At 68.8% G+C, this 115,343-nt stretch carries 97 protein-coding genes, 1 tRNA gene and 2 riboswitches (2 of these 100 running past the window's edge); of the genes, 56 read left to right on the top strand and 42 right to left on the bottom strand.

Translation table 11 applies throughout. From position 1 onward, the window contains the following. From ACFPN1_RS08585 to ACFPN1_RS08565, 5 genes are all read left to right on the top strand, one after another. A protein-coding gene (locus tag ACFPN1_RS08585) for a TonB-dependent receptor (protein ID WP_386754459.1) crosses the window boundary here: on the top strand, positions 1-850 show its 3' end. The gene continues 1,565 nt to the left of window position 1, outside the view; only the last 850 of its 2,415 coding nucleotides appear in the window; its start codon lies off the left edge, out of view; the stop codon is at positions 848-850. 98 nt (positions 851-948) lie between these two features. Then, positions 949-3,066 (top strand): ATP-dependent DNA helicase RecG, encoded by a 2,118-nt coding sequence (gene recG, locus ACFPN1_RS08580; protein ID WP_386754458.1) that lies wholly within the window; start codon positions 949-951, stop codon positions 3,064-3,066. A 26-nt stretch (positions 3,067-3,092) separates the two neighbouring features. Then, positions 3,093-4,028: a nucleoside hydrolase gene (locus ACFPN1_RS08575; protein WP_386754457.1), complete on the top strand. Its 936-nt coding sequence runs from the start codon at positions 3,093-3,095 to the stop codon at positions 4,026-4,028. Positions 4,029-4,111: 83 nt separating this feature from the next. Beyond that, on the top strand, positions 4,112-4,357 hold the full coding sequence (locus ACFPN1_RS08570; RefSeq protein ID WP_386754456.1) for a type B 50S ribosomal protein L31: 246 nt from the start codon (positions 4,112-4,114) through the stop codon (positions 4,355-4,357). A gap of 302 nt (positions 4,358-4,659) precedes the next feature. Next, positions 4,660-5,964: a citrate synthase gene (locus ACFPN1_RS08565; protein WP_386754455.1), complete on the top strand. Its 1,305-nt coding sequence runs from the start codon at positions 4,660-4,662 to the stop codon at positions 5,962-5,964. A 66-nt stretch (positions 5,965-6,030) separates the two neighbouring features. On the opposite strand, the gene ACFPN1_RS08560 is transcribed toward ACFPN1_RS08565, so the two are convergent. From ACFPN1_RS08560 to ACFPN1_RS08550, 3 genes are all read right to left on the bottom strand, one after another. Then, positions 6,031-7,536, bottom strand: a complete 1,506-nt coding sequence (locus ACFPN1_RS08560; protein WP_386754454.1) for a M20/M25/M40 family metallo-hydrolase — start codon at positions 7,534-7,536, stop codon at positions 6,031-6,033. 67 nt (positions 7,537-7,603) lie between these two features. Continuing rightward, positions 7,604-8,263 (bottom strand): hypothetical protein, encoded by a 660-nt coding sequence (locus ACFPN1_RS08555; RefSeq protein ID WP_386754453.1) that lies wholly within the window; start codon positions 8,261-8,263, stop codon positions 7,604-7,606. 188 nt (positions 8,264-8,451) lie between these two features. Further along, the gene (locus ACFPN1_RS08550) at positions 8,452-10,959 is read right to left on the bottom strand and encodes a penicillin-binding protein 1A (RefSeq protein WP_386754452.1); all 2,508 of its coding nucleotides are present in this window, start codon (positions 10,957-10,959) and stop codon (positions 8,452-8,454) included. Positions 10,960-11,404: 445 nt separating this feature from the next. Between ACFPN1_RS08550 and ACFPN1_RS08545 the strand changes: the two genes are divergently transcribed. From ACFPN1_RS08545 to ACFPN1_RS08475, 15 genes are all read left to right on the top strand, one after another. Beyond that, entirely contained in the window at positions 11,405-12,463 is a 1,059-nt protein-coding gene (locus tag ACFPN1_RS08545) for a pilus assembly protein PilM (RefSeq protein WP_386754450.1), read from the top strand. After that, the gene (locus ACFPN1_RS08540) at positions 12,463-13,152 is read left to right on the top strand and encodes a PilN domain-containing protein (protein ID WP_386754449.1); all 690 of its coding nucleotides are present in this window, start codon (positions 12,463-12,465) and stop codon (positions 13,150-13,152) included. Before ACFPN1_RS08545 ends, ACFPN1_RS08540 begins: the two co-directional genes overlap by 1 nt. Then, positions 13,149-13,844, top strand: a complete 696-nt coding sequence (locus tag ACFPN1_RS08535; protein WP_386754448.1) for a type IV pilus inner membrane component PilO — start codon at positions 13,149-13,151, stop codon at positions 13,842-13,844. Before ACFPN1_RS08540 ends, ACFPN1_RS08535 begins: the two co-directional genes overlap by 4 nt. A 31-nt stretch (positions 13,845-13,875) precedes the next feature. Further along, the gene (locus tag ACFPN1_RS08530; RefSeq protein WP_386754847.1) at positions 13,876-14,403 is read left to right on the top strand and encodes a pilus assembly protein PilP; all 528 of its coding nucleotides are present in this window, start codon (positions 13,876-13,878) and stop codon (positions 14,401-14,403) included. Between the two features lie 15 nt (positions 14,404-14,418). Beyond that, on the top strand, positions 14,419-16,359 hold the full coding sequence (locus tag ACFPN1_RS08525; RefSeq protein ID WP_386754447.1) for a type IV pilus secretin PilQ: 1,941 nt from the start codon (positions 14,419-14,421) through the stop codon (positions 16,357-16,359). A gap of 152 nt (positions 16,360-16,511) precedes the next feature. Beyond that, positions 16,512-17,531 carry an AAA family ATPase gene (locus ACFPN1_RS08520; RefSeq protein ID WP_386754446.1) on the top strand — a complete coding sequence of 340 codons (1,020 nt, stop codon included), beginning with the start codon at positions 16,512-16,514 and terminating at the stop codon, positions 17,529-17,531. 26 nt (positions 17,532-17,557) lie between these two features. Next, positions 17,558-18,466, top strand: coding sequence for a DUF58 domain-containing protein (locus tag ACFPN1_RS08515; protein ID WP_386754445.1), 909 nt, complete (start codon positions 17,558-17,560; stop codon positions 18,464-18,466). Between the two features lie 11 nt (positions 18,467-18,477). Then, positions 18,478-18,918 carry a DUF4381 family protein gene (locus ACFPN1_RS08510; protein WP_386754443.1) on the top strand — a complete coding sequence of 147 codons (441 nt, stop codon included), beginning with the start codon at positions 18,478-18,480 and terminating at the stop codon, positions 18,916-18,918. 2 nt (positions 18,919-18,920) lie between these two features. Next, entirely contained in the window at positions 18,921-19,931 is a 1,011-nt protein-coding gene (locus ACFPN1_RS08505; protein ID WP_386754442.1) for a vWA domain-containing protein, read from the top strand. After that, positions 19,928-21,682 (top strand): VWA domain-containing protein, encoded by a 1,755-nt coding sequence (locus tag ACFPN1_RS08500; RefSeq protein ID WP_386754440.1) that lies wholly within the window; start codon positions 19,928-19,930, stop codon positions 21,680-21,682. Before ACFPN1_RS08505 ends, ACFPN1_RS08500 begins: the two co-directional genes overlap by 4 nt. Continuing rightward, positions 21,679-23,346 (top strand): BatD family protein, encoded by a 1,668-nt coding sequence (locus tag ACFPN1_RS08495; RefSeq protein ID WP_386754439.1) that lies wholly within the window; start codon positions 21,679-21,681, stop codon positions 23,344-23,346. Before ACFPN1_RS08500 ends, ACFPN1_RS08495 begins: the two co-directional genes overlap by 4 nt. A gap of 52 nt (positions 23,347-23,398) precedes the next feature. Further along, a complete protein-coding gene (locus tag ACFPN1_RS08490) occupies positions 23,399-24,727 on the top strand; it encodes a dicarboxylate/amino acid:cation symporter (RefSeq protein WP_386754438.1) in 1,329 nt (442 codons plus the stop codon). Between the two features lie 176 nt (positions 24,728-24,903). After that, entirely contained in the window at positions 24,904-26,223 is a 1,320-nt protein-coding gene (locus ACFPN1_RS08485) for a dicarboxylate/amino acid:cation symporter (protein ID WP_386754437.1), read from the top strand. A gap of 115 nt (positions 26,224-26,338) precedes the next feature. Further along, positions 26,339-28,324: a transketolase gene (tkt, locus tag ACFPN1_RS08480; protein WP_386754436.1), complete on the top strand. Its 1,986-nt coding sequence runs from the start codon at positions 26,339-26,341 to the stop codon at positions 28,322-28,324. Positions 28,325-28,342: 18 nt separating this feature from the next. Further along, on the top strand, positions 28,343-30,457 hold the full coding sequence (locus tag ACFPN1_RS08475) for a tetratricopeptide repeat protein (protein WP_386754435.1): 2,115 nt from the start codon (positions 28,343-28,345) through the stop codon (positions 30,455-30,457). Positions 30,458-30,482: 25 nt separating this feature from the next. Here ACFPN1_RS08475 and ACFPN1_RS08470 read toward each other — a convergent pair whose 3' ends face one another. Further along, positions 30,483-30,935, bottom strand: a complete 453-nt coding sequence (locus ACFPN1_RS08470) for a hypothetical protein (protein WP_386754434.1) — start codon at positions 30,933-30,935, stop codon at positions 30,483-30,485. Between the two features lie 297 nt (positions 30,936-31,232). Here ACFPN1_RS08470 and ACFPN1_RS08465 point away from each other — a divergent pair, with 297 nt between their 5' ends. The 4 genes from ACFPN1_RS08465 (at position 31,233) to ACFPN1_RS08450 (ending at position 35,796) form a co-directional block, all read left to right on the top strand. Further along, positions 31,233-31,568, top strand: coding sequence for a hypothetical protein (locus ACFPN1_RS08465; RefSeq protein WP_386754433.1), 336 nt, complete (start codon positions 31,233-31,235; stop codon positions 31,566-31,568). Positions 31,569-31,699: 131 nt separating this feature from the next. After that, the gene (locus ACFPN1_RS08460; RefSeq protein WP_386754431.1) at positions 31,700-33,736 is read left to right on the top strand and encodes an oxidoreductase; all 2,037 of its coding nucleotides are present in this window, start codon (positions 31,700-31,702) and stop codon (positions 33,734-33,736) included. A 145-nt stretch (positions 33,737-33,881) separates the two neighbouring features. Further along, entirely contained in the window at positions 33,882-34,250 is a 369-nt protein-coding gene (locus ACFPN1_RS08455) for a BlaI/MecI/CopY family transcriptional regulator (RefSeq protein ID WP_386754430.1), read from the top strand. Next, positions 34,237-35,796, top strand: a complete 1,560-nt coding sequence (locus ACFPN1_RS08450; protein ID WP_386754429.1) for a TonB family protein — start codon at positions 34,237-34,239, stop codon at positions 35,794-35,796. Before ACFPN1_RS08455 ends, ACFPN1_RS08450 begins: the two co-directional genes overlap by 14 nt. Before the next feature lie 47 nt (positions 35,797-35,843). Here ACFPN1_RS08450 and ACFPN1_RS08445 read toward each other — a convergent pair whose 3' ends face one another. From ACFPN1_RS08445 to ACFPN1_RS08420, 6 genes are read right to left on the bottom strand one after another with little or no spacing between them, the layout of a single operon-like run. Then, positions 35,844-36,539: a hypothetical protein gene (locus ACFPN1_RS08445; protein WP_386754428.1), complete on the bottom strand. Its 696-nt coding sequence runs from the start codon at positions 36,537-36,539 to the stop codon at positions 35,844-35,846. Positions 36,540-36,588: 49 nt separating this feature from the next. Then, positions 36,589-38,520 carry an acetyl-CoA hydrolase/transferase C-terminal domain-containing protein gene (locus tag ACFPN1_RS08440; protein WP_386754426.1) on the bottom strand — a complete coding sequence of 644 codons (1,932 nt, stop codon included), beginning with the start codon at positions 38,518-38,520 and terminating at the stop codon, positions 36,589-36,591. Positions 38,521-38,550: 30 nt separating this feature from the next. Then, entirely contained in the window at positions 38,551-38,958 is a 408-nt protein-coding gene (locus ACFPN1_RS08435) for a DUF6691 family protein (RefSeq protein ID WP_386754425.1), read from the bottom strand. Beyond that, entirely contained in the window at positions 38,955-39,380 is a 426-nt protein-coding gene (locus ACFPN1_RS08430; protein WP_386754424.1) for a YeeE/YedE family protein, read from the bottom strand. The genes ACFPN1_RS08435 and ACFPN1_RS08430 overlap by 4 nt, the downstream gene beginning before the upstream one ends. Positions 39,381-39,401: 21 nt before the next feature. Beyond that, positions 39,402-40,289, bottom strand: coding sequence for an MBL fold metallo-hydrolase (locus ACFPN1_RS08425; RefSeq protein WP_386754422.1), 888 nt, complete (start codon positions 40,287-40,289; stop codon positions 39,402-39,404). Then, positions 40,286-41,212: a S1/P1 nuclease gene (locus tag ACFPN1_RS08420; protein WP_386754421.1), complete on the bottom strand. Its 927-nt coding sequence runs from the start codon at positions 41,210-41,212 to the stop codon at positions 40,286-40,288. Before ACFPN1_RS08420 ends, ACFPN1_RS08425 begins: the two co-directional genes overlap by 4 nt. Before the next feature lie 183 nt (positions 41,213-41,395). On the opposite strand from ACFPN1_RS08420, the gene gap reads away from it, so the two are divergent. The 9 genes from gap to ACFPN1_RS08375 all read left to right on the top strand — a co-directional run bounded on the left by gap (position 41,396) and on the right by ACFPN1_RS08375 (position 56,168). Continuing rightward, positions 41,396-42,400, top strand: a complete 1,005-nt coding sequence (gap, locus tag ACFPN1_RS08415) for a type I glyceraldehyde-3-phosphate dehydrogenase (RefSeq protein WP_386754420.1) — start codon at positions 41,396-41,398, stop codon at positions 42,398-42,400. A 393-nt stretch (positions 42,401-42,793) separates the two neighbouring features. Next, on the top strand, positions 42,794-45,538 hold the full coding sequence (locus ACFPN1_RS08410) for a DUF2339 domain-containing protein (protein ID WP_386754418.1): 2,745 nt from the start codon (positions 42,794-42,796) through the stop codon (positions 45,536-45,538). Continuing rightward, complete coding sequence (locus ACFPN1_RS08405) at positions 45,535-46,950, top strand: DUF3999 domain-containing protein (RefSeq protein ID WP_386754417.1); 1,416 nt, start codon at positions 45,535-45,537, stop codon at positions 46,948-46,950. Before ACFPN1_RS08410 ends, ACFPN1_RS08405 begins: the two co-directional genes overlap by 4 nt. Positions 46,951-47,089: 139 nt before the next feature. Beyond that, a complete protein-coding gene (locus tag ACFPN1_RS08400) occupies positions 47,090-48,265 on the top strand; it encodes a phosphoglycerate kinase (RefSeq protein WP_386754415.1) in 1,176 nt (391 codons plus the stop codon). Positions 48,266-48,359: 94 nt separating this feature from the next. After that, on the top strand, positions 48,360-50,381 hold the full coding sequence (locus tag ACFPN1_RS08395) for a DUF3857 domain-containing protein (RefSeq protein ID WP_386754414.1): 2,022 nt from the start codon (positions 48,360-48,362) through the stop codon (positions 50,379-50,381). A 26-nt stretch (positions 50,382-50,407) separates the two neighbouring features. Further along, a complete protein-coding gene (locus ACFPN1_RS08390) occupies positions 50,408-52,645 on the top strand; it encodes a tetratricopeptide repeat protein (RefSeq protein WP_386754413.1) in 2,238 nt (745 codons plus the stop codon). A 24-nt stretch (positions 52,646-52,669) separates the two neighbouring features. Beyond that, positions 52,670-53,308, top strand: a complete 639-nt coding sequence (locus ACFPN1_RS08385; protein ID WP_386754412.1) for an HAD hydrolase-like protein — start codon at positions 52,670-52,672, stop codon at positions 53,306-53,308. A 207-nt stretch (positions 53,309-53,515) separates the two neighbouring features. Then, entirely contained in the window at positions 53,516-54,982 is a 1,467-nt protein-coding gene (gene pyk, locus ACFPN1_RS08380) for a pyruvate kinase (protein ID WP_386754410.1), read from the top strand. A 175-nt stretch (positions 54,983-55,157) separates the two neighbouring features. Continuing rightward, a complete protein-coding gene (locus ACFPN1_RS08375; RefSeq protein WP_386754409.1) occupies positions 55,158-56,168 on the top strand; it encodes a class I fructose-bisphosphate aldolase in 1,011 nt (336 codons plus the stop codon). 64 nt (positions 56,169-56,232) lie between these two features. Here the strand turns inward: ACFPN1_RS08375 and ACFPN1_RS08370 are convergent, their stop codons facing one another. Together ACFPN1_RS08370 and ACFPN1_RS08365 are read right to left on the bottom strand one after the other, a co-directional pair. Further along, complete coding sequence (locus ACFPN1_RS08370; protein WP_386754408.1) at positions 56,233-56,931, bottom strand: DUF6498-containing protein; 699 nt, start codon at positions 56,929-56,931, stop codon at positions 56,233-56,235. Beyond that, positions 56,928-57,455, bottom strand: a complete 528-nt coding sequence (locus tag ACFPN1_RS08365; protein WP_386754407.1) for an O-acetyl-ADP-ribose deacetylase — start codon at positions 57,453-57,455, stop codon at positions 56,928-56,930. Before ACFPN1_RS08365 ends, ACFPN1_RS08370 begins: the two co-directional genes overlap by 4 nt. A gap of 153 nt (positions 57,456-57,608) precedes the next feature. Between ACFPN1_RS08365 and ACFPN1_RS08360 the strand changes: the two genes are divergently transcribed. The 3 genes from ACFPN1_RS08360 to ACFPN1_RS08350 are packed head-to-tail and all read left to right on the top strand — an operon-like array spanning position 57,609 to position 62,926. Further along, positions 57,609-58,676, top strand: a complete 1,068-nt coding sequence (locus tag ACFPN1_RS08360) for an efflux RND transporter periplasmic adaptor subunit (protein ID WP_386754406.1) — start codon at positions 57,609-57,611, stop codon at positions 58,674-58,676. 51 nt (positions 58,677-58,727) lie between these two features. Continuing rightward, a complete protein-coding gene (locus ACFPN1_RS08355) occupies positions 58,728-61,853 on the top strand; it encodes an efflux RND transporter permease subunit (protein ID WP_386754405.1) in 3,126 nt (1,041 codons plus the stop codon). 35 nt (positions 61,854-61,888) lie between these two features. Then, entirely contained in the window at positions 61,889-62,926 is a 1,038-nt protein-coding gene (locus tag ACFPN1_RS08350) for a TrmH family RNA methyltransferase (protein ID WP_386754403.1), read from the top strand. 76 nt (positions 62,927-63,002) lie between these two features. Here the strand turns inward: ACFPN1_RS08350 and ACFPN1_RS08345 are convergent, their stop codons facing one another. From ACFPN1_RS08345 to ACFPN1_RS08330, 4 genes are all read right to left on the bottom strand, one after another. Further along, on the bottom strand, positions 63,003-64,415 hold the full coding sequence (locus ACFPN1_RS08345; RefSeq protein ID WP_386754402.1) for a M28 family peptidase: 1,413 nt from the start codon (positions 64,413-64,415) through the stop codon (positions 63,003-63,005). Positions 64,416-64,561: 146 nt separating this feature from the next. Then, positions 64,562-64,966, bottom strand: a complete 405-nt coding sequence (gene mscL / locus ACFPN1_RS08340) for a large-conductance mechanosensitive channel protein MscL (protein WP_386754401.1) — start codon at positions 64,964-64,966, stop codon at positions 64,562-64,564. Positions 64,967-65,014: 48 nt separating this feature from the next. Further along, positions 65,015-65,752 (bottom strand): fumarylacetoacetate hydrolase family protein, encoded by a 738-nt coding sequence (locus ACFPN1_RS08335; RefSeq protein ID WP_386754399.1) that lies wholly within the window; start codon positions 65,750-65,752, stop codon positions 65,015-65,017. A 3-nt stretch (positions 65,753-65,755) separates the two neighbouring features. Next, positions 65,756-66,040, bottom strand: coding sequence for a hypothetical protein (locus ACFPN1_RS08330; protein WP_386754398.1), 285 nt, complete (start codon positions 66,038-66,040; stop codon positions 65,756-65,758). 115 nt (positions 66,041-66,155) lie between these two features. Here ACFPN1_RS08330 and ACFPN1_RS08325 point away from each other — a divergent pair, with 115 nt between their 5' ends. Beyond that, positions 66,156-66,500, top strand: coding sequence for a Rieske (2Fe-2S) protein (locus tag ACFPN1_RS08325; protein ID WP_386754846.1), 345 nt, complete (start codon positions 66,156-66,158; stop codon positions 66,498-66,500). A 7-nt stretch (positions 66,501-66,507) separates the two neighbouring features. Here the strand turns inward: ACFPN1_RS08325 and ACFPN1_RS08320 are convergent, their stop codons facing one another. The 4 genes from ACFPN1_RS08320 to thiS form a co-directional block, all read right to left on the bottom strand. Then, entirely contained in the window at positions 66,508-68,355 is a 1,848-nt protein-coding gene (locus tag ACFPN1_RS08320; RefSeq protein ID WP_386754397.1) for an SLC13 family permease, read from the bottom strand. A gap of 119 nt (positions 68,356-68,474) precedes the next feature. Then, positions 68,475-69,206, bottom strand: a complete 732-nt coding sequence (gene trmB / locus ACFPN1_RS08315; RefSeq protein ID WP_386754396.1) for a tRNA (guanosine(46)-N7)-methyltransferase TrmB — start codon at positions 69,204-69,206, stop codon at positions 68,475-68,477. Positions 69,207-69,360: 154 nt separating this feature from the next. Beyond that, positions 69,361-70,167, bottom strand: a complete 807-nt coding sequence (locus tag ACFPN1_RS08310; protein WP_386754395.1) for a thiazole synthase — start codon at positions 70,165-70,167, stop codon at positions 69,361-69,363. 228 nt (positions 70,168-70,395) lie between these two features. Next, a riboswitch (cyclic di-GMP riboswitch) is annotated at positions 70,396-70,485 on the top strand. Positions 70,486-70,629: 144 nt separating this feature from the next. Beyond that, positions 70,630-70,830: a sulfur carrier protein ThiS gene (thiS, locus tag ACFPN1_RS08305; protein WP_386754394.1), complete on the bottom strand. Its 201-nt coding sequence runs from the start codon at positions 70,828-70,830 to the stop codon at positions 70,630-70,632. A gap of 162 nt (positions 70,831-70,992) precedes the next feature. Between thiS and ACFPN1_RS08300 the strand changes: the two genes are divergently transcribed. The 6 genes from ACFPN1_RS08300 to ACFPN1_RS08275 all read left to right on the top strand — a co-directional run bounded on the left by ACFPN1_RS08300 (position 70,993) and on the right by ACFPN1_RS08275 (position 77,118). After that, positions 70,993-72,822 (top strand): autotransporter domain-containing protein, encoded by a 1,830-nt coding sequence (locus tag ACFPN1_RS08300; RefSeq protein ID WP_386754393.1) that lies wholly within the window; start codon positions 70,993-70,995, stop codon positions 72,820-72,822. Between the two features lie 118 nt (positions 72,823-72,940). Beyond that, positions 72,941-73,014: transfer RNA gene (locus ACFPN1_RS08295), tRNA-Gly, on the top strand. Between the two features lie 99 nt (positions 73,015-73,113). Further along, positions 73,114-73,662, top strand: a complete 549-nt coding sequence (locus tag ACFPN1_RS08290; RefSeq protein WP_386754392.1) for an ATP-dependent zinc protease family protein — start codon at positions 73,114-73,116, stop codon at positions 73,660-73,662. After that, positions 73,659-74,603: a 30S ribosomal protein S6--L-glutamate ligase gene (gene rimK / locus ACFPN1_RS08285; RefSeq protein ID WP_386754391.1), complete on the top strand. Its 945-nt coding sequence runs from the start codon at positions 73,659-73,661 to the stop codon at positions 74,601-74,603. The genes ACFPN1_RS08290 and rimK overlap by 4 nt, the downstream gene beginning before the upstream one ends. Positions 74,604-74,996: 393 nt before the next feature. Next, positions 74,997-75,677 carry a response regulator transcription factor gene (locus ACFPN1_RS08280; RefSeq protein ID WP_386754390.1) on the top strand — a complete coding sequence of 227 codons (681 nt, stop codon included), beginning with the start codon at positions 74,997-74,999 and terminating at the stop codon, positions 75,675-75,677. A gap of 103 nt (positions 75,678-75,780) precedes the next feature. Continuing rightward, entirely contained in the window at positions 75,781-77,118 is a 1,338-nt protein-coding gene (locus ACFPN1_RS08275) for a sensor histidine kinase (protein WP_386754388.1), read from the top strand. 51 nt (positions 77,119-77,169) lie between these two features. Here the strand turns inward: ACFPN1_RS08275 and ACFPN1_RS08270 are convergent, their stop codons facing one another. The 4 genes from ACFPN1_RS08270 to metF all read right to left on the bottom strand — a co-directional run bounded on the left by ACFPN1_RS08270 (position 77,170) and on the right by metF (position 80,560). After that, complete coding sequence (locus ACFPN1_RS08270; protein WP_386754387.1) at positions 77,170-78,087, bottom strand: branched-chain amino acid transaminase; 918 nt, start codon at positions 78,085-78,087, stop codon at positions 77,170-77,172. Between the two features lie 190 nt (positions 78,088-78,277). Beyond that, complete coding sequence (locus tag ACFPN1_RS08265; RefSeq protein WP_386754386.1) at positions 78,278-78,874, bottom strand: DUF4124 domain-containing protein; 597 nt, start codon at positions 78,872-78,874, stop codon at positions 78,278-78,280. 85 nt (positions 78,875-78,959) lie between these two features. Then, entirely contained in the window at positions 78,960-79,616 is a 657-nt protein-coding gene (locus tag ACFPN1_RS08260) for a hypothetical protein (protein ID WP_386754385.1), read from the bottom strand. 113 nt (positions 79,617-79,729) lie between these two features. Then, entirely contained in the window at positions 79,730-80,560 is an 831-nt protein-coding gene (gene metF, locus ACFPN1_RS08255) for a methylenetetrahydrofolate reductase [NAD(P)H] (RefSeq protein WP_386754384.1), read from the bottom strand. Positions 80,561-80,794: 234 nt separating this feature from the next. Between metF and ACFPN1_RS08250 the strand changes: the two genes are divergently transcribed. From ACFPN1_RS08250 to ACFPN1_RS08240, 3 genes are all read left to right on the top strand, one after another. Continuing rightward, on the top strand, positions 80,795-81,715 hold the full coding sequence (locus ACFPN1_RS08250; RefSeq protein WP_386754845.1) for an alpha/beta fold hydrolase: 921 nt from the start codon (positions 80,795-80,797) through the stop codon (positions 81,713-81,715). 71 nt (positions 81,716-81,786) lie between these two features. Further along, positions 81,787-82,824, top strand: coding sequence for a sensor histidine kinase (locus tag ACFPN1_RS08245; protein ID WP_386754383.1), 1,038 nt, complete (start codon positions 81,787-81,789; stop codon positions 82,822-82,824). 8 nt (positions 82,825-82,832) lie between these two features. Then, positions 82,833-83,582 carry a LytR/AlgR family response regulator transcription factor gene (locus ACFPN1_RS08240; RefSeq protein WP_386754382.1) on the top strand — a complete coding sequence of 250 codons (750 nt, stop codon included), beginning with the start codon at positions 82,833-82,835 and terminating at the stop codon, positions 83,580-83,582. A gap of 485 nt (positions 83,583-84,067) precedes the next feature. Here the strand turns inward: ACFPN1_RS08240 and ahcY are convergent, their stop codons facing one another. The 5 genes from ahcY to ACFPN1_RS08215 all read right to left on the bottom strand — a co-directional run bounded on the left by ahcY (position 84,068) and on the right by ACFPN1_RS08215 (position 90,999). Further along, a complete protein-coding gene (gene ahcY / locus ACFPN1_RS08235) occupies positions 84,068-85,513 on the bottom strand; it encodes an adenosylhomocysteinase (RefSeq protein WP_386754381.1) in 1,446 nt (481 codons plus the stop codon). A 47-nt stretch (positions 85,514-85,560) separates the two neighbouring features. Next, a riboswitch (S-adenosyl-L-homocysteine riboswitch) is annotated at positions 85,561-85,645 on the bottom strand. Positions 85,646-85,813: 168 nt separating this feature from the next. Next, entirely contained in the window at positions 85,814-87,031 is a 1,218-nt protein-coding gene (metK, locus tag ACFPN1_RS08230) for a methionine adenosyltransferase (protein WP_386754379.1), read from the bottom strand. A gap of 307 nt (positions 87,032-87,338) precedes the next feature. Beyond that, a complete protein-coding gene (locus ACFPN1_RS08225) occupies positions 87,339-87,617 on the bottom strand; it encodes a hypothetical protein (protein ID WP_386754378.1) in 279 nt (92 codons plus the stop codon). A 157-nt stretch (positions 87,618-87,774) separates the two neighbouring features. Then, positions 87,775-90,267 (bottom strand): serine/threonine-protein kinase, encoded by a 2,493-nt coding sequence (locus ACFPN1_RS08220; protein ID WP_386754377.1) that lies wholly within the window; start codon positions 90,265-90,267, stop codon positions 87,775-87,777. A gap of 30 nt (positions 90,268-90,297) precedes the next feature. Further along, positions 90,298-90,999, bottom strand: a complete 702-nt coding sequence (locus tag ACFPN1_RS08215) for an RNA polymerase sigma factor (protein WP_386754376.1) — start codon at positions 90,997-90,999, stop codon at positions 90,298-90,300. A 212-nt stretch (positions 91,000-91,211) separates the two neighbouring features. On the opposite strand from ACFPN1_RS08215, the gene ACFPN1_RS08210 reads away from it, so the two are divergent. Next, positions 91,212-92,270: a metal-dependent hydrolase gene (locus ACFPN1_RS08210; protein ID WP_386754375.1), complete on the top strand. Its 1,059-nt coding sequence runs from the start codon at positions 91,212-91,214 to the stop codon at positions 92,268-92,270. A gap of 6 nt (positions 92,271-92,276) precedes the next feature. Here the strand turns inward: ACFPN1_RS08210 and ACFPN1_RS08205 are convergent, their stop codons facing one another. Together ACFPN1_RS08205 and dusB are read right to left on the bottom strand one after the other, a co-directional pair. After that, positions 92,277-92,609 (bottom strand): hypothetical protein, encoded by a 333-nt coding sequence (locus ACFPN1_RS08205; RefSeq protein WP_386754374.1) that lies wholly within the window; start codon positions 92,607-92,609, stop codon positions 92,277-92,279. 450 nt (positions 92,610-93,059) lie between these two features. After that, the gene (gene dusB, locus ACFPN1_RS08200) at positions 93,060-94,058 is read right to left on the bottom strand and encodes a tRNA dihydrouridine synthase DusB (protein ID WP_386754372.1); all 999 of its coding nucleotides are present in this window, start codon (positions 94,056-94,058) and stop codon (positions 93,060-93,062) included. Positions 94,059-94,186: 128 nt separating this feature from the next. Here dusB and ACFPN1_RS08195 point away from each other — a divergent pair, with 128 nt between their 5' ends. Next, positions 94,187-95,488, top strand: coding sequence for an amidohydrolase family protein (locus ACFPN1_RS08195; protein ID WP_386754371.1), 1,302 nt, complete (start codon positions 94,187-94,189; stop codon positions 95,486-95,488). A 6-nt stretch (positions 95,489-95,494) separates the two neighbouring features. On the opposite strand, the gene ACFPN1_RS08190 is transcribed toward ACFPN1_RS08195, so the two are convergent. From ACFPN1_RS08190 to ACFPN1_RS08180, 3 genes are all read right to left on the bottom strand, one after another. Further along, entirely contained in the window at positions 95,495-98,083 is a 2,589-nt protein-coding gene (locus ACFPN1_RS08190; protein WP_386754370.1) for an N-acetylmuramidase domain-containing protein, read from the bottom strand. Positions 98,084-98,301: 218 nt separating this feature from the next. Next, on the bottom strand, positions 98,302-99,600 hold the full coding sequence (locus ACFPN1_RS08185; protein ID WP_386754368.1) for a NupC/NupG family nucleoside CNT transporter: 1,299 nt from the start codon (positions 99,598-99,600) through the stop codon (positions 98,302-98,304). Positions 99,601-99,733: 133 nt separating this feature from the next. Then, the gene (locus tag ACFPN1_RS08180; protein WP_386754367.1) at positions 99,734-100,870 is read right to left on the bottom strand and encodes a GGDEF domain-containing protein; all 1,137 of its coding nucleotides are present in this window, start codon (positions 100,868-100,870) and stop codon (positions 99,734-99,736) included. 74 nt (positions 100,871-100,944) lie between these two features. On the opposite strand from ACFPN1_RS08180, the gene ACFPN1_RS08175 reads away from it, so the two are divergent. Further along, positions 100,945-101,919, top strand: a complete 975-nt coding sequence (locus ACFPN1_RS08175; protein WP_386754366.1) for an aldo/keto reductase — start codon at positions 100,945-100,947, stop codon at positions 101,917-101,919. 68 nt (positions 101,920-101,987) lie between these two features. Here ACFPN1_RS08175 and ACFPN1_RS08170 read toward each other — a convergent pair whose 3' ends face one another. The 3 genes from ACFPN1_RS08170 to ACFPN1_RS08160 are packed head-to-tail and all read right to left on the bottom strand — an operon-like array spanning position 101,988 to position 104,677. After that, complete coding sequence (locus ACFPN1_RS08170) at positions 101,988-103,154, bottom strand: PDZ domain-containing protein (RefSeq protein ID WP_386754365.1); 1,167 nt, start codon at positions 103,152-103,154, stop codon at positions 101,988-101,990. A 46-nt stretch (positions 103,155-103,200) separates the two neighbouring features. Beyond that, positions 103,201-104,049: a hypothetical protein gene (locus tag ACFPN1_RS08165; RefSeq protein WP_386754364.1), complete on the bottom strand. Its 849-nt coding sequence runs from the start codon at positions 104,047-104,049 to the stop codon at positions 103,201-103,203. Beyond that, the gene (locus tag ACFPN1_RS08160; protein ID WP_386754362.1) at positions 104,042-104,677 is read right to left on the bottom strand and encodes an RNA polymerase sigma factor; all 636 of its coding nucleotides are present in this window, start codon (positions 104,675-104,677) and stop codon (positions 104,042-104,044) included. The genes ACFPN1_RS08165 and ACFPN1_RS08160 overlap by 8 nt, the downstream gene beginning before the upstream one ends. Positions 104,678-104,868: 191 nt before the next feature. On the opposite strand from ACFPN1_RS08160, the gene ACFPN1_RS08155 reads away from it, so the two are divergent. The 4 genes from ACFPN1_RS08155 (at position 104,869) to gcvH (ending at position 108,035) form a co-directional block, all read left to right on the top strand. Beyond that, on the top strand, positions 104,869-105,813 hold the full coding sequence (locus ACFPN1_RS08155) for an SPFH domain-containing protein (protein WP_386754361.1): 945 nt from the start codon (positions 104,869-104,871) through the stop codon (positions 105,811-105,813). 3 nt (positions 105,814-105,816) lie between these two features. Continuing rightward, positions 105,817-106,251, top strand: coding sequence for an NfeD family protein (locus tag ACFPN1_RS08150; RefSeq protein WP_386754360.1), 435 nt, complete (start codon positions 105,817-105,819; stop codon positions 106,249-106,251). A 166-nt stretch (positions 106,252-106,417) separates the two neighbouring features. After that, positions 106,418-107,518, top strand: a complete 1,101-nt coding sequence (gcvT, locus tag ACFPN1_RS08145; protein ID WP_386754358.1) for a glycine cleavage system aminomethyltransferase GcvT — start codon at positions 106,418-106,420, stop codon at positions 107,516-107,518. A gap of 121 nt (positions 107,519-107,639) precedes the next feature. Further along, entirely contained in the window at positions 107,640-108,035 is a 396-nt protein-coding gene (gene gcvH / locus ACFPN1_RS08140; RefSeq protein WP_386754357.1) for a glycine cleavage system protein GcvH, read from the top strand. A gap of 382 nt (positions 108,036-108,417) precedes the next feature. Here gcvH and ACFPN1_RS08135 read toward each other — a convergent pair whose 3' ends face one another. Beyond that, positions 108,418-108,888, bottom strand: a complete 471-nt coding sequence (locus tag ACFPN1_RS08135; protein WP_386754356.1) for a hypothetical protein — start codon at positions 108,886-108,888, stop codon at positions 108,418-108,420. Positions 108,889-109,080: 192 nt separating this feature from the next. Here ACFPN1_RS08135 and ACFPN1_RS08130 point away from each other — a divergent pair, with 192 nt between their 5' ends. Continuing rightward, the gene (locus ACFPN1_RS08130) at positions 109,081-109,476 is read left to right on the top strand and encodes a hypothetical protein (RefSeq protein ID WP_386754355.1); all 396 of its coding nucleotides are present in this window, start codon (positions 109,081-109,083) and stop codon (positions 109,474-109,476) included. 446 nt (positions 109,477-109,922) lie between these two features. On the opposite strand, the gene ACFPN1_RS08125 is transcribed toward ACFPN1_RS08130, so the two are convergent. The 3 genes from ACFPN1_RS08125 to ACFPN1_RS08115 all read right to left on the bottom strand — a co-directional run bounded on the left by ACFPN1_RS08125 (position 109,923) and on the right by ACFPN1_RS08115 (position 112,243). After that, complete coding sequence (locus tag ACFPN1_RS08125) at positions 109,923-110,840, bottom strand: histone deacetylase family protein (RefSeq protein ID WP_386754353.1); 918 nt, start codon at positions 110,838-110,840, stop codon at positions 109,923-109,925. Positions 110,841-111,027: 187 nt separating this feature from the next. Continuing rightward, positions 111,028-111,582: a cob(I)yrinic acid a,c-diamide adenosyltransferase gene (locus tag ACFPN1_RS08120; protein WP_386754352.1), complete on the bottom strand. Its 555-nt coding sequence runs from the start codon at positions 111,580-111,582 to the stop codon at positions 111,028-111,030. A gap of 91 nt (positions 111,583-111,673) precedes the next feature. Then, positions 111,674-112,243, bottom strand: coding sequence for a DUF6580 family putative transport protein (locus ACFPN1_RS08115; protein WP_386754351.1), 570 nt, complete (start codon positions 112,241-112,243; stop codon positions 111,674-111,676). 54 nt (positions 112,244-112,297) lie between these two features. Here ACFPN1_RS08115 and ubiH point away from each other — a divergent pair, with 54 nt between their 5' ends. Then, complete coding sequence (gene ubiH, locus ACFPN1_RS08110) at positions 112,298-113,587, top strand: 2-octaprenyl-6-methoxyphenyl hydroxylase (protein ID WP_386754350.1); 1,290 nt, start codon at positions 112,298-112,300, stop codon at positions 113,585-113,587. Further along, positions 113,584-114,771 (top strand): FAD-dependent oxidoreductase, encoded by a 1,188-nt coding sequence (locus tag ACFPN1_RS08105; protein ID WP_386754348.1) that lies wholly within the window; start codon positions 113,584-113,586, stop codon positions 114,769-114,771. Before ubiH ends, ACFPN1_RS08105 begins: the two co-directional genes overlap by 4 nt. Before the next feature lie 95 nt (positions 114,772-114,866). Here ACFPN1_RS08105 and ACFPN1_RS08100 read toward each other — a convergent pair whose 3' ends face one another. Further along, positions 114,867-115,343, bottom strand: the 3' portion of a protein-coding gene (locus tag ACFPN1_RS08100; protein ID WP_386754347.1) for an EF-hand domain-containing protein. Its footprint extends 330 nt past the window's final position; the window shows 477 of its 807 coding nt (coding positions 331-807); its start codon lies beyond the right edge, outside the window; the stop codon is at positions 114,867-114,869.

The following is a 115,343-nucleotide window of genomic DNA, read 5'->3' as shown; positions in this document are numbered from 1 at the left end:
TCCGCCCGCGGTGATGAACAAGGGCGTGCTGAACCGCGCGAAGAAGTCCTGGGACGACTGGAGCCCGCGCCTGGTCGCCGACTACCACTTCACCGACGACCTGATGGGCTTCGCCTCGCTCGCTAAGGGCTACAAGGCCGGCGGCTTCAACGCGCTGCAGATCGGCAGCGAGTTCGAGAACGAGGACGTGTGGAACTTCGAGACCGGCATCAAGCACGCCCTGCCGGAATACCGGCTGGCCTACAACGCCTCCGCGTTCTACTACGTCTACAGCAACCGCCAGGCGGTGACGCTGGACATGTCGACGAGCATTCCGCGTTTCGTCGTCAACACCTCCGACCAGGAAGCCTGGGGCGTGGACTTCGACCTGCGCTGGCAGGCGACCGACGGGCTCGGCTTCGACTTCAACGCCGAATATCTGGATTCGAGCTACAAGGATTACGTCAATCCGCAGGGCGTGGATCTGGGCGGGCAGCCCACCGGCGCGCCGGCGTGGTCGTTCTCGGCCGGCGCCAACTACGTCTGGCGTCTGGCGGAGAAGGGCGATGTGCGTGCGGCGATGCGCTATTCCTACGTCGGAGATTGCCGCGAGAACGACGAGTCGGAAACGCAGCTGAGCTGTGGCCGTTTCGGCGCGATCGACATGGGCGAGGCGCAGCAGATCCTCGACGCGCGGATCGGCTGGACCTCGCCGAACGGCCACTGGAACTGGGCCGTGTACGGCAACAATCTGCTCGACAACCAGTACGTGAACTCGCTGGGCACCTACGGCCTGACCGTGCTGGGTACGGTGGGCGCGCGCGTCACCGAACCGCGCAGCTACGGCGTGGAGGTCGGCGTGAAGTTCTGATGGGCTGCGTGCGGCGCGATCCGCATCGGCCGCCCTGGACCCGGCGTTGCGCGCCGGGTCCCTTTTTATTTGGCGGGCGATCCCGGCATGCTGTAGCGATGCCGATGCGCACGATTCGGAACGTCGTCGACCTCCAGAAGCGGCCGATCACCAGCCTGCCCGGGGCAGGGCCGCGTGTGGCCGAAAAGCTCGCGGCGCGCGGCTTGCTGACCGTGCAGGACCTGTGGCTGCACCTGCCGCGGCAGTACGAGGACCGCACCGCGCTGACGCCGGTGCGTGCCCTGCAGGCCGGCGTTCCCGCGCAGGTCGAAGGCCGCGTGCAGGCTGTCGAGCGTGGCTTCCGCTACCGCCCGATGCTGCGCGTGGCGATCGGCGACGATTCGCACGCGACGCTGGTGTTGCGCTTCTTCCATTTCCGCGCGGCGCAGGCGGCGCAGTTCACGCCCGGCACGCGCGTACGTTGCTACGGCACGCCACGCCTGGGCCAGCAGGGCCTGGAGATGGTGCATCCCAGCTACCGCATGCTGGGCGACGACGACGAGGCCGAACTCGGCAGCGCGCTCGATCCGGTGTATCCGGCGATCGAGGGCGTCGGCCCGGCCTCGTTGCGCAAGCTGGTCGGGCTCGCGCTCGATCGCCTGCCGCAGGACGATTCGCTCGAGCTGCTGCCGGCCGCCTTGCGCGAATCGCTGCGCCTGCCGTCGTTGCGCAGCGCGCTGCTGACCGTGCACCGGCCGCAGGCCGGCGAGGACGTCGCGGCTCTCGTGGCCGGGCGCCATCCGGCGCAACGACGCCTGGCGCTGGAGGAATTGCTCGCGCATCACCTCAGTCTGCGCCGCCAGCGTCTCGCGCAACAGGCGCATGCCGCGCCGGCGCTGCGCAAGGCGACGCTGGCGACGAAACTGCGCAAGGCGCTGCCGTTCGAACTGACCGGTGCGCAGCAGCGCGTGTTCGCCGAAATCCGCGCCGATCTGGGCAAGCCCGTGCCGATGTTGCGGCTGGTGCAGGGCGATGTCGGCAGCGGCAAGACGGTGGTCGCCGCGCTGGCGGCGATGCAGGCGGTGGAAGCCGGCAAGCAGGCCGCGCTGATGGCGCCGACCGAACTGCTCGCCGAGCAGCACCTCAACAACCTGCGCGGCTGGCTGGAGCCGCTGGGTGTGCGCACCGCCTGGCTCGCGGGCAAGGTCACCGGCAAGGCGCGCAGCAAGGTGCTGGAGGAAGTCGCTTCCGGCGCCGCGCAGGTCGTCGTCGGTACGCATGCGCTGATGCAGGAAGGCGTCGCCTTCAACGACCTCGCACTCGCCATCGTCGATGAGCAGCACCGCTTCGGCGTGCACCAGCGCCTGGCGCTGCGCGACAAGGGCACCGGCCGTGGCGGCAACGGCGACAGCATCGTGCCGCACCAGCTGGTGATGACGGCCACGCCGATCCCGCGCACGCTGGCGATGGCCGCGTACGCTGACCTCGACGTGTCCGCGATCGACGAACTGCCGCCGGGACGCACGCCGGTGCAGACGGTGGCGCTCAGTGCGGAGCGTCGTCCCGAACTCGTCGAACGCATCCGCGCGGCATGCGCCGAAGGTCGCCAGGCCTATTGGGTATGCACGCTGATCGACGACAGCGACGAAGTGGTGGCGCAGGCCGCGCAGAGCACGTACGAGGACCTGTCGAAGCAACTGTCGAAACTGCGCGTCGGCCTCGTCCACGGCCGCATGAAGGCGGCGGAGAAGCAGGAGACGATGCGCGCCTTCAAGGACGGCGCGATCGACCTGCTGGTCGCGACCACGGTGATCGAGGTCGGCGTCGACGTGCCCAATGCCTCGCTGATGATCGTCGAGAATGCCGAGCGCCTCGGCCTGGCGCAGCTGCACCAGCTGCGCGGACGGGTGGGGCGGGGCAGTGCGGCGTCGAGTTGCGTCCTGCTCTACCAGTCGCCGCTGTCGCAGCTGGCGAAGCAGCGCCTGGAAACCATGCGGCAGACCCACGACGGCTTCGTGATCGCCGAAAAGGACCTCGAATTGCGCGGTCCGGGCGAACTGTTGGGGACGCGCCAGACCGGACTGGCCGGCTTCCGCGTCGCCGACCTGGCCCGCGATGCCGACCTGCTGCCGCTCGTGCACCAGGTCGGCGGTGAACTGCTGGCCGATGCGCCGGAACTCGCCGAGCGCATCATCGCCCGCTGGGTCGGTGGCGCCGCGCGCTATGCCTCGGCATGAGTGCAGCACCTCGTCATAATGCCCGCATGAACAATCGCATCCCGCTTCTGATCGACACCGATCCCGGCGTCGACGACGCCCTCGCGCTGCTCATGGCGTTCAACGATCCGCGCCATGACGTCGTGGGCCTCACCATCGCCGCCGGCAATGTCGGCCTGCAGCACACCGTCGCCAACGCGCTGAAGCTGTGCGAAGTCGCGGATGCCGATGTGCCGGTGTTCCCGGGATGCGCCGCGCCGCTGCTGCATCCCGCGCGCGACGCCGCTTACGTGCACGGACGCGACGGCTTCGGCGATACCGGCTATGCCCCGGCCTCCCGGCGGTCGCAGGACGAGCACGCCGCGCTGGCGATCCTGCGCCTCTCGCACGAATACGCGGGCCGGCTCGTGCTGGTAGCGCTGGGCCCCCTGACCAATGTGGCGCTGGCGCTGAAGCTCGACCCGACCCTGCCATCGCGCATCGCGCGCTGCGTGGTGATGGGCGGAGCGGTGACCGCGCACGGCAATATCACCGCGGCGGCCGAGTTCAACATCGCCTTCGATCCCGAAGCCGCGCACATCGTATTCGGCGCCTTCGAACGCATCGACCTCAGCGACTGGGAAGCGACCGTGGAGCACGGCCTGCTGGATGTCGACGTGAACCGCTGGCTGGCGGCCGAATCGCCGCGGGCCCGCTTCTACGAGGCGATCTCCCGGCAGACCCGGGCCTGGGCCGGGGAGCGCCGCGGCAATCGTTGGCATTCCGCCGACGGACTGGCGATGGCGTTCGCGCTGGCGCCCGAAGGGGCGGTGGAAACGGCCGAACGCCCGCTCGCGGTGGAGACCGAAGGGCGCCAGACCCGCGGGGCGACGATCATCGATTGGCGCCGCGAGAGCGGCCGCCCCGACAACGTCCGGATCCTGCTGCGGTACGACCAGGCCCGTTTCGAGGGCCTGGTGGAGGGCGCCCTGGCGGCGGGCTGATTCCGGCATTCGCCGGACTTGCCACGGCGGCCGGAGGGCCGCTATACTGCGCGACTTTCCCCGCAACCTATTGGTGCGTTGCCATGAAGACCGGCATCCATCCCGACTACCGCGAAGTCGTTTTCCAGGACGTGACCACCGATTTCGCGTTCCTTACCCGCTCGACCCTTGCCAGCAAGGAGACGATCAAGTGGGAGGACGGCAACGAATACCCGCTGATCAAGCTCGATATCACCTCGGCTTCGCATCCGTTCTACACGGGCAAGCACAAGATCGTGGATACGAGCGGCCGCGTGGACAAGTTCCGCAAGCGCTACGCGCAGAAGTAATCCGGACCCGCGCACGACGCGCGGTCCAACGGTTCCTGTCGCTGCGGAATCGTGTTTTGCAAAGCCCGCCTTCCGGCGGGCTTTGCGCTTTCTGGCTACTTGGCATCGCGTCGCGCACCCGAGCCGCAGCAACGCTGCATCCTGGAGTAGAGGCTCTATTTCCGGCATTGCATGCGACCTGCGGTCGCGAATGCTTATGCGATAATTCTCCGTCGCGGCCAGCCCGCGCATGACTACACCGAAGGTGTTTCCCTCCATCCGCCGCGGCCCTCCCTGCGGCGTGCAGATACCAGGAGCGTTGCGTGTCCGAGTCCTCCAAGTCCGGCCTCGATCAGGTCACCCTGACCGCGGGCGACAAGAGCGTCACATTGCCGGTGCACCAGCCGACCCTGGGCGCCCCGTGCATCGACATCGGCAAGCTGCCCAAGGAAACCGGTTGCTTCACCTACGACAACGGGTTCACCGCGACGGCCAGCTGCCGCTCCGCGATCACCTACATCGACGGTGACGCCGGTGTGCTGCTGTACCGCGGCTACCCGATCGAGCAACTCGCGGAGATGTCGAGCTTCCTCGAAGTCGCCTATCTGCTGATGAACGGCGAGCTGCCGACCAAGGACGAGTTCTCGAAGTTCGAACACGAAGTCACGCATCACACGATGATGCACGAGGCGTTCCGCACGTTCCTCTACGGCTTCCGCCACGACGCGCATCCGATGGCGATGCTCACCGGCATGCTCGGTTCGCTGGCGAGCTTCTACCACAACGATCTGGACATCGAGGATCCCGAGCAGCGCCGCCTCGCCGCGATCCGCCTGATCGCCAAGATCCCGACGATCGCCGCCGCCTGTTACCGCTATTCGATCGGCTGGCCGATCCGCTATCCGCGCAACAACCTCGAGTACACCACGCGCTTCCTGCACATGATGAAGGAAGTGCCGAGCGAGCCGCTCGAGCTCAGCCCGGTCGCCGCCAAGGCGATGGATCTGCTTTTCATCCTGCACGCGGACCATGAGCAGAACGCGTCGACCTCGACCGTGCGTCTGGTCGGTTCGACCGGCGCCAACCCGTACGTGAGCGTCGCTGCCGGCGTCGCCGCGCTGTGGGGCCCCGCGCACGGCGGTGCCAACGAAGCCGTGCTGAAGATGCTCGGCGAAATCGGCAAGCCGGAGAACGTCGGTGCCGCCGTGGCCAAGGCGAAGGACAAGGAATCTGGCTTCCGCCTGATGGGCTTCGGCCACCGCGTCTACAAGAACTTCGATCCGCGCGCGAAGATCATCCGTGCGATGTGCCACCAGGTGCTGAGCGAACTGGGCGTCAACGATCCGCTGCTCGAAGTGGCGATGCGCCTGGAAGAGGCCGCGTTGAAGGACGAGTACTTCATCCAGCGCAAGCTCTACCCGAACGTCGACTTCTACTCCGGCATCATCTACAAGGCGCTCGGCATCCCGGTGGAAATGTTCACCGTGATGTTCGCCATCGCCCGCACCGCCGGCTGGGTGTCGCATTGGCTCGAGCAGCAGAACGACCCGGAAAACAAGATCAGCCGTCCGCGCCAGATCTACACCGGCGCGGCGACGCGCGACTACGTCGGCTTCGACAAGCGCTGACCGCACAGAAGAACGCCCCGCATCGCGGGGCGTTTTTCCTTTCGAAGGGCGCGGCGCAACGGCCCGCTACTTCGCCAGCTGGTACAGGTATTCGACGAAGGACATGGTGGCGCCATCCAGGCCCTGCACCTTCGGATTGCCCGATTCGATCAGGTAGTACTCGTCCGGCCCGTGCGCGCCGCTGCCATGGCCCAGCCCGAAATGCCCGGCCGCCAGCTGCAGCGGGGCATCGGTGAAGACGTAGCCCGGGTACGAACCGGCGTTGCGCGGCCACAGCAGCGGGTCGATGCCCAGCTTCTTCAGCGTGGCCACCTGCGCCTGGATCAACGGCGCGTCCGCCGACGTGCTGGTCGGATCGTAGCCGCCGGTGACGTTGACCTCGATGTCGCCGAAGCCGCGCCGGGCCAGGTGCGCCTTCAGCGCCGCTACCGCATCGGCGGCCTTCATGTCCGGAACCAGGCGCAGATCCAGCTTGGCCACGGCGCGATGCGGCAGCACGGTCTTGCCGCCCGGACCGGTGTAGCCGCCGACGAGGCCTTCGATGTTGACCGTGGGCTGCGATTCCAGGCGCTCGTTGGCCTGTTGCCAGGGCAGGTCGTCGATCCAGTGCTGCACGCCCAGTTGCTGTTTCGCCTGCGCTTCGCTGCGCCGCCGGGTCGCTTCCGCGATCATCTGCTTCTCGCTGTCGCTCATCGGGCGCGGCTTGGGATAGTCATCGATGGCGATGGCGTTGCCGTCGTCGGACACCAGCGTGTCGAGCGCCTTCACCAGTCGCCAGGCCGGGCTGTCGACCATCGCCTTCAGCGACGAGTGGATGTCCTTCGACGGCCCGCGACCCCATTTCTCGCCGCTGGCAACCAGCTCCAGTTCGACCACGCCCTTGCTGCCGAGATTGACGGTCACCACGCCGTCCAGGCTCTGCATGGAGGCGGGCATGAACACGCCGATGGTCCGGCGCAGCGCCGCTTCGACTTCGGGATTGCGTACGAGCTGCGCGATGTGCGGCGAGCCGATCTCTTCTTCGCCTTCCGCGACGAGCACCAGATTCACCGGCGGTTTCCGCCCGGCGGCGCGGATCGCGTGCAGCGCGGCGAGGAACGCGGTTTCGGGCCCCTTCTGGTTGACCGCGCCGCGGCCGACGATGACCTTGCCCAGGCCCGGCTTGTCGACGAGCCGCGCTTCGAGCGGCGGCGACGACCATTCGCCGGGATCGAACTGCTTGACGTCGTACATGAAGTACAGGCCGACGGTTTTCTCGGCGCCGGCATCGAGCGTAGCGAACACGCCGGGCTTGCCGTCGGTGCGGATCACCTTCGCCTGCTGGAAGCCGGCATCGCGCGCCAGCTGCGCCATGTATTCGGCGCCATCGGGATAGCCCCGGTCCTCGGCGGCGATGGCGGGATGCGCGATCCAGTCCTGCAGACGCTTGACGGTCGCGTCGTGCCCCTTCGTCACCGCGCTCCGGATGGCGTCTAGGTCCGCGTCGGCGGCGTGGGCCTGTCCGGTGCCGAACGCAAGAACCATGGCGCCCGCCGCAAACGCGGCCAGCGCGCTGCGTTGAATAACCCGCATGCTTGTTCTCCTGTTGTCGGTCGATTCGAAGTGCATTGGCGCGCCGTCGGCTGACGTGGCGGCCGCGTCAATCGCGACCCGCTTCGTAGCCGGCGATTTCCTCGTCGGCAAGCACCTGGCGCAGCTGCGCGGCGGAGGCGCGCCGCATCGGCTTTTCGTCGATGCCGGACAGCGGCGCCTGGCGCACCACGTCGCGCGGCAACACCGTCAGGTCGAACGGCAGGCCTTCGGCGCTGAATACCCACACCGGAAAATCGTCGCTGCGTTCGCGGTCGAGACGCACGCGCCGGGTGCGCGACTCGGCGGGAATCGCATGCTGTTCGAGGTGCCGATGCACGGCTTCCGGATCGTCGCTGTGCAGATGGAGTGCCACGGCGCTGCGTGCGTCGGCGGTACCTTCCAGCACCGGTCCGACCAGGCGCGGGTCGAATTCGGCGAAGAACTCCAGTGCGCGCAGTGCGGCCTCGCGGCGCTGGTGCAATTCGATGACGTTGTCGCGCTGGAACAGGCGCTGGTATTCGCGCAGCGCGTCTTCGATCTCGCGATTGCGCGGCAGCGATGCGTCGTCGAAGATCCCCAGCCGCTGCGCGGCCTTGAGCTTGGCCTGGTGGTAGTCGCGAATCCCGCCTTCGGCCATCAGGCGCGCGGCTTCGTGGGCCAGGCTGCGGCGACGCTCGCTGGTTCGCGTCTCGGCGTGTTGCTGGGCGTGCTGTCGGGCGTGGCGCATGACGACCTCCGCGGATGGCACGACGACGGCGGGCATTTTCGCCGCGGCCAGCCGAGGCTGGCGGGAGCAAACGCTAGCACGGGTGGCGTGAATCAGGAATCCGCGCGCGGCGGCACCGCCGAGCGGACCGATTCCGCAAAAAAGAAAGCGGGCCGTTGCCTGCTTCCTTCACGCCTGGTTGGCTGCATTCAGAAAATGTCGAAGGACTCTTCGGTGGGCGTCGCGTCCTGCGGGCCGTAGTCGACGTAGGTTTCCATGCGGTCGAGATCTTCTGCCTTGACCCATTCGACGACGCCGCCGCTGCCTTCCGGCATCAGCGTGCCGTTGGCGGCCACGGAAACCTTCACCATGCCTTCCGGCGGCTCGTTGGTCGCGATCGGCTGATCCTTGAGCGCGACGCGCATGTAGTCGATCCAGATCGGCAACGCGGCCCGCCCGCCGTATTCGCGGTAACCCAGCGACTTGTAGTCGTCGCGGCCTACCCAGACGGTCGTGACGTAGGGCCCGCCGATGCCGGAGAACCACGCGTCGCGATGGTCGTTGGTCGAGCCGGTCTTGCCGCCGACGTCTTCGCGGTTCAGCACCTTCGCCGGTGTGCCGGTGCCGCGCAGCACGACGTCGCGCAGCATCGACACGATCTGGTACGCGATCCGGTTATCGATGGCGCGCGGCGCCACCACCATGTCGGCCGGCGGTGCCTTGATTTCCTTGGGCTTGCTCGTGTCGGCGGCGGCGATCGCGGGGCGGCTGGCCGAGCCGCCTGCCGGACCCAGGTCGAAGCCGTCCACGACGGTGGACGCCGCCGGCGTAGCCACGATCTTGCCGGCGCTGCCGATGCCGCACTGCGGGCACGCCGTGGCCGGCTTCTCCTTGAAGAGCACCGCACCGTTGGAGTCGCGGACCTCATCGATGAACCAGGGCGTCACCAGGAACCCGCCGTTGGCGAACACGGAGAAGCCGCGCGCCACCGACAGCGGCGTCAGCGAAGCGGTGCCCAGCGACATCGACAGGTTCGGCGGGAGTTCCTTCTCCTCGAAGCCCAGGTGGCTGATGTACTTGCGCGCGTAGTCGACGCCGATCGCATCGAGCAGGCGGACCGACACCAGGTTGCGCGACTGCACCATGGCCTCGCGCAGGCGCATCGGCCCGGCGAAGTTGCCGGTGTCGTTCTGCGGGCGCCACAGGTGGCCGCGGCGATCCTTGAACACCACCGGCGCATCGAGCACGACGGACGCGGGGTTGAAGCCGCGTTCGAAAGCCGCCGCGTAGACGAACGGCTTGAAGCTCGAGCCCGGCTGGCGCCGCGCCTGGGTGGCGCGATTGAATTTGTTGCCGGCGAAGCTGTAGCCGCCGGAGAGCGCGCGCAGCGCACCGTTGGACGGCTCAAGCGAGACGAGCGCCGCCTGCGCGCGCGGCACCTGCGCGAGCGAGTAGCGAACACCGGCGGCCGGCTTGGCGGCCTGCTTTGCGTCGGCCGCCGCTTCCTGGCGCAGCACGCGCACCAGGTCGCCGCGCTTGACCAGCTTGTCCGGGCTCTGGCCGTTCCAGCCCTGGTCGGGACCCAGTTCCAGCTCGCTGCCGTCACCCAGCAGCACCTTCGCCGATCGGTCCTCGACTGCCAGCACGATCGCCGGCAGCAGGTCGGCCTGTGCGGATACCTTGCGCAGGCGGGCGAGGGTGGTGGCCCGGTCTTCGGTATCGGCGAGGTCGAAGTGCTGCTCCACCCCGTGCCAGCCGTGGCGCAGGTCGTAGGTGCGCAGGCCCGCGCGGATCGCCTTGTCCGCGGACGCCTGGAGCACCGGATCGATGGTCGTGATGACGTGGTAGCCCTTGGTCAGGGCTTCGGCGCCATAACGCGCCACCATCTCCTGGCGCACCATCTCCGCGACGTAAGGCGCATGGACCTCGACCGGACGCTCGTGCGGCGTGGCATGCATCGGCACCGCCTTGGCGGCGTCGGCTTCGGCCTGGGTGATGAACTTCAGCTGCGCCATGCGCTGCAGGATGTAGACGTCGCGGCGTTCCTTGGCGCGCGCCGGATTGCTCAGCGGGTTGGCGGTCGAGGGGAATTTCGGAATCGCCGCGAGCGATGCCATCTCGTCCAGGCTCAGCTGGTTGAGCTTCTTGCCGTAGTAGAACTCCGCCGCCGCGGCCACGCCGTAAGAGCGGTGACCGAAGAAGCTCTTGTTGAGATACAGCTCGAAGATCTCGTCCTTGCTGAGCTCGTTCTCGATGCGCATCGCCAGCAGCATCTCGGCGAGCTTGCGCTTGTAGCTGTATTCCTGGCTCAGGAAGAACTGGCGCGCGACCTGCTGGGTGATGGTCGAACCGCCGGGGACGCGACGGTCATCGGTGGTGGCCAGCAGCCAGATGGCGCGCGCAGTGCCCTTGTAGTCGACGCCGTGGTGCTTGTAGAAGCGCGCGTCCTCGGCGGCCAGGAAGGCCTGCTTGAGCCGCTGCGGAACGTCCTCGATGTTGACCGGGTAGCGGCGCGTCTCGCCGAACAGGGCCATCAGCTTGCCGTCGCGCGAGTACACGTACATCGGCTCCTGCAGCTCGACGTTGCGCAGCGTCTCGACGTCCGGCAGCTTGGGGGCGATGAGGAAGTAGAGGACGCCCAGCGCGATCGCGCCGAGCAGGGCCACGCTGGTGGCCGCGATCAGCGTCCAGCGCAGCAAGCGACGAAAACGGGGCATCTAAGCGGAATTCCTGGCAACGGTGATTGCGGGTGCTGTGGTCGAGGAGTATAGAGGAGGCGGGTGGGCGCACCGGGACGAATGACCGCGTTTGCGCAGGTGCGATCGGGCCGATTCATCGCGTTCGCCGCCCGAGCGTTGCGCATCGGGGGCGCATCGTGGCCGTCGGGGGCCGGCAGCAGCGACGACGTTCCGGATCGGGTCCGATCCGGGCGGCGAGGGCACGCGGGGGGGCAGTGCTTGGGGGTGGCCCGGTGTCCGTCCGGCTCGTATGGGGGTCGTCTACCGCTACGGCCGTTCCGATTCCGGTTCAGCGTTCAGAGGGAAAAGCGGTCTGGTTGGCAGTTCGGGGCACGGGGGAGTTGCCAGTCCGGGGAAAGTCCGATATTTAAGGCACGGCCACACGAAGTGCGCGTAAGCGCTTGTGGCATGGGGAGAAAAAATCGTGGGGATCGTCACAAAAGGCCAGCCGACCCTCGTCGGCGTGGACATCAGTTCGACGGCGGTGAAGCTGTTGCAGCTCTCCAGGGCTGGCGACCGCTACCGCGTCGAGCACTATGCGGTCGAGCCGCTGCCGCCCAATGCGGTCGTCGAAAAGAACATCGTCGAGGTCGAGGCGGTGGGCGAGGCGATCAAGCGCGCGGTCAACCGCTCGGGCACCAAGGTGAAATACGCCGCCGCCGCAGTCGCGGGCTCGTCGGTGATCACCAAGGTGATTCCGATGCCGGCCGATCTCGACGAGGACGATCTCGAATCGCAGGTTGAGCTGGAAGCCGTCAATTACGTTCCGTACCCGATCGAGGAAGTGAACCTCGACTTCGAGGTGCTCGGCCCGATGCCGAACAACCCGGGCACGCTGCAGGTCCTGCTGGCGGCCTCCCGTTCGGAAAACGTCGAGCTCCGATCTTCCGCGCTGGAAATCGGCGGCCTGACGCCCAAGGTGATGGACGTCGAGGCCTTCGCCATCGAAAACGCCTTCGCCTTGCTCGCCAACCAGCTGAGCGGCCCGCGCGATGGCCTGACGGCGCTGATCGACTCGGGCGCGACGATGACGACGCTCAACGTGCTGCGCAACGGCCGCAGCCTGTACAGCCGCGAGCAGGTCTTCGGCGGCAAGCAGCTCACCGACGAGGTGATGCGCCGCTACGGCCTCAGCTATGAAGAAGCCGGCCTGGCCAAGCGCCAGGGCGGCCTGCCCGAGAGCTACCAGGCCGAAGTGCTGGAGCCCTTCAAGGAAGCCATGGTCCAGCAGGTCAGCCGCCTGCTGCAGTTCTTCTACGCGGGCAGCGAATTCAACCGCGTCGACCAGATCGTGCTCGCCGGTGGCAATGCGGCCATTCCGGGCATCGCCCAGATGGTCGAAGAGCACCTGGGCGTTCCGACCCTGGTTGCCAATCCGCTGGCCCACATGACGCTCGGTCCCCGTGTCCAGGCGCACGCGCTCGCGCAGGACGCGCCGGCGCTGATGATCGCCTGCGGCCTCGCCCTGAGGAGCTTCGACTGATGGCACGGATCAACCTCCTCCCGTGGCGCGCCGAACGGCGCAAGCAGCGCCAGAAGGAATTCAGCATCCTCTTGGGCCTCTCGGCCATGGGTGCGGTCCTGCTGTCGTTCCTGATGGTGGGTTACTACAAGGCCCAGATCAGCGGCCAGAACGAGCGCAACCAGTACCTCACCGACCAGATCGCGCTCGTGCAGAAACAGATCGACGAGATCAAGCTGCTCGACGAGAAGAAGGCCAAGCTGCTCGCGCGCAAGGAAATCATCGAGAAGCTGCAGGCCAACCGTTCGCAGATGGTGCACCTGTTCGATTCGCTGGTGCGCACGATCCCTGACGGTGTGATCCTCACTTCGATCAAGCAGGACGAGGACACGTTGACGCTCGAGGGGCGCGCGCAGTCCAACGCCCGCGTGAGTACCTACATGCGCAACCTCGAAGGCTCGGGCTGGATGACCAAGCCCGACCTGTCGATCATCGAGGCCAAGGGCGAAGACAAGGCGCTGCCGAACCAGTTCAAGCTGTCGGTGAAGCTCGCCAACCCGAACGCGCCCAAGGATGAAGACGGCGATGGCGTGCCGGATGCCCCGGCTGCCGCGCCCGCCGCTCCCGCAGGAACTGCACCGGCCACGACGCCCGCTGCCCCGGCCAACAACACGCCGGCCGCCCCCGTGAAAGAAGGAGCCGCCTCGTGAGCGCCAAGAAATTCTCGCTGCGCGAACTCGACTTCAACAACATGGGGTCCTGGCCACAGCAGGCCAAGGTCGGCTTCTGCGTGATCATCGCCCTGGTGATCATCCTGCTGAGCTGGTGGCTGTTCGTGCGCGACAAGCTGGATGAACTCGAAGGACTGGAGAACAGGGAAACCGAACTCCGCCAGGAATTCGAGACCAAGCAGGGCCGCGCCGCCAACCTCGAGCCGCTCAAGCAGCAGCTCGCGCAGATGGAAGAGCAGCTCAAGCAGATGCTGCGCCAGTTGCCGAGCAAGACCGAAATGCCGGATCTCATCGTCGACATTTCGCAGACGGCGCTGGCTACCGGCATCACCAACGAGCTGTTCCAGCCCGGTCCTGAAATGCCGAAGGAGTTCTACGCGGAGAAGCCGATCGCGCTGCGGATGGTGGGCACCTACCACCAGTTCGGCGGTTTCGTGAGCGGCGTCGCGACCCTGCCGCGCGTGGTCATCATGACCATGCACGACATCTCGCTGAAGCCACGGGACAAGGACCGGAACGGCAAGCCCGTTGCGATCACGGCCAACAGTCCGCTCGAACTCGCCGGTACGGTCAAGACGTATCGCTACCTCGACGAAGAAGAGGTCGCTGCGCAGGAAAAAGCTGCGCCGGCCACGAACGCTCCCGCCGGCAACACGCAGGGAGGGGGCTGATATGCACGGTCCATCTGATCGCCTGAATGCCATGCGCAACCGGACACTGCCACTCGTAGCCGCGCTTGTACTCGCCCTCACCGGATGCGCTCGCGGCATCACGAGCACGCCGGGGGATGCGCCCAACCTCGAGAAGTGGGTTGCCGAAGTGAAAGCGCGGCCGGCGCCGCCCCTTGAGCCGCTGCCGGTGATGCAGCAGTTCGAGACGTTCGAATACGCCGCCTATTCGCTGCGCGATCCTTTCAGCACGGCATTCACGGACTCCGACTCCGGGTCGGGACCCAGGCCGGATCGCGATCGCCGCAAGCAGACGCTCGAGCAATTTCCGCTCGACAGCCTGGATATGGTCGGCACGCTGGGCCGTGGTCCGGGCATGATCGCGTTGGTAATGGCACCGGACAAGGTGACTTACCGCGTCCGCCCGGGGAATTACATGGGGCAGAGCGACGGTCGCGTGACGGGCGTGTTTGAAGACCGCATCGAGTTGGTGGAACTGGTGCCGGATGGCGCGGGTGGCTGGCTGGAACGTCCAGCGTCGGTCGCATTAGAAGATCAATGATTGGGGGATGACACGATGACCGTTTTCAACGCCAACCGCTCCAAGCGCACCGGCATCGGCCTCGCAATCGGGCTGCTGGCCGGATTCAGCGCAGTGCACGCCGCCACGCCTTCGGCCAAGGGGTCGTTCACGCCGACGTTCGTCGCGCAACTCGCGCCGACCGTCGCACCTGCGGCGAGCAACGATCCCGCCAAGCAACTGCCGGGAACCATTTCCGTATCGAACATCGACTTCAAGCGCGGCGACGGCGGCGCGGGCAAGTTGATCCTGCGCTTCAGCGGCGATGGCGCCGCGCCGGACCTGCGCAGCACGGGTTCGACGGTGACCATCAATGTCGGTAACGCCCAACTGCCGGCGAACCTGCAGAAGCCCCTGAACGTCACCGATTTCGCCACCCCGGTGCAGACGATCGACGCGCGTTCGGCCGGCACCGGCACCCAGCTGGTGCTCAACACCACCGGCGCATACGAGTCGATGGCCTACCAGACGGGCCGCGACTACATCGTCGAAATCGTTCCGCGGGCCGCGGCCGCCAAGTCGCAACGTGCGATGGGCGCTCCGGCAACCGCTCCCACTGCGGCGCGCAGCTACAGCGGCCGTCCCGTCACCTTCAACTTCCAGGACGTGCCGGTCCGCACCGTCCTGCAGCTGATCGCCGAGGAGTCCGGGCTCAACGTCGTCGCCGCCGATACGGTGCAGGGCAACGTCACGCTGCGTCTGGTCAACGTGCCCTGGGACCAGGCGCTGGACATCGTCCTGCAGGCCAAGGGGCTGGACAAGCGCCGTAGCGGCAATGTCATCTGGATCGCGCCGCAGGCCGAAATCGCCAAGTACGAGCAGGACAAGGAAGACGCGCGCATCGCACTCGACAACCGCGTCGACCTGGTGACCGAGTACATCCAGATCAACTACCACAATGCCGGCGCGATCTTTAAGGCGCTGACGGAAGCCAAGGGCATTGGTGGCAGTTCCGGTGGCGGTCAGGGCGGCAACACCAACAACCAGAATGACAACGGCTTCCTCTCGCAGCGCGGCCGCCTGGTTGCCGATGACCGCACCAACACCCTGATGGTCAGCGACATCCCCAAGAAGGTCGCCCAGATCAAGGAACTGGTCCGCGTGATCGACCGCCCGGTCGATCAGGTGATCATCGAGGCCCGTATCGTCATCGCCACCGAAACCTTCGCCCGCGAGATCGGCGCCAAGTTCGGCCTGCACGGCGCGACCGGCAAGGACGGCGACCGCAGCTCGCTCGGCTTCGGCGGCGATACCGATGCCTCGTCGGAAAATGCCATCGAACGTGCCAATCGGGTCATGGCCGGGCAGAACGGCTTCGATTTCAACCGCAAGTTGAACGTGAACCTGCCGGTGAACAATCCGGCCGGCGCGCTGGCCCTGTCGATCCTCAATGCCGGCTACCTGCTCGACATGGAACTGTCGGCTATGCAGGAGGAAGGCCGCGGCGAAGTCATCTCCAACCCGCGCGTGGTGACCAGCAACCAGCGCGAGGCGGTGATCCGCCAGGGCCAGGAAGTGGGTTACGTCACCGTGACCCAGGGCGCCGGCGCCGCTGGCCAGGTCGCGCAGCAGACGGTCCAGTTCAAGGACGTCCTGCTCGAAATGAAGGTCACTCCGACCATCACCAACGACGGTCGTGTCTTCCTCAACATGAACGTGAAGAAGGACGAGGTCGAAGACTTCGTGCAGGCCTCGATCGGTAGCGTGCCGCTGATCAACAAGCGCGAAGTGAACACCGCCGTGCTGATCGAAGACGGCCAGACCGTGGTGATCGGCGGCGTGTACGAATTCCGCGATCGCAGCGACGTCCAGAAGGTGCCGTTCCTGGGCGATATCCCCTTCCTCGGCAACCTGTTCAAGAAGAAGGGCAAGAACAAGGAAAAGGCCGAGCTGCTGATCTTCGTGACGCCCAAGGTGTTGCAGGTCGCGCAGCGCTGATCGATCGCATCGACTTCAGTAACCGACGGGGGCCGAAAGGCCCCCGTTGCATTTCACGGGCCGCTGTCGCGCGCCTGAAACGGCGGAAAGTGGCGTGAAACTTGCCGCCGCCACTTCGGTCAAAATGGGCCGAGTCCGCAAGCGAGCGCCCCATGGACAGCAGTATTCCCCCGATTCCCGCCGGGGTCGGCAGCGAAGCCTCCAGCCGCCTCCACGACGCCTTCCGCGACCTGCGGACGGCGTTGTCCACCGAAATCGTGGGCCAGGGCGCGCTGATCGAACGGCTGCTGATCGCACTCCTGGCCGATGGCCACCTGCTGGTCGAAGGCGCGCCCGGGCTGGCCAAGACCAGTGCGATCCGCGCCCTGGCGGCGCGACTGGATGCCGAGTTCGCCCGCGTGCAGTTCACGCCCGACCTGCTGCCGGCCGATCTCACCGGTACGGAAGTGTGGCGGCCGCAGGATGGACGCTTCGAATTCCAGCCCGGCCCGATCTTCCACTCCCTGCTGCTCGCCGACGAGATCAACCGCGCGCCGGCCAAGGTGCAGTCCGCGCTGCTCGAAGCGATGGGCGAGCGCCAGGTCACGGTGGGACGCCAGACCTACGCGCTGCCGTCGTTGTTCCTGGTCATGGCGACGCAGAATCCGATCGAACAGGAAGGCACCTTTCCGTTGCCCGAGGCGCAGCTCGACCGCTTCCTGATGCACGTGCGGATCGGTTATCCAGAAGCCGCCACCGAAGCCGAAATCCTGCGCCTGGCGCGCGAGCGCGCGCGGGCGAGCGTGCGTGCGACGCCGGTGACGGTGACGCGCATGTCGCAGGCGGATGTCTTCGCCGCGCGCGCGGCCGTGCTCGACCTGCATGTTGCTCCGGTGGTCGAACGCTATCTGGTCGAACTCGTGCTGGCGTCGCGCGATGCCCAGCGTTACGACGCTGCGCTCGCCAGGCGCATCGCGTGGGGCGCGAGCCCGCGCGGTTCGATCGCGCTCGAGCGTTGCGCGCGTGCCCACGCCTGGCTGGCGGGCCGCGATTTCGTCACCCCCGATGATGTGCGCGCCATCGCGCCGGATGTGCTACGGCATCGGATCCTGCCCAGTTACGAGGCGACGGCCGAAGGCTGGGATGGCGATCGCCTCGTGGCCGAACTGTTGCGGCAGGTTCCCTTGCCCTGACCATGGGTGTGCACGATTCCCGCGACGTGCGACAGGACGGTGGCAACGGCATCCGTCCCGTGCTCTCCGAACTGGTGGCCCTGCGCGGCGCCGTGGCGGGCCATCGACCCGTGCGCCAGGGGCGGTTCGGTGTCAGTGGGCACGCGTTGTCGCCTCTGCGCGGACGCGGCATGGAATACGCCGAGTCGCGCGACTACGTGGCCGGCGACGATGCGCGCCATATCGACTGGCGGCTGACCGCGCGCACCGGTGGCGCGCATACGAAGCTCTTCCAGGCCGAACGCGAACGACTCACGCTGATCGTCGCGGACACCGCGCCATCGCTGTACTTCGGTACGCGCGTGCGCTTCAAGTCGGTGCAGGCGGCGCGCGCGGGTGCGGTCGCGGCCTGGGCCGCGGCGCGCGATGGCGATCGCATCGCCGCCTTGCGCGGCAGCCTGCGCGAAGCGCCGGTCGCGCCGGCCGCGGGCGCGCGCGGCGCGTTGCGGGTACTCGATGCGCTGGTGCGCTGGTACGAGGCGCCACCCGACGATGATGCGGGTCTGGCGGTGGCGCTCGACCACGCGCAGCGCGTGTTGCGTCCCGGCTCACGCCTGGTGTTGCTGGCCGATCCCAGCAGCCTCTCGGCGATTGCCGAGCGTCGCTGGCCCGCGCTCGCGCAGCATCACGAGGTCGTCGTGCTGCTGCTGACCGACGCCCTGGAGGTCCAGCCGCCCAAACGCGCATTGCCCTTCAGCAGCGATGGGCACCGCTTCGAGCTCGACCTTGCATCCGCGCCGCAACGACAACGCTGGCTGCGCGAATTCGCCGCGCCGGCCGAAGCCGCGATCGCCGCGCTGCCGGCCAAGGGCGTGCGCGTGCAACTGCTGGCCACCGATGCGCCCAGCGAATCCTGGTTGCCGTTGCTCGGTCGCCCGCGGCCCATGGTGGCGTGATGGCGGATCCGATGCTGGTTTTGCGCGATATCCACCAGGTCACGCCGCCGGCGTGGTGGCCGCCGGCACCGGGTTGGTGGCTGCTCGCGGCTGCGCTGCTAGTGGCCGCCACGGGCGTGTGGCTGTGGCGCGCGCGCAGGCGGCGCAGGCAGCGCCGGATCGCGCAACTCTTCGACGAAGCGATCGCCGCGGAAGGCGCGCCGTCCGCGCAGATCGCGGCGATGTCCGGCCTGCTGCGACGCGCGGCGCGGCGGCGCGATCGGCTGGCCGACAAGCTCGACGGCGACGCATGGCTCGCCTTTCTCGACGCCGGCGATGCGCGGCGTCCCTTCACGCAGGGCGATGGCCGGCTGTTGCTGGAAGGCGGTTTCCGGCCGCATGCGGATCCCGGACAGGTCGCCTCGTTGCGCGTGCTGGCGCGCGATCGCTTCATCGACTGGATGACGAAGTAGCCATGGCGTCGTTGCTGCCACTGGATGCCCTCCGCGATGCCTTCGCCTGGCCCTGGCTGCTGCTCGCCTTGCCTTTGCCGCTGCTCGTGCGCTGGTGGTTGCCGCCGTTGCGCGCGAGCGGGGCGGCGATGCGCGTGCCTTACGGTCCGCGTCTTGCGTCAGTCGCGCAGGGCCGTGGGCATGCGTTGCGCGCGGGCGGGGTGAATCCGCTGCTCGCGCTCGCCTGGATCCTGCTGTGCATCGCGGCGGCGCGCCCGCAACAACTGGGAGAAGCCGTGCAGCCGCCGCAGGCGGGGCGCGACCTGATGCTGGCGCTGGACCTGTCGGGCAGCATGGCCGAGCCGGACATGGAACTCGGTGGGCGTCCGGTCGATCGCCTCACCGCCGCGAAAGCCGTGCTCGCCGACTTCCTCGACCGACGCGCCGGCGATCGCGTCGGCCTGCTGGTGTTCGGCCGTCGTGCCTATGCGCTGACGCCGCTGACGCTCGATCGCGATTCGGTGCGCGAACAGCTCGGCGACAGCGTGGTCGGCCTGGCCGGGCAGGAAACCGCGATCGGCGATGCCATCGGCCTGGCGGTGAAGCGCCTGCGTGCGCAGCCAGGCGGCCAGCGCGTGCTGATCCTGTTGACGGACGGCGTGAATACCGCCGGCGCGCTGGATCCGCGCAAGGCCGCGGAACTGGCACGTGATGAAGGCGTGCGCGTGCACACCATCGCGTTCGGCGGCGAAGGTTCGCTGTCGATGTTCGGCTTCAAGTTGCCGTTACCGGGCGCAGGCGACGAGATCGACGAAGCGACGCTGCGCGCGATCGCCACGCAGACCGGCGGTCAGTTCTTCCGAGCGCGCGACAGCGCCGAGCTCGCCGGCATCTACGCCGAGATCGACCGGCTCGAACCAGTGCGTCGCCCGGGCCGCGCCGTGCGCCCCAGGCTCGAGCGCTACGCCTGGCCACTGGCGGGCGCGCTCGCATGCGCGCTGCTCGCATTCGCGTGGCCGCGGAGGCACGCATGACGCCGCTGGAAGCCATCGCCGCACTGCACTTCCTGCGCCCGGCGTGGTTGTGGGCGCTGGTGCTGTTGCCGCTGCTGGCCTGGGCCTGGCGGCGCCGGCAGCGGCGCGAAAATGCATGGCGCGACCTCGTCGATCCGCATCTGCTGGCGCATCTGCTCGACGTGCGCGGCGACCGGCGCGGTCGCGCGGGCGCGTGGATCGCGGCGCTGACTTACCTGCTCGCGGTGATGGCATTGGCGGGACCGACCTGGCGCCAGTCGTCGCAACCGCTGTGGCAGAGCCGCACGCCGCTGGTGATCGCGCTGGACCTGTCGAGCGCGGCACTGGCGGCGGACCTGCCGCCTTCGCGCCTCGCGCAGGCGCGCGCGAAGCTGGCCACTCTGCTGCACGAGCGCAAGGGCGGCGAAGTCGGCCTGGTAGCGTTCGCGGCCGATGCGTTCACGGTCGCGCCACTGACCCACGATGCGGCCAACGTGGCGCTGTTCCTCGATGCGTTGCAGCCCGATGTGATGCCGCGCGACGGACAACGCGCGGGAGCAGCGATCGACTGGTCGACGCGGTTGCTGCAACGCGCCGGCGCGCGCCGCGGCGACATCCTCGTGCTGACCGATCACGCCGACAGCGTGGCGGTGGATGCGGCGGCCGATGCGGCGTCATCCGGTTATCGCGTCTCGGTGCTGGGGCTCGGCACGGACGCGGGGAGTTCCTATCGCCGCGTCGACGGCAGCATCGCCCGCGCGCGCCTGGACGCGGCGTCGCTGCGCAAACTCGCCAACGCCGGTAACGGACGCTACGCGCCACTGAGCGGCGACGATGCCGATCTGCGATCGCTGCAACTGCTGGATGTCGACCTCGCGCAGGCCAGCGGCACCGGCCGCTCCGGGCTGGCATGGCGCGATGAAGGCTACTGGCTGCTGCCGCCGCTGCTGGTGCTGATGCTGTTCGCGTTCCGTCGCCGCAGTGGCGCGGCCTGGTCGCTCGTGCTGCTCTGCGTGGCGTTGCCGATGGGTAACGTGCGTGCCGCCGATCTGTGGCGCCGGCCCGACCAGGCGGCCTACGCGCGCGTCCGACAGGGCAACGAGGCGTACCGGCGCGGCGACTTCGCGGCGGCGGCACAGGCGTATCGCGACGTCGACAGCGCCCTCGCGCATTACAACCGCGGCAATGCGCTGGCGAAGGCGGGTCAGTACCCGCAGGCGATCGCCGCCTACGACGAAGCGCTGCGCCGGCAGCCCGGCATGGCAGATGCGATCTACAACAAGCATGCCGTGCAGGCGGCGATGAAGCGCCAGCAGTCTTCATCTTCGGACGGAGGCAAGCCGCAGCAGTCGCAGAAGGGCCAGGGCAACCAGCAGACGAATCCGCAATCGGGACACGCCCCGCAGCCGGACACGGGTCAATCGCAGGCCAAATCACCGGATTCCCGCCAGGATCGCGACAAGCAGGACACGCAGCAGGCCGGCCAGCCGTCGAACACGCCGCCCGCAAAACCACAGGATGCCCAATCGCAGGCCGACGCCGATCGCGCCCAGCGCGAACGCATGCAGCGAGCCCTGCAACAGCAGCGCGATCGCGCGGCGAAGCAGCGGGCGGACACGGCCCAGCCCGGGGAAACCCCGGAGCAACGCGAACGCCGCCTCGCCAATGACGCCTGGCTGCGGCGCGTGCCGGACGATCCGGGCGGATTGCTGCGCGCCAAATTCCGCCTCGAGTACGAACGCCGCGCCGCCAGCGGCAGGATCGAGCAATGAGCAGGACCTTCATCGCCATGCGCGCTTTCCTGATTCTCGCCGTCGGGCTGATGCTGGCGCTCGTCGCCACGCCTGCGGCCGCGCAGACGCGCGCATGGCTCGACCGCGATCGCATCGGCGCCGATGAAACGGTCACGCTCAACATCCGGACCGATGGCATGGCGCGACCGGACTACGACCCGCTGCTACGCGACTTCGGCATCAGCGGACGCAGCAGTCGCACGCAGATGGACAGCACCGGCGTGCACACGCTGTACGCCGTCGCCCTGCAGCCACGACGCACGGGGCAGCTGATCATTCCGTCGCTGCAGGTCGGCAACGCACGCACGCAACCGGTCACGCTGCTGGTCGATGCCGCGCGCGCGCCGGCGCCGTCGCACGCCGGCGACGATGTCTTCGTCGAAAGCGAACCGGACGACAGCAGTCCCTACGTGCAGCAGACAGTGGGCTGGGTGGTGCGGCTGTATTCGGCAGCGCCGCTGGTGTCGGGGCAGCTCGATCAGGCGGCACCCGATGGGGCGTCGTTGCAGCAGGTCGGCGAGGACGTGCGCTATTCGCGCGAGGTCGCGGGGCGGCGCTATGAAGTGATCGAACGCCGCTACCAGCTCGTGCCCGAACGCAGCGGCGCGTTGACGATTCCCGGCGCCGTGTTCGAAGGGCGCGGCACCGGCGGTTTCTTCGACGAACTGTTCGGCGATCGCGGCGGCGTGCTCAAGGCGCGCGCCCCCGCGCGTGTGCTGCAGGTCCAGCCCGCGCCGGTGGATGCGCCGCAGCCGTGGCTGCCCTTGCGCGGCCTGCAACTGCGCTACGCCAGCGTGCCGCGTGAACTGCGCGCCGGCAGCGCCGGCAACGTGGTGATCGAAGCCATCGCCGACGGCGCGACCGCGTCGCAGATGCCCGAACTGCAGCTGCCGCCGATCGATGGCGTACAGGTGTTCGCCGATCCGGTGCAGGCCGACGAAACCTTCCGCGACGGCCGCCCGCGGGTGAAGCTCACTCGGCGCTTCGCGCTGGTGCCGTCGCGTGCCGGTCCCGTCACGCTGGCCGGGCCGCGCATCGACTGGTGGGACGTGCTCGCGGACGCGAAGCGCACGGCCGCGTTGCCGCCGATGTCGTGGAATGTCGCCGCCGGCGGCGCGCCAGCCGCCGCCGCTGCACCCGCTGCCAATGCCGGCGCGACGAGTGCCACGGGCGTCGCGGCGGGCGCGCATCGCGGCTGGGTGCTGGCGGCGATGCTGTTCGCGGCGCTGTGGCTGGCGACGCTCGTGTGGGGTTTCCACCAGCGTGCGCACCACGCGGCGGTCGCGACGCCGGTCGGGACGCCGCGCAGCGCGACCGCACCCTCGCACGGCCTGGCCGCCCTGCGGCGCGCGCTGGATACCGGCGATCTCGGCGAGGTGGCCGACACGCTGCGAGGCATGGCCATGCCGCCGGCGCGCGACATCGACGAACTCGCGGCGTGCCTGGACGATCCGGCCCAGCGCGCGGCCCTCGACGCCCTGCAGCGCGCGCGCTGGGGCAATGGCGACGGCACGCAGGCCCGCCAGCTGCTGCGGAGCGCCTTCGCCGCCGGCCCGCGCTGGCGCCAGGCCGCCGAGCCGGCGCCGCCGCTGCTGCCGCCCCTGTACCCGGAAGGGCGCGAAGGGTCGTTCCGGCCAAAGTGAACAGGGATCGCTGGTGTACTCTCGCGGCTGTTTTTGCCTAGCGAGCGCCCGCATGAGCCACATCACGCTGCCCCCGACCGCCTCCCGGGGCCTCCCGCTGCACGTCAAGGTCCTGATCGGTTTCGTGTTCGGCGCCGTCGTCGGCCTGCTGGCCCATGTCCACGGCGCGGACACGCCGCTCGTGCAGGGCGCCATCCAGTACGTGGCCCGTCCGGCGGGGCAGGTGTTCCTCAACCTGCTGTTCATGCTGGTGCTGCCGCTGATGTTCTCGGCACTGGTGCTGGGCGTGGCCGAACTGGGCGACATCGCCAGCCTCGGCCGTCTGGGCTGGCGCACGCTGACCTACACGGCGGTGGTCACCGGTGCCGCCGTGGGCATCGGCCTGCTGATGGTCAACCTGATCCAGCCCGGCCTGCACATGGACCCGGCGCTGGTGCAGCAGGCGATGAGCAGCAATGCCGACAAGATCAACGGCATCGTCGCCAGCGGCGAGCAGCTCAACGCGCTGGACCTGCTCGTCAACATCGTTCCGCACAACGTGCTCGCGGCCGGCGTCGACGACAAGCAGAAGCTCGGCATCGTGTTCTTCGCGCTGATGATCGGCATCGGCCTGGTGCTGACGCCGTCGCCGGCGACGCAGGCGTTCAAGCACGCGCTGCAGGGCCTGTTCGAGATCAGCATGCGCCTGATCGGCCTGTTCATCCGCCTCGCGCCGTACGCGGTCGCGTGCTTCATGTTCGCGCTGTGCGCGCAGCTGGGTTGGGACGTGCTCGCCGGACTCGTTTACTTCGTGGTGACCGTGCTGCTCGCGCTGGCGATCCACATGTTCGTGGTGCTGCCGCTGTGGGTGAAGGTGATGGGCGGCATGTCGCCGCGCGCGTTCTTCCGCGGCAGCCAGGAGGCGACGCTGACCGCGTTCGCCACGGCGTCCTCCACCGCCACGTTGCCGGTGACGCTGCGCGTGGCCGAGGAAAACCTGCGCCTGCCGCGCAAGGTGAGCCGCTTCGTGCTGACCGTCGGCGCGTCGGCGAACCACCACGGCACCGCGCTGTTCGAAGGCGTGACCGTGCTGTTCCTGGCGCAGGTGTTCGGCCTGCACCTGCCGGTGACCCAGCAGCTGATGGTGCTGGGGCTGTGCATCCTCGGCGGCATCGGCACCGCGGGCATTCCGTCGGGCTCGCTGCCGGTGATCGCGATGATCTGCGGGATCATCGGCCTCAACCCGGCGGGCATCGGCATCATCCTCGGCGTGAACAGCTTCCTCGACATGTGCCGCACCTCGCTCAACGTGACCGGCGACCTGGCCACTGCGGTGGTGGTGTCGGCGCGCAGCGGCGAAGTGGACGAGGCCGAACTGCCGGTGACCGAAAGCGCGCTCTGAGGGGGCACCCACGTCCGCCAGGGCGCGCTATCGCGCGCGCCCCTCATCCGGCGCTGCGCGCCACCTTCTTCTCCCCGCATCGCGGGGAGAAGGACGTCCGGGAGCGCGACGCCATTCCGCACGGCGTTAACACCGATTCCCGCTAAGCTCCTGCAACCGACACCGGATGCCGGACCATGAGCGAAGCCCGCGCCGCCCCACGCAAGCTGCCGCTGCACTGGAAGATGCTGATCGGCTTCGTGGTCGGCCTCGCCGCGGGGCTGGCGGTGCATTACACGGTCGGTGGCGACGTGCCCGCGGTCGCGATGGTCACGAAGTACCTCACCATCCCGGTCAAGACGGTCTTCCTCAACCTGATCTTCATGCTCGTGATCCCGCTGCTGTTTGCGGCGCTGGTGATGGGCGTGTCGGAAATGGGCGACGTGCGCGCGTTCGGTCGCGTGGGCTGGAAGACGCTGCTCTACACGGTGGCGATGTCCGCGCTCGCGGTCGTGCTCGGCCTGGTGCTGGTCAACCTGCTGCAGCCGGGCGCCGGCGTCGACGAAGCCCTCGCCCTGCAGCTGCTGAGCGAGAACGCGGAAAACGCGCGCGGCATCGTCAGCAGCGCCGGCGAGCAGCCCTCGGGCATCGACATGCTGCTGTCGATCATCCCCAGCAACATCGTCGCCGCCGCGTCCAGCAACGACACGATCCTGTCGGTGATGTTCTTCGCGCTGATGCTGGGCGTGGGCCTGGTCGTCAACCGCAACGAGGCCACCGAAACGCTGCGGCGCGGCATCCAGGGCCTGTTCGACGTGTCGATGACCCTGATCGGTTTCGTGATCCGCATGGCCCCGTATGCGGTGGCCTGCCTGATGTTCAACATGGCGGTGGTGTTCGGCGTGGAACTGCTGGTGCAGCTGGGCGCGTACGTCGGCGTGGTCGTGCTGGCGCTGGCCCTGCACCTGCTGGTGACCTATTCGATCGCGCTGAAGCTGATCGCCCGCCGCTCGCCGCTGGAATTCTTCCGCGGCGTGCGCGAGGCGATGCTGCTCGCGTTCTCCACCGCATCGAGCAATGCCACGCTGCCCACGTCGCTGCGCGTGGCCGACGAGGAACTGCACCTGCCGCGGCGCATCTCGCGCTTCGTGCTCACCGTCGGCGCCACCGCCAACCAGAACGGCACCGCGCTGTTCGAGGGCGTGACCGTGATCTTCCTCGCGCAGTTCTTCGGCGTGGAGTTGTCGCTGACGCAGCAGGTGACGGTGATGTTTGTCTGCATCCTCGGTGGCATCGGCACTGCGGGCGTGCCCTCGGGCTCGCTGCCGGTGGTGGCGCTGATCTGCGCGATGGTCGGGGTGAAGCCCGAAGGCATCGGCCTGATCCTGGGCGTCAACCATTTCCTCGACATGTGCCGGACCACGCTCAACGTGACCGGCGATCTGGCGATCGCGGCGATGGTGTCGAAGGACGAGGACGACATTCCGGGCACCGAAGCGGCGATCGGTCCCGCGTAGGTTGGGCACCGCCCACCGCTCAGCCGGAATCCCGGCGCTATGGGACAATGGCGCCCTTCGCCGGCTGGCCCGCGCCGCCGCGCCTCTTCCCGCTTCCGCTCCCAGCCGCCACCCCATGACGACGCCCACCCGCCGCGACCTCGCCAACGCCATCCGTTTCCTCGCCATCGACGCGGTCCAGGCCGCCAATTCCGGCCACCCGGGCATGCCCATGGGCATGGCGGACATCGCCGAGGTGCTGTGGAACGACTACCTGCGCCACAGCCCGAAGAACCCCAGCTGGTTCAACCGCGACCGCTTCATCCTCTCGAACGGCCACGGCTCGATGCTGCAGTACGCGCTGCTGCACCTGTCCGGCTACGACCTGTCGATCGACGACCTGAAGAACTTCCGCCAGCTCGAGTCGAAGACACCGGGCCATCCGGAAAACTTCATGACCCCGGGCGTGGAAACCACCACCGGTCCGCTCGGCCAGGGCTTCGCCAATGCAGTGGGCATGGCGCTCGCCGAGAAGCTGCTGGCGCAGCGCTTCAACCAGCCCGAATTCGAGATCGTCGACCACCACACCTGGGTGTTCATGGGCGACGGCTGCCTGATGGAAGGCATCTCGCACGAAGCCGCGTCGCTGGCCGGCACCTGGGGCCTGAACAAGCTGATCGCGTTCTGGGACGACAACCGCATCTCGATCGACGGCAACACGCAGGGCTGGTTCACCGACGACACGCCGGCGCGCTTCGAGGCCTACGGCTGGAACGTGGTGCGCGGCGTTGACGGTCATGACGCGCAGGAGATCAAGACCGCGATCGATACCGCGCTGAAGTCCACCGACAAGCCCACGCTGATCTGCTGCCGCACCACGATCGGTTTCGGTTCCCCGAACAAGGCCGGCAAGGAATCCAGCCACGGCGCGCCGCTGGGCAAGGACGAGATCGCCGCAACGCGCGAAGCGCTGCACTGGCCGCATGCCGCGTTCGAGATTCCGGAAGACATCTACAAGGCCTGGCGCGGCAGCAAGGGCGAAGTGCGCGAAGCCGAGTGGAACACCCTGTTCGACAAGTACACCGCGAAGCATCCGGAACTGGCCGCCGAACTCAACCGCCGTTCGCGCAACGAACTCCCGGAAGGCTTCATCGCCGCCGCCGATGCGTACATCGCGAAGCTGCAGGCCGAAGGCCCGGTCGTCGCCTCGCGCAAGGCCTCGCAGATGGCGATCGAAGCCTACGCGCCGCTGCTGCCGGAACTGATCGGCGGCTCCGCCGACCTCGCGCATTCCAACCTCACCCTGTGGAAGGGCAGCAAGTCGGTCGCCACCGACGATCCGAACGCCAACTACATCTACTTCGGCGTGCGCGAATTCGCGATGACCGCGATCAGCAACGGCCTGGGCCTGCACGAGTGCTTCATCCCGTACGACGCGACCTTCCTCGTCTTCAGCGACTACGCGCGCAACGCCGTGCGCATGAGCGCGCTGATGGGCGCGCACGCGATCCACGTCTACACGCACGACTCGATCGGCCTGGGCGAGGACGGCCCGACGCACCAGCCGATCGAACACCTCGCCTCGCTGCGCTACATCCCCGGCAACGACGTGTGGCGTCCGTGCGATGCGGTCGAATCCGCGGTGTGCTGGAAGAAGGCGATCGAACGCTACAACGGCCCGAGCTGCCTGATCTTCTCGCGCCAGAACCTGCCGCATCAGCCGCGCAGCGCGCAGCAGGTCGCCGCCATCGAACGCGGCGGCTACGTGCTGAAGGATGCCAGCGGCACGCCGGAGATCATCCTGATCGCCACCGGTTCCGAAGTCGGCCTCGCCATGCAGGCTGCCGAACAACTCGGCGACAAGGTGCGCGTGGTGTCGATGCCGTCGACCGACGTGTTCGACCGCCAGGACGCGCAGTACCGCGAAAGCGTGCTGCCGAAGGCCTGCCGCAAGCGCGTCGCGATCGAAGCCGGCGTCACCGACTTCTGGCGCAAGTACGTCGGTCTCGACGGCGCGGTGATCGGCATCGACAGCTACGGCGCGAGCGCGCCGATCGAGAAGCTGATGCCGCATTTCGGCTTTACCGTCGAACACGTGGTCGCCGCCGCGAAGTCGCTGTAAGTCACCGCTGATGCGGCGATGAGCGCACCCCAGGGACGGGCGGTCTGCGGCGTGGCGCTCTGCGCCATGCTGGCTCTGCCCGCATCGGTGGCCGATGCGGCGCCGGCCTGCGTTGCACGGCTGCTGCCGCCCGCCATCCCGGCGCCGGCGGCAGCGCAGTGCCGGCGCGGGCAGCCGCAGGCCGATCCGGCGACGGCCGCGCAGGCGTGGCTCGATGCCGCGCGCGCCGATACCGGCGCCGGACGCTTCGATGCCGCCGCGCGCGCACTCGATTGCGCCCAGGTCGCGCTGGGCGCGCATCGCGACGGGCCGCCGCTGTATCAGCTCATTCGCCGCCGCGGCGTACTGGCCTATCGGCGCGAGGACATCCCGCAGGCGCTGCAGCAGTTCGAATGCGCACTGGCGATGGCGCGCGATCTGGACGATGCGACGGCCATCGCGCGCGAACTGAACAACATCGGCACCGCGCTGCGTCGGCTGGGCGATCTGCGCGGTGCGTTGCAGGCGCTGACCCGGAGCCTGGACCTGCAGCGTCGCGATGGCGCGGTCGGCGGCGCGGTATTCAACAACATCGCCGACGTCTATCGCGAACTCGACGACCCGCGCCAGGCCATGGCCTTCTACCGGCAGGCGCTCGACGCCTTCCGTCGCGTCGGCAATGGCGTGGAGTCCGCGCACGTGCTGGAAAGCATGAGCGCGCTCGATCTCGATCGCGGCATCGACGGCCACGCCGACGCCTGGCTGCAGCAGGCGCTGCATGCCTATCGCGAGCACGACCATTACGCCTACCAGTTGCGCGTCTACGCGGGCCTGATCCAGGTTGCGCTGTTGCGCCATGACGTTGCGCAGGCCGGGCAGTGGCGCGCGAACGCTTTCGCCCTGGCCGAGCGGCAGCGACTGCCGGTACCCGCGAGCCTGCACCTGCAGGCCGTGCGCAGCTTGCGTCAGGCAGGGCAGGGCAACGCGGCACGCGCGTTGGCGGAGCGGGCACTGGAGATCGCGCCCGCCGATGCACCGGAGCGCGTGGGGTTGTGGCGGGAACTGGCGCAGCTGCAACAGGCCGGCGGGGACATGGCAGGCGCTTTGGCCAGCGAGCGTCGCGCGCATGCACTCGAACGCGACTGGGCCAAGGCGCAGCACGATCGCCAGCTCGGCTGGCTGCGCGCCCGTTTCGAAACCGACAGGCGCGATCGCACCATTGCCGGTCTCGCCGCGGAAAACACGCTGCGACGCGCGCAGTTGCATCAGCGCACCCTGCTGCTCGGACTGACCCTGGCGCTTGCCCTGGTCGCCGGCCTGGCCGTCGCGCTGGTCTGGTTGCGGCGCCGGCAGCGTGCGCGAGTGCTGGAAGCGCAGCGCCAGGTCCACCAGGAGGCGGCGCTGGCGAGTTATCGCCGCGAAACCGAGATCCTGAATGCCGATCGTGCGCGTCTTCAGGCGTTGCTGGACACTCGCGAGGACGCCGTTTGCCTGCTCGATGCCGACGGTCAGGTGCTTGCCGCCAATCGCGCCGCGCGCGCGCTGCTGCAGGTGTCCGCCGACGCGATGGGCGCGGTCGGCGAGCATGTGCTGCCCGCCGACCGCGAGTCGTTGACCGCCGCGCTGGAGCGCAGCGACGACCTGCCTTCGCAGCACATCGAACTGCGCACCCTGGCCTCCGGGCGACCGCTGCAGGCGCAGCTGACGGCATGGAGCGGTGGCGAAGGCCTGATCGTGCTGACCCTGCGCGAAGGCGATCTCGCGACGGATCCGGTGCCGGAACTGGACGCCGGATCGACCGCTGCGAAGGGGGCGCTCGAGGAGGAGCTGCGCGACGGTTTCCGCCGCGCGCTGGTCGAGTTGATGCTGGCGGTGGTGGAGGCGTGGGAACGTGCCAGCGGCCAGAACCCGCTGGAGTTGGCCGAGCGCAGCCGCATCTGGCGCGTCACCATCGACGGCGGCCGCCTGCGCGCCCGCGCCATGGAACGTTACCTGGCCCTGGCCAAGCTGCCGCGGCAGCCACGCTGGCGCGATGTCCTGCGCACCGCCTATTTCGTCCAGGGGCATTGCGCGTTGAGGGGCGACGACCAGGCGAGGGTGCAACAACGGGTGGAGGCGGTCCTGGCCTACACCCGCCGGCGTGCGCTCGTGTGAGCGCCGCTGACGACGGACGAGGTCCTCAGTACGTCGCGGTGGTGCTTCTCTGTGGTTTCGCGCATACCACGCACACTCCGCTGAGGCCTGCCTTGAACCGATAGAGCTGGTGGTGGTCGGCCGAATAGAAGTAGGACGGCCATTGGACCTGGGGAGCGGGCGTGCCCTGCGCCAGCAACGACTTTTCCATCGGCGCGCATTGCTCCATCGCCATCGCGCTGGCCCAGTACCAGTCGTCGACGATGCCGCAGGATTTGTCCGGACATTCCATGGGCGAGGTTTCGCCGATGGCGATGTGGGCGTCGCGATACTGCTGCAGTTGCTGCGGCGTCAGGACGAACTGCGAAACCACCATCTCGGTTCCGCCCACCGGGCAGAAGTTCGCCGGCCGCGTGTCGTGTGCATGCACCGTGGATACCAGCGCCAGCCCGCCGGCAAGCAGCGGGCGGAAGACGAACGAGCGGATACGACGATGCATTGCGGGCACTCCCCTGAGCGTGATGGTCGTCCATCAGTGTAGAAGCCGCTTCCACGGGCGGCACCGGCGCATGAGGGCACAAAGCGGGCACAAGCTGCACGCAACTGATTGATTGTCCGTGCGCAGCCTCCCGATACGCCGCCCATGCCGTCGTGGCCGTGCCCACGAATCGTTCCCGACTTCGCCCGGATCCGTCCCTGATTCGCGGTGTTCGTCAGCGGGATGGCTCTCTAGCTTGAGCGTGCCCTGCAGTCGGGCCCGCCCGACTGTCGCACCGGCCCACTTCGAGGACGACTCATGAGCATTTCGCGTTCCACCCTGGTCACCGCACTTTCCGCGACCCTGGCCGTCGCCACCCTGTGCGGCCTCAGCGGCCCCGCCGCGGCGATCGATCCCAACCATCCGGGCACGACCAACCCCACGGGCCCGACCCCGTACGTACCGGGCGTGTGGCGCGCGCTGGTCCGCTATCACGTCCAGTCCTATTACGTGAAGGGTCAGCTCTATTCGTGGAAGTACGTCGAGATCACGGGCGAGACCCAGCAGTACTGCGAGTACCAGGTGCAGGCCTATGTCGATGGCGGCAATAGCGAGGTCATCGACGCCTGCTACTTTGATCCGTACTACGACTGATCGACGTCGGAATGTCGAACCAGCCGCGATGCAGGACGGCGCCCCCGCGGCGCCGTTTTGCTGCCCGGACCTCTTGTCGGCAAGGCGCTTTCCCGGCATCGTGCGCGATCCATACGCAAGCGTACGCGCGCATGACAGCCGACCGCCATCCCGCCTTCCCGCACCTGTTCGCCCCGCTCGACCTCGGCTTCTGCACGCTGCCCAACCGGGTGCTGATGGGCTCGATGCACACCGGGCTGGAGGACAAGGCGCGCGACTTCCCGAAGCTCGCCGCGTACTTCGCCGAGCGTGCCGAGGGCGGCGTGGGCCTGATGGTCACCGGCGGCTTCTCGCCGAACATCGAGGGCTGGCTCAAGCCGTTCGGCGGCACGCTGCGCTGGCCGTGGCACGTCGGCAAGCACCGCCAGGTCACGCGCGCGGTGCACGCGCACGGCGCGCGCATCTGCCTGCAGATCCTGCACGCCGGCCGCTACGGCTATCAGCCGCTGCAGGTCGCGCCGTCGAAATTGAAGGCGCCGATCAATCCGTTCACGCCGCGCGAGCTGAGCGCACGCGGCATCGAACGCCAGATCCGCGCCTTCGTGCGCACCGCGAAGCTCGCGCGCGAGGGCGGCTACGACGGCGTCGAGGTGATGGGCTCGGAAGGCTATCTGCTCAACCAGTTCACCGTGCCGCGCACCAACCGGCGCAGCGATGCCTGGGGTGGCGATGCAGCGAAACGCATGCGCTTCGCGGTGGAAATCGTGCGCCGCATCCGCGAGGCCTGCGGGGCGGACTTCATCATCATCTATCGCCTGTCGATGCTCGACCTGGTCGACGACGGCGGCACCTGGAACGACGTCGTCGCGCAGGCGCAGGCGATCGAAGCGGCGGGTGCGACGATCATCAACACCGGCATCGGCTGGCACGAGGCGCGCATCCCGACGATCGCGACTTCGGTGCCGCGCGCGGCGTTCGCCGGCATCACCGCGCGCCTGAAGCCGCACGTGGCGCTGCCGTTGGTCGCCACCAACCGGATCAACATGCCCGACGTCGCCGAGCGCATCCTCGCCGGCGGCGAAGCGGACATGGTGTCGATGGCGCGGCCGCTGCTGGCCGATCCGCATTGGGTGAACAAGGCGCGCGCGCGCCGCGTGGACGAGATCAACACCTGCATCGCCTGCAACCAGGCGTGCCTGGACCACGTGTTCCAGAACCGCACCGCCAGCTGCCTGCTCAATCCGCGCGCGTGCGCGGAAACCGAACTCGTCTATCGGCCGACAACCACGCCGAAGAAGATCGCGGTGGTCGGTGCGGGACCGGCCGGGCTCGCCGCCGCGACGGTCGCGGCCGAACGCGGCCACCAGGTCACGCTGTTCGACGCGGCGGGCGAGATCGGCGGCCAGTTCAACCTCGCCAAGCGCATTCCCGGCAAGGAGGAGTTCCACGAGACGCTGCGCTATTTCCGCCGCAAGCTGGAACTGACGAAAGTCGAGGTGCGCCTGAACACGCGCGCCGATACGACGACGCTGGCGACCACGTTCGATGAAGTCGTGCTCGCCAGTGGCATCCAGCCGCGCAAGGTCGACTTCGCCGGCGCCACGCATCCGAAAGTCGTCAGTTATCTCGATGTGCTGACCGGCCGCGTGGTACCGGGTACGAAGGTCGCGATCGTCGGCGCCGGCGGCATCGGTTTCGACGTGGCCGAATTCCTCGTCCACGAGGGTCCGTCGCCTGCGCTTGATCCGCAGCGCTGGCGCGCGGAGTGGGGGGTCGATCTCGGTTACGACGGCAATCGCGGCGGCCTGCGCGAAGCCGCGCCCGAAGCGCCCGCGCGCGCGGTGTGGCTGCTGCAGCGCAGCCCCGGCAAACCCGGCGCGAAGCTTGGCAAGACCACCGGCTGGATCCACCGCGCGACGCTCAAGGCGAAGCAGGTGCAGATGCTCGGTGGCGTGGAATACGTCCGCGTCGACGACGAGGGTTTCCACATCCGCGTCGACGGCGTCGCGCAGACGCTGCCCGTCGATCACGTGGTGATCTGCGCCGGACAGGAACCGTACCGGCCGCTCGCCGACGACCTGCACGCCGCCGGCGTGCCCGTGCACGTGGTCGGCGGCGCCGACGTGGCTGCGGAACTGGATGCGAAACGCGCGATCAACCAGGGCAGCCGGGTCGCCGCGACGCTGTAGGGCGGGCCTGGGCCCGCTGTTCGGTACCCAGCGCTTCGGAAGACGGTCTTAAGCCCGCCCGGCGCCCATTTCTCCCCCCGCGAGCGCCCTCGCTTGACATCAAGGTTTACACGCGTAATCTGAATAAAAATTACGGATGTAAACGATGCAGATCAGCGAAGCCGAATCCGTCGTCATGGATGTCCTGTGGACCCGCCACCCGCTGACGGCCGAAGACGTCGTCGCCGCGCTGGGCGATGTGCAGCAATGGCAGGAAGCCACGATCAAGACCCTGCTCAACCGCCTGTTGAACAAGGGCGCGATCACCGCGGAACGCGAGGGGCGCCGTTATCTCTATTCGCCCGTGCTCAAGCGCGAAGAGTGGGTGCTGGAAGAAAGCCAGGGACTGCTCGAGCGTCTGTTCGACGGCCGGGTCGCGCCGCTGGTCGCGCATTTCAGCCAGCACCGCAAGCTGAGCCGCCGCGACATCGCCGAACTGCGCAAGCTGCTGGAGGATCTCGATGGACAGCGCTGAATTCGTGCGGTCGCTGGTCGAGACCGCGATCGCCAGCAGTGCGGCGATCCTGCTCGTGATGCTGCTGCGGCGCGTCCTGCGCGCTGCATTCGGCGCGCGGCTGGCGTATGCCGCGTGGTGGCTGGTGCCCGTGGCGATCATCGCCGTGCTGCTGCCTGCCGCGCGCGATGGCGCCGTTCCGCCATCCGTGCAGGTGCTGATGCAGGCGGTCATGCCGACGACGGGATCCGCGCTCGATGCGACGAGCACCGCCGATCGGTCCGCCTGGCTGTTCGCGTTCTGGCTGGCCGGTGCCTGCGCCTCGGCGCTGTGGTTCCTCGGGCAGCAACGCGCCTTCCGTCGTGTGCTGGGCCGTGTGCAGGCGCGGGGTGACGGCCTGTTCCAGGCGCAGTCCATCGCCGGACTGCCGGCCGTCATGGGCGTGTGGCGACCGCGCATCGTCGTCCCCGCCGACTTCGACGACCGCTATGGCCCCGAGGAACGCACGCTGCTGCGCGAGCACGAGCGCGCGCATATCCGCCATGGCGACTTGCAGAGCAACGCATTGGCGGTGCTGTTGCGCTGTGTGTTCTGGTTCAACCCGTTGCTGCATGCGGTCGCCCGCCACTTCCGTCACGACCAGGAACTGGCCTGCGATCAGCGCGTGATCGCCCGTCATCCGCAGGCGCGCCGTTGCTACGGCGAAGCCATGCTCAAGACCCAGCTCGCGGCGCAACCATTGCCGCTGGGCTGCCACTGGGGTTTCAGCCATCCGCTCAAGGAGAGAATCGCGATGCTCAAGGTACCTGCGCCCACGAAACGACGCCGCCTGGCCGGTGCGGCTTTCCTGCTGGTCTTTGGACTGGCCAGCGCTTATGCGGCCTGGGCCATGCAACCGGGCGACGCCGCCGCGATTCCCGCCGGGAACATCCAGGTGAAACTCTCGCTGCAGATCGACGACGGTGCGATCCAGGAGAACACCTACGTCGTTCCCGAAGGCGGACGGTTCGTGATGAGCGCGACGGCGGGCGGCCACGAGTGGAACATCGACGCGACCGCGGCGCCGGGCAAGGACGAACTCCTCATGTTCGATTCGCGTCTGTCGCGGGACGGCAAGCTCATGGAGGCGCCGAAGATCGGGCTGCGCAATGGTCAGCCGGGCGTGATCCAGGTCGGTACCGACCACAGTGCCGCGGGCGGGAAGTTTGAAGGCGTCCGCATCGAAGTCACGCTCACGCAGAGCGGCCCGCCGGTTGCCGTGGAGGCGAACGCCGATCCCGCTGCCGCACTGGCGCCGCCGGCCTATCCGCGGCAGGCGGTGGAACAGAAGCTGGACGGCACGGTGATGCTGCTCGTCGACATGGACGCGGACGGTCGCGTGACCGGGGTGCAGGTCGATCACGCCGAACCCGCCGGCGTATTCGAGGCGGCGGCGATCGAGGCGGCATGGAAGTGGCGCTTCACGCCGGCGCGCAAGGACGGAAAGGCGGTGCCGGGACGCGTGAAGGTGCCGGTGACGTTCAAGGCCGACCGCCCGGCCGCGGGTTCGGCAACGCCCAAAGCGTGAACACGCAGGCCCCGGTATTTCCGGGGCCGATCGTTGTGGGTGGCGCGTCAGGCAGAACGCGGCCGCGGCGTGTCGTAGCGCTTGAAATAGCGGTGGTGCTGCAGATGATCGTGCTGCTGTCCGATCGCGAAGTAGGCCTTGCCGCCGCGGCGGCCGGTCTGCAGGCACGGCAGCTCGTACTGTGCTTCCGGATTGTTGGTGTAGTAATGCGGGATCTTGTCGATGAAGCGGCCCAGCATCTCCGGGCCGCATTCGACCTCGCCGTACTTGTCGAAGCCGAAGCGCGGGTTGCCGATGTTGAAGTCGTCCACGCACACCACGCCGTTCTCGATCAGCGCGAGTTCGCGTTCCAGCGGCCAGGCTTCGTACCAGTGCGCATCGAGGTAGTAGAGCGGGCAGCGGAAGCGGTCGCGGAACTTCGCGATCAGTTCGGGCGAATCGATCTTCTCGACGTACGTGTGCGGCATGAAGCCGACGCGACGCTTCACCAGGTCGACATAGCGGTCGACGACGTCGCAGGTGACGATGGTCAGGTGCGGGTAGGTGCGGGCGAGGTAATCGGTGGTGTCGCCGGCATTGCTGCCGGTCTCGATGATCGCGTCGCACTGGTAGCGCTCGATCAGGTAGTCGAATTCCAGCGCCGTGGTGATGTCGAAGCCGAACGGCCCGCCGCCGTCGCTGAGCTCGGTCGCGCCCAGGCGCAGCGTGCGGTAGAAGTGCTTGTAGACGTTGTCGGCGGACATGCTTCGAACCCGTGATCTGGAGCAGCGCGAGTATAGGGGCGCGCTGCCGTTACGTCGTGGTCCGGGCCAGCGCCAGGGACAGCAGGCGCGCCTGCAGGAATTCGCCGGGGTTCGCCGGGGTGGCCAGGTCCATGCGGGCAGCCGCTTCGGTATCGCGGATCGGGCCCGCGCCCAGCGCGGCCAGTAGCGCGCGCAGCTTGCCGCCGCGCGTGGCGGTGTTCGACTTGAGCCAGGCCAGTGCGCGCACCAGCCGCTGCTCCACTGCGGTGAAGTCGCTGCCCAGCGGATAGTCGGCCAGGGTGCCCTCGCGCCGGAACCCGGCCAGCGCCTCACGCAACCGCAGCGGCGTGTTGGTGGCGGCAGCGGGAGACAGGTCGAAGTCGCGACGCAGCTTGCCGTGTCCGATGGCGGTGTCGCGCAGGGTCTGCTGGAAGCGCGCGTCGGTGATTCCCAGCATCGCCGCGATGCAGTCCTCGTCGCAGCGCCCGCGCAGGTCGGCGATGCCGTACTCGGTGACGTAGACGTCGCGCAGGTGGCGCGGAATCGTGCCGTGCCCGTAGTTCCAGACGATGTTGGAGCGCGTGCGGCCCGCGGTTACGCGCGTGGCGCGCAGCAGCAGCACCGAACGCGCGTCCGGCAGGGCATGGGCCATGGCGACGAAGTTGTACTGGCCGCCCACGCCGGACACGACGCGGCCGTCATCGAGCGCATCGGAGACGGCCGCGCCCAAAGCGGTCGCCATCATGCAGGTGTTGAAGAAGCGCGCGTCGCGCCGTTGCAGGCGTTCCAGCGGCACGTCGGTGCCCAGGTCATTGACCTCGCTGACGCGCTTCATGCCGATCGCGCCGCGCCCGCCGTCGGGCAGTTCGCGCAACCACCGGTAGAAATCGTGCGAGCCGAGGTAGAAGGCGCCGTGCAGGCATTCGCCTTCGCGTTCCAGTCGCGCGCGGTCCTCGGCGCTGGCGCTGCCGTCGGCGATGCGTTGCAGCAACGCGGCATCGTCGACGACCTTGCGCCGGATCACGCCGCTTTCGACCAGTCGGCGGAAGCCCTCGTTGATCATTTCGCTGCAGCCGTACAGGCCCTGCGCGAACGGCGCCAGCGCCGGGTCGTCGGCGCGCGGCGAGCCCAGCGCGCGCAGCACGGCGCGGTAGGCCGCGTTGTCGGTGTGGCGCAGCACCAGCGCATGGCACAGCGCATCGGCCAGCGTGCCGATGCCGATCTGCAGCGTGCCACCGTCCACCACCAGCGTGCTGGCGTGGAAGCCGATCGCGTAGTCGACATCGCTCACCGGTTGTCGCGGCAGGCCGAACAGTTTCGGATGCGGTCCGGACGGCGCGACGATGATGTCGAAGCAGTCCGCGTCCACCGCGGCGCTGCCGCCGAGCCACGGCAACTCCGGATCGACTTCCGCGACCAGCAGCGGGCGCGGCAACCCGCGCGCGACGATCGCATCGATCGCATCGAAGGTGACGTCGGTGTTGCATGACAACGACAGTCGCCGGCCATCAACAGACGCCGCCACCTTCTGCACGATCGCGGTGAGGCCGCGGTCGGCCAGCGCGCGCGCCACGTGCGTGTAGTTGAGGCTGGCGTAGCGCCGCTGCGCCTGGGTCGAGCCGAGCAACGCGCCCGACTGGAAGTAGAACTCCTCGATCTCGATATGCGCCGGCACCGCATCGCGCTTGAGCGCCTGCACGTAGGCAAGCCGGGGGAAGTCCTCGCCGAAGTGGCGTGCAACGAAGGGCGCGAGGAAGCGCGCCTCCAGGCCTTTGCCGGCCGTGGGCGGATCCAGCGACAACGCCGTGTACAGATGCAGCGCGCGCGACGTATCGGCAGCGCAGCGCGCGTACAGCGCATTGAGCAGCCGGTGCGGCTTGCCCAGCCCCAGCGGCGCGCCGACGCGCAGCGGACCGTCGATGCGCGCGAGCAGCAGGTCGACGGCGGTTTCCAGCGAATCGGTGCGGACGGCCTCGGCCATGCCGGCAGTATGCCGCCGCGCGGCGTGAAGTCAGCGCGCCAGTGCCCGCGCCAGTTGCGAACCCGCGAGCATGGCGACGACGAAGACGATCGCTTCCCCGGCATGCGCCAGGTTGGCCAGTGCGGGGCCCGGGCAATAGCCGGCGATGCCCCAGCCGAGGCCGAACAGGGCGCTGCCGGCGAGCAGCCGGGCATCGATGCGCGAAGAAGGCGTCGGCGGCAGTTCGCAACCGGTGAATGTGCGACCGCGCCGACGCAGCCAGGCGAAGCCGGGCACCGATACCGCCAGCGCGCCGCCCATCACCAGTGCCAGCGACGGATCCCAGCTCCCGGCGATATCGAGGAAGTTGAGCACCTTGTCGGGGTTGGTCATGCCCGACACGGCCAGTCCCAGCCCGAACAGCAGGCCCGCCAGCAGCGCGAACGCGATCCGCTTCATGCGATGCCGCCCATCACATGTCGCAACAGGTACACCGTGACGAAGGCGGTGCCCATGAACACCGCCACTGCAACCAGCGAGCGCTTCGACAGCCGCGCCAGTCCGCAGATGCCGTGCCCGCTGGTGCAGCCGTTGCCCAGGCGCGTGCCGAAGCCCACCAGCGCGCCGGCGGCGATGAGCCAGCCGAGCGGAAAGTGCGTGCGCGGCGGTGCATCGACATAAGCGAACCACGCGGTCGCGGCGACGATCAGGCCGAGCAGGAAGGCGAGGCGCCAGCCGCGTTCGCTGCGCTGTTCCAGTACCGCGTTGACGATACCGCTGATACCGGCGATGCGCCCGGGCAGGGCATACAGCAGCGTCGCGGCCAGGCCGATCAGCGCGCCGCCGAGCAGGGCGGAAACGGGCGTGAAGGCGGTGGTCATGGTGTCGCCTCGCGCGGTGGATCAGAACTGGTCGAGCGGCACGCGCAGGTAGCGGATGCCGTTCCCCGACGCGCTGGGCAGCGCACCGGCGCGCAGGTTCACCTGCAGCGACGGAATGATCAGCGCCGGCACCGCCAGCGTTGCATCGCGCGCCTCGCGCATGGCGACGAACTCGGCTTCGCCGATGCTTTCGCGCACGTGGATGTTGTCGCGCTTCTGCGCGCCGATGGTGGTTTCGCAGGCGACCGCGCGCCCGCTGCCGTCCTCGTTGCGCTTGCCGTAGTCGTGGCAGACGAAGACGCGCGTGGTGTCCGGAAGTTCGTACAGGCGGTGGATCGAGCGGTACAGCATCGCCGCATCGCCCCCGGGGAAATCGCAGCGCGCCGTGCCGGCGTCGGGCATGAACAGCGAGTCGCCGGGAAACAGCGCATCGCCGATCAGGTAGGCGACGCTGTCGCGCGTGTGCCCGGGTACCGGAATGACGCGGGCGTGGATCGCGCCCAGCGAGAACGCGTCGTCGTCGCCGAACAGGCAGTCGAAGTTCTCCGCCGCGGCTTCCGCGTTGAGTTCGAACACCGGTGCGAAAGTGCGCTGCACTTCGCGGATGCCGTGGCCGATCGCCACCATCGCATCCGGCAGTTGCGCAGCAAGCCACTGCGCGGCGGTGAGATGGTCGGCGTGCGCATGCGTCTCCAGCAGCCAGCGCACCTGCAGGCCGTGCTCGTGCACGCAGTCGAGCAGCTTCTGCGCGGACACGTGGGTGATGCGGCCGGATTTCGCGTCGAAGTCCAGCACGGGATCGACGATCGCGGCCTGCCGGCTCTCCGGATCGGCGACGACGTAGCTCCACGTGCCCGTCTCGGCATGGTGAAACGGGTGCACCTGCACCGTCGTCGCCGGCGTGGTCATTGCGGTTGTCCCAGGGTCTCGTTGAGCAGCGTCGCCAGGCGGTAGGCGGCGATGCGGATGCGCTGTTCGGCGAGCGCTCGGTATTTCTCCGAATAGTCGCGGTCCAGCTTGTGCTCGTCCTGGCCGTTGCGGGTCGGATACAACTGGCGCGCTTCGGTCAGCGCGCAGGACTCGCTGGCCCATGCGGCCGGCGTCAGTGCGCGCGTATCCATCGTCGGTGGCCACGGTTCGTGGTCGAGGCGGTCGGCGTAGTGCGCGAGGTCGAGCCCGCGTTCGGCGAGCACGTAGTAGTCCCACACCGAATGCAGGTTGGTGCCCATCACGCCACCGACGTAGCGGTCGCGCGCGTAGGCCTCGGGTTCGATGTCGGTGCGCAGGCTGATCTGGTACTTGTTGCCGCCCTGATCGTTGCGCGCGTTGGCGTGCAGCGGCTGGTGCACGTCGCCGACCAGGTGGACGAGGAACTTGAGCGCGTCGCGACGCGCCGCCAGTGGCTGGCTGCGGTCGGCGAGGATCGCGCGCTGTGCGTCGATCTGCGCGATCACGCACTGGCCGTCCTTGCAGTCGCGTTCGGGCGCGTAACGGCAACTGTCGCTGGACAGGTTGACGTAGTGCCAGCGCGAGGTCTGCCTGAACCGCTCCGGATCGTTGTCGCGCATCGTGTCGGCCCAGGTGGCGATGCCGGCCAGGGTCGGGTCGGACTCGCCGGCGAGCAGGCGGGCGACCTCGGCCTGCGCGGCGGGCGTGAGATGGCGTTGCGCCAGCGCGCCGACAAGCTTGTGGCCGAGCGCGCTCCAGGCGACGACGGGGCCGGCGACGAGCAGAGCGGCGAGGAGGACGAAGGCCAGCGCGCGCGGCCAGGCGCGGGATGAGGCTGGGCGGAGCCGGGCCGGGCCCGGGGTGCGGAAGGGGAGTCGGATCATGGCCGCCACTGTACCGGGGCCGGCGCCCCGTTTCCTTACGGATCAAGTTCCTTACGGATCAGCGCTTCCGCCCGGCCGGGCGGGGCGCTCGGCCACGGGCGGCTTCACCCCCGCCTGCTAAAATGGAGGGCTCTCAATCCCGCCCGCGCCCAGCAGGCTCGCTCGCCCAGGAGTTCTCCCGCAATGACGATCAAGGTTGGCATCAATGGCTTCGGCCGCATCGGACGCAACGTGCTGCGTTCCGCCGTGCAGAACTTCGGCAACGACATCGAGATCGTCGCCATCAACGACCTGCTGGAGCCGGACTACCTGGCGTACATGCTGTCCTACGATTCCGTGCACGGCCGCTTCAAGGGCGACGTCAAGGTCGAAGGCAACACCCTGATCGTCAACGGCAAGAAGATCCGCCTGACCCAGGAACGCGATCCGGCCAACCTCAAGTGGGACGAAGTCGGCGCCGAAGTCGTCATCGAGTCGACCGGCCTGTTCCTGACCAAGGAAACCTGCCAGAAGCACCTCGACGCCGGCGCGAAGAAGGTGATCCAGTCGGCGCCCTCGAAGGACGACACGCCGATGTTCGTCTACGGCGTGAACGACAAGACCTACAAGGGCGAGGCGATCATCTCCAACGCCTCGTGCACCACCAACTGCCTGGCGCCGCTGGCCAAGGTGCTGAACGACAAGTGGGGCATCAAGCGCGGCCTGATGACCACCGTGCACGCCGCCACTGCCACGCAGAAGACCGTCGACGGCCCGTCCAACAAGGACTGGCGCGGCGGCCGTGGCATCCTCGAGAACATCATTCCCTCGAGCACCGGCGCGGCGAAGGCCGTGGGCGTGGTGATCCCGGAACTCAACAAGAAGCTGACCGGCATGGCGTTCCGCGTGCCGACCTCGGACGTGTCGGTGGTCGACCTCACCGTCGAACTCGAGAAGCCGGCGACCTACGCCGAGATCTGCGCGGAGATGAAGGCGCAGTCGGAAGGCGCGCTGAAGGGCATCCTCGGCTATACCGAAGACAAGGTCGTCGCCACCGACTTCCGCGGCGATGCACGCACCTCGATCTTCGACGCCGAAGCCGGCATCGCGCTCGACGGCACCTTCGTCAAGCTGGTGAGCTGGTACGACAACGAGTGGGGCTACTCGAACAAGTGCCTGGAGATGGTCAAGGTGGTTGCCGGCAAGTAAGCGGCGGTCTTCGCTGACACCAGAAAGCCCCGCTTCGTGCGGGGCTTTCTGTTTTTGCCGTTTTGTTTCTGTCGTTGCTTCTGCCCGTCATCCCGGGGCAAACCGGGGCTCTTGTTTGCCGCTGGACCGTTCCCTTCATCCAGGCTTGCCGCTGCGCCATTGCCTTTGCTCGTCATCCCGGCGCAAGCCGGGATCCATTTTGCTGTTGCTCTTCGCCTTGAATGCGGGATGCCGGCAACAGCAAATTCAAGATGGATCCCGGCTTGCGCCGGGATGACGAACCAGAAGCGAAGTCCAGGGCGAAGCGAACCAGGACGGAGCCCAGGCAAAACGTGGGGCAGCACCCATTCGCACGCTTGGTGTAACGTTCGCCGAGCCAAACGGGGGACGGCAATGGAAGGTCTGATCATGCTTGCGGTACTGGTCGTGCTGGCGGTGCCGGTATTGCTGATTGCTGCCCTGGTGATGATCGGCGGGCTCAAGCGTCGCGTCGGTCAGCTGGAAAGCGACGTCATGCAATTGCGCGCGGAGCGCAGCGTCACTGCGCCGTCGCGCGAGCCGACGCTGGCCGAGCTGATGCGCGAACGCGCCGCCGAGCCGCCCGTGCCTCCCGCCCCGCGGCCCGAAGCACCGGCTCCGGCTCCGGCCACGCCCACCGCGACAACATCGCCGGAACGCGCCGCCGAGCCGCGCTCCGAAACCCCACCACCCGCGCGCGCGGTGCCGCCGCCGTTGCCGGAACGCCCCGTGCCGCCGCCGCGTCCGCGCGCACCGGCGCGGCCCGATCCGGTCACGCTGGCCGCGCGCGCGGTGCGGCGCTGGTTCACCGAAGGCAACGTGCCGGTGAAGGTGGGCGTGCTCGTGCTGTTCGCCGGCGTCGCCGCGCTGCTCAAGTACGCCAGCGATCAGGGCTGGATGACGTTCCCCATCGAACTGCGCCTGGCGGGCATCGCGATTGCGGCAGTGGCCGGTCTCGTCTTCGGCTGGCGCCAGCGCGAAGAACGGCGCGGTTTCGCCCTGAGCCTGCAGGGCGGCGCGATCGGCGTACTGCTGCTCGTCGTGTTCGCGGCGTTCAAGCTCTACCACCTGGTGCCGGCCGGTGCGGCCTTCGCACTGAGCGTGGTGATCGTCGCCGGCGCGGGCGTGCTCGCGGTCGCGCAGAACGCACTCGCGCTCGCGGTGTTGGCGGTGCTCGCCGGTTTCCTCGCGCCGATCTGGCTGTCCACCGGCGGCGGCAACCACGTCGCGCTGTTCGGCTACTACGCGGTGCTCAACGCCGCGGTGCTGGCGATCGCGTGGTGGCGGCCGTGGCGCCTGCTCAACGTGATCGGCTTCGTCTTCACCTTCGGCATCGGCGCGTTGTGGGGCCTGTGGAGTTACCGCGCCGACAAGTTCGCGAGCACCGAACCCTTCCTGCTGCTGTTCTTCGCCTTCTACCTGCTGATCCCGATCCTGTACGCGCGCCGGCGCGCGGCGGGGCGTCGCGACCTGGTCGACGGCTGCCTGGTGTTCGGCACGCCGCTGGTCGCGTTCTCGCTGCAGGCAGGGCTGCTGCGCAGCGATGGCCTGGTCGATGCGCGCATGCCGCTGGCGTATTGCGCGCTGGGACTGGGCGCGCTGTATGCGCTGCTGGCCTGGTTGCTGCGCCGGCGCGAGCACTTCGCGCCGCTGACGACGTCGTATGCGCTGCTTGCGGTCGGTTTCGCCACGCTCGCGGTGCCGCTGGCGCTGTCGGCGCAGGCGACCGCCAGCGTGTTCGCGCTGGAAGGCGCGGCGCTGGTGTGGCTGGGACTGCGCCAGGGCCGGCGCCTGCCGCAGGTCTCGGGCGCGTTGCTGCAACTGCTGGCCGCCGGCAGTTTCGCGATCGGCGTGAGCACGTCGCCGGCGCCGGTCGAAGCCGTGTTGAACCCGCGCTTCATGGGCGCATTGCTGCTCGCGCTCGCCGGCTTCTGCAGCGCGTGGAGTTACCGCCGCGACGCGGAGCGCCCGCAACTGGCACTGCCGTACTACCTGTGGGGACTGGCGTGGTGGCTCGGCAATGGCGTGACCGAGATCGCCCGCTACGTCGATGACCTCGTGCAGCCCGATGCGATGCTCGCCTTCGCTATCGCGACGGGCTGGATCGCCGGCGAGTTCCATCGCCGCCTGCCGGCGCGCGCGCTGGCGTGGACGGTCGCCCTCGCGCTCGCGGCGGCGTTGCCACTGGCGCTGGTGCAGGACAACGTGCATGCGCACCCGTTCGGCGGTTTCGGCCTGGCGGCGTGGGCCGCGTATGCGATCGCCGGCTGGCGCGGCCTGTGCTGCCTGCGCGACGGCGCAGATCGCGAGGACGCGCAGGTCGGCGAGGGTGCCTCGGCGTTCGGCCATTTCGCGTGGCTGTGGGCGTGGCCGCTGGCCCTCGCGCTGCTGCTGGAGGAATTCGCCCGCACGGCGGATCTGGGCAACGGCTGGCGCCTGGCCGCGTTCGCACTGCCCTGGCTGGTGGCGGCGGCCCTGCTGCAATGGCGCGCCGGCCTGATGGCTGCACCATTCGGCGCCGCCTTCCGCCGCTGGGGCGCGCTGGTGCAGGGATCGATCGTCGCCGCACTCGCGCTCGCCGCGGTCTTCGCCCTGTTCGCCCCCGGCGACAGCCAGCCGCTGCAGTGGATCCCGCTGGTGAATCCGCTCGATCTCGCCCAGTTCGCGGTGTTGGGCCTGGTGCTGGCATGGCTGGGGTCGCCGGCAGCGCCCGACGACCTGCGCCAGCGCCGCATCCCGCTCGTCGCCGCGGCTGCGTTCGCGTTGATCACCACGATCACGCTGCGCGCGACGCATCACTGGGGCGGCGTGCCGTGGGACGGCAGGCTGTTCTCCACGAGCCTGGCGCAGACCAGCCTCACCATCGTGTGGAGCGTGCTCGGCGTGCTCGGCTGGATCATTGGCTCGCGCCGCGGCCAGCGCGGCCTGTGGCTGGCCGGCGCGGTGCTCATGGCGGTCGTGCTGGCCAAGCTGGTGCTGGTCGATCGCAGCCACCTCGGCAATTTGCTGGGCATCGCCTCGTTCATGGCGTACGGCCTGCTGTGCACGGCCGTCGGTTATTTCGCGCCCGCGCCGCCGCGCACGGCCGCACCGGATCGTCCGCTGGAGGAATCGCCGTGAAGCGCTTCGCCTGCCCGCTGCTGCTGCAGCTCCTGCTGTTGCCTGTCGCCGTGGCCGCGCCGCGCGACGACTACGCGCAGCAATGGCCGCTGACGCTGGCCCGCGACGACGCGGGCGCCTACCGCGTCACGCTCGACGAGAACGTCTACCGGCAACTGCAGGATCCGGTGATCGGCGATGCGGTCGTGCTCAACCGCGACGGCGTCGCCGTGCCCACCGACGTGTTCGCGCCCCAGGAACCGCTGGCGAAGCCGGCCCTGCGCGTGGCGCTGCCGTGGTTCGCGTTGCCGTCGGCGCCGGCCGACGGCGCGCAGGGATGGGAACTGGTGAGCCAGGCCGATGCGGACGGACGTCTGCGCCGCGTCGAGGTGCGCACCCGCGATGCCGCGTCCGCCGCCTTGCCGCGCAACGCACTGCTGGTGGACGTGAGCCGCGTGCACGAGTCGATCGCCGCGCTCGAACTGCAATGGCAACCGGTGGAATCGCTCGACCTGGGCTATCGCGTCGAAGCCAGCGACGATCTCGAACACTGGCAACCGCTCGCGACCCGCGGGCGCCTGGTCGACCTCACCCGCGAGGACCGCCGCCTGCTGCACCGGCGCATCGAGTTGTACGGTCTGCTGCCGCAATACCAGAAGGCGCGCTACCTGCGCCTCACGCCGGATCGTGCCGATCAGGCGATCGCGATCACCGGTGTCGCCGCCGAACTGGCGGCTTCGCGCACGCCGGCCGCGCCGCAATGGATCGAACCGACCGGGCATGGCGTGGAGGCCCGCGGCGCGGCGTCCGGCACGGTGTTCGAATTCGACAGCGACGGCCGTTTTCCGATCGCGCAGGCGGATGTCGTCCTGCCGGGCAACAACGCCGCGGAATGGCGCCTGGAGAGCCGCGACGACGCCGATGCGGAATGGCGCCTGCGCGCCGGTCCCTGGGTGGCCTACCAGGTCGCGGGCGCGACGGGCACGCGCTCGCCGGTACGGGTGCTCGATTCGGTCGTGCGCGACCGTCACTGGCGGCTGCGTGCGAATACGCCGGTCGCGCAGGTGCCGCAGCTGCGGCTGGGGTACCGCCCGGACGTGGTCGTGTTCCTCGCGCAGGGCCCCGCGCCGTACGTGCTGGCGGCCGGCAGCGCCCGCGCACGCCGCGCCGACGCGCCGTTGTCGCAACTGGTTGCCGGGATGCGCCGCCAGCGCGGTGCGGACTGGCAGCCGACGCAGGCCTACCTGGGCACGCCGCAGCCCCTCGCCGGCGATCGCGCGCTGGCGCCGGTGCGCGACTGGAAGGGATGGCTGCTGTGGGCAGCGCTGGGCCTGGGCGCGCTGGTCGTGGCCGGCTTCGCGCTGGCGCTGTTGCGCCGTCCGGCACCGGGTGCGAACGCGCCGCCCGCGCCCGAGGGCGATACGCCGGCGTAAGCCCGAGCAGTCCGGTTCCGGCGCCGCAGGGGCGCCGGAAGTCCCCGACGCTGCAGGCGATTCCTGCGGGCGGGTTTGGAAAGCACGGCGCCGCGGGCGACAATACGCGCCCTTTTTTCAGCGTTTCGCCGGGAATCCCATGTCCATCGTCCGCATGACCGACCTCGACCTCAACGGCAAGCGCGTGCTGATCCGCCAGGATCTCAACGTGCCCGTCGCGGACGGCCAGGTCACGTCCGACCAGCGCCTCACCGCGTCCATTCCGACGCTGCAGCTCGCGCTCGAAAAGGGCGCGGCGGTGATGGTGATGTCGCACCTGGGCCGGCCGAAGGAAGGCGTGTGGACCGCGGAAGATTCGCTCGCGCCCGTGGCCAAGCGCCTGGGCGAACTGCTCGGCCGCGAAGTGCCGCTGGTGCGCGACTGGCTCGACGGCGGCTTCGAAGTGAAGCCGGGCGAGCTCGTGCTGCTCGAGAACTGCCGCATGAACGTCGGCGAGGGCAAGGACGACGAAGCCCTGTCGAAGAAGTACGCCGCGCTGTGCGACGTGTTCGTCATGGACGCGTTCGGCACCGCGCACCGCGCGCAGGCTTCGACGCATGGCGTGATCAGGTTCGCGAAACAGGCCGCCGGTGGCCCGCTGCTGATGGCGGAACTCGACGCTCTCGCCAAAGCCCTCGACAACCCCGCGCGGCCGCTGCTGGCGATCGTCGCCGGTTCCAAGGTTTCGACCAAGCTCGAACTGCTGTCCTCGCTGGTCGGCAAGGTCGACCAGCTGATCGTCGGCGGCGGCATCGCCAACACCTTCATCGCGGCGATGGGGCACGGCGTCGGCAAGTCGCTGGTCGAGATGGATCTGATCGACACGGCGAAAAAGATCATGGCCGACGCGAAGGCGCGCGGCGCCGACATCCCGGTCCCCAGCGACGTGGTCGTCGCACCCGCGTTCGCCGCCGACGCGCCGGCGACGATCAAGACCGTCGACGCCGTGGGCGCCGACGACATGATCCTCGACATCGGCCCGCAGACCGCCGCGCGCTATGCCGAACTGATCAGGGCCGCCGGCACCGTGGTGTGGAACGGCCCGGTCGGCGTGTTCGAATTCGACGCCTTCGGCAAGGGCACCGAGACGCTCGCCCGCGCGATCGCCGCATCGAAGGCGTTCTCCATCGCCGGCGGCGGCGACACCCTCGCCGCGGTCGACAAGTACGGCATCGAGCAGGACGTGTCCTACATCTCCACCGGCGGCGGCGCGTTCCTCGAGTTCCTCGAGGGCAAGGAACTGCCGGCGGTGGCGGCCCTCAGGGCGCGCGGCTGAACGGACATTCCCGGCGTCGCCGTCACGACCGCCTGGCGCGCTCGGTTACAGTAGCGCCAGGGGAAACAGAGAAGTCGCGATGCGGATAGTGCTGATGTTGCTCGCCCTGATGCTGGCGGGCGTGGCGGGTGCGCAGGAAGTCGAACATGCGCGGGGCGAGTACCGTTTTTCGGTGGGACCGGAGCCCGCGTTCGCGGAGCCGCAGGAAGTGCCCGCCCAGTGGGATGCGAAAGCCCCCGGCGCCGGCGACACGCCGTGGCGGTTCTGGTTGTTCGACAAGCAAATCGATCGCCGCAGCGGCCACGACCAGGTCTATTTCGACTACGTCTACGAAGTGAAGGACACGACCCTGCTCGGCGAAGCGGGGCGTTACCAGATCGGCTTCAACCCGGACTACCAGCGCCTGATCCTGCATCGCGTGCAGTTGCGTCGCGGTGGCAAGTGGTACGAGCGCCTGGTGCCGGACCGCATCTCGCTGGCGCGCCGCGAAGAAGGCTTCGAGCAGGACCTGGCCGACGGCAACGTGACCGCGCTGATCGTGCTCGACGACGTGCGCGTCGACGACGTGGTGCGGGTGCGTTACTCGATCGTCGGCAGCAACCCGATCCTCTCGGGACAGCTGATCGACGCCACCACATTCGCATGGAGCAGCCCGATGCTGCGCACGCGGCTGCGCGTGCTCTACGACCCGGGGCGCAAGCCCGACGTCCGGCTGGAGAACGGCGCGCCTACGCCGGTGATCCGCCAGACCGATGCCGCGACCGAGGTGCTGTTCGAGTCCGCACGCAATGCCGCCTACACGGACGAAGGCTCGTATCCCGTGTGGTACCAGCCCTATCCGCGCGCGCAGGTGTCGCAGGCGCGCCGCTGGTCCGACGTGGTCGACTGGGCGTTGCCACTGTACCCCGCGCAGACCGCGCCGCTGCCGGCGGACCTCGAGGCGCATCTCGCGCAGTGGTCGAAGCTGGCCGATCCGCAGGCGCGCGTAAGCGCAGCGTTGCGGCTCGTGCAGGAACAGGTCCGCTATTTCGGCGTCGAGATGGGCGACAACACGCACCGGCCGACGCTGCCTGCGGAAACCTGGTCGCGCCGCTACGGCGACTGCAAGGACAAGGCCTACCTGCTCGCCACGCTGCTGCAGCGCATGGCCATCGATGCCGCGCCCGCACTGACGTCCATCGAGAGCGGCAAGGGCGTGGCCAACGGCCCGCCGGCGGCTTCGGCCTTCGACCACGTCATCGTGCGCGCGAAGGTCGGCGACGCCGTGCTGTGGCTGGACCCCACGATCACCTCGCAAGGCGGCGCGGCCAGCGACAGCGACCTCAGCCGCTACGGCGTCGCCTTGCCGGTCGTCCCCGGCGTCACCGCGTTGCAGGAGATCGCGCCGGCCGGGACCGCCGAGCCATCCATTGCCATCACCGAGCGCTACGAGCCCAGCGACGACGCCGCCAGCGCCCGGCTGAGCATCCGCACGGTGTATCGCGGACCCTCCGCCGACGAGGCGCGCCGCGGGTTCGCCAGCGCACGGCCGGAAGAAACCTCGCGCCGCTATGCCGACTACTACCGTCGCCGCTTCGGCAAGCTGACGGTGGCCGCCGCTCCGGTGTTCAAGGACGACCTGCAGGCCAATGTCCTGGAAGTCGTCGAGGAGTACGTGCTGGCTTCGCCGTTCGAAGCGGATGGCTCGCTGCGTTACCTCGACCTCTATGCCGAAGCGCTGGGCACGCCGGCGCAACTGCCCAGTTCGATGGAACGGGTGGGCCCGCTGGACCTGGGCATGCCGGCGCACTACCGCCAGGAAGTCGACGTGCGGATTCCCGAGCGCTGGGTGTCCACGCTCGGCGACGAGACGCTGGACGTCGAATCGGATGCCTTCAAATTCACCCGCGACGTGAGCGTCGAGGACCGCAGCGTCAAGGTCGTGTTCGACATGAAGGTGGTCGACCGCGAGGTGGCGGGCGACAAGGTCGGCCCGCACCTGGCGGAACTGCGCAAGGTCCATGACAACCTGTACGCGCGGGTGACGATGAAGCCGGCGCCCGCGGTGCGCAGCAAGGACCGCGACGCGCGCCTGAAGGCGCTGTTGAAGAACGCGATCGAGGACGAAACCCAGTGAAGACCCGGAACGCCGTATTGCGAGGGATGGCCGTTGCCGCCCTGGCGCTGGCCATGCTCGCGCCGCACGCGCAGGAGCGCGCAACGCCGGACGCGGCCCGCATGTGGGAGCAGTTCCTTGCCACGGGCGACATGCACAAGGCCTTCGGTGCCCTGGATGTGCTCGACCAGGTGGGTTACGACGTCGCTTCGGTCGATGCGGCCAAGTGCCGTGAACACCGCGATGGCGTCGCGGCTGCGGTCGCCGCCGCCCCGGTCAGCCTGGCCGTGCGTCGCGTTGCCTTCCTGTGCGCGGATGCGCTGGATGATGCCGCCACCGCCGAGCGCGAGATGAGCGTGCTGGCCGCCCTGTCGCAACACGCGATGAAGCAGGTCGGCACCGAATCGCTGCTGGCCGATCCGATCCGGGTGATGGCGCCGGCGGATGCCTTCGCACTGGTCGAGAGCCTCGGGATGGGCGTGCGCTACGAGTACTACGGCGCGCTGCACCCGGCACGCTACTTCCCGTTCGTGATCGCCGCCTGGGACGAGGACGCAAAGCACGAGCGACGGCTGCGCTTCGATTATGTCGACACCGCCTACACACTCACCCGCGACAGTCCGCTGTCGGGCTTCCCGATGCTGCGCACAGTCCTGGCTCGCGCGTTCGTGGACGGAGGCGTCGAGGGCAACCTGCTGGCCGCACTCGACCTCGATGCCGTGCAGGCCGCCTCTGTCGAGACGACGCCCGAGAACAAGATCGCCAAGCTGCGCCGTGCCGCCAACGAGGGCGGCATGCAGTCCTCCATCGCGTGGATGGCAGTCTGCGCGTCCGCGCCGCAATACGCCGGCTGCACCGATGGCCTGGTGGATGCGCTCCTGCCCGAGGCGGAGGACGACAACGCCATCGCGCTGGTGCTGCTGGCCTTCGCTTACCACGAAGGCATCGGGGTAAAGCGCGACGTCGCCGCGGCCTGGACCCTGCTGGACAAGGCAGAGCGCATCCAGCCGCAGGAGGCCGTGGTCGATTTCGCGTCGCTGTGGTCGGTCGCGCGCGGCGCGGCGCCCTTGCCCGTCGAAGCCGCGCAGCGCCTGACCCGCGCCGCCGGGTCGGTGCATGCCGCCCACCTGGTGGCCGTGCAGCGCAGCGTGGCGGCTGGAAAGGATCTGGATCCGGCCGAACTGGCGTTCCTTGCCGAGCCCGCCGTGAACCGGCGTGGGCAGGGGCTCGCCGTCCTCGTCGACTACTACGCAGGGAAAGGCCGCAAGAAGGAACAGCAGGAAGCGACGATAAAGGCCGCGCAGGCCGGCGCCACCGTCGCCAAGTTCCGCTATGCCGGCGCGCTCGTCGCCGGCACCACGGAAGGCATCCCGCGCGATGTCTCCCGCGGCGAGGCCCTCTTCGCCGAAGCGGCGCACGAAGGCAATGCCCGCGCCGCGCTCTACAAGGCGTGGCGCAGCTTGAATGCGGCACGATTCGGCGAAGCCGAGAACTGGGCGCTGGCCCCGGCGTCGGCCGCCGACGTCGATTCGATCCTGTTCCTCGCCAACCTCTACACGCAGGATCGCCCGGGCGTGAGCGGCAAGATGGATCGTGCGCTGAGCATCTACCAGGCGATGGCGCAGGCGGCCGATGGCGCGCAGGCGCGACGCGCGCTCGCCGAACTGGCCCTGCGCGGCCACGGCGTGCCCAAGGATGCCGCGCGGGCGAAGCAGTTGCTGCAGGGCGATGCGCAGAGCGGTGACCACGAGTCCGAAGCAATGCTGGGGTACCACTACCTCAAGGGCGACTTCGGCAAGGGGATGGAGAAGGAAGGGCAGCAGTGGCTGGAGCGCGCGATGGCGGGCAACAGCGAGCGCGCCTTCGCCGAGTACGGCTCCTGGCTGTTCAACACCGACGATCCCAAGGCCCGTGCGCAGGCGTTGCAGGTGTGGTCGCGTGGCGAAGCCGCCGGCTACCTCAGTTCCGCCAACAGCCGCGCCTGGGCGCTGTGCACCACGGTGCATGCCGACAGCTACGATCCCGCGCGCGGCCTGGAGATCAGCAAGCGCCTGGGCGACGTGGAGTACATGTTTCCGGCGTGGCTGGATACCGTGGCCGCCTGCGAGGCGGCGACCGGCAACTACAAGCGGGCCGCGCTGCTGCAGGAGCGCGCGGCCACGCAGATGGCGGCCCTGGATGCCGGGCAGGAGGAGCGCAAGGGCAAGCCGGCGGGCTACCGGCAGCGCCTGGAGTCGTACAAGGCCGGCAAGGCCTGGCACGACGACGGCTCCTCGGACGACTGATCGCAGCGTGCGGACGTAATCACCATGGCACTGCTCTTCTTCGACATGGACGGCACGCTGATCAACTCCGAGATCGGCATCACCCGCTGCGTGGCGCACGCGCTCACGCAGATGGGGCTGGAGGTGCCGTCCGGAGCCGAGCTGCGACGCTGGATCGGTCCGTCGCTGCGCACCAGCTTCGCGCCGCTGCTGCGCGACGACGCGAAGGTCGAGGAAGCGGTGCTGCACTACCGCGACCGCTTCGAGGCGCTGGGCTGGGCCGAGCACGAGGTCTACGACGGCATCGCCGAAACGGTCGAGGCGCTGCATGCCGCCGGCCATCGTCTGGCCGTGGTCACGGCGAAGAACGAACCGCATGCGCGCAAGATCGCCGCGCACCTGCCGTTCGGTCACCGCTTCGTCGACATCGTCGGTGCCACCGTCGACGGCAGCCGCAGCGACAAGCCCGAACTGATCGCCGAAGCCTTGCGCCGCTTCGATGCCCCGGCGGAGGAGTGCTGGATGATCGGCGACCGCCGCATGGACATCGAGGGCGCGTTGCACCACGGCATGCGCCATGTCGGTGTGCTGTGGGGGTTCGGCGGCGAAGCGGAACTGCGCGCAGCGGGCGCACGGCAACTGGCGACGCGACCGGATGAATTGCCGGCGCTGCTGGCGGCCTGACGTTTCCCGGTGGCGGCGTTTCATCGTTCCGGCCGAACGGCGGGTGACCTGTAATTCGCGCAGATCGGGCCAGCCTTCTTCCATCCGGCGAAGCGTCGGCCAAGCCCGAGTGCTGACGCCGCCTGACGTCGTATTCACCGCCGGCCGCGAACGCCGGCCAGCGTGCCTGTGCTAGGTTCGGCGGACTCCGTGCAGACCCGTGCAAGCATGTCCAACGATCGCCGCCGCACCAAGATCCTCGCCACCCTCGGCCCGGCCACCGATGCGCCGGGCGTGCTCGATGCCCTGCTGAACGCGGGCGTCGACGTCGTCCGACTGAACTTCTCGCACGGCGATCCCTCCGGCCAGGTCGCGCGGGCCAATGCCGTACGCGAAGCCGCCCAGCGCGTCGGCCGCGAAGTCGGCATCCTCGCCGACCTGCCGGGCCCGAAGATCCGCATCGAACGCTTCGCCGAAGGGCGCGTGCAACTCAAGGCCGGCGACCGCTTCGACCTCGTCGCCAGCGAAAGCACGCCGCCCGGCAACGCGCGCGAAGTCGGCGTGAGTTACCTGGGCCTGCCCGGCGACGTGATACCGGGCGACGTGCTGCTGCTCGACGACGGCATGATGCAGCTGCGCGTGGAGCGCGTGGAAGGCGAGCGCATCGTCAACACCGTGCTCAACGACGGCGCGCTGTCGGACCGCAAGGGCCTCAACAAGCAGGGCGGCGGGCTGTCGCTGGGTGCGCTGACCGAGCGCGACCGCGAGCTGATCAAGGTCGCGGCCGAACTGGGCGCCGACTTCATCGCCGTGTCCTTCTGTCGCAACGCCGAGGACATGGAAGAGGCGCGCCGCATCGCGCGCGCCGCCGGTAGCGATGCCGCGTTGGTGTCGAAGATCGAGCGCGCCGAAGCGATCGAGAACCTGCACGAAATCGTCCTGGCCAGCGACGTGGTGATGGTCGCGCGCGGCGACCTCGGCGTGGAGATCGGCGATGCCGAGTTGCCCGGTCTGCAGAAGAAGATCATCCGCGAATCGCTCGAGTGCGGCCGCGTGGTGATCACCGCGACGCAGATGCTGCAATCGATGGTCGACAGCCCGATACCGACCCGCGCCGAAGTGCTCGACGTGGCCAACGCCGTGATCGACGGCACCGACGCGGTGATGCTGTCGCAGGAATCCGCGGCCGGCAAATACCCCGTGCGCGCGGTGGAAGCGATGGCGCGCATCTGTCTCGGCGCGGAGCGCCAGTTCGAGTCCGACACGGACTTCGAAGAAGCTCCGCGCAACCTCGAACGCGCCGACCAGGCGATCGCGATGGCGGCAATGTTCCTGTCCGAGCACATCGGCGTACGCGCGATCCTCGCCGCGACCGAATCCGGCGGCACCGCGCGCTTCCTGTCGCGCTTCCGTTCGCCCGTGCCGATCTACGGCCTGTCGCGCCACGACGGCGCGCGCCGGCGGATGGCGCTGATGCGCGACGTGTTCCCGATCGATTTCGACAGCCGCGGCCTGGCTTCGCGCGAGGCGGCACGCCGGTCGATCAAGCAGCTGTTCGACGCCGGGTTCCTCGCCGAAGGCGAGCGGGTGATCTTCACCAGCGGCGACCACATGGAGCACCACGGCGCGACCAATACCCTGCGCCTGCTCCAGGTCGGCGCCGGCGGCCAAGCCGAGGGCCTGGGCGAGCTGTAGGCGTGGCCGACGGGCGATGTCGCCGGATCCGGGTCGTGCCCAGGAGCGCTCCTACTGGTATTGGATCCGGGGATGTCGGGTCGGTAAGCCCTTGATTTCCTGTCGGGGTGGCGACGCTTCGCTCACCCCCAGCCGCTATAATGTGCGGCTTCCCACCGCCAGCCGCAGGACACCCATGAGCATCGAACAGCTCGCCGAAATCGCCCAGGCCATGGTCGCCCCGGGCAAGGGCATCATCGCGATCGACGAATCCACCGGCACCTGTGCCAAGCGCTTCGCCGGCGTCGGCATCGAGAACACCGAAGAGAACCGTCGCCGCTACCGCGAGCTGCTGCTCACCACGCCGAACCTGAGCGACTACATCTCCGGCGCGATCCTGTTCGACGAGACCATCCGCCAGTCCACCAGCGACGGCGTGCCGTTCGCCAAGTACATGATGGACAACGGCATGATCCCGGGCATCAAGGTCGACAAGGGCACGCACGCGCTGGCCGGCTGCCCGGGCGAAGTGGTCACCGAAGGCCTCGACGGCCTGCGCGACCGCCTGGCCGAGTACTACAAGCTCGGTGCCCGCTTCGCCAAGTGGCGCGCGGTCATCAACATCGGCGACGACATCCCGTCGGGCACCTGCATCGAAGCCAACGCGCATGCGCTCGCGCGCTACGCCGCGCTGTGCCAGGAGCAGGGCCTGGTGCCGATGGTCGAGCCGGAAGTGATCATGGACGGCTCACACGACATCGACGAATGCTTCCAGGTCACCGAGGTGATGCTGCGCTCGCTGTTCGCCTCGCTGGTGGAGCACAACGTCGTGCTCGAAGGGACCATCCTGAAGGCCTCGATGGTCGTGCCGGGCACCACCAGCGGCGAGAAGGTTTCGGTCGAGGAAGTCGCCGCCGCCACGCTGCAGTGCCTGAAGTCGACCGTGCCGGCGATCCTGCCGGGCATCGTGTTCCTGTCGGGTGGCCAGAGCGACGAGGACGCCACCGCGCACCTCAACGCCATGAACCAGATGGGTCCCAACCCGTGGCCGTTGTCGTTCTCCTACGGCCGCGCTATGCAGGCCGCTGCGCTCAAGCTGTGGTCGCAGGACCTGGTGAACAACTTCGCCGCGGCGCAGAAGACCGTGTACGCCCGCGCCAAGGACAATGGTCTGGCCGCGCTGGGCCAGTGGAAGAAGGTCGCGTAAGCGCAGCGCCTTCGTGTTGCGAAAAACGCCGGCCCCGTGCCGGCGTTTTTGTTTTGTGCCGCGACTACTCGATCGCGTCCGGTTGCGGCTTGCCCGCGATGGCACCCTGCAGCCAGCGATGTTCGATCCGGTGCATCGCCACGTCGGCCACGGTCTTCAGCGCGCCGAACAGCAGGCGGCCCCAGTCGTCGCCGAGCGCCATGCCCAGGATGATCGTCAGGTGCATCGGGATCACGCGCAGATACGGCACGAACATCAGTGTGCCGATGTTCGGCACGCGGCGCAGGTCGGCTTCGACGTGCTCGCGGTGCGAGGCGCGGTGCGAGAACCAGAACGACAGCGACAGTCCCAGGATCAGCAGCACGTCGCTGCGCTGGATGCGATCGAAGGACGGCTCGATTACCTGCGTCCCGCCGCCGGCGGCCGCCGGTTCGCCCGACATCGCGCTCATCGCCAGCAGGAAGATGAAATAGACCAGGTGGAACAGGCCGTAGTGCAGGGTGAAGAAGTTCGCCGTGCTGCGCTGCGTCTGCGGCGTGGGATCGACCGGGCGGTCGTTGATGCGGACGCCTTCCGTGGAGAACCGTCCGAGCGCGAGGATCCGCTTGCGCGCGAACCAGCCGATGATCACCGACTGGCACCAGTACGGCCACAGCATCAGCGCGAGCGGCCAGTCCTGCCACCAGGCGACCACGAGCGTGAGCAGGTTGGATGCGACGATGCCGAGCGTGGCTTGGTCGTTGCGATTGGCGATGGCGTTCATGCGCGGGTGCCCAGGGCATCGTGGTAGTGCGCCGCCATGGCGGCGTCGAAACAGCACAGCAGCACGCGCTGCGGCAACGCCTGTTGCAGCAGCCAGTCGCGCACGGCGGCGACAGCGACGTGTGCGGCCTGTGCCGGCGGATAACCGAAGACGCCGCAGCTGATCGCGGGAAACGCGATCGATGCGATGTCGTGATGCAAGGCGAGCCGCAACGATTGCCGGTAGCAACTGGCCAGCAGTTCGGCTTCGCCGGCATCGCCGCCGCGCCACACGGGACCGACGGTATGGATGATGTGGCGCGCGGGCAGGGCATGGCCCGCGGTGATGCGCGCCTCGCCGGTGGGACAGCGCACGTGTGGCCGCACGAACGGGATGTCGCGGCATTCGGCGGCCAGTCCGGGACCCGCGGCGCGGTGGATCGCGCCGTCGACGCCGCCGCCGCCGGCCAGGGCCTCGTTGGCGGCATTGACGATGGCGTCCACGGCCAGGCGCGTAATGTCGCCCTGGATGACCTCGATGCGCATGCTGCGTTCCGCCGGATTGCTGTGCTTTGCCGGGGATTTTGCCGCATCAGGGGGCAACCATCGGCCCATACGTCGGTACAGGTCCCGCCCGTAGAATCGCCGTTCCGCGTCCTCGCGCCGCTGCGCCCGCACCGCCCGCCCCTAGAATTCCCTATGCCCGCCTTCCCGGATTCGCGCTTGAACAGGATCTTGCTCGTGCTTGCCTTCTCCTGCCTGCTGGCAGCCTGCGGCAAGGACGCGGCCTCGCAGCGCGACGGCGGCGACCGGCCGGTGCCGGTGACCACGCAGGTCGTGCGTCCGCGACCCTGGAACGACAGCGTCGAGGCGCTGGGCACCGTGCACGCGCGCGAATCGATCACCGTCACCGCGAAGGTGAGCGAGATCGTGCAGCAGGTGCACTTCGACAGCGGCGACATCGTCGCGAAGGGCGCGCCGCTGGTCACCCTGAGCGGCCAGGCGCAGCATGCCGCGCTTGCCGAAGCGCAGGCCGAAGCCAACGAAGCCGACAAGCTCTACCGCCGCCAGAACGAGCTGGCGAATCAGCAACTGATCGCGCGCTCCGCGCTCGACACGCAGCGCGCCGCACGTGATGCAGCCAACGCACGGGTGGCGCAGATCCGCGCGCAGCTCGGCGACCGCGTGATCCGCGCGCCGTTCGCCGGCGTGCTCGGCATCCGCCAGGTCAGCCCGGGCTCGCTGGTGACGCCGGGCACGCCGATCGCCACGCTCGACGACACCGCGCGCGTGTATGTGGATTTCCCGGTGCCCGAAACGATGCTTGCGCAGCTCGCTCCGGGCTTGCCCGTGACCGGCCACACCGAGGCCTACCCCGAACGCAACTTCGACGGCGTCGTCCGCACTCTCGATGCGCGCGTGGACGAAGCCACGCGGTCGGTCACGGTGCGCGCCGACTTCCCCAACGCGGACCGCGCGCTGCGCCCCGGCATGCTGCTGGAGGTCGCACTCCAGCGTCCGCAACGGCAGGCGCTGCTGGTGCCGGAAATCGCCATCGTCCAGGTCGGCACGGATTCTTTCGTCTATCGCGTCGATGCCGACGGCAGCGTCGAGCGCAGCGACGTCGAAGTCGGCACACGCCGCGATGGCCTGGCCGAGATCACCCAGGGCGTGAAGGCCGGCGACCGCATCGTCGTCGACGGCACGGTGAAGCTGCGCCCGGGCAGCAAGGTCGTCGACAGCGGCGCGAAGACCGTCGCCGAGTAGAACCGCCGAAGGGTCCATCCCCGGCCGGAACAGAAGCACGAACGAGGCGCGATGAAACTTTCCGACATTTCGATCAAGCGTCCCGTGTTCGCCACGGTGATCAGCCTGCTGCTGATCGTGCTCGGCGTGATGTCGTTCACCCGCCTGACCCTGCGCGAGCTGCCGGCGATCGACCCGCCGGTGGTGTCGGTGGAAGTCACCTATCCCGGCGCCTCGGCCGCGGTGATCGAGACGCGCGTCACCCAGATCCTCGAGGACGCGCTCGCCGGCATCGAGGGCATCAACACGATCGAATCGCGCAGCAGCAGCGGCCGTTCCAACATCAGCATCGAATTCAACCTGACCCGCGACATCGAGGACGCCGCCAACGACGTGCGTTCCGCGGTGAGCCGGGTGCTGGACCGCCTGCCGGAAGAAGCCGATCCGCCGCAGGTGTCCAAGGTCGAGTCCGACGCCGACGTGATCGTGTGGCTCAACATGAGCAGCTCGAACATGGACACGCTGCAGCTGTCCGATTATGCCGATCGCTACGTCGTCGACCGCCTGTCCAGCATCGACGGCGTCGCCCAGGTGCGCATCGGCGGCCAGCAGCGCTACGCGATGCGGATCTGGCTGGATCGTGACGCGATGGCCGCGCGCGGCGTCACCGCCTCCGACATCGAGGCCGCGTTGCGCGCGCAGAATGTCGAACTGCCCGCCGGCCGCATCGAGTCGGAGAGCCGCGATTTCACCCTGCGCGTGGCGCGCAGCTTCGAGAAGCCGGCGGACTTCGCCCAGATCCCGCTGCGCAAGGGCGCCGACGGTTACGTGGTGCGCCTGGGCGACGTGTCGCGCGTCGAACTCGCCTCGGCCGAGCGCCGCAGCTACTACCGCAGCAACGGCGAGCAGAATATCGGCCTGGGCATCATCAAGACCTCGACCGCGAACAGCCTCGACGTCGCCCGCGCCGCGCGCGCCGAGGCCGAACGCATCCAGGCCTCGCTGCCCAAGGGCACGAAGATCTTCGTCGCCTTCGACACGACGACCTTCATCGAGAACGCGGTCGAGCGCGTGTACCACACGCTGGCCGAAGCGATCATCCTCGTGCTGATCGTGATCTGGCTGTTCCTGGGCAGCGCGCGCGCCGCGCTGATTCCGGCGGTGACGGTGCCGGTGTGCCTGATCGCCGCGTTCGTGCCGCTGTACCTGTTCGGTTATTCGATCAACCTGCTGACCCTGCTGGCGCTGGTGCTGTGCATCGGTCTCGTCGTCGACGACGCGATCGTCGTACTGGAGAACATCCAGCGTCGTGCCGACCTGGGCGAACCGCGCCTGGTGGCCGCGCGCCGCGGCACCGCGCAGGTGGCCTTCGCGGTCATCGCGACGACCGCGGTGCTGGTGTCGGTGTTCCTGCCGATCGGCTTCATGCAGGGCAACACCGGGCGCCTGTTCCGCGAGCTGTCGGTGGCGCTGGCCGGCGCGGTGGCGATCTCCGCCTTCGTCGCGCTGACGCTGACGCCGATGATGTCGTCGAAGCTGGTCAAGCCGCACAAGGAAGAGAAGTCCAACCCGCTCACGCGCTGGGTCAACGGTCGCCTGGAAGCGGTGGGCGTGCGCTACCGGCGCCTGCTCGACCACAGCGTCGAGCGCCCGTGGTTCTTCGGCGCGCTGATGCTGGCGGCGCTGGCGCTGAGTTATGGCCTGATCAAGCTGGTGCCGTCGGAACTCGCGCCGGCCGAAGACCGCGGCGTGTTCTTCCTCATGTTCAACGGACCGGAAGGCGCGGGCTTCGACTACACGGTCAAGCAGGTCCAGGCCGCGGAGAAGATCCTCGCCAGGCACGTCGGCGACAACGGTCCGATCGAGCGCGCCAGCTCGCGCGTGCCCGGCAGCTTCGGTGCGAGCGAGGACATGCAGAGCGGCCGCATCAGCGTGTTCCTGCACGACTGGCGCGAGCGCAAGGAAGAGACCCCCGACGTGGCGCAACGCATGCAGAAGGAGCTGAGCCAGCTGCCCGGCGTGCGCGTGTCCTCGCAGGTGACCGGCGGCCTGGTGCGCACGCGCGGCCAGCCGGTGCAGATCGTGCTCGGCGGTCCCGACTACGCGCAGCTCGCCGAATGGCGCGATCGCCTGATGGCGCGCATCGAGAAGAATCCCGGCCTGGTCGGCGCCGATTCGGACTACAAGGAAACGCGCCCGCAGATGCGCGTGCAGATCGACCACCAGCGCGCCGCCGACCTGGGCGTGAGCGTCGGCGACATCGGCAGCACGCTGGAATCGATGATGGGCTCGCGCCGCGTCACCACCTTCGTCCGCGGCGGCGAGGAATACGACGTCGTCGTGCAGGCATCCAAGGCGCTGCGCGGTTCGCCGGCCGATCTCGCCGCGATCCAGGTGCGCACGCGCGGCGGCGAACTGGTGCCGCTGTCCAACCTGGTGACGCTGCGCGAACTCGCCGAGCCGGGCAGCTTCAACCGCTTCAACCGCCTGCGCGCGATCACGATCAGCATGGGCCTGGCGCCCGGCTATCGCATGGGCGATGCGATCGACTGGCTGCAGCAGACCGTGAAGGAAGAGCTGCCGCAGCAGGCGCAGGTCGACTGGAAGGGCGAGTCGCGCGAATACCAGGCCGCGGGCGGCGCGGTGCTGCTGACCTTCGCGCTGGCGCTGCTGGTGGTCTACCTGGTGCTGGCCGCGCAGTTCGAAAGCTTCATCCACCCGTTCGTGATCATGCTGACGGTGCCGCTGGGCGTACTCGGTGCATTGCTCGGCCTGTGGGTGTTCGGCAGCACGCTCAACCTGTTCTCGCAGATCGGCATCGTGATGCTCGTGGGCCTGGCGGCGAAGAACGGCATCCTGATCGTCGAATTCGCCAACCAGTTGCGCGACGAAGGGCGCAGCATTCACGAAGCGATCGTCGAGTCGTGCGCGGTACGCCTGCGCCCGATCCTGATGACGTCGATCGCCACGGTCGTGGGCGCGATCCCGCTGGTGCTGGCGGGCGGTCCGGGGTCGGCGAGCCGCGCGACGATCGGCGTGGTGGTGATCTTCGGCGTGTCGTTCTCGACCTTGCTGTCGCTGTTCGTGGTGCCGGCGTTCTATGCGCTGCTGGCGCGCTACACGCGCTCGCCGGAAGCCGTGGCGCACGAACTGCAGAAGCTGGAGGAAATCACGCCGCAGGCGGGCAACCAGGCGTAGTGGGGCGTGGTGCGGGACCCGCCTACAATGGCGGCATGCCCCACGACCGCACCCGTCCGCCGCGCCGCCCCGGCGCGGGCCCCTGGAAATCCTCCGCTCCCGCCGGCCCGCGCGAACGCGCGCCTCATGCCCGCGACGCGGCGCGCGAACGCTCGCCTCGGGCTCATGACGCGGCGGGCGAACGCGCGCCCCGGGCTCATGATGCGGCGCGCGAACGCGCGCCGCGGCCCCACGACGAATCGCGCCCGCGCGCGCCGCGGGCGCGCGTGGAGCGCCACGAGCGTGCACACGACACCTGGCCGGACGCGGCGCACGACGAACCCGCGCATCCCGCCCGCGCGCGCCGCGACGCCGAACTGCGCCTGTACGGGCTCAACGCCGTGCATGCGGTGTTCGCGCGCCGGCCGCAGGCGATCCGCAAGCTGTACCTGATCGAAGACCGCATTCCCGCGCTGCAGCCGCTGCTGAAGTGGTGCGTGCAGCACCGCGTCGGCTATCGCGTGGTCGAGGAGGGCGATCTCGACCGCCTCGCCGCCAGCACCCACCACGAAGGCGTGATCGCCGACGTGCTGCGCGAGGAACCGCACGCGCTGTCGAACTGGCTGCGCGACCTGAAGCCCGGCCCGCACTGCGCACTGTGGCTCGATGGTGTGGGCAACCCGCACAACTTCGGCGCGATCCTGCGCTCGGCCGCGCACTTCGGCGTCGGCGCGATCCTGCTGCCCAAGCATTCGCCGCTCGCCCTTTCCGGTGCGGCCGCACGCGTGGCCGAAGGCGGCGCGGAGGCCGTGCCGATGGTGCGCCTGGGCCGCCAGGACAATGCGATCGCGCAGCTGCGCAGCGCCGGCTTCGCGCTTGCCGCCACGGTGGTGCAGGGTGGGACGGACGTGTTCGAAACATCGTTGCCGCAGCGGCTGGTGTTCGTGATGGGCAGCGAGGGTGAGGGCATGGACCGCGAACTCGCCGCGGCCTGCGACCTGCGCGTGTCGATTCCCGGCACCGGCGCAGTGGAAAGCCTCAACGTCGCCGCGGCGACCGCGGTGTTGCTGGCGGCGTGGCGTTCGCGGCTGTAGGCAGTCGCGCTTTCAGGCAGATGCGGAAACAACAAAAAAGCCCGGAAATTCCCGGGCTTTTTCGTATCTCCGCCGCTTATTCCGACGGCGGCGTGACCGTCTTCGCCTCGCTGCCGAAATCGCCGTCCGCGCTCGCCGCGAGATAGGCGAACACCGCATACGCCGCGACGTTCTGCGCCAGCGCTTCGGGATCGATCTTGTCGAGCGTGTCGTCCGGCGTGTGGTGGTAATCGAAGTAGTCGGTGCCGTCCTGGCGCAGCGAGGCCCAGGCCAGGCCCTTCGCGGCGAACGGGCCGATGTCCGGGCCGGGGCCGCCTTCTTGCGGCGAATGCGCGATGCCCAGCGGGGCGAGCACATCGGCGATCTGCTTCACCGCGCCCTGCGCGTAGTCCGGCGCGCCGCTGCGGAAGCCGTAGATCCGCCCGGCGCCGAAGTCGCTTTCCGCGGCGATCTGGTGCTTGCGGATGTCGCCGAGGTGCGCGGCCGCGTAGGCCTTGCCGCCATACAGGCCCTGCTCCTCGTTGGCGAACGCGACCACACGGATGGTGCGCGCCGGACGCTGCTTCAGCTCGCCGATGAGTGCGCCCGCTGCCATGGTCAGGCTCACGCCGGCGGCGTCGTCGATGGCGCCGGTGCCCGGATCCCAGGAGTCCAGATGCCCGCCGATCAGCACGACCTCGTCGGGCTTGCTGCGGCCGCGGATCTCGCCGATCACGTTGTGCGAGACCGTTTCGCCGTCCCAGCCGCAATCCAGCGCGAGGTGCACGCGCACCGGACCGCGCGCCAGCAGCCGGGTGAGCTGGTCCGCATCCGGCGCGCCCAGCGCCGCCGAGGGAATCGGGGTGATGTCGTCGGCGTAATGGGTGATGCCCGTGTGCGGGTTGCGATGCGAATCGGTGCCGGCCGAACGCATCAGGTAGCCCACGGCACCGGCGCGCGCCGCCGCGGACGGGCCGCTGCCGCGCACCTTGCTGCCCATGCCGTAGCCGCTGCCGTCGCGCGCGCGCTCCATGTGGAAGTCGATGAAGGCGATCTTGCCGGCGAGCGATCCGGCGGGCACGGCTTCGAGCGAAGCGAGATCGGCGAAACGCACGACGTCGCCTTCGACCCTGCCGCCCGGGCTGCCGCCCAGCGCGATCAGCGACAAGGGCTGCGCGTGCGCGCCGACGACCGCGCCATGCTCGCTGCGGCGTTCCCACTTCGGAAAGCGCACTTCCTCCAGCCACACCTTGTCGTAGCCCAGCGCCTTGAACTTGGCCTGCGCCCATTCCACCGCGCGTGCGTCGGCTTCGCTGCCGGCCAGGCGCGGGCCGACTTCGGTGGTCAGCGATTCGGCGATGTCGTAGCCCAGGTGGCTGGCCAGCGCCGTTTCGCGCAGCTGGGTGGCGGTGGCGATCGCCTTCGCGGGGATCGTGGTGGTGTGTTGCGCAGCCAGCGAGGGGCCGGCGACGAGCAGGGAAGTAGCGAGAAACCACGGCACAACGCGCATCACGGCTCCTTTCGGACAGGCGAAAAAAACGAAACCGCGAGCTTAACCGCCCGCGGCCCGTTGCCGTTGTGCATCACGCCATCGCAGGCGTGAGAGTTTTTGGCGGCAGCCGCGAATCGCGCTTGCGGCTGGCGCGAACGCCGGCGTTACCGCTTCAGCGAATCGCGGATCTCGCGCAGCAGCAGCACTTCCTCCGCCGGCGCTGCGGGCGCGGCGTCGGCCGGCTTGCGCACGCGGTTGGCCGCCTTGACGACCAGGAAGATCGCCAGGGCGATGATCAGGAACTGGATGATGGAATTGACGAACTCGCCCAGCCCGAGCACCACCGCCGGCACTTCCTTGCCTGCGGCATCCACGGTGGCTTCCTTCAGCGTGATCGCCCACTTCGAGAAGTCGACGCCGCCGACCAGCAGACCGACGGGCGGCATGATGATCTTGTCGACGAAGGCCGTAACGATCTTGCCGAACGCCGCGCCGATCACGACACCGACCGCGAGATCGAGCACGTTGCCGCGCGATACGAATTCCTTGAACTCCGCAATCAGACCCATCTTGTCCTCCCGGGTTGGACGGCACGAAACGACCGCGGCCGACTATACCTAAGCGGTTGCAGGCAGGATGCGGCCTTGCAGCAGCAGGGCCGGCGGCCGGCCGGAGCGATCCAGGCGCGCCTCGAAGACGTCGCCGGGCTGCAGCGGGCCCACGCCTTCCGGCGTGCCCATGAAGACCAGGTCGCCTGCGCGCAATGCGTACAGCTTCGACAGTTCGTGCAGGATGTCGGCGACGTTCCAGACCAGGTCGGAGAGCGGGCCGTGCTGGCGCACTTCGCCATTGATGCGCAGCGTGAGCGCGGCGCCGTCGATCGCGCCCAGGTCCGCGGCGGGCACGATCGCGCCGATCGGCGCCGCGTGTTCGAACGACTTGCCCGTGTCCCACGGCAGGCTTTTCGCCTTGGCCGCGGCCTGCAGATCGCGGCGCGTCAGGTCGAGGCCGACCGCGTAGCCGTAGACCAGCGCCATCGCCTCGTCGACCGCGACGATGCCCTCGGCATCGCGGCCGAGCGCGACCACGAGTTCGACTTCGTGGTGGAGTTCGCGCGTGCCGCGCGGATAGACGACCTGGCCGTCGGTGACGATCGCATCGGCCGGCTTGAGAAAGAAGGTGGGCGTGCCGCGCTGCCCGGACGAAGGCGGCGTCGCGCCCATTTCACGCGCGTGTGCGGCGAAATTGCGGCCGACGCAGTAAATGCGGTGGACGGGAAACCGACTGTCGGCGGGAAGGCCGGTGCCCTGCACCGGCACGCGCGGCTGCGGCGGCGCCGCGACGACGTCGTGCATGCGTCAGCGCGGCAGCGAAACGGGATCGACCGTGCGGAATTCGCCGTCGAGCACGCGCGGATCGCGCGCCACGGGCTTGCCGCGCTGCTTCCACAACTTGAACAGCAGGCCGCCGACGACCATCGCGGCGCCCACGAACACACCGAACATCACCAGCACGGCCAGCAGCGTCAGGCCGATCAGGCCGAGCAACACGCGCAGCACGCGGTGACGCGGCTTGCGCGGCGCCGAGAAGGTGTTGCGCACGCGGGCATTGAACTGGTCGAAGCGGAAGGCGTGAGCGAACATTTCGTCGAGGACCCCTGTGGTGACACAATCCGGTCGCAGGGACCGGGGGCGCAGTATCCGTCGCACCTCCAGGTGAAGTGTGAGAACTGCGTTAAGCAATGAGACCGTGGCCACAATCGAACCCCGACCCGACGCCGCCCTGATCGCCCTGGAGGCCATCGCCGACGGCGGTTTTGCCGAATCCGAGGCAGTCGTCGAGGGCGATGCCGAATCGCTGATCCTGCATCGCGACGGCGACGCGGTGCGCGCGTGGCTCAATGTCTGTCCGCATGCGGGACGTCGCCTGGACTGGGCGCCGGGGCAGTTCCTCAAGAGCCGCGAAGGCCTGCTGGTGTGCGCGGCGCACGGCGCCAGCTTCGAACTGGTGCAGGGCGAATGCGTGGCTGGTCCGTGTCGCGGCGAAGCGCTGCGTTCGGTGCCGGTGGAAGTGCGCGACGGTTACGTGTGGCTGGCCGGCTGAGCGCGGATCAGCGGAACAGCAGTTCCACCATCGCCACCATCACCACGGTGTAGACCAGCGACAACGGCCCGCCGATGCGCCACATGTCCTTGCCGGTGTAACCCGCGGGCCCGACGACCATCGAGATCACCGGATTCGATGCGGTCATGAAGTTGTTGGACGCCGAGAGCGCGACGATGAGCGCGAATGCGGTCGGATTGCCTTCCGCGGCGAGCGCGAGATTGATCGCCAGCGGCACCATCACGATGGTGGCGCCCACATGGCTGATCACCAGCGAGAACGCGGTGGTCAGGATGCCGACCAGCAGCTCGAGCATCCACACCGGCGTGCCGCGCGGCAGTTGTTCGAGCGAGTGTCCGGCGACCCAGGCCGCCGCGCCGCTGGAATCCATCGCCCAGCCCAGCGGGATCAGGCATGCCATGAGGAACACGGTGCGCCAGTTGATCGCCGAATACGCTTCGTCGATCTGCAGCACGCCGGCGATCAGCATGCCGGCGACGCCGGTCATCAGCGCGATCGACACCGGCAGGCGCGAGGACAGCGCCAGCAGCATCGACACGGTGAAGATCGCCAGCGCGATCTTGAGCTTGTGCGGACGCTGCTCGCCCTTGGGATAGTCGGTGACGACGACCAGGTCCTTGCTCTCGGCTGCTTCGGCCAGGTCGGTCCAGATGCTGTGCAGCACCAGCATGTCGCCGCTGCGCAGGCTCACGCTGCGCAGGTCTTCGCGCAGTACCTGCTTGTCGCGGTTCACCGCGAGCAGGCTGAGGCCGAGGTTCTTGCGCAGGCCGAGGTCGCCGGCCTTCATGCCGAGGAATTTCGAAGTGGGCGGGATCACCGCTTCGGAAATGCCCGCGCGGCTGGGATTGAACAGGTCGGCGAAGTTGCGCAGGCGCGAGCTCAGGCGCAGGAAATTGTTCTGCGCGAAGTCGGCGACCGCCTGCTTGTCGCCCATTGCGCCGAGCACGCTGCCGACCCAGATGCGCGCATCGGCCGGTGGCGAGAGCCGCGATTCGTCGCCGGTCTTCAGCGCGAGCAGCAGGGGCGCGCCGCGCAGCGCCTCGGCCTCGCCGATCGACATGCCCACGAGCGGACTGTCGGCACTGACGGTGAGTTCGTAGACATCGCCCTCGATGCCGTAGGTCTTGGCGAAATAACTCTGCGTGCGCGCGGGCGTGGCGCCGCCGCCGGCTTCCTCCTTCTCGCGCAGCAGCTTGTCGCCGAAGAAGTGGAAGTAGGCGAGCGATGCCGCCAGCAGCGCGAGGCCGATCGGCAGCGGCGCGAACATCTTCAGCGGCACGATGGTCGCCGCGCCGGAAGGCAGGTTGGCGTTGGCGGCGAGCAGCAGGTCGTTGAGCAGCATCAACGGCGAATTGCCGACCATCGTGAGGGCGCCGCCCATCACGATCGCGGCCGCGATCGGCAGCAGCAGGCGCGGCAGCGACAGGCCGGTGCGCGAGGACAGGCGCGAGGCGACGGGCATGTACAGCGCCATCACCGACGGGTTCTGCATGAAGGAGGAATTCAGGCCGGCGATCGCCGTGGTGAACAGCAGCAGGCGTTGCTCGATGCCGTTGGCCCGGCGCAACAGCCAGCCCGCGAGGCGGTTGAGCGCGCCGGTGCGGTCGAGCCCCGCGCCGAGGATCATCGTGGCGATGATCGTGATGACGGCGTTGCCCGAGAAGCCGTTGAACAGCAGTTCCGGCTCGACCAGGCCGGACAGGCCCAGCAGCACCAGAACGACCAGCGCGACCACGTCGGCGCGGATGCGCTCGAACAGGAACATCACCATCGTGAACACCACCAGCCCGAGGACGAGCTTCATGTCGGTGGTGAGCGGGAGGGCGGTGTCCATCAGGCCGTGATTGGTGATTGGTGATTCGTGATTCGGAGGACAGCATCGCGGGCGCCGCCGGCCTCGCCGGATGCCGTCGATTCGAAAACTCCCAGCTGTTTCGAATCACGAATCACGGATCACGAATCCCGGTCGTAAAGCAGATCCCAGACGCCGTGGCCGAGCTTCTGGCCGCGGGTCTCGAAATGGGTTTGCGGGCGCCACTCCGGTCGCGGCACCGATCCGCGCTCCCCGGCGCGATTGACGATGCCCTCAGTTCCGTCGAGCACATCCCACATCTGCTCGGCATAGTCCTGCCAATCGGTGGCGAGGTGCAAGCGCCCGCCCGGCGCGAGCTTGGCCACGATCAGGCGCGCGAACTCCGGCTGCACCAGGCGACGCTTGTTGTGGCGCTTCTTGTGCCAGGGATCCGGGAAGTAGATGCGCACTTCGTCCAGCGAGCCGTCGGCGATCTCGTTCGTCAGCACTTCCACCGCATCGTGGTGGTACACGCGCACGTGGTCGCTGCCGTCCTCGGCCAGCGCATTGAGCAGACGGCCGACGCCGGGTGCGTGCACTTCGATGCCGATCAGGTCGCGTTCCCTGTCGTGCTGCGCCGCGTAGCGGAGCGCTTCGCCGTTGCCGAAGCCGATCTCGACCACGCGTCCGGCCTTGCGTCCGAACACGGCGTCGAAGTCGCGCGGCGCGCCGGTGTAGTCGAGGCCGAAGCGCGGCCACAGCTCGTCGAACGCGCGCTGCTGCGCCGGCGTGAAACGCCCCTGTCGCAGCACGAAGCTGCGTACCTTGCGATGGCCTTCCTCGATGGTGAAGGGCTTGGGCGGGGATTTGCGGTGGTCTTGGGTATCAGTCAAGCGGGTATTCGCATAAGAGTTGCTGCAGGGTCACGGCCGCCTTCCATCGCGCGCCCTCCCGCCTGCGGAACGCCCGGCCCGGCCATCCATGGCCGGGCGTTCGCCGGTGCGCGAGCCAGTGGCTCGCAACATTCCGGCTCACAGCTGCACCGGCTCACCCGATCAGCCCGTCCACCGGCGACGAAGCGCTGGCGTAACGCTTGCGCGGAATGCGGCCGGCCTTGAACGCCGCACGCCCGGCTTCGACCGCGAGCTTCATCGCGTGCGCCATCAGCACCGGATCCTTTGCGCCGGCGATCGCGGTGTTCATCAGCACGCCGTCGCAGCCCAGCTCCATCGCGATCGAGGCATCCGAGGCGGTGCCCACGCCGGCGTCGACGATGATCGGCACCTTCGCGTTCTCGATGATCTCGATCAGGTTGTAGCGGTTCTGGATGCCCAGGCCCGATCCGATCGGCGCGGCGAGCGGCATCACCGCGACGCAGCCGATTTCCTCCAGGCGCCTGCACAGGATCGGATCGTCGCTGGTGTAGACCATGACGTCGAAGCCGTCCTTCACCAGCGTCTCCGCGGCGGCGAGGGTCTGCACGACGTCGGGGTAGAGGGTCTTCTGGTCGCCGAGCACTTCGAGCTTGACCAGCGTGTGGCCGTCGAGCAGTTCGCGCGCGAGGCGACAGGTGCGCACCGCGTCGTCGGCGGTGTAGCAGCCGGCGGTGTTGGGCAGGATGGTGTAGCGGTCGGGTGGCAGCACGTCGAGCAGGTTGGGCTCGCCCGGGTTCTGGCCGATGTTGGTGCGGCGGATCGCGACGGTCACGATCTGCGCGCCGGCGGCGTCGGTGGCGCGGCGAGTCTCGTCGAGGTCCTTGAACTTGCCGGTTCCGGTGAGGAGACGGGACGAATAGGCCTTGCCGGCGATGACCAGGGGGTCCGCGGGCGGCGCGAAAAGGGCGGGGAGGGTCATGGGCGAATTTTAGCAGCGGGCCCGCGGCGTCCGGGCCTGCCGATCGCGGCACGGCCGCATGACCGTTCGTCGCGTGGTCGCCGGCTCGCGTGGTGATCGTGGCCGTTGCCGGCATGTGCCTGCGTTGGGACCAGTCAGCAGGATGCAACTGGCCCGGATCGGGGGAGCGTTCCCCTGCGCTGCTCCCACCGGCAAAACGCTCTTGCTACGCGCGGTTTACACCGTGCGGTACGCCAATGGCACACCCGGCGCGAGTCGGGGCCGCAAAGCCACGGATCCCGGGCGACTCCCTCCGCTCGCGATGGCCGGACTTCCTTACCGCCGGTGTTTACCGCGCGTCACCGCGCCGCGCCGAAAGCGGTGTGCGAAGGGGACGAACGCGCCGCAGCGCGGGTCTGCAACGAACCACGCACGAGAAGGCGCTTGCGCCGCGCGCGACTGCCCGGAGCGCGGCCGCTCCGGCTAGCCGCCGCCCAGCGCGTGCACGATCTCGATGCGATCGCCCGCGCCCAGCGCGTGTTCCGCGTGGCGGCTGCGCGGCACGATCTCGCCGTTGACTTCGACCGCGACCCGGCGCTCGCCCAGGCCTTCGGCCCGGAGCAGCTCCAGCACGGTCAGCGGGTGGGCGACCTCGCGCGGGTCGCCGTTCAGAAGGATTTCCATGGCGCCATTGTCGTCGCCCGCGCGCGTCGCGGCCAGCACGCGCGGTGCGTTGCCGCGTTGCCGCTTGTGCGGCGCGGCACGGCGTGGTTCGATGCGTCGCCATGCGCCGACGTATGCCAAGGAAACGGCGCGACTCCACCGACAACTAGGGGAACAAACCAAATGACGAAACCCGTCCGCCGCCTGCTTGCCGCCGCCCTGGCGCTGGCCTCGCTGCCGGCCTTCGCGCAGACCTATTCGCAGACGGTCTTTTTCGGCGACAGCCTGACCGACTCGGGCTTCTACCGGCCCTTCCTGGTGGAGAACGCCGGCCCGAGCGCGGCGATTGTCGGCCGCTTCACGACCAATCCCGGCCTGGTGTGGTCGGAATACCTGGCCGACTTCTACGGCACCGGCGCGGCGTCCGCATGGGGCCTGACCAGCGGCGGCATCGTCCTCCAGGACGGCACCAACTACGCCGCCGGCGGCGCCACCATCGTGAACGGCGCGGGCTTCCCGCCCACTCCGCCCACGCAGTTCGCGCCCTCGCTCACCACGCAGATCCAGACCTACCTCGCGCGCAACGGCGGACACGCCGATCCGAACGCGCTCTACACGGTCTGGGGCGGGGCCAACGATCTGTTCTTCACCCTCAACGGCGCGACGACGCCGCAGCAGTTCCTGGCCTCGGCGACCGCCGAAGTCGGACTGGTGGGCACGCTGACCAACGCCGGCGCGCGCTACATCCTGGTGCCGACCATGCCGGACGTGGGCCTTACGCCGTTCGGCGTGTCGCAAGGGCCAGCGGGTTCGGCCGGCATCACTGCGCTGGTCGACGGCTACAACCAGACCCTGTTCGGCGGCCTGGCGCAGCAGGGCCTGCGCGTGATTCCGCTGGATACCTACCACCTGCTGCGCGAGATCAGCGCAGACCCGGGAACCTACGGCTTCAACAGCGCGGTGCTTCCGGCTTGCGCCGGCACCTCGCTCACCTGCGTGAGCACCGGCAGCGGACGCGCGTTCGCCGACGGCGTGCATCCCAGCAGCGAAGCCCACGCGATCCTCTCGCAGTACGCCGTTTCGGTGCTCGAGGCGCCGCGACAGATCGCGGTGCTGCCGAATTCGGCGTCGATGGTCGGACGCGCGCGCGCCGATCGCGTGGCGTCGCACATCGACAACCTGTCGGGTGACGAAGGCAACCTGGGCTGGTGGATCGACGGCAGCGGCGACTTCCAGCGCTACGACCACGGCGACCTGTATGACGGCGCCGGTCCGGCGGTGGTCGGTGGCGTGGACTGGGCCAACCGCAACTTCGCGTGGGGCGCGTTCGGCGGATTCAGCCGCCAGGCGCTCGACTGGGGCCGTCGCGGCGGCAGCTTCGACCAGAGCGAAGCGACGATCGGCGGCTTCTTCGGCTGGTACGGGCCGCGCGCCTCGGTGTCGGCGCAGGTGAGCTGGTCGCAGATCGACTTCGACATCGACCGCGACGTGGTCCTCGGCCCGGCGGTGCGCACGCACCACGGTTCGGCCGACGGCGACAACCTGAGCGTGGGCATCAATGCCGGCTACGAGTTCGGCGGCGACGTGTTCCGCCACGGCCCGGTCGTGTCGGTGCTCGCGCAGAAGATCAGCATCGACGGTTTCGCCGAAAGCGATCCGGAACTGTCCACCTCGCTGGCCTATCCCGACCAGGACTTCGATTCGCTGATCGGCAGCATCGGCTGGCAGGCGCACTACCTGATCAGCGAACACGCGCGTCCGTACGCACGCCTCACGGTCGACCGCGAATTCGAGGATTCGCCGCGCGAAGCCTGGGCGCAGGTGCAGTCGCTGCCGGTCGCGATGCCGTACGCCGTGCCCGGCGTCGAATTCGACCACGACTACGGCACGTTCACCCTCGGCGTGCGCAGCAAGATCTTCGGTCTCGATGCCAACATCGGCGGCAGCACCACCGTCGGCCAGACCGGCGGCAACAACGCGACGGTGTTCGTCACCCTGGGTTCGGCGTTCTGACCGATTCCGGCACGTAAAGCAGACAAGGGCCCTGCGGGGCCCTTCGTCTTTCCGGCGGCCGCTCGCGTTGCCAATGCACCGGAGCGGGGCATAGACTGATCCGGCAGGCACGCGCCGTGCGGGTGTAGTTCAATGGTAGAACTTCGGCTTCCCAAGCCGATAGCGTGGGTTCGATTCCCATCACCCGCTCCAACTTCAACGCTTCCGAAACGGCCACGAAGGGAAGCAACACAACCGTAACGGCAGTCGCGTCACAGTGACTGCCGTTTTTCCTTCCGGAAGGAAACTGGCGTGGCGCAACAGAGTTCGCACGGGATTCCTGCACGGATCGTCCTCGGCTGGCGCGAGTGGGCCTGCCTGCCGCGGCTCGGCCTGCCCGCCGTGCGCTGCAAGATCGACAGTGGCGCGCGCAGTTCGGCGCTGCATGTCGACCGCTACTGGCGCTTCATCGAACGCGGCGTGCCGTGGGTGGGCTTCCAGCTCAGCAACGATGGCCACGGCGAGGCGCTGGTGCAGGCGGTGGCACCGGTATTCGATGAACGTGACGTCATCGATTCCGGCGGGCATCGCACGCGACGGATCTTCCTGCGGACCACGCTGCAACTGGCGGGCGTGGAACGCGAAATCGAAATCAACCTGACCGACCGGCAGCGCATGCTGTTCCCGATGCTGCTGGGACGCACCGCGATGTCCGGCCGCTTCACCGTCGATCCCGGGCGTTCCTACCTGCACGGCCGGCATGACCCGGCCGCCGCCGGTCCGACGATCGCCCGGGCCGCCGACGTCGCGGCGATGCGCCTGTTCAAACGCCTGCCGGCTACTCCTTCGCGCCATCCATGAAACTCGCGATCCTCTCGCGCAACAGCAAGCTGTATTCGACCCGCCGCCTGGTGGAGGCCGCCCGCGAGCGCGGCCACAGCGTGCGCGTGCTCGATCCGTTGCGCTGCTACATGCGCATCGCCAGCGACGGCTTCGCCATGCATTACAAGGGCCGCCCCATCGCCGGTTACGACGCCGTCGTTCCGCGCGTGGGCGCCTCGGTGACGCGTTACGGGTCGGCCGTGCTGCGCCAGTTCGAGCTGATGGGCAGCTTCACGCCCAATCCCTCCGACGCGATCCTCAAGGCGCGCGACAAGCTGCGTTGCCACCAGCTGCTCGCTGCGCAGGGGATCGGTTTGCCGGTGACGGTGTTCGGCGACAACCCGGACGATACCCACGACCTGCTGGCGATGCTCGGACCGCCGCCGCACGTCATCAAGTTGAACGAGGGCACGCAGGGCGCCGGCGTGATGCTGACGGAAAAGCCTTCCGCCTCGCGCAGCGTGATCGAGGCATTGCGCGGGCTGTATGCGAATTTCCTGGTGCAGGAGTTCGTCGCCGAGGCCAAGGGCGCCGACCTGCGCTGCTTCGTGGTCGGCGATGCCGTGGTCGCGGCGATGAAGCGACAGGCGCCGAAGGGCGACTTCCGCTCCAACCTGCATCGCGGCGGCAGCGCGAAGGGCGTGCGTCCGAGCGCGATCGAGCAGGACGTGGCGATACGCGCGGCGCAGGCGCTGGGCCTGGGCATCGCCGGTGTCGACCTGATCCGCTCGCGGCGCGGTCCGCTGGTGCTCGAAGTCAACGCATCCCCGGGATTGGAAGGCATCGAGGCCGCCACCGGCGTGGACGTGGCGGCGGCCGTGATCGAATTCGTCGGCGCCCGGTTCCGGCGCCGGAGCCCCCGCCCGATCGGAGTGGGGCGGAGTCTTAACGAAAAAATTATCGTCGAAAATTATCTTTAAAAATCAATCAGTTAATTGTTAAATGCTGGCGTTGAATGACGGCGGCGACGGCGAAATAACGAAATTTTACATGCCCCTTTTAACGGACTTTTAGTTCCGGCAGGCGTAGCCTGAGCACACCGGAATCCCGCTGCTTCCTCGTCAACAGTCGGTCGCAGGATGACGGTAATCGGGGCAACACCCTTTTTGACCCGGATGCGGCGGCCCCGCATCCGGGTCTTTCTTTTCTGCGCGACCGCGAGCGCAGTTCCGATGCCCGCGAAGGCGCGAAACCGACGGTCACGGGATCGTTTCGAGCAGATTTGTTAATTTCACGCCGATGCTCCGGACGCAAGCCATCCGGAACCCGGCGGCGGCCGCACGGTCGAAGCCCTACCTGAGACGGACCGACACATGCGCATCCTCGTCATCGAAGACAACCAGGACATCGCGGCCAACCTTGGCGACTTCCTCGAAGACCGCGGCCACACCGTGGACTTCGCCGCCGACGGCATCACCGGGCTGCACCTGGCGGTCGTGCACGAATTCGATGCGATCGTGCTGGACCTGAACCTGCCGGGGCTCGACGGCCTCGAAGTCTGCCGCAAGCTGCGCAACGAAGCGCGCAAGCAGACTCCCGTGCTGGTGCTGACCGCGCGCGACTCGCTGGACAACAAGCTCGCCGGCTTCGACTCCGGCGCCGACGATTACCTGATCAAGCCGTTCGCGCTGCAGGAAGTCGAGGTTCGGCTGAATGCGCTGGCGCGCCGCGGCCGCGGGGTGCAGACGCGCGTGCTGAACGTCGCCGACCTGGAATACAACCTGGACACGCTCGAAGTGCGCCGCCAGGGCAAGCTCCTGCAGCTCAACCCGACCGCGCTGAAGATCCTGCAGGCGCTGATGGAGGCCTCGCCCGCCGTGGTGACGCGTCAGGAACTGGAAACGCGCGTGTGGGGCGAGGAACTGCCCGATTCGGATTCGCTGCGCGTGCATATCCACGGACTGCGTGCGGTCGTCGACAAGCCCTTCGACACGCCGCTGATCCAGACGCGCCATGGCATCGGCTATCGCATCGCCCCGCCGGAAAACGGCTGACTGCCAGCACGGCGCAGGGCGGGGCGCTACGTGATCCACGACTACCGGCCGGTGGCGCCACCGGCATGCCGTGTGCGACGCGCACGGTCCACCCCTGGCTGACATGTCCTACGACGCTGCGGCACCACGCAAACGCAAGACCCGATACCGGCGCCAGCTGCGCAGCCGCATCATCCTCGCCTTCGTGCTGCTCGGCTTCGGCCTGACCGCGCTGTTCGCCTACGCGACCAACTGGACGCGTTCGCGCGTGGAGAACGCGCTGGTCGAGGACGTGATGAACCGCAACATCAGCGCCTACGCCCAGGCCTTTGCCCGCGACCCGAACAATCCGGAATTCGCGGTCAGCCAGATGCGCGCGTTCGTGTACACGCCGGACAAGTTCGATTCCGTCCGCATCAACCGTCCCGAGTGGTACGGACTGTCCGACGGCATCCACGGCATCGTCGGCACGGATGAACAGGGGCAGCCGCTGAGCTACAAGCTGGCCGTGCGGAAGACGCCGCAGGCATGGTTCTTCCTCGCCTACGACATGACCCAGACCATGCGCGGCGAGGAGCAGTTCAACCGCGCCATCTACCTGTCGGTGGTCGTGTTCACCCTGCTGTCGCTGGTGGTGGGGTTGTGGGCGGCTTCGCGCGTGATGAGCCCGGTGACCGAACTGGCCAATCGCCTGCAGCAGTCCGGCAGCAGCTCCGAGCCCGAACGCCTGGCCTCGCATTTCCCCGACGACGAAGTCGGTCAGCTCGCCGAAGCCCTCGACGACTATGCCGAGCGCCTGACCCACGTCGTCCAGCGCGACCGCGAGTTCAACGCCGACGTGAGCCACGAACTGCGCACGCCGCTGGCGGTGATCAAGGGCGCGGTCGAACTGCTGCTGTCGAAACCGGACCTCGACGACAAGACCCGGTCGCGGCTGCAGCGCATCCAGCGCGCCGAGCAGCAGTGCACCGACCTGATCAGTGCGTTGCTGCTGCTGTCGCGCAGCGAGCGCGGCCACGGTGCGACCGACGTCGGCAAGGTCGCCGAGCAGCTGCTCGACGCGCATCGCGCGCAGCTGGGCGGCAAGCCGCTGGACCTGCGGCTGGAAGGCGAGCGCGGACTCGTGGTCGACGCACCGGAATCGGCAGTGTCGGTCGCCCTGGGCAATCTGATCGGCAACGCCGTGAAATACACCACGCAGGGCGAAGTCGTGGTGCGCATGCATCCCCAGGCGGTGGAGGTGATCGACTCCGGGCCCGGGCTCAGCGAGGAGGATGCGGCCAAGCTGTTCGAGCGCGGCTATCGCGGCACGCACGCCGGCCACTCGCAGGGCGGCGGCATCGGCCTGTCGATCGTGCGCCGCCTGTGCGACCTCTACGGCTGGGACGTGCGGGTGCTGCCCGGTGCGGCGAAGGGCGTGGTCGCGATCCTCACCTTCGGCCGCGACACCACGCTGGCCTGACCCGGACCGCAAAGGGAAAGAGCCGGTTGCCCGGCTCTTTTCGTTCCAGCGTCACAGCGCTTCCAGCCACCCGTACTTGTCCGGGGTACGGCCGTCGAACAGGCCGAAGAACAGCTCCTGGATGCGCCGCGTGACCGCGCCCGGCTTGCCGGTGCCGACCTGGCGGCCGTCGACCGAGCGGATCGGGGTGATCTCCGCCGCCGTTCCGCACATGAAGAGCTCGTCGCAGAGGTACAGGTACTCGCGCGGCAGATCGCGCTCGATCACTTCGATGCCGTTGTCGCGGGCGAGGGTGATGATGCTGTTGCGGGTCAGGCCGTTGAGCAGCGCCGCGCTCACCGGCGAGGTGTGCAGCGCGCCGTCGAAGACCAGGAACAGGTTCTCGCCCGCGCCTTCGCTGAGCAGGCCGGTGGACGCCAGCGCGATGCCTTCGCCGAAGCCGAGGCGGCGCGCCTCGCGTGCGACCAGCTGTCCGGACAGGTAGTTGCCGCCGGCCTTGGCGCCCGCGGGCAGGGTGTTGGGCGCGAAACGCTGCCAGCTCGACACGCAGGCGTCGATGCCTTCCTCGACCACGCTGGCGCCGAGGTACTGGCCCATCTTCCACGTGGCGACGGCGACGTCGGTGGGCGTGTCGGCCGACAGGCCGAAACCGCCCAGGCCGCGATAGGCGACCGGACGCAGGTAATCGGTGGTGTTGCCGTTCGCCTTGATCACCTCGCGGCAGGCCGCGTTGATCTCGTCGAGCGAATACGGCATCGGCATGTCGTAGATCTTGGCCGATGCGAACAGACGCCGGTTATGGTCGGTGAGGCGGAAGATGATCGGACCGTCCGGCGTCTGGTAGGTGCGGATGCCCTCGAACACCGACGAACCGTAATGCACCACGTGCGACATCACGTGCGTGGTTGCCTCGGCCCAACGCTTGATCGCGCCGTTGTGCCAGATCCATTCGGGGTAGTGCATGGCCATGCCGGTTCTCGCGGGGGAAAGATGCGTAGTTTAGCGCCCCGGCTTTGCGCCGACGAAACCGCGGGATGGCGCGACGCCCCTCCGCGCGGTGAGATCCGGCGATTCGGGCTTCGACACCGCACGCAACCGCACGGTGCCGCATGTCGTGGGATCGGCACGCTCGCGCGCGGCAGGAGCGACGCCGATTCCGCTAGTACCGCACCCACCAGCAGCCGAAGTAGTGGGTCAGGCCGAACACGGTCTGCGAAGGCGTCGCGCTGTCGCGCAGCGTCTGCTCGACGCGCAGACCCACCGGGTCGCGGCGCACCGTGGTCTGCGGATACAGGTTGCCGTCGGCAGGAGCGGCGCCTGCGCTCTCGGCCGCGTCGCCGCTGGTCGTTTGCTCCGGCGCCGGCGTGGTGGGCATCACCGGCACGATGTCCACCAACGGGCGATTGGCGATCGCGTCCAGCTGCGTCCAGATGCGAAATCCCTCGTCGGCCGACGTGCCGGGCCAGTGATAGAGGGCGGCCAGGTGGTTCGCGTCGTGGGTGTCGATGGCGTTGCGCATTTCGTAGGCGAGATCCTGCACGGTGCGCGCGCAACCGCGGTGCAGCTGCGCACCCGGCGCGGCCTCGGTACTGGGCGGTATCCGCTCTACCGCGCCGACCTCCTCGCAATGGCGATCGGTGAAGATCGTCTGGCCACTCGCCGTCACGCAATGCCGCACCTGCGCCTGTGCCGCGTGCGGCCAGGCCAGCACCAGCGCGCACAGGAAAAAAGCGGGCAGTAGCGGCCGCAACGACATGGCGCGCAGCCTAGCGCCGCGGGTCACGGGCGAAAAGTGCGTTGGTGCGCGATTCGCGAAGTCGTCGGCGTCGTGCGCTGCGAATTCAGGCGGCGATGAAATAGCAGCCCGCATAACGGCGGACGCCGAAATCCACGATGCGACCGTCGCCGGCGAAGACCAGCTGCATCAGGCCGGCATCGCTGCGAATCGCATCGGCGGCTTCCTCGCCGGAACCGATCCATGCGGCGAGGAAGCGCGCATCGGCCAGTGGCTTCGCGGACAGGCGTTCGAGTTGTTTCATCACCGGCAAGGCCTGGCGATTGCTCATCCCGACCCAGTGGTAGCTCTCCGCGATGCGGTTGACGTCGTGCAGGGCGAAGGCGCCGGCAAGGTCGCGCGACAGCTGTTGCGGGGATTGCGCGCAACCGGCCGCGGCAGAGCGTCGGCCGGTTGCGGTTGTCTGCAGCGGTTCCGATGCATCGCGGTAGGTCACCTCCAGCGCGTCCGCGCGCTCGCCCGCCTTCGCCAGCGCGAGCCGCAGCGACAGATCGTCGGAAATGCGCACGGGTCGCGCGTGGAAGGCCGCGCAGGGCTTGTCGGTATACAGCGCGTTGCCGTCGGCGGCTTCGCAACGCTGGATGGCGGGTTCGCCGGATGCCATCGCTTCGGGAGCCGGCGCCGATCCCAGCGTCGTCAGCGCGAGCGCGGCAAACAAGGCGGGAATGGTCGGCTTCACGGCACATGCGATCGGACGGAACACGCCGCGATGTTCCGGTCGGCACGGTCAATGGCACGTATGCGGAGTGCAGTTCAGGCTGAACCGACGCTGGCCGCAAGCGAAAGGTTCAGCGACGTCGAACGCGGGTGAGTTCGCTACTGCAGGCGCGAGAGCACGCCGATCGTCGGCCTGGACAGATTGAGCGTGTAGATGTGCAGGCCCGGAGCGCCGCCATCGATCAGGCGCCGGCACAGGCCCGCGACCAGGTCCGCGGCGAATTCGCGCACGCTGTCGATGTCGTCGCCGAAAGCCTGCATGCGCTTGCCGATCCAGCGCGGGATTTCCGCGCCGCAGGCTTCGGAGAAGCGCCGCAGTTGGGTGAAGTTGGAAATCGGCATGATGCCGGGAACGATGGGCACCTCGACGCCAAGCGCGCGCACGTCGTCGACGAAGCGGAAATACGCATCGGCGTTGTAGAAGTACTGGGTGATCGCGCCGTTCGCGCCGGCCTCGATCTTGCGCTTGAAGTTGCGCAGGTCGGCAAGCGCGTCCTCGGCCTGCGGATGGCATTCCGGGTACGCCGCCACTTCGATGTGGAAGAAGCCGTCGTATTCGCTGCGGATGAACCCGACCAGGTCGGACGCGTAACGGAAGTCGCCCGCTCGTCCCATGCCCGACGGCAGGTCGCCGCGCAGCGCCACGATGCGGCGGCAGCCCATCGCCTTGTAGCGCACCAGCAGTTCGCCCAGTTCGGCGCGCGTGCCGCCCACGCAGGACAGGTGCGGCGCCGCATCGAGCCCGTGGTGCGCGTGCAGCCGCTCCACGGTCTCGGGCGTGTACGACAGGGTGGAACCGCCGGCGCCGAACGTGCACGACACGTATTCGGGTCGGAAGGCCTTGAGGCGCGCCGCAGTCTTGTCCAGCTGCGCGCGCTGCTCGTCGGTCTTCGGCGGGTAGAACTCGAAGCTGAGGGGAGGAAGGGGCATGCGCGGGCGGGGGAATCCAGGTCCGGCGCAGTCTATCGCTTCATCGCGATGACAGGAAATAACGATTCGACCTTGGTGTGCCGCCGCCGCTGGTCGCGGCTTGCCGCCGTTCGCCATGGGCTGCGGCCGCTCGTCATCCGGTTCCGGCGCGCGTCGCGGACCGCGGCCACGCTGTGTCCACACCAACGCAAGGAGCCCTTCATGCAATCGCCGATCGAGTCCATGTTCCAGTCGATGTTCCGCTCATCCTTCCGCAAGGCCTTCCGCCTGTTCGCCCTTGGCTTCGCGCTGACGTTCGCGACTTGGCAGGGCGCGCACGCGGCCACGCCGGAAAACTTCCGCGGCCTCAAGGTCGACGTGGTGGGCGAAGGGCGTCCGGTGCTGATGATCCCGGGGCTCAACAGCGCGGGCGAAACCTGGACCGAGACCTGCGCCGCGCTGCAGAAGGACCACGTGCAGTGCCATATCGTCACGTTGCCCGGTTTTGCCGGCCTGCCCTTGACGCCGGACGCGAACAAGGCGGCATGGCTCGACGACATGCGCGACCGCCTGCTCGCCTACATCGACGCCCGCAAGCTCGCGCATCCGGTGGTGATGGGCCACAGCCTGGGCGGTTTCCTCGCCCTGCAGATGGCGATCAGGCAACCGGAACGGTTCGAGCGCGTGGTCATCGTCGATGCGCTCGCGTTCCTCGGTGCGGTGCGCAATCCGGCCGCGACCGTGGAACAGGTGAAGCCGATGGCCGACGCGATGCGCAAGCAGATGCTCGCGCAGGACGAGGCCGGCTACCGCGCCGGCGTCGCCGCCAACCTGCAGGGCATGGCGCACGATCCCAAGCGTGTGGAAACGCTCGCAACCTGGGGCAATGCCAGCGATCGCACGATCACGGCCGAAGCGATGTACGAAATGATGACCACCGACCTACGCGGCGAGGTGGCGAAGATCCGCGTGCCGACGCTGGTGTTGGGCGCCTGGGCCGCGTACGCGCCCTACGGCGTGACCAAGGAATCGACCGCGCAGCTCTACAAGGCGCAATACGCGAAACTCGACGGCGTGCGCGTGGAGATGAGCGAAGCCGGCTACCATTTCCTGATGTGGGACGACCCGCAGTGGTTGCAGCAGCAGGTGCGCGACTTCATCGGCACCGGCAAGTAATCCGCGCGACGGCCGGCAATCGCCGGCCGTCGCTTGTGTGACGCACCGAATCCAGAAGGGAACACCGCTTCATGACGCGCGCCGATGTCCGCTTCGCCCTGCTGAACCTCATTCCGGCGTCCCTTTACGCGGGCTTCGTCCTGGTCAGTTTCAGCATGATGGGCGGCCCGGTATCGGCCGCGCGCTGGCTGGCCGGCAGCCTCGGTGCGGGGCTGTGGCTGGCGACGGGCATCCTGCGCACCATCGCGCTGCGCCGGAACTGGTTCGGACTTGGGGCCGGTGCGTTGCTGCTGCGTCTCGCGGCGGGCGTGGTCATCGCCGCCTTCGTCGTGCAGTTCGGCGTGCGCGTGGTGATCACCCTCGCCGACATGCTCGGCCTCTATCGCCTGCTGCCGAACGATACCTACGGGATCCGCGAGGCGATCGTGTATGCGGTGCAGGTCTCGCTGATCCTGTGGCTGTGGGTGGCCGCGTGGGCGGGCTGGCACCTGTTGCGCCACCGCCGTCACAGCGAGATGGCCCGTCTGCGCGCGGAATCGCGCCACAACGCGCTTGAGCTCGATGCGTTGCGGGCGCGACTGAACCCGCACTTCGTCTTCAATGCGCTCAACAACGTGCGCGCGCTGATCAATGAGGAGCCGGCGCGGGCGCGCGAGGTGGTGACGCGTCTGTCGAACATCCTCCGTCATGCGCTGGAGCACAGCCAGCGCGAATCGGCCTCGCTGGGCGAGGAGCTCGCGGTGGTGGACGACTACCTCGCGGTGGAGGGCGTGCATTACGAAGAGCGGCTGCGCGTGCATCGCGACATCGCCCGCGATGCGCTGGATGCGCAGTTGCCGCCGATGCTGCTGCAGTTGCTGGTGGAAAACGCGATCAAGCACGGCATCGCGCGCACGCCCGGCGGCGGCGAGCTGGGCGTGGCTGCCTGGCGCCACGACGGCAAGCTCGCCATCGAAGTCAGCAATCCCGGCCGCCTCGACCAGTCCGGCAGCGGTCACGGCGTTGGTCTGGCCTACCTGCGCACGCGCCTCGCGCGCGAACAGGGCAGCCGTTTCGAACTGCAACAGAACGGCCCGCGCGTGCTGGCCTGCCTGGAGATCGCGCAGTGAGCGCCGGCATGCGCTCTGGCTCGGGCCGCTCGCCACTGCGGGTGCTCATCGTCGACGACACGCGTCTGGCGCGGCAGGAGTTGCGCACGCTGCTCGCCGACGTGCCCGGCGTGGAATGCATCGGCGAAGCCGATGACGTGCCTGCGGCAGTCGCGGCGATCGCGAAGCTGCAACCGGACCTGGTGCTGCTCGATATCCAGATGCCGTCGGGCACCGGCTTCGACGTGCTCGACGCCCTCGACCGTGCGCCGCTGGTGGTCTTTACCACGGCCTACGATCACTACGCCGTGCGTGCGTTCGATGCGAATGCCCTCGACTACCTGGTCAAGCCGGTGGTCCCCGAACGCCTGGCCGCGGCGATCGCGCGGGCGCAGGATCGCCGGCCGGGCACGGAGCCGCCCGTGGGCGAGCCGCGCGGCCTGCTGGGCGCGAACGATCAGGTCTTCCTGCGCGACGGCGAACAGTGCTGGTTCGTCGCCCTGCATGAAATCAGCCGCATCGTGGTGGACGGCAATTACGCGCGCGTGTGGTTCCGCGGTGAGGATGCGCTGCTGGCGCGCAGCCTGAGTGCGCTCGAAGCGCGGCTGGATCCGTCGCTGTTCTTCCGCGCCAACCGCAACACGCTGGTGAATCTGCGCATGGTCAAGAACATCGACCTCGCAGTGGGGGACGGATACGACCTCACGCTGAAGGACGGCAGCGTCGTGGAGGTGTCGCGGCGGCAGGCGCGGGAGTTGCGGGAGCGGTTGGCGTTGTAGGGAACGCAAGCGCAAGAGCGCAGGAGCGCAGGAGCGCAGGCGCGCAGGAGCGCAGGAGCGCAGGAGCGTTGGCTTCGGATGGACGCGCCGCCCGCCGGGCTGGGGGTTGCTGCGACCCTCCGGACGGCAGTCCTGCCTCTAGTCGGGCCGCGGGCCATCCATGGCCCGCTCTCCGCAACCCCCAGCCCGGCGGGCAGCGCTAATCGCGAGCATGTTCATTGCCGCTTCGGGCGGAAAACTCTTCGCTCTTCGCTCTTCGCTCTTCGCTCTTTGCTCTTTGCCTTCGCTCTTAGCTCTTTGCTCTTTGCTCTTTGCCTTCGCTCTTAGCTCTTAGCGCTTAGCTCTTGCTCTTGCTCTTGCTCTTGCTCGTCATCCCCGCGAAGGCGGGGATCCAGTGACTTGGCTTTTGCCATTGCCTTGCAGACCCAAAAAGAAACGGGCGCCGAAGCGCCCGTTTCCCAAAAAACATCGAGTCCACCAGCCGATCAGTAACGGTAATGATCCGGCTTGTACGGCCCTTCCACCGCCACGCCGAGGTAATCGGCCTGTTCCTGCGTCAGCTTGGTCAGCTTCACGCCGATCTTTTCCAGGTGCAGGCGCGCGACTTCCTCGTCGAGCTTCTTCGGCAGGATGTAGACCTTCGGCTCGTAGGTGTCCTTGTTCGCCCACAGATCCATCTGCGCGAGGGTCTGGTTGGAGAACGAGTTCGACATCACGAAGCTCGGGTGGCCCGTGGCGCAGCCCAGGTTGACCAGGCGGCCTTCGGCCAGCAGGAAGATCGAGTTGCCATTGCCGAAGGTGTACTTGTCGACCTGCGGCTTGATGTTGAGCTTCGCCGCGCCGCTGTTGTTCAGGCGGTCGACCTGGATCTCGTTGTCGAAGTGGCCGATGTTGCAGACGATAGCCTGGTCCTTCATCTGCTGCATGTGTTCGAGCGTGATCACGTCCTTGTTGCCGGTCGTGGTGACGTAGATGTCGCCGCGGCCGAGCGTGGACTCGATCGTGTTGACCTCGAAGCCTTCCATCGCGGCCTGCAGGGCGTTGATCGGGTCGATCTCGGTCACGACCACCCGCGCGCCGTAGGCACGCAGCGAGTGCGCCGAGCCCTTGCCGACGTCGCCGTAACCGCACACCACGGCGACCTTGCCGGCCAGCATCACGTCCATCGCGCGCTTGAGGCCGTCGGCCAGCGACTCGCGGCAACCGTAGAGGTTGTCGAACTTCGACTTGGTCACCGAGTCGTTGACGTTGATCGCCGGCACCAGCAGCTTGCCTTCCTGCGCCAGCTGGTAGAGGCGGTGCACGCCGGTGGTGGTTTCTTCCGACACGCCCTTCCAGTCCCTGACGACGCCGGCCCAGAAGCCCGGCCGCTCGGCGTGGACGCGCTTGAGCAGGTTCTTGATCACCTGCTCCTCGTGGTTCGCCGAGGGCGTGTTGACCCAGTCCGAACCGTTCTCGAGCTCATAGCCCTTGTGGATCAGCAGGGTGACGTCGCCGCCGTCGTCGACGACGAGCTGCGGGCCCCGGTACTTATTGGTGCTGTCGCCCGGGAAGGTCAGCGCGGCGAGCGTGCAGTCCCAGTATTCCTCGAGCGTTTCGCCCTTCCACGCGAACACCGGCGTGCCCGACCTGGCGATCGCGGCGGCGGCATGGTCCTGGGTCGAGAAGATGTTGCACGAGGCCCAGCGCACGTCGGCGCCGAGGTCGCGCAGCGTCTCGATCAGCACGGCGGTCTGGATGGTCATGTGCAGCGAACCGGTCACGCGCACGCCCTTGAGCGGCTTGGCCGGCGCGTACTTGCGGCGGATCGACATCAGGCCCGGCATCTCGTGTTCGGCGATGTCGATTTCCTTGCGGCCCCAGTCGGCCAGCGAGATGTCGGCGACCTTGTAATCGCCTTCGGTCGAGAAGGTCTTCGGTACGGCGTTCATTTGTAGCTCCGTTGTTTGGAAGTCGTTCGCCGGAATGGCGTGACTTGCAGTAACGGGCGCCGTTGGTGCGTTGGAACCTCGCCGAGCCTGGCCGCAAGTGACTTCATTGCGGTCGCAGCGCCCCTCGGCGGGGCAGGGGCGGGATTTTAGCGCGTTGGGCGGTTGCAGGTTCGATGAATGGGCATCGGGATTGCAGCGTCCAAAAGGCAACGGGCCGCTTTGCGGCCCGTCCCCTCATCCGCCCTTCGGGCACCTTCTCCCCGCAGGCGGGGAGAAGGAACGCCTCAGCGAGGCAAGGTTCTACTTCTTGAGCCCGGCGTCCTTGCGCAGCGCCTCGGCGCGGTCGGTCTTTTCCCAGGAGAAGGCGGTGGCCTTCTGCTTCTTGCCGGCGCCGTCGGTGTAGCTGACTTCCTTCGGCTTGCGGCCGAAGTGGCCGTAGCTGGCGGTGGCCTGGTAGATCGGGTGCTCCAGATCCAGCATCCTGGTGATGCCGTACGGGCGCAGGTCGAAGTGCTTGCGGATCAGCTTCTCGATCTTGTCGTCGCCGATGTGGCCGGTGCCGAAGGTGGTGACCGAAATCGAGGTCGGCTCGGCCACGCCGATCGCGTACGAGACCTGCACTTCGCACTTGTCGGCCAGGCCCGCAGCGACGATGTTCTTCGCCACGTAGCGCGCGGCATAGGCCGCGGAACGGTCGACCTTCGAGGGATCCTTGCCCGAGAACGCGCCGCCGCCGTGACGGGCCATGCCGCCGTAGCTGTCGACGATGATCTTGCGGCCGGTCAGGCCGCAGTCGCCCACCGGGCCGCCGATCACGAACTTGCCGGTCGGATTGATGTGCACCTTGTTCTTCGACAGGGATTCCAGCCACTTCTTCGGCAGCACCGGCACCAGGATCTCGGCGCGCACGGCTTCGACCAGGTCCTTCTGCTTGATGTCAGGATCGTGCTGGGTCGAGAGCACGACGGCATCGAGGCCGATGATCTTGTTGCCTTCGTAGCGCAGGGTGACCTGCGACTTGGCGTCGGGACGCAGCCACTTGAGCTTGCCGTTCTTGCGCACCTTCGCCTGCTGCTCGACCAGACGGTGCGAGTAGTACAGCGGCGCCGGCATGAATTCCGGGGCTTCGTTGCAGGCGTAGCCGAACATCAGGCCCTGGTCGCCCGCGCCCTGTTCTTCCGGCTTCTTGCGGTCGACGCCCTGGTTGATGTCGGGCGACTGCTTGCCGAGCATGTTGATGATCGCGCAGGTGTGTCCGTCGAAGCCAACATCGGAATTGTCGTAGCCGATGTCGTTGATGACCTTGCGCGCCAGCGCTTCGATGTCGACCCACGCCGAGGTGGTGACTTCGCCGGCGACGATCGCCGCGCCGGTCTTCACCAGCGTCTCGCAGGCCACGCGCGCGCGCTTGTCCTGCGCGAGGATCGCGTCGAGGACCGCGTCGGAGATCTGGTCGGCGATCTTGTCGGGATGGCCTTCGGAGACGGATTCGGAGGTGAAGAGATAGCTGGTGGACATCGAGGGGTTCCTTGATTGATCCCTTCATGGGGATGAAAAGATGGCCGCGCATCATACAGCCCCAGGCTGGCTGGCGCATGAAGCCCGGCCATTGTGCGCCTCCCGGCCCGCGCAGGAGCGCCCGCGGGCACGACCCGGCAGCGACTGCGGCCGGTCGCGCCCACGGGGCGCTCTTGCGGAGTCGACCCGGACGGCCCGGAAGGCGTGGATGCGCGCGCAGATCCCCTGCGACGGTTGCCGCCCCGCCGCGGTGCGCGCGGGGCGGTATCCGCGCGGCGCGCAGTCCAGCCGCGCGCCCGCTGATCCCCTACTTGCTGGCGACGGCCCGCTCGGCGGCCTTGTCGTCGCGCTTCTGCTCTTCCAGTGCGAGCGTGACCATGGCGGCGTGGACGAGCTTCTCCTTGCGATCGTAGGACGTGCGGTACTGCGCGAATGCGGTGCGCGCGCCCAGCACCATGCGCACGTCCTGCGGGGTCACGCCGGCTTCCCGGGCGATGCGCTGGATCTGGTCGCGTTCGCCGGCGGCGCCCTGGCCGGCCATGCCCAGTGCGGCCACGGCGACGAACATCAGCGACAGGTTCTTCATACGGCCTCCTCGCGCCTCGCGGCGCGCACGATGCGATTGCCTCCAGCCAGGGAATAGGGAAAGGGTGTTGTGAAATTACGGGGCGCGCGGCAGCCGTCGCCCTTGCGCAGGTTCCGCGTGCCGGAGACGACGCCAGTGCGGCATCGCGCACGCCCGATTACGCCGGCGTTCGTCGTGCCGGTCGCGGCTCCGCGGTGGCGGCGCGGATGCGCGGCAGCGCGGCGCTGCGGGCACGCAGATCGCGCGCCCACGGATGTCGCGGCCCCCAGCCTTCGGTGAAGATCGCCAGCGCCGTCGCGTAGTGCGCGCGCGCTTCGATGGCATGGTGCTGGCGCGCGCACAGGTCGCCCATGCTGCGTTCGATGATGCCGCGGCGGACGTTGTTGGCGGGCAGGGTGTCGCGCGCGAGTTGCAGTCCTTCGCGCAGATACGGCTCGGCGCGCGCGGGTTCGCCCTTGGCGAGATAGGCGCGGCCCATCGTGTCGAGCAGCAGGATCACGTACGCCTGCCGACGGCGGCCGGTGCGATCGACCGACTGCAGCGCCTGCTGCACGAGCGGGATCGCTTCGTCGGGGCGCCCGAGTTCCACCAGCGCCTCGGCGACGCGGTTCATCGAGTAGTGCGTCCAGTTGTGGTCGGGGCCTTGCACACGCAGGCGTTCGCGCAGGGCGTGCCGCAGCAGCGGCAGCGCCTTCGCCGGTTGTCCGCGTTCGAGCCGGACCAGGCCGAGGTAGTGCACCACGGTGAGCGTGCGCGGATGGCTGTCGCCGATGGTCTCGACCAGGCCCTCGTGGATGTGGCTGAAGAGGGCGTCCGCCTGGTCCCACTGGCCGCGCATCATCAGCATGTCGCCGAGCGAAACCTGCTGCCACAGGTACTCGGGATGACTGGCGCCCCATTGCCGGCGCGAGCGCGCGAGCGCGTCCTGCAGCGTCACCATCGCCTCGTCCCAGCGGTTGGTCTCCGTGTAGAGGTCCGCGAGCGTCGCGTCGATTTCCGCGAGCGATCCCGGCACGCCCAGCGAGTCGGCACGCAGCGCGCGCAGCTCGCGCAGCGCGGGTTCGAAGCGATCGGTTTCGTACAGCATCATCGCGTGGTTGCGCCGCACCCGCAGCGTGCGCGGGCTGGTCGCGCCGTAGCGTTGCCGCAGCGTGGGCAGAAGCGTGCGATAGACCGCTTCGGACTGCGTGTACTGCGCGTCGTAGGTCTGCGCCAGCGCGAGGTATTCGGCGGTCGCCAGGGTCTGCGGATGCTGCGGCCCGAGCGCGCGTTCCGCATCGCCATACGTGCGCTCCAGGCGCAGCCGCGCCTCGTGCCAGTGGCCCTGGCCCAGCCAGGCCCGGCCGATCGACAGGCCGATCTGCGCGCGCGCCGCCGGCTGGTCGGCGAAGCTCGCATCGAGCCGTGCCTCGGCGCGCGCGAGCACGTCGGTCATGTCCTTGTCGATGCGATAGGGATCGGCGATGGCCAGCAGGTCCTCGTTGATGAAGCGGTTGACCTCGCGCGCCGCCGCCGCGTTGCGTTCCGCGCGCTGCCATTGCAGCGAGGTCGCGGCGATGCCCGACACCAGCGCAAGCGCCGCGCCGGCGACCGCGAAGGCCAGTGCGGGCTCGCGCTGCGCCCAGTGGCCCACGCGTTGCCACACGTTGAGCGGACGCGCGCGCACCGGGCGCCCTTCGAGGTACCGCCCCAGGTCGTCGGCCAGCGCACGCGCGGTGACGTAACGGTGCAGGGGCGAGCGCGCCAGGCACTTCGCGCAGATCGCTTCCAGGTCGCGATGCACGGTCGCGCTGCGGCTGAGCCGGCGCACGCGGCCTTCGCGCACCAGGCGCAGCGTTTCCTCCGCGCTCGGCGCGAGGAACGGCGGCGAACCGGCGACGCATTCGTACAGGATCGTGCCCAGTCCCCACACGTCGGTGGCCGGCGTGAGCACGCCGCGCAGCGGATCGGCCTGTTCGGGCGCCATGTAACTGGGCGTGCCCAGCACCTGCTCGTTCTCGATGCTCAGGCTGCGGCCGAGCCGCCGCGCCAGGCCGAAGTCGGAGACCTTGGGCTGGCCGGCGCGGTCGAGCAGGATGTTCGCGGGCTTGAGGTCGAGGTGCAGCACTCCCAGGCGATGCGCGTAGTCCACCGCCTCGGCGATGGTGCGCACCAGCACCGCCGCATCGCGGGGCGCCATCGCATGCACGCGGTCGAGGCAATGGTCCAGCGTCTCGCCGGGGACCAGTTCCATCGCGTAGTAGATCAGCCCTTCCTGTTCGCCGATCGCATACACCGCGACGATGTTGGGATGATGCAGGCCCGCCGCGCTCTGCGCTTCGTACTTGAACATCGCGATGAAGTCTTCCGAGGCCCACGGGCCGGCGGACAGCAGCTTCAGTGCGACCTCGCGGTCCAGCGAGGTCTGGCGCGCGCGGTACACCGCGCCCATGCCGCCTTCGCCGATGCGTTCGAGCAGTTCGAAGTCGCCGAAGCAGCGTTGCGCGGGATCGCCCAGGTCGAGCGCCGGCGCCGCCTCGCGCGCGCGCGGCGTGACGCCCGCGAGCCCGGCCCCGGCGAGTTTCAGCGTCGATACGTTGAACGCGATGCGCGCGAGGTCCGCCTTGCGCGGTTCACGCGCCTGCGGACGGTGTCCGTCGTGCGGCGTCACCGCGCCGCCCCGGCGACGCTGGCGCGTGCCTCAGCCATCGAGGTGCCTGAGCGTGTCGCGCAGTGCGTGGAGTTCCGCCTCCACGCCGGCGGGGCCGCCGCAGGTATCGGCCAGTTCCTCGCGCACCAGCTCGCGCAGTCGCGCGCGCAGGCGATGCACGGCGACGGCGATCGTGTTCGAGCGCAGTCCCAGTTCCTCGCTCATGCGCTGGTACTCGTCGGTCGCGGGACGCTCGCCGAGGTAGGGGCTCAGTTGCTCGAACAACTGCGACTTGCCCGCGCGCGCGGTCTCCTCGCGCAGGCGTGCGAAGCTGCGCTCGAGCACCGCCAGCGCCCAGGCGCGGTGGAACGCCTGCTCCGGGCTGTCGCCCTCGGGCGCTTCGATCTGCTCCAGCTCCTGGTCGCCGTTGAGCTGCAACGTGCCGCCGCCGCGCTTGAGCGTATGTGCGGCCACGTCGCTGCTGATCAGGAAGCGGCGCACCGCCACCAGCAGGAATGCGCGGAAGTGGCCGCGGTGCGGATCAACGCCGGTATCCCAGCGTCCTTCGAGGAAGCGCGCGAAGAACTCCTGCGTGAGGTCTTCCGCATCGCTCTGCGAATAGCCGTGGCCGCGGACGTAGGCGAGCACGGGCGCGTGGTAGGCACGGCAGATTTCCTCCAGCGCACGGCGCGATGTGCCCGGGTCACGGGCATCGAGGAAGAGACTCCAGCGCGTCGTTGCGAATCGCGTCATCGCCGCTCCGGATGCGTGTGCGTTATGCCTCCCTGCGAGGGTCCATGTGGCCGTACCGGCTGCCGAAGAACAGGTGCACAGCAGAAGCCGCGCGGCGGATGGATGCCAGTACCGCGTCGGGTGAGGTGACTTATGGAATTCCTAACGTCGATGCCGCATATCGCGCGTTGCGCATCCTCGCGATGCGATGACGGTACCGGTAGCATCGCGGCATGGACTCGCTCACGCATCTGTTCGTCGGTGGCGCCATCGCCGCTGCGATCGCGCCCGCTTCGCAACGCCGGGCCGCCCTGCTGGCCGGCGCGGCGATCAACAGCCTGCCCGACCTGGACGTGCTGCCGCTGCTGCTCAGCGACGATCCGGTGATACGCATGGTCTGGCATCGCGGCGCGACGCATTCGCTATTGCTGCTGCCGCTGGTCGCCTGGGCGCTGTGGGCGTGGTTACGCCGTCGCGGCGGTCGCGTCGCACAGGCGCCGCGACGCTGGTTCTGGATCTTCCAGGCGGGCCTGCTGTCGCATCCGCTGCTCGACGCCTTCACGGTCTACGGCACGCAGCTGCTGTGGCCGCTGCCGGCACCGCCGGCGATGTGGTCGAGCCTGTTCATCATCGATCCGCTCTTCAGCCTGTGCCTGATCGTGCCGTGCGTGATCGCGTGGTTCGCACGCGAACGTCTCCTCGCCCAGCGCGCGCTGGTCACCGGGCTCGCGCTGGCCGTGGCTTACCTCGGCCTGTCGCAGCTGGCGAAGTTCCGTATCGAAGCCGTAGCGGAGCCTGCGCTGGCCGCGCGCGGCCTGCAGGACGCGCCGCGTTTCTCGGTGCCGATGCCGTTCAACATCCTGCTGTGGCGCGTGGTCGCGATGACGCCGGACGGATTCCTCGAAGGCGAACGCTCGCTCGTCGCCGATCGCGGACCGATGCAGTTCCGCGCCTATCCCAGCGACGTGGCCGCACTGGCCGCGGTGCGCGACTACCGTGGGGTGGAACGGCTGCTGTGGTTCAACCACGGCTTCGTGAAGGCCCGGCAGCGCGGTGCGCTGCTGGTGCTGTCGGACCTGCGGATGGGTGCGGAACCGGACTACTCGTTCCGCTTCGCCGTGGCGCGGCGAGAAGGCCGGCAGTGGCGGGAAATGCGCCCGGAACAGTTGCGCTGGCCGTGGGAGGCGCGGCGCAGGCTCGATGCGATGTGGCGGCGGATCTGGGAGGCGCCGCCGACATCGCAGTCACGTCCGGCAGCTCGCGTGGAGGCTGGCCGGGCTGTCGAGCCGTGAGTCGTCTTACGGGGTCGCGCGGGTTTCGTCGCGGCTTTCGTCGAGCGCCGCCAGCAATGCGCGGGCCTTCACGTCCACCGAGGCCGAGATCAACTCGCCCTTGTTCATCAGCTGGTCGTAGCGGCCTTCGCCGATGGTCTTGCGCAGCCGGGCCAGGCTGCGGTCGTAGGTGTAGGTGTATTCGGCGAACGAGGTGCGGTTGCCGAGCACCATGTTCACCTTGCGCTCGCTGAGCCCGGTTTCCTGGGCCAGCTGCCTGCAGGGGTTGTCGCCTCCGGCCAGTGCCGGTGCGGATGCGGCCATCAAGACTGCCGCGAGGATTGCGAGCCTGGTGTTCATGGGTAGCCTCCGGTTGAGTGCGTCGAAGTGCGGCGTCGACGTGGAACGTCCGGGACGGTTGCGGCGGAGTGTCGCGGTGTGGGGCCTGTCCCGTACTGCATATTTCCGCAATGGCGCGATGCGATTACATCGCCCATTGGACGTTATTACTTCCGGCGGCAGTAACAAGGCTTGCGGTCGTCGCGACAACGGCCGCACACCGTCGCAGCAACAACGATCAACGCGAACGCGCGCCGACCTGCATTCGTTGGCGCCGATGCACCATTCGTTTCAGTTGCGACGTTCACGCGCATGACTTCCGTCATGCATCGCGCGTGATGGCACGAAAAATGTCGCACTGGAAATGTCATGCAATCGTTGGCGCGTTGCGTTTGTGCGCATCGGCGGCACCCAGTTGGCCTGCCATCGGCGTGGCTGCAAGCAGCGCAGGCTTGCGTCGCGCAGTAACGCCTAGGCGGCCGCGGGAATGTCGGGCGTAACGCCCGCTGCCAACGCGTCGAAATAGTCGCGGGTGAGCCGCAGTTGCGCATCGGCGGTTTCAGCGCGATTCACCACGGCGCGGAAGGCGGCGTTTTCCGGGCGGTCCTTCGCGTACCAGCCCAGGTGCTTGCGGGCGATGCGCACGCCGGATTGCTCGCTGTAGAACGCGTGCAGGTGCGCGAGGTGCGCGAGCAGGATGTCGCGGACGTCGGCCACGGTCGGTTCCGGCAGTTCTTCGCCGGTGGCCAGGTAATGGGCGATCTCGCGGAAGATCCACGGCCGGCCCTGCGCGGCGCGTCCGACCATCACCGCATCGGCGCCCGTTTCGGCGAGCACCTGCGCGGCCTTGCGCGGCGAATCGATGTCGCCGTTGGCGATCACCGGGATCGACAGCTGCGACTTGATGTCCGCGATCGTTTCGTACTCGGCCACGCCGGTGTACTGCTGGTCGCGCGTGCGCCCGTGGATGGCGAGCGCAGCGATGCCGGAGGCCTCGGCGATGCGCGCGATCGTCGGCGCGTTGCGTTGTCCCTCGGCCCAGCCGGTGCGGATCTTCAGCGTCACCGGCACGTCGACCGCGGCCACCACCGCTTCGAGAATGCGCGCGACCAGCGCTTCGTCGCGCATCAGCGCGGAGCCGGCCCAGGCATTGCAGACCTTCTTCGCCGGGCAGCCCATGTTGATGTCGATGATCTGCGCGCCGTGATCGACGTTGTGGCGCGCCGCGTCGGCGAGGAGCGCGGGCACGGTGCCGGCGATCTGCACGCTGATAGGCGCGGGCTCGCCTTCGTGGTCCATGCGGTGGCGCGACTTGGCGGTGTTCCAGAAGCGCGGGTCCGATGTCGTCATTTCCGACGCGCACAGCCCCGCGCCCAGGCGCTTGCACAGCACCCGGAACGGCTTGTCGGTGACGCCCGCCATCGGCGCGAGGATCACGCGGGGAGCGATGTCGAAGCTGCCGATCCGCATGGCGCGGATTGTAGGCGCTTGCCGTCGTCGCGGCTCTGCGGGCCGCGTGGCGCTTCTTCGTGCGATGAACGCCCCGCGCTGCTGTGTCACCATCGGCGCGCGCGATCGCGCGCTCTCCCGGAGGCACCATGGGCCTGCTGTCCCGCCTGGCAGTCGTGCTGCTGGCCTGTGCCGCGTTGCCGGCGCAGGCGGTGGAATACCTCGAACTCACCGACTTCCATCTCGTCGACGGCACCGGCGCGCCACCGCGCGAGGTGCGACGGCTGGTGGCGCGCGACGGGATCATCGTCGCCATCGACGAGGACGGGCGCGTGCCCGAGCCGGAACCCGACGCGCGCTGGCTGCGCATCGGCCTGCACGGCGCCTGGGTGATGCCGGGCCTGATCGACACGCACGTCCACGTCGCGCGTTTTCCGGACGCGCGCCCGCACGCCGAGGCGATCCTGCGCAGCGCGGTGCGCGGCGGCGTGACCGCGGTGCGCGATCTCGCCGGCGACGCGCGTGCGCTGGCGGAACTGGAACGCGCCACCGGCACTGGCGAATTCATCGGACCGCAAGTCGTTTACAGCGCGCTGTTCGGCGGCGCCGACATCTACAAGGACGGACCGACGACGGAGATGGCCGAAGGCCGCGCGCCGGGCTCGGCGCCGTGGACCCGCGCGGTCAATGCCGGCACCGACCTGCGCCAGGCGGTCGCCGAAGCGAAGGGCACCGGCGCCACCAACATCAAGCTCTACGGCGACATGGACGCGAAACTCGTGCGGCGGATCATCGCCGAGGCGCGCCGGCAGGGCCTGCTGACCACCGCGCACGCCACCGTGTTTCCCGCCGGTCCCGGCGACCTGGTCGAGGCCGGCGTCGGCTCGCTCGCGCATGCGCCGTACCTGGTGTGGGAGGGCGCGGCCTCCATCCCCGGCGATTACCGCAAGCGCACCGAAGGGCCGTGGTCGAGCGTCGCCCCGGACGATCCGCGCCTGCTCGCGCTGTACAGGCGCATGGCCGCGCGCGGCGTCTTCCTCGACGCCACGCTGTATGTCTACAAGGCGATGCGCAACTACTCGCCGGACGTGCAGGCGGACTGGACCGATGCCGCCTTCGCCTGGGCCGCAAAGGCCACGCGGCTGGCGCACCAGGCCGGCGTGCGCGTGACCACGGGCACCGACTGGTTCGAGCCGCGGGACGAGTTCGACCTGCCGCACACGCACGAGGAACTCGCGCTGCTGGTGGAGGCCGCGGGCTTCACGCCGATGGAGGCGATCGTCGCGGCCACACGCAACGGCGCCGCGGCGCTCGGCCTGGATTCGCGCGGCACCGTGCAGGTGGACAAGGTCGCCGACCTGCTGGTGCTCGATGCCAGTCCGCTGGACGACATCCGCAACACCACGCGCATCCGCATGACCGTGGTGCGTGGCAAACCGGTGTCGCCGTGAGCGCGCTCAGCGGCTGCGGATGAAGGACACCACCGCGGCGCGCACGGCTTCGTCGTTGTCCAGACCGCCGTGGCTGGTCGCGCGCGTGGCCGCATCGCCTGGGCGCCAGCTGAAGCCCGGGCAGCGCAGCTGCTGCACCTGCGCGCCCCAGGCATGCGTGGGTAGCGTGGGCACCAGGTGCTTCTCCATCCCGAGGACCGGCGTTTCCTTGTGCTCCTCGAACGCGCGCGACACCAGGTACAGCAAGGAGTGCCCGTAGGGCTTGCAGGTGTCGTCGGCGCGTTCGGCAGCGTCGGTGAGGTTGGCCAGCAGCACGGGAATGCGCCGGCCCACGATCGAAGCGCCGAGCTGGCGGTCGAACTCGTCGATCCGGACCGCGGCGCCGAGCAGGCTGACCGAGGCCACGTCGAAGCCGCGCTTCAGCGCCGTCGCGCCCAGGTGCGCCTGCACGATCGCGCCGGCGGAATGGCCGATCAGGTGCAGGCGGATGGGCGGCAGCGCGCGCGCCGCGGGACCGCGCAGCAGCGCGAGCAACTGGGTGACGCCGGCCTCGCGCGCTTCGGAGATGTCGCGCGCGTTGTCCTTCATCTGGTTCCACAGCGGACGACCGGGTGGGCGCGCGAGTGCCTCCAGGCGTTCGTTCCACCATTCGCGCAGCTCGTCCCTGAAGCGGTTCCAGCGCTCGCCGCCGGTCTTCTCGGCTTCGCCGCGCACGGCATCCTCGAAGATGTCGCCCAGCGTCTGGAACGCCCCGGTTTCCCACATCAGGAACACCGGGAAGATGCGGCTGGAGTACAGGTGCGGAATCCATGCGCGCGCCGTTTCCGCCGCGGCGTCCTCGCTGGTCAGGCCGCCATGTGCGTACAGCGCGATGTCGATGTGGCCGGTAGTGCCCGAACCCCACAGCGTCGCCGCGTGCGGCAGGTGGTGCTCGACCAGCAGGCGCAGGTCGTGGGGCGTGGTGCGGAAGCGGCCGCGCTGGCTGAGCCGGCCCTCGTTCTCCATGTCGATGACGAACGGCGAGATCTCGTGGTACGCCAGCGTCGCATCGCCCGACACGATCGCCTTGCCGGCCGCGTCGGTGCGCAGCGACGGCGCGCGCGCGACGCGCTCGTGCTCGATGGTGACCGCGCCCAGCTGCACCACCCAGCAGTCCATCGCGTTCGCGAGCCAGTCCTCATAAGGCAACACGGCGAAGCCGCCGCGTCCCCAGTCCGGCCCCCACGAGTTCTGCACGACGAAGCCGTCGCTGGTGTAGCCGACGATCGCGAAGGCATGGCCCTGGTCGCGCGCGCCGGTGCCCGCCTGCATCACCGGGATCTCGCCGATCGACGACTGCGCCGGCGAACGCCGGTCGTGCAGCAGCGCGTCCCAGCCGGTGTGCGTGTACGCGCTGGCGTAGATCGCGCCCACTTCGGCGAGTGCGACGTGCATGTCGCGGATGTTCTTCGGGTCGATGCGGTAGTACGCGCCCATCGGCCGCTTCACCGCGTCCAGCCACCAGTCGGATTCGTCGTTGGTCGCGCGCGGCATCTGCAGCGTGCGCCACAGGCGTTCGGCGCTGGCGCCGTGGTGCGACCAGCCCTTGAGCGCGCCGCGCAGCGACGAGCCGCTGTCGGTCTCGTCGCCCTCGTCGGCCCATTCGTCGTAGCGGCGGGCCATGCTGTAGAGCATGTAGCCCGACATGGTCACGACCGGGCGTTGCGCGCGGTCCAGCAGGTATTCGATTACCGTCGCCAGCGCGAAGCCGGTGCAGGCGTTGGTCGAACCCTGCTGCTTCACCGCGCGCGGGTCGTTGGGCATCAGCGCATCGCGCGGGGCGATGGCGATGTTGGGGCGGTATTCCCAGTCGCGCAGGTCGACCGCATCGGGGCGCACGTTGCGGCGGCGCGGGTTTTCGCGCCGGATCTCGCGGATCGCGACGAAGCCCTCGCGCCCCGGCGGCAGGGCCGCGCGTCCGCGCGCACGTCGGCTCGGACGCGACGTCGGCAGCGTGTCACTCCAGCGCGCATGCGCGGCGGCGAGGCGCTCGTCGTAATGGTTCGCGGCGTAACCGGGCCCGTTGTAGGCGCGCGCGAACGCTTTCCAGTCGTGCTTGCGCAACGCAGGCAGCAACGGCGGGCGCGACACGAATTTCACCATCAAGGCGAGTTGCCGCGTCGCGCTCTCGTACTGCCGGGCGACGAAGGCATCGACGTCGACGCAGCCGCAGTAGGGGTAGTTGAAGCCCATGATCTGGAACAGGCCCCAGCTCGCCGACTGCAGCGCGGCGGCGCGGTCAAGCCGGCATGCCGCTTCCAGCCGCCGCCATTCGCCGGCGGGCGAACCCGAATATTTGCTCCGGCTCCACTTCGCGTAGCTCAGCCCGGGATGCTCGCGGTCGTAGCGGCCTCCGGTGAGGCGATGGAAGGCGTGGCCCTCGAACAGCACCTTCGGCTTGTCCGAGGGCGGCGGGAGGAAGCCGTCGCCTGCCGATTCCACCTCCGCCACCGCACGCAGGGTGGCGACGTCGATCTCCAGTGCGCGTGCGAAATCGCTCCAGGCCGTGTCCGCGACGATGCGTCGGTCGGCCTGCTTGCGGGATGCGGTGCCCATGTGCGTCTCCCTGCTCCGGTCCGTCGAAATCCTGCGCCGCGGCACGCGCATGTAGCCACGCGCCCACTTCCTGCAACGTGAAGGCCGCCGTCACGCCGGTCACCGGCGTCGCGCGGCCGGGGACCAGCATGCCTGCCCGCGGTCGCGGGAAACGCGACGCTCACGAAAAAAAACGGGCCGCATCCGCGGCCCGTTTCATCGCTGCTTCCGAAAGCGGGTCAGCTGCCGAAGGTGGTCAGCACGCCGGCGATCGTGGCGGTCATGAACGTCGCGATCGAGCCGCCCAGCACCGCCTTGAGCCCGAGCCGGGCGAGGTCGTGGCGGCGTTCCGGGGCGAGGCCGCCGATGCCGCCGATCTGGATCGCGATCGAGCTGAAGTTGGCGAACCCGCACAGGGCGTAGGTCGCAATCAGCTTGCCCTGCTCGGTCAGCGCCACGCCCTGCACCTTGCCGTTGATGATGTCCGACAGCTGCAGGTAGGCGATGAATTCGTTGAGCACGATCTTCTGCCCGATCAGGCCGCCGACGGTGGTGGCGTCCTGCCACGGCACGCCGATCACCCAGGCGATCGGCGCCATCACGTAGCCGAGCAGGGTGCCCAGGTCGGTGGGCTTGCCGAGCATCGCGGCGAGGCCGGTCTGCTCGCCGGCCCAGGTCAGCGGCGCGTTGAGCAGCGCGATGAGCGCAGTGAACGCCAGCAGCATCGCGCCGACATTGAGCGCCAGGCGCAGGCCATCGCCGGCGCCCGCGGCGGCCGCATCGATCACGTTCGCCGTGCTCTTCTCGACCTCCATCTTCACCTTGCCGCGGGTGAGCGGTTCGCCCACTTCCGGCATCAGGATCTTGGAAATCACCAGCGTCGCCGGCGCGGCCATGATCGAGGCGGTGAGCAGGTGCTTGGCGTAGAACGCGCCCTGCACCGGGTCGCCGCCGCTGAGCATGCCCACGTAGGCGGCGAGCACGCCGCCGGCGATGTGCGCCATGCCGCCGACCATGATCGTCAGCAGCTCGGACTGGGTCATGCGGCTCAGGTACGGACGGATCGTCAGCGGCGCCTCGGTCTGGCCGATGAACACGCTGGCGCACACGCTGGTGGTTTCCGCGCCCGACACGCGCATCACCTTGGTGATCGCCCAGGCCATGCCGCGCACGATCCACTGCATCACGCCCAGGTGATAGAGCATGCCCATCAGCGAAGCGAAGAAGATGATGGTCGGCAGCACCTGGAAGGCGAAGATGAAGCCGAACTTCGCCGGCTGCGACAGGTCGCCGAAGATCAGGTTGGTACCGACGCCGGTGAACTCGAGCAGCTTGACGAAGCCGCGCCCGGCCGCGTCGAACACTTCCTTGCCGCCGGGCACCAGCAGCACCAGCGCGGCGAAGGCGATCTGCAGGGTCACGCCGGTGACGACCAGCTTCCAGTCGACGGCCTTCTTGTTATTGGAAAACAGCCAGGCCAGTCCGATCAGGACGGCAAGGCCGAACAGGCCGAAGGCCACGCGTGCAAGTACTTCCACTGAATTCCCCTGGTGCCGGCGTCGGCGTAAGTCGCCGCAGGGTAGCGGCGGCCGCCAGTGCCGGCAACCGCGACGCGCGGGCGGCCCGGAAGCCGCACCGGCGCGGGCCGAGGGCGGGTTCCGGTGCGCGGTTTCAGCTGTCGCGGGCGACCACCCGGTTGCGGCCCTCGCGCTTGGCTTCCTGCAGGCGCTGGTCGGCGCGCCGTAGCAGACGCGACAGGTCGGCGCCTTCCTGCGGGTAGGTGGCGATGCCGGCGCTCAGGCTCAGGCGGAACGGCTCGCCGCCGCGCTCGGGTTCGAACGGCCGCTGCAGCAACTGCCGGCGCAGGTGGTCCACGCGTTCCCAGGCGCTGCCGATCGGCTTGCGCATGAGCAGCACGAATTCCTGGCCGCCGATGCGCACCAGGTTCTCGCCCGGCTCGGCGCCCTCGCGCAGGATCGTCACCACGTGCCGCAGCGCGCGGTCGCCGGCGCGGTGACCGGCTTCGTCGTTCACGCGCTTGAAGTGGTCCAGATCGATCAGTGCGAGCGACAGGCTGCTGCCGTCGCGCTGCACCGCATCCATCACGCGCGGCGCGCGGTGCAGCAGCCACACGCGATTGGGCAGGCCGGTCAGCCCGTCGGTGCCGGACATCTCGACCACGCGCTGCATGCGGAACGTCACCATCGCGGTGATCAGCGTGGTGATCGCCAGCAGCACCACGCGCTGGACCTGCGTGCCCACGGTGACGGCGCCGTAGTCGGCGGAGATCAGCTGTTCGGGCGATCGCGCCGAGCTGATCGCGATGGCGGCGAGCAGGGAGTATTCGAGCAGCGCCAGCGCGCCGGCGAACAGGGTGACGCGCGCATCGCCGCGCAGCGCGGTCAACACCAGCGCCAGCAGATAGCCGCACCACACGACCATGCTGTTGAGGCCGGAGGGCAGGTGATTGAACGCGAGCACGGCCAGCACGAGCGTTGCCGCCGTCACGTCGAAGGCCGAACTGGCGAAGGGCAGCCAGCGGTGCTGGCGCTGCCGGTGCGCCAGCGCGAGCCAGACCTGGGCGAAGACGTTGACGAAGACGGCGCCGCCCAGGCCGATCATGGTTTCGCGGATGCTGCCGCCGCCCGCGGCATTGACCAGTGGCAGCAGCAACAGCAGCAGCGCGATGACCGCGCGCAGCCGCGCGGCGATGAGCTCGCCGCCGGACCCGACTTCGAGCATCACCTCGTCGGGTTGCGCGAACAGCAGGCGCAGCGTGTCGCGGATCTGGGGCAGCAGGGCCTGCACGCGGTATCTCCCACACGGGTCGGGACGGGCGGCGGTAGCATGCACGCCCTCGCGGATGATTTCACGGAGTCGCCATGCAATACCGCCGCCTCGGTTCCTCGGGCCTGCAACTGTCCGCCCTGTCCTTCGGTGCCTGGCTCACCTTCGGTGCGCAGATCGGGCGCGGCGTGGCGCGCGACCTGGTGGCGGCCGCCTGGGATCACGGCGTCACCTTTTTCGACAACGCCGAGGGCTACGCCAACGGCATGGCGGAAACGGTGATGGGCGACGTGATCGCCGACCTGCGGCTGCCGCGCGACGGTTACTGCGTGTCGAGCAAGGTGCTGTTCGGATCGGTGGCCGATCCGCGCCCGACCCAGAAGGGCCTGTCGCGCAAGCACGTGACCGATGCCTGCCACGCCGCGCTGCGGCGGCTGCGCGTGGACTATCTCGACCTGTACTACTGCCACCGGCCCGATCCGGACACGCCGGTGGAGGAAACCGTGTGGGCGATGGACGCGCTGATCCGCCAGGGCAAGGTGCTGTACTGGGGCACCTCCGAATGGCCGGCGACGCTGATCCGCGAGGCGCATCGCGTGGCGCGCGCCGCCAACCTGCATGCGCCGACGATGGAGCAGCCGCAGTACAACCTGCTCAACCGCGAGCGTGTCGAGCTCGAATACGCGCCGCTGTATGCCGAACTGGGATTGGGCACCACGACGTTCTCGCCGCTCGCGTCGGGCCTGCTCACCGGCAAGTACGCCGGCGGAACGAATGCCGAGGCGCGACTCGACCGCGCGGACCTGGGCTGGCTCAAGCGACTCGTCGTGGGCGACGACGAGGCGCACCGTCTCGAACGTGCCGCGCGCTTCGCTGCCGCGGCGCGGGAGATGGGCCACGCCCCGGCGACCCTCGCCATCGCCTGGTGCCTGCGCAATCCGCACGTGTCCAGCGTCATCCTCGGTGCCAGCCGCGTCGAGCAGTTGCTGCAGAACCTGCAGGCGCTGGCGCTGTACCAGTCGCTGGACGAAGCGGCCTGGGCACGCGTCGAAGCCGCAACGGCGCGATAGCCGCCCACGCCACCGTCGCTGCAAATGCACGAGCCCCGTGACACTGCACGGGGCTCGTTGACGAAACCTCAGAGCAGCGAGAGCGGCTCCGGTGGCGGCAGTGGCGCGGCTGGCGCGTCCGGTGCCGCGGGCGCGGGCGGAGCCGGCGGCAGGGCCGGTGTGGGCGGCGCCGGTGCGGGCGCCGGAACCGCGAGGGCGTGCGGTGTCGGCGGTGGCGCGGGCGGTGCCGGTGGCGCCGGCGGAAGCGGCAGGCGCAGGATCGCGCGCTCCGGCAAGGTCAGGCGCGTGTCGAACAGTTTGCGATCGCGCAGGTACTGGATCGGGACCTCGGCGCCGGGGCCATGCGCATGCGCGGCCGCCATCGCTTCGCGCGGCGTGGCGACCGGCTTGCCGTCGACCTTCTTGAGCACGTCGCCCGGACGCAGGTCGCCCATGTCGCCAGGAATGCTGAGGATGAGCACGCCGCTGTCGGTGCCGAAGTAGCGCCCCAGGTCCTTGTCCACCGATGCCAGATTGAGACCGTTCCAGCGGAACGCTTCGGCCAGCAGCGGCAGGCGGCAGTCCGTCCGGTCCCCGCACAGGTCTTCGCGGACGATCTCGCGGCGGATCTGCGGCGCGATGCCGCCCGGCGCGACATGCACCACGCGCGACTTCACCTCCGTGCCGCCGCCGGGAAGGATGCGTATCGCCGGCACCTCCGTGAGCGCGGATTCGCCATTGCCCGAGTGCAGCATGAGCAGCTGGTCGCCCGCGCTCGGCGTGACCTTCACGCTGGCCTGGCGGCCATCGCGCACATAGGCCAGTGCGACCGGCGTCTTCTCGTCGAGCGTGCGCAGACGGGCACGCGCATCGGCGAGGCGGGCATCGCCATCGCTGCCTGCGAGTGTCTTGCCGTCGATGGCGACGATGCGGTCGCCGCTGCGCAATCCGGCCTTGGCGGCACCGCTTTCCGGGGTGACGGCGGCAATGCGCACGCCGGCGGCGTCGTCGCCTTCGAGGATGACGCCGAGCACCGGGCGTCGCAGCAGCCGACGTTCGATGACCATGTCGGGCGTCCCGCCGACCTCGCGCGAGAGCTCGGCGACACGCTGCGCCGCGCGATGCAGTTCTTCGCGTGCAGCGGCGAGTTCCTTCTGTTTGCCGCTATCCGGCGCGGCCTGCGCGAACGCGCCGACCGCCAGGGCCAGGGCAACTGCCGACGCCAGGCCGGCAGCGAGGGGAAGGGGGCGTTTCATGGAAGTCTCCGCGTGTCGGGAATGAAGAGGGTTGTGGAAGAGCCGGTCAGTCGACGGCGACCAGCAGGGTTTCGTTCGACGCGCCCTGCGCCGCCAGCCAGCGCGATGTCGCTTCGACGCCGGCGAGCTGCTGCAGCAGGTCGACGCGTCGCTGCCACAGCTCCTGCTGCCGCGCCTGCGTGAGGTCGGCGCGGGACAGCGCGACGTCGATCGCGGCGATCCCCGCGTCGATCTCGCCGCTCAGCAACTCGCTGCTGGCGCTGCCGACGCGGTCGTCGCGCGCCATCGCTACCAGTGCTTCGAGCTGGGCGGATTGCGTCTTGAGTTTCTCCAGCGGATCGGTCGTGGATGCGGCGAGTGCCGCCTCCGCGATTCCGGGTTGCGACTCGCGCCGGGATTCGCTCGCGGGCGTGCGTGTGGCGACGGTCGCGTTCTGCATGCGTTTGCTCGCACGACGGGCGGTGCTGCGCTCGGGCGCGCGGGCGATCGGTTCGTGGGCGGCGGGATGCGTCGCCGAGGCCGTCGCAACGGGCTTGCTGACGGCGGTCGTCGCGGACGCGGGCGGAGGCGTCACGTCGCGCGCCATCACCGGATCGCGCGTGGCCGGCACCGTGACCGCGACGACGCTGCTTTGCACGGCGCGCGGCTCGCGCTGCCACCAGCGCGACAGCGGCGACCACGCCGCCATTACCAGGACGGCAGCGCTGGCGATGCCGATCAACCAGCTCAGGCGGCGTTCGCGTCGCGCGGCGCCCTGGCGCGAAGCGCGCGCATCGAGTCGGGCACCGAGGCGTTGCCAACCGTCGCCGGGCAGGGGCTCGGGCGGCAGTGCGGCGAAGGCTTCGCCCCAGGTCCGGGGCAAGTCCTGCGGGTGGGAATCGATGAAGTCAGGCATGACGCACCTCGAATGTCGCGACTCCGGCGATGACGCTGCTGCGCGCGACTTCGCCGTCTCCGCTGTCCGGCTCCAGCAGCAGGCGCAGTCGCCGGCTGCCGCGTGCCAGTTGCGATTTGGAGAAACTCGCCGTGCGCTGCATCAGCGCCGCGATTTCCTCGTGGGTATAGCCCTCGGCGTGGTACAGCCAGAGCACGCTGCGGGTGACGGGCGGCAACTGCGCGAGCGCGCGCTGCAGCTGCGCGGCATCGGCGGCCGCCGGTGGGGGCGGCGCGAGGTCTTCCAGCGCCTGCTCGTCGTCGATCGCCACTTCGCCGTGGCAACGCCGGCTGCGCAGGCGCATCAACGACTCGTTCACCGCGATCTGGCGCAGCCACGCCCAGAACGGGCTGCCTTCGCCACCCGCGCCGCAGCCGCGGAACTCCGCCACGCGACCGAGCACCTTCAGCATCGTGTCCTGCAGTACTTCTGCGGCCTCCTCGCGGTCGCCGCACATGCGCAGCGCCAGCGTGAACACCGGGCGTTCGAACCAGCGGTACAACTGCTCGAATGCGCTGCGTTCACCGGCGCGCGCACGGGCGAGCAGCGAGTCGGGCACGTCGATGGCGAAGGAGGAAGTGGTCGGCATCCAGGGGTGAAGGATGCGCCCGGAGGGCAGACCGTCGCACGGGCCGGCGATCGTTTGCCGATGCGCGACGGATCGGCTGGTCCGGGGGGCGGCCTGATGTGGCCACCGGACCCGATTCCGGCAGCGTCCACCCGGCCCTGTCCGCTCCCGCGGGCGGCCTATACTGGCTGCAACTTCAGGGAGGGGATGCCATGTCGCTGGGTTCGCTGTTGGCTGCCGTGCTGTTGTTCGCCGGCGTGATCGTGTTGTTCAAGGCGGTACGCATGGTGCCGCAGGGCTACGAGTGGACGGTGGAGGCGTTCGGCAAGTACACGCACACGCTGTCGCCGGGCCTGCATTTCCTGATGCCGATCTACCAGGGCGTCGGCCGCAAGATCAACATGATGGAGCAGGTGCTGGAAGTCCCCAGCCAGGACGTCATCACCAAGGACAACGCGGTGGTGAAGGTGGACGGTATCGTCTTCTTCCAGGTGCTCGACGCCGCCAAGGCCGCGTACGAAGTCGCGCAGCTCGAGGTCGCCATCCTCAACCTGGTGATGACCAACATCCGCACCGCGATCGGTTCGCTCGACCTGGACGAGTCCCTGTCCAAGCGCGACGAGATCAATGCCAAGGTACTGGTGGCCGTCGATGCGGCGACGCACCCCTGGGGCATCAAGGTCAACCGCATCGAGCTCAAGGACATCCAGCCGCCGCGCGACCTCGTCGAATCGATGGCGCGGCAGATGAAGGCCGAACGCGAGAAGCGCGCCAACATCCTCGAAGCCGAGGGCCTGCGCCAGTCGGCGATCCTCAAGGCCGAGGGCGAGAAGCAGTCCGCCATCCTCGAAGCCGAAGGCCAGCGCGAAGCCGCCTTCCGCCAGGCCGAGGCGCGCGAACGCCTCGCCGAAGCCGAGGCCAAGGCGACGCAGCTGGTGTCCGATGCGATCGCCGGCGGCAACGTCAACGCGATCAACTACTTCGTCGCGCAGAAGTACATCGAGGCGTTCAAGGCGCTCGCCGAGGCGCCGAACCAGAAGTTCGTGATGATGCCGATGGAGTCGGCGGGCGTGATCGGTTCGCTCGCCGGCATCGCCGAGCTGGCCAGGGAAGCGATGCAACGGACGCCGCCGCCGATGCCGGCGCGCGGAGGCTGAGCCATGCGCTGGGACTGGCAGGTGGTGACGTGGGCGGCGGCGGCGCTGCTGCTGTTCGCCCTGGAAACGATGGCGCCTGGTGCCTTCATGCTGTGGCTGGGCTTCGCCGCGGCGGCGGTGTTCGTGGTCGTGCTGCTGTTCGATGTGCCCGTGCTGGCGCAGGTCGCGCTATTCGTGGCGCTGAGCTTCATCTCGATCCAGGTCTACCGGCGCTGGTTCCGCGACCGCGCGCGCGGCAGCGACCGGCCGACGCTCAACCGTCGCGCCGAGACGCTGATCGGCCGGGTGGTTCCGCTGGAACGTGCGATCGTCGGCGGGCGCGGGCGCGTGCAGATCGCCGACGCGTTCTGGGATGTCAGTGGCCCGGAACTCGCCGCCGGCACGCCGGTGCGCGTGGTCGCGGTGGAAGGCATGCATCTGAAGGTCGAGCCGGTCTGACCGGCGGCGCGCATCGGATCCGTCCGCGGGCGGATTCGATGCCGTGCCGTATGGGGCCGACGTGCGCGGAACGGTGGCCGCGCGGGCCTGCGCCCATGACACGTCAAGCAGAAACCGCCGCGGCGCGGGATAATCGCGGGCTCCCTTCCCACGATTTCACCCGGCCATGACGCAGAAGACCATCCTCAACGAAACCCACCGCGCCCTCGGCGCCAAGATGGTCGACTTCGGCGGCTGGGACATGCCGATCCACTACGGTTCGCAGATCGACGAGCACCACCTCGTCCGCCAGGACGCGGGCATGTTCGACGTATCGCACATGACCGTGGTCGACCTGCGCGGCGCGAAGGTGCGCGAATTCCTGCGCAGGCTGGTCGCCAATTCGGTCGACAAGCTCAAGGCGCCCGGCAAGGCGCTGTACACCTGCATGCTCAATGCGCAGGGCGGCGTGATCGACGACCTCATCGTGTACTACCGCGACGAGTCCTTCTTCCGCCTCGTCGTGAACGCCGCCACCCGCGACAAGGACCTGGCCTGGATCACCGAGCAGGCCAAGGCATTCGACGTCACCGTCACCGAGCGCCCCGAGTTCGGCATGATCGCCGTGCAGGGTCCGAACGCGCGCGACAAGGTGATCGGCCTGTTGCGTGAAGAGGATCGCGCGACGATCGCCGGGCTCGGCAAGTTCGCCGCCGCCGAAGCCCGGACAGCGGCCGGCGTCGACGTCTTCGTCGCCCGCACCGGTTACACCGGTGAGGACGGCTTCGAGATCATCGTGCCCGAGGCGCAGACCGTCGCGTTCTGGAACGCGCTGCTCGCCGCGGGCGTCAAGCCGGCCGGACTCGGTGCGCGCGACACCCTGCGCCTGGAAGCCGGCATGAACCTGTATGGCCAGGACATGGACGAAACCGTGTCGCCCTACGAAGCCGCCCTCGCCTGGACCGTCGCGCTGGACGAAGGCCGCGACTTCACCGGCCGCGCGGCGCTGGAGGCGCAGAAAGCAAACGGCGTGCCGAGGCAGATGATCGGCCTGGTGATGGACGAGAAGGGCGTGCTTCGCCACGGCCAGAAGGTGCTGACGGCAAACGGTGAAGGCGAGATCCTCTCGGGCACGTTCTCGCCGACGCTGGGCAAGGCCATCGCCTTCGCGCGCGTGCCGGCGGGCGAGCCCGGCGCGGTGCGCGTCGACATCCGCGGCAAGGAAGTTCCGGTGCGCGTCGTGAAGTTTCCGTTCGTGCGCGACGGCAAGCCGAAGGAAGGCATCTGAAACCCGCGGCTGCGCTTGATCCGGCGCGCCCGCGCTTGGTTACACTACGCCCCCAACGCGGCCTGCGCCGGCGCGTAACCGACAACCCCCACACGTTCGACGCACAGCTACGGAGCACCCCATGAGCGAGATCCCCGGCGACCTCAAGTTCCTCAAGTCCCACGAATGGGCACGCGTCGAAGGCGACGGCAAGGTGACCGTCGGCATCTCCGATCACGCGCAGGGCCTGCTGGGCGATCTGGTGTACGTCGAGCTGCCGAACGTGGGCGACCGCGTCGAAGCCGGCAACGCCTGCGCGGTCGTCGAATCGGTGAAGGCCGCCTCGGACGTCTATGCGCCCGTGACCGGAAAGATCACGGCCGTGAACAGCGCGCTGTCGGACAAGCCAGAGACCATCAACGAGGACGCCTACGGCGAAGGCTGGCTGTTCACGCTGGAAATCGAGGACGCCGAACAGCTCAACGAACTGCTCGGTCCCGACGACTACGCCGAGTTGCTGGAAGACGAAGACCACTGAACCCTGCCGCGCCAGCGGCGGTCCAGTCCACGATGCCGGCCGGGCAACCGCGCCGGCATCGTCGTTTCTGGCGCCGGTGTTTTCGCAAGCGATGCCGGCGCGCCGCGCAGGTCGCGCTTCGCTGCGCTCGCGACACCGTGTCGGTGTGCGGGTCAGACGCTCGCCTGGTGCTTCCACGCGAGGGTTCGTGCACGACGACGGCAGCATCGCATCGTCGAAGGATCGCGTCCGGTTGCATCGACGACGCCCCGCAGCGACCGGTGACGGCGGAAAAAGTTTGCGCAGTTTTCGCGCAAATCGACTTGTGCGACGCCAAATCGACCTGCCGGTCGTCGGCGCGTGATGGCCGCCCAAACTCCCCTCGACGGTCGATTCGCGTCCATCACCGATCGCATGCCGCGCATCGCACGCGCCGTGTCGGTGCGCGCGACGCGATTCGCAAATGCCTTTTTTTATGTGCTTTGCGAAAACGAAGAAGAAGATCGCGGCGATTCGTCTGTATCGTCGTCGTCGCTCGCGGACGTCGATCGCGGTCCGGATCGATGACCGGCTCGGAACCACCCCCCGAAAAAAAATCCTTCGGATTGTTGACATGGCAAAAAACGGTGATTAGGTTTCGCCCAGCAGACGATTCCTGCGGAATAGAGTGAGTCAAGCGATCGCGACAACGCACGGTAAGAAACGGACCTCCGCCCGCAACAACAAAACGGTGGACGTTGGTGTCCTGTCCTTTGCGAAAACGCAGCTCCTCTACACGCAAACGAGTGACCGCATCCAGCCCGGTTCGCCCAAAGCGGATCGGGTTTTTGTTTGGGATGCGGTCGCCAGCGAGCCGGCCGGCGCCTTCGGGCATCGCGCCAGCTCGCCCCGTCGGGCACGGTCGGGCCGGCCTGCCGCGATGGGGAAAGCATTCGCCTTGGTGCGTCCGACGCACCGGCGTTTGGCCGCAGGTTCGCCTGCGGCAGGTTTTGAACTGGGCTGTTGTTGACCCGAAAGACCGACGCCCCGACCGGGGCCTGTTTTACAACTGACGAGGAGCCATACCATGGCCATGAAGAAAGCTGCGAAGAAGAAGCCCGCCGCCAAGAAGGCTGCGAAGAAGGTCGCCAAGAAGGCTGGCGCCAAGAAGGCCGCCAAGAAGACCACCAAGAAGGCTGCGAAGAAGACCGTGAAGAAGGCCGCCAAGAAGGCGACCAAGCGTCCGGCGAAGAAGGCCGCCAAGAAGACCGCCAAGCGTCCGGCGAAGAAGGCTGCCAAGAAGACCGCGAAGAAGGCGACCAAGAAGGCCGCCAAGCGTCCGGCGAAGAAGGCCGCCAAGAAGTCCGCGAAGAAGGCGACCAAGAAGGCCGCCAAGCGTCCGGCGAAGAAGGCCAGCAAGAAGCGCGCTTCCAAGAAGTCCGCTGCTGCTGCCATGCCGGCGACCCCGGCGCCGATGATCTGAATCATCGACCAAGAATAGAAAGTCCCGATTACCGCAACACCCGCTCTCTCCCCGCAGCCCAGGCGGGGGGAGAGTTTTTTTATGGGCGGCTGTCGCGCCGGCCGGCGTTCGGCGCCGTCGGCGGCTCGCGGTCCGGTAGCCGGACGCGCCGCGGCCCCCGCTTCGCGAACGATGCAGACCGCCGCGCCCCGACGCTGCAGCCTGAAAGCATCCGATCCGCCCGCCACTTCATCGGGTGAGCGCAGCCGCGGGCTCGATGCGACATCGACGTCGCTCGCCCCAACGCTTTGACCGTCCTCGCTTCGTAGCCGGGAGCGCGAAACAGCAGGGCTCGCGAACTCGCACCCGGTCGACCGCTTCATTCCCGGTTACGGCACCGCGCGGCTTCGACGCACTACGCCACGCGCCGGACGCGACTAAGGCCTGGAGTCCTCCGGCCTGTTACGTCACCCGATCAGCGCAGCCACATGCGCGACGCTGCATTCGCGCAGCGCGGCCAGATCGTAGCCGCCTTCCAGCATCGAGACGATCCGGCCCTGGGTGTGCCGTTCGGCGAGCGTCACCAGTTGCCCGGTGAGCCAGGCGTAGTCATCGGCTTCGAGCTGCAGCTGGGCGAGCGGATCCAGGCGGTGTGCGTCGAAACCGGCCGACACCAGCAGCAGTTGCGGACGGAACGCGGCGATCGCCGGCAGCAGCACCTGCGTCCACGCCTCGCGGAAGTCCTTGCCGCCTGCGCCTGCGCGCAGCGGGGCGTTGACGACGTTGCCCACGCCGCGTTCGTTGGCGTAACCGGTGTCCGGATACAGCGGCATCTGGTGCGAACTGGCGTACAGCACGCGCGGGTCGCCGCCGAAGATGGCCTGCGTGCCGTTGCCGTGGTGCACGTCGAAGTCGACGATCGCCACGCGGGAGAGGCCATGCGCATCCAGCGCGTGCGCCGCGGCGACCGCGATGCTGTTGAAGAGGCAGAAGCCCATCGCCAGTGACGGCGTCGCGTGGTGGCCGGGCGGGCGCACCGCGCAGAACGCGCGCGGCGCCTGCGTCGCGGCGATCACGGCATCGACGGCCGCCACGCCCGCGCCGGCGGCGCGCAACGCGGCTTCGGCCGAATCCTTCGACAGCACCGTGTCCGGATCCAGCGCGATGGCGCCGTGCGTCACCGGTGTATCCAGCACCAGGCGCAGCAGGCCGTCGTCGTGCACGCGGGAGAGCTGGCCGCGGGTCGCGCGCGGCGCTTCCGACCAGGCGATGGCCGGGAAGGCTTCCTTCAGCGCCGCCAGCACCGTTTCCAGACGCGCCGGTCGCTCGGCATGGCCGGCACCCGTGTCGTGCAGCAGGCAGGCGGGGTGGGTGTAGAAGTGCACGGCGGGTCCGGGAGATGAACGCAGGCCACGAGGGTAGCGGGAACCCGCTGTTCGCGTATGTGAAGCCTTTGCACGCCAGGCGGCCCTGTCGCGTGGTGACGCGGTTACCGCGTCATGCGGCCATGCAAAGGTCGGCACAGCCGTCGGGCATTCGTCGAGGCGCGAGCCGATGGCTCGCAAGCGTCTCTCACGCCTTGCGGCGTTCGTGGTTCCAGAGCACTTCGCCGTGGCCGCTGGCCCGCGCCAGCACGCGCGACAGCACGAACAGCAGGTCGGACAGGCGGTTGAGGTAACGCACCGCTTCCGGGCGCACCGCTTCGAGGCGGGCGAGGGCGACGGTTTCGCGTTCGGCGCGACGCACCACGGTGCGTGCGACATGGCAGCGCGCCGCGGCCTCGCCGCCGCCGGGCAGGATGAAGTCTTTCAGCGGCGGCAGCGGCTCGTTGAAGGCATCCAGGTGCTGCTCGAGGCGTTCGATGTCCGCGTCGAAGATCGCGGCGTGCCCGGGGATGCACAGCTCGCCGCCCAGGTCGAACAGCTGGTGCTGCACGGCGACCAGCAGCGCGCGCACGTCATCGGGAACCTCGGCCGCCAGCACCAGGCCGATGCACGAATTGGCTTCGTCCACCGTGCCGTAGGCGGCGACGCGGGCCGAATCCTTGGCGACGCGGCTGCCGTCGCCGAGGCCGGTGCTGCCATCGTCGCCGGTCTTCGTATAGATCTTGGAGAGACGATTGCCCATGGCGCTTTCCGCAAGTCGGAGTGAGTGACGAGGCCCGGGAACCTTCGTTCCCTATTCCCCATTCCCGCCTGTCACTCCCGCTGTTCCAGACTCAAACCGTCTGCGCGCGCAGCGCCGGCACGCGCTGGCGCAGCAGGCTGAAGCCACCGAACAGCAGCGCCGAGAAGAACAGCGTGCCCAGCAGCGTGCCCTGGAAGAACGGGATGCCGGCGATGTAGGCCGCCATCAGGCCAGCGGCATTCTGCGGATACATCGACGAACCGATCCAGGCGGCGAAGTTGGTCACCAGGAAGAACAGCACCGAACCGGCCAGCGAATAGCCCAGCACCCGCAGGCTCTTCACCTTGCCGCGCAGGCCGAAGCCCAGCACGCTCGACAGCGCGATGCAGGCGTACACCAGCCAGAAGCTGGTGCTGCCGAAATAGGTGGCGTAGGTGCCGCCGTGGATCTGCGACAGCACAACGTCCGAGACCAGCAGGCCCGCCAGCGGCACCAGCACGGCCAGCCAGCGCGAGGCGAAGTACGCGCCGCCGAACAGCGCGATGGCCTCCACCGGCGAGAAGTTCCACGGATGCGGCGCCACGCGCGTCAGCGCGGCGGCGAGGATCATGGTGCCCAGGACGAGCGGGCCGGGAGCGAAGGACGAAGTCGGACGATTCATGGCAACGGTACGCATGTGGGCCGGTGGCGGCCGTAGGTCCGTTAGCATAACGCAATGCCCCAGACCGACCTGTCCCCGATCAGCGCCGCGCCCGGCGCGGCTGTCCTCCACGACGTGCTGATCATCGGTGGCGGCCTGGTCGGCGCCAGCCTCGCCATCGCGCTGGACCGGCTCGGCCTCGAGGTCGGCCTGGTCGAAGCGACCGCCCCCGGCGCGCTGCCGGCGGTGTTCGACGAGCGCAACCTGAGTTTTGCCGAAGCGACGGTCAACGCGCTCACCGCGCTGGGCGTGATGCAGAAACTGCGTGCGCCGACCGGGGCGATCGAACGCATCCACGTCAGCCGCGCGGGCGACTTCGGCCGCAGCGTGCTGGAAGCCGCGAAGTACGGCCGCAGCGAATTCGGCCGGATCGTGGTCGCGCGCGACTTCGGCGAAGCGCTGGAAGCCCGCCTGGCGGAACTCGCGCGCCTGCGCCGTTACCGGCCCATGCGCTTTCTCGGACTCGCCGATGGCGGCAGCGACACGCGCGCCGTCCGCGTCGCCGATGTCGACGGCGAACGCGTGCTGCACACGCGCCTGCTGGTGGCGGCCGACGGCACCCGCAGCGGCGTGCGCGAGGCGCTGGGCATCGGCGTGGACGAGCACGATTACGCGCAGACGCTGTTCGTGACCCGCCTGCGCAGCGAGCGCGCCCCCGATGGCACCGCCTACGAGCGCTTCGGCGCGGACGGCCCCACCGCGCTGTTGCCGCGTGGCGACCGCAGCTTCGGACTGGTGCACGGCGTCGCCCGCGCGGAGGCCGATGCCGTGGCCGCGCTCGACGAGGCCGCCTTCCTCGCGCGCGTGCAGACCGCGTTCGGCTGGCGCGTCGGCCGCTTCCTCGGCTGCGGTCCGCGCAGCGCGTATGCGCTCACGCGGGTGCTGGCGCAGGCGCTCACCGCACCGCGCGCCGTGCTGGTGGGCAATGCCGCGCAGACCATCCATCCCATCGGCGCACAGGGCTTCAACCTCGGCCTGCGCGATGCGCTGACCCTGGCGGAGCTGATCGAAAACGCCCGCCGCGAAACGAACGGCGCGGGCTTCGACTGCGGCGACACCGCGGTGCTGGCGCAGTACGCCGCGCGCCGCCGCGAGGACCGCGGGCGCACCGTGGCGTTCTCCGATGGCCTGGCGCGCTTCACCGCCAACGAACTGCCGCTGCTGCGCCCGCTGCGCAGCCTCGGCCTGTTCGCGGCCGATCGCCTCCCCTCGGCGCAGGCCTATCTCGTCGGCGCGGCGATGGGCTACCGCGGCGACGTGCCCGCGCTGTGCCGCGGCGGAACGCAACCGGGAGCCCTGGCATGAGCCGGCGCGACGCGATCGACATCGCCATCGTCGGCGCCGGCGTGGTCGGCGCGGCGGCGGCGCTCGCACTGGCCCGCGACGGCTGGCAGGTGGCGCTGGTGGAAGCGCGCGAACCCGCGCGCTGGCGCGCCGAAGCGCCCGACCTGCGCGTGTACGCCTTCGCCCCCGACAATGCCGCGCTGCTCGCCGACCTCGGCGTGTGGGACGGCATCGCCGCGGCGCGCGCGCAGCCGTATCGCCGCATGCGCGTGTGGGATGCGGCCGGCGGCGACGAACTGCGCTTCGACGCCGATGCCTTCGGCCGGCGCGAACTGGGCTGGATCGTCGAGAACGGCCTCCTCGTCGATCGCCTGTGGCAGGCGCTGTCCGGCGCCGGCGTGCGCCTGTCGTGTCCGGCGCAGCTGGCGACGCTGGAACAGGACGGAGCGCACGCCACGCTCGAACTCGACGACAGCACGCGCCTGCGCGCGCGGCTGGTGCTGGCGGCCGACGGCGGCGAGTCGAAGTTGCGTTCGCTCGCGGGCATCGAGACCTACACCCACGACTACACGCAGAGCGGCCTGGTCGCCTTCGTCGACCACGCGGCGTCGCACGAAGCCACCTGCTGGCAGCGCTTCCTGCCCACCGGGCCGCTGGCGTTCCTGCCGTTCGCGGGCGAAGACGGGCATCGCAGTTCAATCGTGTGGACGCTGCCGGAAGCCGAAGCGCTGCGCCTGCTGCAGGTCGACGATGCGGCGTTCCTGCGCGAACTCGACGCGGCCTTCGCCGGCACGCTCGGCGCGTTGCGCGCGGTCTCGAAGCGGGCGGCCTTCCCGCTGCGCCGCCAGCTGGCGCAGCAATACGTGGCCGGTCGCGTCGCGGTGATCGGCGATGCCGCGCACGTGGTGCATCCGCTCGCGGGGCAGGGCGTCAACCTCGGCCTGCGCGATGTCGGCGCCTTGCGTGCCGCGCTGCGGCGCCAGCGTGGCGCCGGCCGCGATCCGGGTGCGGCGACCGCGCTGGCGCGCTGGGCGCGCGAACGGCGCAGCGAGAATGCGGTGGCGGCCTATTCGTTCGACGGCCTCAACAAGCTGTTTTCGAACGACGCCGTGCTCGCCAGCCTCGCACGCGGACCGCTGCTCGGGCTGGTCGGCAAATTCCCGCCCCTGCGGCACGCGTTCTGGCGACACGCGGCCGGGCTGTGACGCACCACAGGACGCCCCGCGCGAGCGGGGCGTCTGCTTCTGCACGGTGTGCGCATCGGTCGGCGCGCGCTGGCAGCGCCGCCGCGGAGATCGGATCAGTTGATCAGATTCTCCGTTTCGGTCCGCGACAGCCGGCCGTCGTGATCGGTGTCGAGGCTGGCGAAATCCTGCTGCACCTTGGCGTTCTTCGCCGCTTCGCGACGCGACAGCAGGCCGTCCTGGTCGACATCGAGCGCGCGGAATTCCGGCCGGTAACCGGCCGCAACCGGATCGCCCGGATGCGAGGTGACGGTGATGTTCGCCGACGGCAGCACCACGCTGCTGACATGCGCGCCGGCCGTGGCGATGCCGGTGCTCGACTGCATCGCCGCGGACGCGTCGTTGGACGTCATCGGTGTTGCGGGCGTGGCCGGTGTTGCAGGGGTTGCCGGAGTAGCCGGCGGTGTCGCCGGAGTAGCGGGTGTGGCCGGTGTCGCCGGCGTAGCCGCCTGCGCCGCCGCGTCGTTGGAGGTGGTCGTCTCCATCGCTTCCGACGCGTCGTTCGAGGTGGTCGGCGTGGCTGACTGCGTGCC

The sequence above is a fragment of the Lysobacter yangpyeongensis genome (assembly GCF_042655745.1).
Classification (GTDB): Bacteria; Pseudomonadota; Gammaproteobacteria; order Xanthomonadales; family Xanthomonadaceae; genus Agrilutibacter; species Agrilutibacter yangpyeongensis.
Note: the sequence above shows the minus strand (reverse complement) of the source record. Positions and strands in the feature narration are given on the sequence as shown.

Coding starts and splice junctions, on each gene's coding strand:
- gap (WP_386754420.1), top strand. CDS start 41,396: ATGACGATCAAGGTTGGCATCAATGGCTTCGGCCGCATCGGACGCAAC.
- ACFPN1_RS08390 (WP_386754413.1), top strand. CDS start 50,408: ATGGCCGTTGCCGCCCTGGCGCTGGCCATGCTCGCGCCGCACGCGCAG.
- ACFPN1_RS08245 (WP_386754383.1), top strand. CDS start 81,787: ATGACGCGCGCCGATGTCCGCTTCGCCCTGCTGAACCTCATTCCGGCG.
- ACFPN1_RS08210 (WP_386754375.1), top strand. CDS start 91,212: ATGGACTCGCTCACGCATCTGTTCGTCGGTGGCGCCATCGCCGCTGCG.
- ACFPN1_RS08375 (WP_386754409.1), top strand. CDS start 55,158: ATGAGCATCGAACAGCTCGCCGAAATCGCCCAGGCCATGGTCGCCCCG.
- ACFPN1_RS08105 (WP_386754348.1), top strand. CDS start 113,584: ATGAGCCGGCGCGACGCGATCGACATCGCCATCGTCGGCGCCGGCGTG.
- ACFPN1_RS08225 (WP_386754378.1), bottom strand. CDS start 87,617: ATGAAGAACCTGTCGCTGATGTTCGTCGCCGTGGCCGCACTGGGCATG.
- ACFPN1_RS08495 (WP_386754439.1), top strand. CDS start 21,679: ATGAGCAGGACCTTCATCGCCATGCGCGCTTTCCTGATTCTCGCCGTC.
- ACFPN1_RS08320 (WP_386754397.1), bottom strand. CDS start 68,355: ATGGACACCGCCCTCCCGCTCACCACCGACATGAAGCTCGTCCTCGGG.
- ACFPN1_RS08425 (WP_386754422.1), bottom strand. CDS start 40,289: ATGACCACGCCGGCGACGACGGTGCAGGTGCACCCGTTTCACCATGCC.
- ACFPN1_RS08205 (WP_386754374.1), bottom strand. CDS start 92,609: ATGAACACCAGGCTCGCAATCCTCGCGGCAGTCTTGATGGCCGCATCC.
- ACFPN1_RS08500 (WP_386754440.1), top strand. CDS start 19,928: ATGACGCCGCTGGAAGCCATCGCCGCACTGCACTTCCTGCGCCCGGCG.
- ACFPN1_RS08505 (WP_386754442.1), top strand. CDS start 18,921: ATGGCGTCGTTGCTGCCACTGGATGCCCTCCGCGATGCCTTCGCCTGG.
- dusB (WP_386754372.1), bottom strand. CDS start 94,058: ATGCGGATCGGCAGCTTCGACATCGCTCCCCGCGTGATCCTCGCGCCG.
- ACFPN1_RS08490 (WP_386754438.1), top strand. CDS start 23,399: ATGAGCCACATCACGCTGCCCCCGACCGCCTCCCGGGGCCTCCCGCTG.
- ACFPN1_RS08130 (WP_386754355.1), top strand. CDS start 109,081: ATGGCCATGAAGAAAGCTGCGAAGAAGAAGCCCGCCGCCAAGAAGGCT.
- ACFPN1_RS08300 (WP_386754393.1), top strand. CDS start 70,993: ATGACGAAACCCGTCCGCCGCCTGCTTGCCGCCGCCCTGGCGCTGGCC.
- mscL (WP_386754401.1), bottom strand. CDS start 64,966: ATGGGTCTGATTGCGGAGTTCAAGGAATTCGTATCGCGCGGCAACGTG.
- ACFPN1_RS08465 (WP_386754433.1), top strand. CDS start 31,233: ATGAGCATTTCGCGTTCCACCCTGGTCACCGCACTTTCCGCGACCCTG.
- ACFPN1_RS08385 (WP_386754412.1), top strand. CDS start 52,670: ATGGCACTGCTCTTCTTCGACATGGACGGCACGCTGATCAACTCCGAG.
- ACFPN1_RS08310 (WP_386754395.1), bottom strand. CDS start 70,167: ATGACCCTCCCCGCCCTTTTCGCGCCGCCCGCGGACCCCCTGGTCATC.
- ACFPN1_RS08150 (WP_386754360.1), top strand. CDS start 105,817: ATGCGCTGGGACTGGCAGGTGGTGACGTGGGCGGCGGCGGCGCTGCTG.
- ACFPN1_RS08190 (WP_386754370.1), bottom strand. CDS start 98,083: ATGGGCACCGCATCCCGCAAGCAGGCCGACCGACGCATCGTCGCGGAC.
- gcvH (WP_386754357.1), top strand. CDS start 107,640: ATGAGCGAGATCCCCGGCGACCTCAAGTTCCTCAAGTCCCACGAATGG.
- ACFPN1_RS08575 (WP_386754457.1), top strand. CDS start 3,093: ATGAACAATCGCATCCCGCTTCTGATCGACACCGATCCCGGCGTCGAC.
- ACFPN1_RS08510 (WP_386754443.1), top strand. CDS start 18,478: ATGCTGGTTTTGCGCGATATCCACCAGGTCACGCCGCCGGCGTGGTGG.
- recG (WP_386754458.1), top strand. CDS start 949: ATGCCGATGCGCACGATTCGGAACGTCGTCGACCTCCAGAAGCGGCCG.
- ACFPN1_RS08270 (WP_386754387.1), bottom strand. CDS start 78,087: ATGGCCATGCACTACCCCGAATGGATCTGGCACAACGGCGCGATCAAG.
- ACFPN1_RS08440 (WP_386754426.1), bottom strand. CDS start 38,520: ATGGCCGAGGCCGTCCGCACCGATTCGCTGGAAACCGCCGTCGACCTG.
- ACFPN1_RS08395 (WP_386754414.1), top strand. CDS start 48,360: ATGTTGCTCGCCCTGATGCTGGCGGGCGTGGCGGGTGCGCAGGAAGTC.
- ACFPN1_RS08350 (WP_386754403.1), top strand. CDS start 61,889: ATGCCCCACGACCGCACCCGTCCGCCGCGCCGCCCCGGCGCGGGCCCC.
- ACFPN1_RS08450 (WP_386754429.1), top strand. CDS start 34,237: ATGGACAGCGCTGAATTCGTGCGGTCGCTGGTCGAGACCGCGATCGCC.
- ACFPN1_RS08525 (WP_386754447.1), top strand. CDS start 14,419: ATGACCGTTTTCAACGCCAACCGCTCCAAGCGCACCGGCATCGGCCTC.
- ACFPN1_RS08570 (WP_386754456.1), top strand. CDS start 4,112: ATGAAGACCGGCATCCATCCCGACTACCGCGAAGTCGTTTTCCAGGAC.
- metK (WP_386754379.1), bottom strand. CDS start 87,031: ATGTCCACCAGCTATCTCTTCACCTCCGAATCCGTCTCCGAAGGCCAT.
- ACFPN1_RS08115 (WP_386754351.1), bottom strand. CDS start 112,243: ATGAATCGTCCGACTTCGTCCTTCGCTCCCGGCCCGCTCGTCCTGGGC.
- ACFPN1_RS08420 (WP_386754421.1), bottom strand. CDS start 41,212: ATGATCCGACTCCCCTTCCGCACCCCGGGCCCGGCCCGGCTCCGCCCA.
- ACFPN1_RS08330 (WP_386754398.1), bottom strand. CDS start 66,040: ATGTTCGCTCACGCCTTCCGCTTCGACCAGTTCAATGCCCGCGTGCGC.
- ACFPN1_RS08275 (WP_386754388.1), top strand. CDS start 75,781: ATGTCCTACGACGCTGCGGCACCACGCAAACGCAAGACCCGATACCGG.
- ACFPN1_RS08410 (WP_386754418.1), top strand. CDS start 42,794: ATGGAAGGTCTGATCATGCTTGCGGTACTGGTCGTGCTGGCGGTGCCG.
- ACFPN1_RS08445 (WP_386754428.1), bottom strand. CDS start 36,539: ATGTCCGCCGACAACGTCTACAAGCACTTCTACCGCACGCTGCGCCTG.
- gcvT (WP_386754358.1), top strand. CDS start 106,418: ATGACGCAGAAGACCATCCTCAACGAAACCCACCGCGCCCTCGGCGCC.
- tkt (WP_386754436.1), top strand. CDS start 26,339: ATGACGACGCCCACCCGCCGCGACCTCGCCAACGCCATCCGTTTCCTC.
- ACFPN1_RS08280 (WP_386754390.1), top strand. CDS start 74,997: ATGCGCATCCTCGTCATCGAAGACAACCAGGACATCGCGGCCAACCTT.
- ACFPN1_RS08400 (WP_386754415.1), top strand. CDS start 47,090: ATGTCCATCGTCCGCATGACCGACCTCGACCTCAACGGCAAGCGCGTG.
- ACFPN1_RS08520 (WP_386754446.1), top strand. CDS start 16,512: ATGGACAGCAGTATTCCCCCGATTCCCGCCGGGGTCGGCAGCGAAGCC.
- ACFPN1_RS08120 (WP_386754352.1), bottom strand. CDS start 111,582: ATGGGCAATCGTCTCTCCAAGATCTATACGAAGACCGGCGACGATGGC.
- ACFPN1_RS08170 (WP_386754365.1), bottom strand. CDS start 103,154: ATGAAACGCCCCCTTCCCCTCGCTGCCGGCCTGGCGTCGGCAGTTGCC.
- ACFPN1_RS08475 (WP_386754435.1), top strand. CDS start 28,343: ATGAGCGCACCCCAGGGACGGGCGGTCTGCGGCGTGGCGCTCTGCGCC.
- ACFPN1_RS08455 (WP_386754430.1), top strand. CDS start 33,882: ATGCAGATCAGCGAAGCCGAATCCGTCGTCATGGATGTCCTGTGGACC.
- ACFPN1_RS08485 (WP_386754437.1), top strand. CDS start 24,904: ATGAGCGAAGCCCGCGCCGCCCCACGCAAGCTGCCGCTGCACTGGAAG.
- ACFPN1_RS08165 (WP_386754364.1), bottom strand. CDS start 104,049: ATGCCTGACTTCATCGATTCCCACCCGCAGGACTTGCCCCGGACCTGG.
- ACFPN1_RS08555 (WP_386754453.1), bottom strand. CDS start 8,263: ATGCGCCACGCCCGACAGCACGCCCAGCAACACGCCGAGACGCGAACC.
- rimK (WP_386754391.1), top strand. CDS start 73,659: ATGAAACTCGCGATCCTCTCGCGCAACAGCAAGCTGTATTCGACCCGC.
- ACFPN1_RS08430 (WP_386754424.1), bottom strand. CDS start 39,380: ATGACCACCGCCTTCACGCCCGTTTCCGCCCTGCTCGGCGGCGCGCTG.
- ubiH (WP_386754350.1), top strand. CDS start 112,298: ATGCCCCAGACCGACCTGTCCCCGATCAGCGCCGCGCCCGGCGCGGCT.
- ACFPN1_RS08540 (WP_386754449.1), top strand. CDS start 12,463: ATGGCACGGATCAACCTCCTCCCGTGGCGCGCCGAACGGCGCAAGCAG.
- ACFPN1_RS08530 (WP_386754847.1), top strand. CDS start 13,876: ATGCGCAACCGGACACTGCCACTCGTAGCCGCGCTTGTACTCGCCCTC.
- ACFPN1_RS08240 (WP_386754382.1), top strand. CDS start 82,833: ATGCGCTCTGGCTCGGGCCGCTCGCCACTGCGGGTGCTCATCGTCGAC.
- ACFPN1_RS08215 (WP_386754376.1), bottom strand. CDS start 90,999: ATGACGCGATTCGCAACGACGCGCTGGAGTCTCTTCCTCGATGCCCGT.
- pyk (WP_386754410.1), top strand. CDS start 53,516: ATGTCCAACGATCGCCGCCGCACCAAGATCCTCGCCACCCTCGGCCCG.
- ACFPN1_RS08155 (WP_386754361.1), top strand. CDS start 104,869: ATGTCGCTGGGTTCGCTGTTGGCTGCCGTGCTGTTGTTCGCCGGCGTG.
- ACFPN1_RS08335 (WP_386754399.1), bottom strand. CDS start 65,752: ATGCACGACGTCGTCGCGGCGCCGCCGCAGCCGCGCGTGCCGGTGCAG.
- thiS (WP_386754394.1), bottom strand. CDS start 70,830: ATGGAAATCCTTCTGAACGGCGACCCGCGCGAGGTCGCCCACCCGCTG.
- ACFPN1_RS08135 (WP_386754356.1), bottom strand. CDS start 108,888: ATGCCCGAAGGCGCCGGCCGGCTCGCTGGCGACCGCATCCCAAACAAA.
- ACFPN1_RS08345 (WP_386754402.1), bottom strand. CDS start 64,415: ATGCGCGTTGTGCCGTGGTTTCTCGCTACTTCCCTGCTCGTCGCCGGC.
- ahcY (WP_386754381.1), bottom strand. CDS start 85,513: ATGAACGCCGTACCGAAGACCTTCTCGACCGAAGGCGATTACAAGGTC.
- ACFPN1_RS08550 (WP_386754452.1), bottom strand. CDS start 10,959: ATGCCCCGTTTTCGTCGCTTGCTGCGCTGGACGCTGATCGCGGCCACC.
- metF (WP_386754384.1), bottom strand. CDS start 80,560: ATGCCCCTTCCTCCCCTCAGCTTCGAGTTCTACCCGCCGAAGACCGAC.
- ACFPN1_RS08365 (WP_386754407.1), bottom strand. CDS start 57,455: ATGCGCATCGAGGTCATCCAGGGCGACATTACGCGCCTGGCCGTGGAC.
- ACFPN1_RS08355 (WP_386754405.1), top strand. CDS start 58,728: ATGAAACTTTCCGACATTTCGATCAAGCGTCCCGTGTTCGCCACGGTG.
- ACFPN1_RS08250 (WP_386754845.1), top strand. CDS start 80,795: ATGTTCCGCTCATCCTTCCGCAAGGCCTTCCGCCTGTTCGCCCTTGGC.
- ACFPN1_RS08560 (WP_386754454.1), bottom strand. CDS start 7,536: ATGCGGGTTATTCAACGCAGCGCGCTGGCCGCGTTTGCGGCGGGCGCC.
- ACFPN1_RS08435 (WP_386754425.1), bottom strand. CDS start 38,958: ATGAAGCGGATCGCGTTCGCGCTGCTGGCGGGCCTGCTGTTCGGGCTG.
- ACFPN1_RS08460 (WP_386754431.1), top strand. CDS start 31,700: ATGACAGCCGACCGCCATCCCGCCTTCCCGCACCTGTTCGCCCCGCTC.
- ACFPN1_RS08160 (WP_386754362.1), bottom strand. CDS start 104,677: ATGCCGACCACTTCCTCCTTCGCCATCGACGTGCCCGACTCGCTGCTC.
- ACFPN1_RS08195 (WP_386754371.1), top strand. CDS start 94,187: ATGGGCCTGCTGTCCCGCCTGGCAGTCGTGCTGCTGGCCTGTGCCGCG.
- ACFPN1_RS08265 (WP_386754386.1), bottom strand. CDS start 78,874: ATGTCGTTGCGGCCGCTACTGCCCGCTTTTTTCCTGTGCGCGCTGGTG.
- ACFPN1_RS08470 (WP_386754434.1), bottom strand. CDS start 30,935: ATGCATCGTCGTATCCGCTCGTTCGTCTTCCGCCCGCTGCTTGCCGGC.
- ACFPN1_RS08370 (WP_386754408.1), bottom strand. CDS start 56,931: ATGAACGCCATCGCCAATCGCAACGACCAAGCCACGCTCGGCATCGTC.
- ACFPN1_RS08175 (WP_386754366.1), top strand. CDS start 100,945: ATGCAATACCGCCGCCTCGGTTCCTCGGGCCTGCAACTGTCCGCCCTG.
- ACFPN1_RS08360 (WP_386754406.1), top strand. CDS start 57,609: ATGCCCGCCTTCCCGGATTCGCGCTTGAACAGGATCTTGCTCGTGCTT.